Genomic DNA, 115,343 nt, shown 5'->3' on the forward strand with positions numbered 1-115,343 from the left:
AACAATGATGAAACCTATCAGCAAACCAATAATTGCACCTGAAAAGGCAATGATGCTTCCCTGTTTGATGAAAATATTTTTGACCATGCTCTCACGTGCGCCCATTGCATAGAGAATAGCAATATCTTTTTTCTTTTCTATGGCCATCATGGACAGGGAAAAAAAGATGTTAAAGGAGGCGACTGCTAGGATAAATGTCAGGGTAATAAATACGAACAATTTTTCGATTTTTATAGTCCTTAATAATCCTGCATGTTGCTCGTCAGTATCTTTAACTGTAAATTCTTCTCCTAAGATTTGTTTGAGTGCAGTTTTTACTTTTCGAATGGAGTACCCTTCTTGGACACTTACTTCAATGGCAGTTCGTTTATCCCCATAATTCAAGAGTTTACTCACAAATGAAATGGGAGCAATGATGTAATTGTCATCAAACTCTTTTTCTACACTGAAAAATGCGCTGGGGATGAGTGTACCTTGGTTGTATAGTTGTCGAGGGTCTATGGTTGCTGCATTTCTTGGGGCTTTGGGATAGTAAGCTTGAAGGAGATCAAACTCGTTGTTTAAATCTATGGATAAAAAGAATCCTACTCCTCTTCCTATGATGGCTTGTGGACGCTCGCTTGAACCTAAGTCCAAATCTCCCCAAACATATCCTTGTTCAAAGCGAGATTGAGAAAGGTAATTGTCCGAAACGCCTTTGATCCGAGCCAAATGCTGATAGTTTCGATAATTGAATAGCGCATTATCCTCAATTACCTCGGTCACGAGTGATACTCCCTCTAAGTCCTCGATTTTCTGAAAAGTGTTTTGTTCTATCCGAAATGATTTTCCCTGACTGGCTTCAATTTTCAAATCTGCATCAAAGGAAGCATATAGGCCCCTTACTAGTTCCTCCAAGCCATTGAATACAGATAATACAATGACCAAAGCCATCGCTCCCACTGCTACTCCAACCATGGTAATGATGGAGAGTACCGTGATAAAGTTTTTTTTCTTCTTACTTCTGAAGTATCTGCCTGCTATAAAAAATGAGGTGTTCAAGGGTAGCTATTCTAAATTAGTCTTCATTTTCTTCGTCTTCTTCCGGTGCTTCTGGGATATCCAAAGAGGAAATGACTTTATCCATGTGTTGAGCATAGGAAGCAGAGTCATCCAAAAACAAAGCTAATTCAGGAACAATCCGAACAGACTTTCCAATCCTATTTCCCAAATGTTTCCTTATTTCGCTTTTTTTCTCATTGATTTTCTCAAACATGCCCTTGTCTTTATCTAATAAAAAGCTCAGGTAAACTTTTGCTACGCCAAGATCTGGACTCATCGAAACACCTGATACCGTCACAAAGGCGTTGCTTAAGAGGTGTTTAGCTTCTTTTTGGAAGATTTCTCCAATCTCTTTCTGAATCAGTTTGCTGTATTTCTGTTGTCTTTTACTTTCCATGATTGATTTTAATTGGAGCAAATTTAGTGAATTAAAAGCGTAACCTTTAATTTCGTGGGTTAACATTCATAATCTAAACAGAATTTACAAAAGCCTTGTTAAGTTTTTTTAAAATCAACGACCCTTTCCGTCTTTTCGCAGTTTTAGGCTTGATGCTCCTAATGAGTACGGTATATATAATGGTTTTGCGCGTACCGATAACCCAGCCAGAGCTTATTTGGATGCTGTTGGGGGAGAGGCTTGCGCAAGGTGGACACATGTATGTGGATGTAATTGATAATACCGCTCCACTTTCGGCAGGCGTCTATTGGTTTCTTCATTGGCTTTTTGGAAAAAACCTTGTCGTCCATCAAGTAATCGCAACAGTCATTATTTGTTTTCAAATTATTTACATCAACAATCTTTTTTTTAAATTCAGGACATTTGATGAAAATTCTTATATCCCCGCTTTAATCATGGGGATTTTGTTTCACAGTTCGTTTGATTTCATCCGGTTGACCCCCATGCTGATGGGAAGCACCTTTTTGATTTTGGCAGTGGGCCAGTTGTTTTCGCAAACGGTCTTACAAAAAGAAAGTACGAGTTCAGTTCTATTGGTTGGACTTTATTTTGGAATAGCGGCTTGCTTTCATTTTCCTTTGGTAGTATTTCTACCATACCTAGTAGTAGTGGGTGTTGCTATAGGTGGATATAATCTTTCCCAATTAATCCTCTCACTTGTAGGATACTTTTTACCCCTGGCATGTGCTGCAACTTATTACTTTTGGATTGGGGGATTTCAGGATTTTATTTCGGAGTTTTTATTGACTTCCAAGTTAGAAATAACTTACAAGCATATTGGTCTCAGGGATTTTCTGATACTCATGATTACTCCACTTTTCTTTACTACTATGGGGATTGTATACGGTTCGTTTTTTAAGTCACTGACTGTCAATCAGCAAAAGCAATTACAATTGATGCTAATTTTCTTATTGACCTCCGTAGCAGTCTTATTTTTGTCAAATAGGCACGCGCCATTCCAATTAGTAGTATTTATTCCTCCCATGGTTTACTTTATAAGCTTACTTTTTGTGGCTAATCCTAAGGGTGTTTTGATGAATGTTTTAGTGTATGTGTTTCTCTTAGGGGTACCACTGACAGGTATGGTGTGGGTATTTCAAGAGGGTACAATAAGAAAAAATAGTGCCTATCTCATCCAACTTGAAAATAGACATGCCATTACGAAAGGAAAAAAAGTGTTGGTTCTTGGGACTGATTTGGCCTATTATCAAGATGCAAGTCTTGCGACTCCTTTTTTAAATTACTATCATTCAAGGGAACTTCTCACCAATTATACAGATTTATCGGATATGGCTGATGTATATCAGGCATTCAAACAGGAATTGCCGGAAGTGGTGATTGATGAGGAGGGAATATTTCAGGCGTTATTAGGCGTCTTTCCTGAGTTTCAGGAGCGTTATACACTGGAAAAAAGAGGAGTGTATGTTTTGAAGTAATTATTAAATTTTCTTCCTGAAGTATTTCCAGCCGAAACCTAAGAAAGCGAAAAACAGAATCAAGATCCATGTAGTCGGCCTCATAGCAGCGCTCTTTTCTACTTGGGCAGCATTTTTTTCTTCCAATGCTCTTTTTAAAATCGCAATTTCACGTTCTTGTTTTTGAACGATAAACTTGTAATCGTTTTTTTCATAGGTGATCTCAGTTTTTTCGATTTCACTCAAGAGTTTGAGTTCCTCCATGATTTGATTATCCTTCTGAATAATTCGTTCCATCCACTCAAGAGTTTCAATCATATCTTTTTTGGTTCGATTACCAAAAATCCCTGTCTTTTTACTTTCTGAAACTTTCCATTCCTCATGCATGCGCTCCCGCTCATGCATAAATTTCTCTAGCTTAGCTTGTCCAAATACTGGGATTGCCAATAAACTGTAGATGACACCAATAGTAAGCGTTTTTTGAAAATTTTTCATGACTTACCCTTGTTCAAATGTTATGCCGATTATCTTTTTTTCTTCATTGCTTTTCTTCGGAAAGTAGATGATTTCCTTTTTCCATTGGTGTAAAAGTTATACATGAAATTCATAGCAAAGACTAAAATTGTCATGGGTATGAAGATGGAAGGGACCATTATACGGATTCCCAGTAAGATAACCATGGAGGCAATTATCCCCAATTTAAACGTAGTGTGGGATTCGGGATACAGTTTTCCAATCAGGTATAAACTTAATGCTTCTATAAAAATGACCAAGATCAAAAGATAGGTAAGCATTTCCCGCATGTTTGTATCATTGGCCCATACTACCCATGCCAATCCTGCTGCTACTAAAATTAAACTAGCAGATTGTATGGAAACATTTAAACGTTCTTTCATCGGTTTTTAGGTTCGTTGTAGGGTTCAAGATAGTCAATTTTACGAATAACTCATGATTTGGCAGAATACCCTTTGGTATCCAAAATTAGCCAATTTTATTATTTCAGGCTTTCTATACGAAGGCAAAGAAGACCAACCAGGTGATGATCAATACTGGCAACAAAATCGGGATGGAGAATCGGATGATATATCCAAAGAAAGAAGGCATTTTAATCCCGCTTTGCTCGGCTATGGATTTTACCATAAAGTTTGGTCCATTTCCGATATAGGTCATGGCGCCAAAGAAGACTGCTGCGATTGAAATAGCCATCAATTCAAAGGCAGAATCCTCATAGCCATCCATCGCAAAGGCGCGAACTTGTTCGATATTGGATATGTCTCCTCCTTGCGAAGCCATAGCTGCAGCTAAGAAGTTCAAATAAGTAGGTGCATTGTCCAAGAATCCTGATAGAATCCCTGTACCCCAGTACAAGGTGTTGTGGGTGATCAGCGCTGCTCCTTCTGGAGACTTGGCAAAGTTACCAACCAGCTCCAATGCAGGCATCATGGTGCCAAAGATCCCGACAAATATAAATGCTACTTCACGGATGGGTTCAAAGTTGAATTCATTGCCTTTGATGGCTTTTTGGTCGGCAAACCTGTAAGACAAATAGGCAACTGAGAGCATGATGATTTCCCGTATAAAAGAAAACTTCTGACCATCGTAGTGTATGGCAGGTACCCATTCTAATACATTCGGGTCAAGGAATACAGACATGATGACAATCAATAACCACAAGAAGTTTTTGGAACCGATCAAGGCAAACTTGTTAGTAAATGTGACAGGCTCAAGTTCTTCATCGTTGGCTTTACCAAATTTTCTATCTACAAAATAGAAAATAACGGCGAGGATTGCCAATGCTAATACCCACGGGATGATGTTGTGTTCCAAAGTCCAGAAAAAAGGAACTCCTTTCAAAAATCCTAAGAAGAGAGGAGGGTCTCCAATAGGAGTCAAAGAACCACCTACATTACTCACCATAAAAATGAAGAAGATAATGTGATAAGGTTGAATGTTACCTCTGTTTAATCGGATAAATGGTCTGATCAAAAGCATAGAAGCACCCGTAGTACCAATTAAATTTGAAATGACAGCGCCGACAATTAACAAAATTACATTTGCAGCAGGTGTTGCTTTTTTATCAATTTCAATCAAAATTCCCCCAGAAGCAATGTAAAGGGATGCCAATAGTGCGATAAATTGAACATACTCTGCGAGCGCATGTACAGGTCCATGGGTATTATGCAAAATAAAAAGATAGTAGGCAATTACAATGGTTGCCAAACCTACCGCAACTTTGGGATAGTTATGGTGCCAGAAATGTTCATAAAATAAAGGCCCTGTGGCGATCATCAATAGCAGAGCCACAAAAGGGATTACCAACCAGACTGGAGCTGCTGGATGTTCTCCATGTGCATCATGTCCTTCTTCAGGGGATAAATTATGCATCCCTGGAAGATTGTAGCCAGAGGATTCATCACTTTGTTGGCTGATTGTATCTGCTTCAACAAAAGTTTCAGATGTATATTCTTTGGCAAAGCTTATTTGAGGGACTGAGAAAAACAATATTCCTGCAAATAGCGCTAATAACAAAATAAAATTCTTCATTCAGTAGTAATTAAGCAGTTCTTCTAGGTTAATGGGTATTTTTCAAAAGCTTTTGAAAAGCCCAAATTACAATTTTTCGGGACTTATTGCTCGCTAAACTACTTAATTTGATTGAAATCCCCTAATACCATTGCCTCAGTAGTATGAGATTTAATTTAAAAATAACCCATGTGTGGGATGATTGGTAACATGTTTGTTTGGGTAAATTTATTTTGTCCAAGCGATTTACCATTACTGAAACATAGGTGTGAATCCTTGAAAATGAAAAAATATCTGCAAATCAACAGGGCTATAGTAACCCCTGCTTCAGATTTGCAGATATTTTTTCCGGTTAAATCAATTCTTTCAATGCAATTTCAAAAGAGGTCTGAGCAATTCTAGTGGTGGAGGGATTCGTATCAAAAGTTCGTTTCATTGCTTTTTGGATAGTATGGCTCACATCATGGAAGATTGCCTCGTCTGTCAACTCAACTTCATCACTCATCAGATAAGCAAATACGCGGGCCATACCACAGTTAGCAATAAAATCAGGGATTACAGCGATTTTCTCATCTGTCCATACTCCCGTAGGTCCAAAGAAAATCTCTGGATCTGCAAATGGTACATTGGCTCCGCAGGATATTACTTCTAGGCCTGTTTCTACCATGGTTTCAGCCTGTGCTCGGGTAATTAAGCGGGATGCTGCCGCTGGTATGAAAATCTCCGCAGGAAGAGACCAAATTTTCTCATTAATCTCATCAAAAGGTATGATATTGTCTGCTACCAGTGTATTTCCTTTTCTTTGAATAAATAATTCGCGGATTTCATCCAATGAAAAACCTTCTTCCTTGATCAAACCGCCAACTCTATCGATGATTCCAACAATTTTCACACCTTCTACAGCTAAAAAACAAGCGGCTGCAGCACCTACATTTCCCCAACCTTGAATGATGGCACGCTTTCCTGCAAGCTCTCCTCCCCAAATGGAATAATAATGCTTTACCGCTTCTGCTACCCCGTACCCCGTGATCATATCGGCTACGGTATATTTTTTGGGACCGTTCGGTGTAAACAGAGGATCTTCCAATACTTTAGATACTCCTTGTCTTAACTGACCGATTTTTCTGATTTTTTGTGGTTCGGTAGCATTAAAATGACCGTTGACAATGCCTTCTTGTGGATGCCAAAGTCCATAGGATTCTGTGATTGGAATTACTTCGTGGATTTCATCCACATTCAGATCCCCACCTGTACCATAGTAGTTTTTCAACAAAGGCATCACCGCTTTATACCAGCGTTTCAACACCTCATCTTTGCGTGGATCATTTGGGTCAAAATTGATGCCTGACTTGGCACCACCAATAGCAGGACCAGATACGGTGAATTTTACTTCCATGGTTTTAGCCAAGGATTCCACTTCTCGTTTATCCAAGCCTTTACGCATACGGGTACCACCGCCAGCTGCTCCACCTCTTAGGGAATTGATGACTACCCAACCTTCTGCTTCTGTTTCGCTATCGCTCCATTCAAAAACAATCTCAGGCTGTTTATTCTCAAACTTTTTCAGTAAATCTTTCATGTTATTTGGGTTTATTGGCCGCAAAAATAGAAATATTTGGCGACTTCAGATATGCCAACGGAAAAAACAGAAAGGAGTTCAACCGCCTAAGTCCTGATTAAGTTAAAATCTGAAAGTAAGTTAGTAGGCGAAAACTTAGTTTATTGTTTTTCGAAAGCGTAAACATGCAATGATATGGAATTTTCATCAGGACTATCCCGCTGTAATATGTAGAGTTTCCCTTGATTTGTATGTAAACGTACCCCTGATTCATCTTTCAATTCAAAAACTTCATAATTTCCCTCTAAATCAGCTACAGTTAAGAATCTATTTCCAATAAGCTTTCCATTTTGACTTTGGCTATGCAGCCTAAAAATCATGAAGGAATATTCATCGAAAGCTATGTCTATAAATTTGGTATAGATCCCATCCTGTAACTCAGAGCCTTGACCATAATTTTTATACAAAACTGCTGGTATTTGGTTGAATGAATCAACTTCTAACCGTAAAGTTTTCACTTTCTCCGTCTTTAAGTTAAAAACAAATATTTCTGGAAATGGTCTGAATGCATAAATTAAATAGTCTCCCTTTACAGAAATATTCGGGATAATGTCATTATAGTAACCTCTTTCATTATCTGGGATTAAGTTTTTTGGTACTGGTAGGTTGAAAATTTTCCAAGCATTTTCAACAATATTATACTGTAAAATTTGAAGGTAATCTTGGTATACCGTGAATTGAGAGGCGTGAGAGTTTGCTGCTTTTATCCAGAGAAATATTTCTCCCTTGGTAGTTCCCCAATTAGATCTTGGTTTTACACTTATGGTTTCAAATGCTGAAAGGTTGACCTTTTGGTGTAAATCATCAAATCTTAACTCTTAATTTTTTCTCCAGATTGGAGCATGGAAATTGATTGAGACGAGTTTAAAAAAAGTAAATTCCCCATGCTTTGCATCGAAAAAATAGTTCTATCTACACCATTTGGTCCATCGAAATCAAGTTTTTGAATTTGAATCTCGGCATTATCTAAATCATAAGATTGAATTTCACCTCTAGTGTGATCAAAGGCTACGAGTTGACCGTTTGATTGGATTTCATAAAATAGTGGGTTGGAATTTAGAATTCTGTTGTTGAAATTTAATTCCAAATTGTCTTTTTCCATTGTCCACAGTCGTTCTTGGGCAGAGTTTTGGGATCTACATGATAAATGAATACTAGTTAAAACCACACCAAAAAAGCAAAGAGCTTGTAATTTGTTTAGTGAGTATACTATTTTGTTTGTCAGGCAGGCTTTCATTGAAGTTAATAATTATGAAATTAACACACCCCCACAAGAATCCCTATTTGCCCCTGTCACAGAAGCCAAGGTATTAATTTCATTTCTCAAACGAAGCACACCCAAGAATGCAAAGATCAGCGCTTCTTTAAATTGGATGACTTGCTCTCCAATGGGGAGAATCTGTGCTTTTTCTAGGAGCATTGCTTCTAATCGCTCGACAAAATACCGATTGAATGCTCCTCCTCCTGTGAGAATGACGCTTGCTTTTCTTTCTTCTTTTGCCTCAATACATGCAGCAATTTGAATTGCGTAGTGCTCTACAAGCGTATGCAGGATATTGGATACTTTTTCTCCCGAATCTATACATTCGAAAAAAGAAGCTAAATCTTCACGGCCAAGAGACTTAGCACCCGATTTTTTGTAAAAACGATGTTTATTCAATGCTTTCAGAAGTTTGGGTATCAGCTTGCCGCTTTTGGCCAAGGCTCCATTGGCATCATACGGCATTTTTTTCTTTTGGGCAAAATGGTTGAGTAGGAGGTTAAATGGGCAGATATCAAAGGCCACTCGATGACCAGCTTGGTCCATGCTGATGTTGGCGATGCCCCCCAGGTTGATGCAATAGTCAAACTCTCCAAAGAGCAATTGATCTCCAATGGGAACCAAAGGAGCCCCTTGTCCACCCAACTGTATATCTAGCATCCGAAAATCATTGATTACAGGCAATCCACAGGCTACATGTAGGGACCATGCATTTCCGATTTGCAAGCTTAGACCTTTTTGGGGTTGATGAAATACGGTGTGACCGTGAGAAGCTATAGCTTGGGGCTGAATGTTATATTTTTTGCAGAACTCCTTCACCTGCTCACCCATCCACTTGCCGAATGATACATCTAAAAGTGCTAAATCTAAGCCTGACAGCTCATGACATTGGCGAAGTTGTTTGCCAAGTTTTTTGGGAAAAGGAATAGTTTCCGCATGGGGGATTGCGAAGGACCATTGCCCATCAAAGTCAAAAGTAGTGTAGGCAATATCCAATCCATCCCCTGATGTTCCTGACATCAATCCGATCATTTGGTAACTCTGTGAAGACTGCATGGTTAAAATATGTTAAATATCTTGTCGTAAAGTTAATTTTAATTTAGCCAAAATAAAGGCTTAGTGAATTTATCTACCTTTAAAATCTGTAAGCAAACGTATGAAGCAACTCATTGTAGATATTGGGAATTCCCGTATTAAAACAGGAAAATTTGAAGGTACTGAATTGTTGGAGGAGGTGGTCTTTTCTGATCTTAAAGGATTAAAATCATATGCTGAACAGCTTTCAATAGATGCCGCTATCATCTCTTCTGTTAGGTATGATGAAGCGACGTTACAGGAGGAATTGGGCTTTCCTTTTCATTATTTAAATGTACATTCGAAAGTTCCTTTTACAAATAATTATGGAACTCCCCATACTTTAGGTGTGGATAGAAAAGCTGCTTTGGCGGGAGCTAGGGCCTTTTTTGAAGATAAACCCGTCTTGGTAATTGATCTAGGAAGTTGCATCACCTATGATGTATTGGATGCTTCTGACACCTTCTCAGGAGGTAGCATCAGTCCTGGACTTTCTATGCGCTTTCAGGCCATGCATCAGCAGACAGCGCGATTGCCCTTGACAAATTTATCTAAAGGTAGTCTCCCGCATTTGTCGGGTGAGAGCACTTTGGCATGTATGCAAAGTGGTGTGTACTATGGTATCCTTCATGAGATGGAAGGATTTATTCGGCAATATTCTATGCGATATCCCGATTTGAATGTTATTATTTGTGGAGGAGATTCATTTTTTTTTGAAACCTTGACAAAAGACCACATATTTGTAATCCCTAATTTGGTTCTGTATGGGCTGAATAGAATTCTACTTGATAATGTCGCTTTATAAAAGACTAAGTTATATCGGTGTATTGTGCACCTTCTTTATATTTTCCGAATCCCAGGCACAATCCAGTGTCTCTGCATACAGTTCGCTGGGGATTGGAGATTTCAACAACAATGGCCTCACCCAAAATCAAGGGATGGGTGGTTTGGGTATCAGTTTTGGTACCGGTTGGGGGTTGAATTATATGAATCCCGCCTTGAGTACCCGAAATACCATTTTCAACTTTCAAGCAGCCTTCAACTATCAACGCGTAAATCTCCGGACTGAAAATGAGCAGGAGTTTGTGGACGGAGGAGGATTGTCCTATGTAGGGATGTCTCTGCCCATCAATCCTGGTAAGTCTGCATTGGGGCTCGGAATCAACCAAATTACAACTGTTAATTACAGCATTGTGGTCAATGGACAAGTAACCAATTCTGATTTAACATCCCTTAATCGCATTGATGGTTCTGGTGGTGTGTCAGAGGCTTATTTAGCTTACAGCCTTTCCCCTGCTAAGAATTTATCCTTCGGTGTACATGGTTCTTATTTATTTGGTTCCACTATTCGAACAAATCAACTATCTTTATTGGATGAAAACGAAAACCCTATTGGTAACTCATCTGAATACTTTGAGCGATTCACAGTGTCAGATGTAACCTACAAATTAGGGGCTCACTATTATTTTAAGCTTGGTGAAAAATCAAATTTTCATCTAGGTGCCATTTATCAGGCCTTCGGGAATATTAATGGAAGAGAATTTGCAAAAGTAGCAGATTTTGGTCAAGCTAGCAGGCCAGATACAGATGGGGAAGTTTTGTCCGATAATATCAGAGGTTCCGTCTTCGTGCCTGAAAATTTCGGCTTTGGAATTACCTACGAGCGAATAAATAGGCTTATTATCGGCTTAGAAGGACAATATCAGGAGTTTAGCAGATACATTGATTTCAATGGAAGTGAAACAAATTTGAATGATTCTTACCGAATTGCCTTAGGTACCCAAATCACTCCTGATTTTGGGTCTATGGATAAATTCTTTAAGAGGATTACTTATCGATTTGGTGTAGAATACAAGCAGACGCCATATGTGGTAGCTCAAACATCCATCACGGATATTGGCATTAATTTTGGAGGAACGGTACCGATGAACACTTTATCTATGATGAATTTTGCAATTCGCCTAGGACAAAGGGGTACGACTGCCAATGGGCTGATCCGTGAAAATTATGCGGGCTTCAGTTTAGGGTTCTCGCTGAATGATAATACATGGTTTTATAAAAGAGTTTACGACTAAAATTAAACAGATATGAAAGCGAAAATTGTACTTGCCGGTTTACTGTTCTGGGTAGCAGGAGGTTTGGTTCAAGCGCAGGACGGGTGGAATTGGCCTTCAGATCCTGCTAAGGAAGCAAAAGCTAGAGAGCTGAATGCTGCCTATGTGGATTACATGAAGTCTGAACAATTCGTTGAGGCTACCAAAGGGTTGAATTGGTTATTAATCAATGTGCCTGATTTGAATGAGTCCATCTACATCAATGGAACAGCTGTCTATGATGGAGCTTCTAAAGCTTCAACTGATGAAGCACAAAAAAGAATTTATCAAGACTCAGTCATGACTATTTATGACCTAAGAAAGGATAAGTATGATAACGAATCTGTTTGGATTGAGAATAAGGCATATTTTGCTTATCAATATTTCTTAAGAGATAAGGATAGAGTTGGTGACGTTGTGAAGGTATTTGATAGAGCTCTTGAAGTAAATGGTGGTACGTTGAAAACTCCTGGATTGGCAGGTGCTTTCTTCAATTCTGTGTACTTTCACAATGCTTACAATAAAGCTTTTACTAAAGTAGAATTGCTTGCACGTTATGAAGCTTTGAATAAAATCTTAGACGAAGCGGAAGCTAACGGTACGGATGTTTCAGCGCCTAGAGGTAACTTGGAGCAATTGGTGGTTGTAATGGAACTAATCGACTGTGACTTTATAGAAAATACCTTAGGTCCAAAGTTGATTGCGAATCCAACTGATATGGCTTTAGCACAGCAAGTTTTCAAATACTCTTTCCAGTATAAGTGTTTAAACAATAACTCATTCATGGTTGCATTGGAAATCATTGATAATGAATCTCCTACTTTTGCGACTTCTCAAGTAAGAGCGATGAAATTGATGCAGGCTAGAGATTATGAAAAAGCTATCCCAGTATTAGAGAAAGCATTGAACTTGGCTGAGAAACCTGATCAAAAAGCAGAGATCTTATTTGACTTAGCAAAAGCAAAAGGACAGCAAGGAAATAAGTCAGCAGCAAGAAGCTACGCGATAGAAGCCGCTAAAGCAGATGACACCAAAGCTAAAGAAGCCTATAACTTAGTTGCTCAACTGATCATGGGTTCTTTCAATGATTGCAGAAGAAATGTTTCCAGAGCAGAAGATCAAGCAATATTTATCGCTGCTTATAATTATTACCAAAGAGCAGGGAATAGTGAAGGAATGAGAGATGCAAAAGCACGCTTCCCTTCCAAAGAAGAGTTATTTACTGAAGGTAAGCAAGCTGGTCAAACAGTTACGGTAGGTTGTTGGATAGGTGAAACAGTTACCTTAGCTACAAGAGATTAAATAATCCATTTGAATCGATAGAAAGGCAGCTCAACGGCTGCCTTTTTTAATGTACTTGTGAAAGGTTTTGTATCTTTGCGTGGCATGACTTGGAAAAAAATAACATTTCTACATTTATTTGGCTTGCTTGTACTTGCAGGGGCTTGTAAGGATGAGGTGGATCCATCCATGTTTGAAATTTATACAGGCCCCATCAGTACAGGGTACGATGTGAATTTATACCATAGCGATTCGGCTATTGTTCGCATCCACCTTCAAGCTAAAAAACAGTTGGAATTTGATACGGGAGACCAAGAATTTCCCGAAGGAATAGATATTACATTTTTTGACGAAAATGGAACTATTACCACCACGATCAGAGCTGACAAAGGTTTTTATATGAGAAATGATAATCTTTATAGAGGAGAGGGGGACGTTCAGGTCAAAAATTTGGAAAAAGAACAAAGTCTTTCATCTGAAGAAATGTTTTGGGATCCGAATGCTCAAAAAATCTACACTGAAAAATTTGTTACCGTAACAGACAAAAAAACAATTATCAAAGGAACTGGATTAGAAGCGGATGAGGGTTTTAATGAATATAAAATTTTCAAGCCCTTTGATAGCCGAATGATTATACCTGGAGAAAATTAATTCGTATGAAATTGCTTGATATTCTTCTTCTTTCATTGAGTGCAGCGATGGTCATTATCGGCACACATCTGACAATTACCGTTGGTGTTTCGGTATCCTATCCGGTATTCATGTTTGCGGTTGCATTATTGTTTTGGTTTCAATATAGAAAAAATCACGGTTCACCTGAGGAAGAAAAAAAGGAAATCACTAAATCTAAAAAATTCAAAAATAAAAGGTGATGGAAAGTACGTATTTGATGTATGTAGTGCTATCGCTTTTGTTTTCAGCCCTATTTTCTGGGTTAGAGATTGCATTTATTTCTGCTAATAAGTTACAAATTGAACTTGAAAATAAGCAAGGGATTTTTGCAGGAAAAATTCTTTCAGGGTTTATTCAAAAGCCAGGACAATTTATAGGAACCACCCTGATAGGAAATACGGTGGCTTTGGTCCTTTATGGGATATTCATGGCCTATCTTTTGGAACCTTGGATTTTGCAACTTTTGCCTACTCCTTTCATAAATCAGGGTTCTGTATTAGTGGTGCAAACGATGGTATCTACCTTTGTGGTGTTAATTACTGCTGAGTTTCTACCGAAAAGTATTTTTATGCTGAATCCGAATAATATGCTTTCAGTATTTGCTTTGCCATTTGCTATCATTTATTACCTATTTTATCCAGTCGTTTGGTTTGTGGTGGGACTTTCCCGCTTTTTTATAACCCATATTTTGAACCTAGATTACAGTGAAGATAAACCTGTTTTTAAGGTAACTGATCTCAATAGCTTTATCAAAAACAATTTGCTTCATTCCAAAAAGGAAAATAAAGTAGAGATTGATACAAAGATTTTGGATAATGCTGTTGAGTTTAAAACTATCAAAGTCAGAGAATGCATGGTTCCCCGAACGGATATTGTAGCGGTTGACATCGAAGATTCCATTGAGGAATTAAAAAAAGTATTTGGGGAAAGTGGACATTCCAAAATCATTGTTTATAGGGAGAGTATTGACGACGTGATTGGCTATTGTCATCAATTAGAGCTTTTTAAAAAGCCCAAAAACATTGAAGATATTCTGACTTCCATTATCATTGTACCTGAATCAGCTTTAGCCAATGATCTGATGATTCAATTTATTAAGGAGCGTAAGAGTTTGGCTTTGGTGGTAGACGAGTTTGGAGGCACGAGTGGTATAGTCAGTATGGAGGACATCATAGAAGAGATTTTCGGAGAAATCCAAGATGAGTACGATTCAGATGATCTGATTGAGCAGCAAATAGGAGAACATGAATATTTATTCAGTGCCAAGCATGAAATAGATTACTTAAATGAGAAATATGGATGGGAATTACCCTATGGAGATTTTGAAACGCTCGCAGGGTTTTTGCTGTCAATTACAGAGGATATTCCCCAAAAGGGTCAGTCAATTATATATCAAAACTTTATTTTCACAATCGTCGCTAAGTTAGATCATCGAATAGAAACCGTTAAAATCAAGATACAATCCTGACTTATTTACAATTAGTAATTTATTGACAGGCATATTATTTTGAATTTAGCGGTAGATGTAATTATTTTGCGGCACTTCAAATAAAACCATAAGAATGGCATTAATTAAAACAATCAGACAGAGAACAGGTCTTGCAATCGGTGTAATTGCAGTGGGTTTAATGTTTTTCATCGTGGGTGGTGATATCTTAAGTCCAAACTCCACGCTTTTAGGTGGGAGTGCAAATAAAGTAGGTGAGATTGCAGGTGAGAGTATTTCTTACGAAGAGTATGTGAGAAAAATCGAAGAAATCCGATTTACTTTCCAACAAAACACTGGAAGAAACCCTTCCGAAAATGAGCTGTTTTCTATCAGGGAACAAGCTTGGCAGGCACTTATTGTAGATAAAGTATTTGATAAGCAATATGATGCTTTGGGTCTTACAGTTTCAGATGCTGAGCTTGTTGATATGGTTCAGGGGAAGAATATCATTGCTGAATTAAGACAGCAATTAGTAAATCCTACGACTGGTGAGTTTGATAGGGAGCAACTAATTTCTTTCTTACAATCGCTTGATCAGGCTGGTCCTGAACAGAGAGCTTTCTGGGCACAGCAGGAACAGCTATTTGCTAAGTCTAGATTACGATTAAAATACGATAATTTGTTGGCTACTTCCGAATACGCAACCAAAGCAGAAGGAAGAATGGAACACAAATTGGCCAATTCTTTAGCAGATATTGATCACTTATTTATTCCATTTTATGCGATTTCTGATACTTCGGTAAAAGTAAGTGACGCTGAGTTGAAATCTTATATTTCTAAGAATAAGGATAAATTCAAGGTTTCAAATGCTGCTGATTTAGATTATGTAGCATTCGATATTTTACCAAGTAGCGAAGACTCATTGAATGTTATCAATGAAATTAGAGAATTAACCGAGCAGCTTAGAACGAGTGCGATGGATTCTGTATTTGCTTTAAGAAATACAGAAGGTGCTGGAGGTTTTGTAACTTTAAGACCAGGAGATGACTTGCCAAGTACATTGACATCTAATGTAGGGTCTGTGGAAGTCGGTGAAACCTATGGTCCATTCTTAACCAACCGTTCCACGTATATTACCCATAAAGTTTCGGCTCAATACGATGGTACTCCTCGCATGAGAGCTAGGCATATCTTATTTAGTACGGAAGGTTTGTCTGAGGATGGAAAATCTGAGGTACGTACAAATGCTCAAAATGTATTAAAAGAAATTCAGGATGGATTAGCTTTTGGTACTGCTGCAGCTCAATATGGTCAAGATGGTACTGCACAGAGAGGTGGAGATCTTGGTTGGTTTGCAAAGGAAGATTTCGTAGAGGAATTTGCGAATGTTACTTATGCTGTTCGAAACACAGGTTTGATACCGCGTCTTGTTGAAACTGAATATGGTTTCCATATCATTGACGTAACTGATTTACCTAAATCAACACATTACAAAATTGCTACCATTGAATTGGAATTGGGTCCAAGTGACGCCACACGTAATGAGTCTTTCAGAAAAGCAGATATGTTTGCTGCTAACTCCTCCAATAGCAAAGCATTTGTTGAAAATGCTTCTAAGGAAGGGTATAGAGTGATTCAGGCCAACAATGTAGATGCGTTTGCAAGAAACTTGAATAACTTACAAAATGCACGAGAAATTATCCGTTGGGCATTTAATGATGCTTCTATAGGCAAAGTTTCTACTGTATTCGAATTAGATAATACTTACATCGTTGCTAGTTTGAGAGCAAAATATGATGAAGGAACTGCGAGTTTGGATCAAGTAAGAGCAGAAGTGTTGATGCAGGTAAGAAATGAGAAGAAAGCTGAAATGATTGCTTCTAAATTAGCTGGTAAAACATCTTTAGAAGATATGCTTGCAGTATTCCCAGATGCAGGCTCTTTGGATAATACTCCTGATCTACGATTGAGTTCTTCCGTTTTACCTGGGGTAGGGTTTGCTCCCAAGGCTGTAGGTGCTGCATTTGGGTTGAAAACCTCAGGAGAAATCTCCAAGCCTATCCATGAGGATGTTGGTGTAATTGTGTTGAAATTAAATTCATTAACACCAGCGACTGAAATTGCAGATTTTACATCTTTTCAGCGTCAGTTAGCTCAAAATGCTTCTCAGAGAACGGCTTACATGATTATGATGGCATTGGAAGACTTGGCCAATGTTAAAGATTATAGATATAAGTTTTTCTAATTTAGCATCTACTTTGTAAAACCCCAAAGACCCAAGTCTTTGGGGTTTTTGTTTTTTATGCTGATAAGCCTATTGAATTTTTTAGCTTCGTGACGATTTCCGTCTTTTCCATTATATTTGGTTTTACTAAAAAAACAATACATTTTATGATCTGGAAAGGTGTATTCCCAGCAGTAACGACCAAATTTCATCAGGATGGGAGTTTGGACATGAATATGTTTTTCAAAAATCTAGCCGCTCAATTAGAAGCAGGAGTTCATGGTATTATTCTCGGTGGGACCTTAGGGGAGTCATCTGTACTTTCCATGGATGAAAAAATACTCTTGACTAAAGAGACAATTAATTATGTTGATGGTAAAGTTCCTGTGATATTGAACATAGCCGAAGGGGCTACAAGGGATGCCGTATTTTGGGCGGATAAGGCGAAAGAACTAGGGGCTTCTGGATTGATGTTGCTACCACCTATGCGTTATGCGGCTGATCATCGAGAAGTGGTGACTTATTTCAAAGCAGTGGCCAATAGCAGTGATTTGCCTATTATGATTTATAACAACCCTGTTGATTATAAGACTTTGGTGACAATTGCTATGTTTGAGGAATTGGCTGAGGTTAGCTCTATTCAAGCAGTCAAGGAATCTACACGGGATATATCCAATGTAACTCGTATGCGTAATCGATTTGGGGACAGGTTTAAGCTTCTCTGTGGGGTAGATACCTTGGCGATGGAGGAATTGGTCATGGGGGCAGACGGTTGGGTAGCAGGGTTGGTTTGTGCGTTCCCTAAAGAAACAGTGGCTATTTATAATTTAATCCAAGAAGGTAAGTATGCTGAAGCCTTAGCGATTTATCGCTGGTTTTTGCCTTTATTGGAATTGGATATTCATCCCAAGCTAGTACAATACATCAAACTTGCAGAACAAATGGCAGGCATCGGTACAGAATGGGTCCGTGCACCTCGGTTAACGCTTATAGGTGAAGAACGCATGCATGTGGAACATGTAGTGAAGAGGGGATTGGAAAATAGACCAGTTTTGTAGAGGAGAGAAGCGAGATTCGAGAGTTTAGACTCGAGACAAGTCAAGAATCAAGAATCAAGAGTCAAGAATCAAGACAAAGAAAAAAAAGTGAATAAGAGAAATCAGAAACTTTTCCAAAGTTTAGAACTTTGGAAAAGTCGACACTGCTAACTGCCAACTGTTCACTTTCAACTGTTCATTGTTCACTGCTCACTGTTCACTGCCAACTGTTCATTGTTCACTTGCTTCGCTCAGCCATCATTAACTCAATCAACCAATCACTAATAACCTGTACTTATGACCAACTTCGAAAGCATCTTTAACACTTCTCAGCAAGCTTATTTACAGTACAAACACTTAGATTTCCAAAAAAGAGCTGAATTTTTAGAATCGATAGCGAAGGGTTTAGAGGTTAGGCGAGTAGAGATTGTTCCCATTGCTTGTCAAGAATCAAATTTACCTGAAGGTAGAATTACCGGCGAATTGGGTAGAACGGTGGGACAAATTCGCTTATTTGCCAACTTGCTCAAGGAAGGTGCTTGGGTTGAAGCGGTTATTGATCATGGAGATCCTGATCGTACTCCCGTTCCTAAACCTGATATTCGACGAATGTTGACTGCCTTGGGTCCAGTAGTTGTATTTGGAGCTAGTAATTTTCCTTTAGCATTTTCTACGGCTGGAGGGGATACTATTTCGGCTTTGGCCGCTGGTTGTTCGGTGGTTTACAAGGGACACCCTGCTCATCCACAAACATCTCTACTTGTTGCAGAAATTATCCAAGAAGCCATTCGGGTCAGTGTGATGCCTACGGGGGTTTTTATCCACGTGGAAGGAGGTATTGCAGAAGGTCAAGCCTTGGTCGTACACCCTTTGACGAAGGCAGTAGCATTCACAGGGTCCTTTTCAGGGGGTAAGGCTATTTATGACGCTGCCCAACAACGTGAGGAACCTATTCCAGTCTTTGCTGAAATGGGTTCTGTAAATCCCATTTTTGTGTTTGAACAAAAGCTTCAACAGGAACTTAGCGTACTTGCCAAACAGTTTGCATCGTCTTTGACTTTAGGCGCAGGGCAGTTTTGTACCAACCCGGGTTTGATTTTTGTGCCATCTATACATGCTGCCTCTTTTGGTGGTGCGATTCAGCAGGAGCTGGAGAAAGTCGCGCCGGCATCCATGCTGCATGAAGGGATCGCATCTGCTTACTATCATTCTCTGGGTCAGCTATCCAAGCAGGAGGTGCTTCAATGGCTTCAGGTAGCTACGCAACAGGATATGATAAAAGCTTATCCTTCATTTGCTCAGGTTCATGTGAAAGACTGGTTAAAAAACTCCTTGTTTCAGCAAGAGGTATTTGGTTGTTTTGCCATGATGGTGGTCTATGAATCGATGGATGATATTAATGAGGTAGCCAAACATTTACATGGGCAGCTGACGATTAGCATTTGGGCTGGAGAAGAGGAGTTGAACTTACATCCATCCATTGTTCAGCTCTTGACTGAAAAATGTGGGCGCTTGTTGTTTAAAGGTGTGCCAACTGGCGTGGAAGTGGGGTATGCTATGCAGCATGGAGGACCCTTTCCAGCCACAACAGATAGCCGTTCTACCTCAGTGGGAGCATTCGCTATCAAACGGTTTGCACGACCTTTAGCTTATCAGGATATGCCTGTACAGCTTCTTCCTTTAGCCTTAAGAGATGAAAATCCTTTAGGTATTTGGAGGATGGTTGATGGGGTGTTTGGAAAATAAAGCGAATATTATGAGAAAAACATTTCAGTGCATCGATGCCCATACATGTGGAAATCCTGTAAGAGTGGTCACAGGCGGGGTTCCGTTCTTAGAAGGGAATTCCATGTTAGAAAAACGCCAGTATTTTTTAGAAAATCTAGATTGGATACGTACGGGCTTGATGTTTGAACCACGCGGTCATGATATGATGTCAGGTTCTATGTTATTTCCTCCACATGACCCTTCCAATGATTTTGCTGTGCTTTTTATTGAAACATCCGGCTGCTTGCCTATGTGTGGGCATGGGACAATCGGTACAATTACTGTAGCGATTGAAGAGGGGTTGATTCAGCCCAAAACTCCTGGTATGCTCCGTATGGAGGCCCCTGCTGGGTTGGTGTTGATTACGTATCAGCAAAAGGGGAAGAAGGTCACATCCGTCAAGTTGACCAATGTCAAGAGTTTTCTAGCCGCAGAGGGTTTGGAGATAGAAATCGAAGAACTAGGGAAACTGTCTGTAGACGTTGCCTATGGGGGTAATTTTTATTGCATTGTAGATCCTCAGGAAAATTTCCTAGGTTTGGAACATTTCAAAGCGGAGCAACTGATTTCTATAGCTCGCAGTCTTCGTCAAGCGATGAATGCCCGATATGAATTTATTCATCCCGAACATCCACAGATTCAGGGGCTCTCACATGTTTTATGGACAGGTAAAACCATAGACGTACATAGTACAGCAAGAAATGCAGTCTTCTATGGAGAAAAGGCTATCGACAGATCACCCTGCGGAACAGGGACCTCTGCCCGTATGGCACAGTGGTATGCAAAAGGATGGTTAAAACAAGGGGATAATTTTATTCACGAAAGCTTTATTGGGTCCAAGTTTACGGGTAGGATTGAAGAAGTGACTGAAATTGACGGTAAACCTGCTATAGTACCTAGCATCGAAGGATGGGCCAATATTTATGGCTACAATACGATTATTTTAGATGATGACGACCCTTATGTACATGGTTTCCAGGTCATATGACGCATGGACGGCGGCTTTGGAAAACCATGCTTCATTGTTCTCTTTACTTAGTTTTTAAAGTAATTTCTTTGTTGTAAATTGCCAAGAATGACCAGTATAAAGCAGGAGGCCGGAAATCTTCGAATTTTCCAAGTACAGAAAAAATTGATTATAAAATTGGCTTTTTTTAGTGCAGTTTTGGTCCTTGCATTTGGTTTTTTCAATCTTTTAATTGGCAATATTGTTCCTGCAGTTGTTTTTTTCTCTTTTTTACCCTTGTTTATTTGGTCTTATTACCTGCTCAAACAAGATAAAAATACTTTTTCAGTAGTAAATGGATTGATTGTGATGAATTTATCAATATTGATCCTTAATTTTTTCACTAATGGAGGATATACAGGGCCGACTAATTATGGTTTTTTTATCATGACTTTTGTATTGACACTTGTTTTTTCTGGGTGGTTAAAATACGCTTGGTTAGCAGTTCTATTGCTTACCCATTTTGTGATCATGTATTTGGATATATTTGATTTGAAAGAGGTGACCAATGGATATGATGATGCTACAAGCTTATTCATTGATCACATTGGAGCCTTTTGGGGATGTGCTATTTTTGTTTTTGTGATGAACGATTTGTTCACTAGAAATTATGTGCAGCAAAGTATTTTATTAGAGAATGCCTCCTTGGAATTGGATAGCAAAATGACGGTATTGGAGGAAGTAAATCTTGGGAAAAGTAAACTCTTGGGTATTCTTGCGCACGATTTGAGAGGGCCTATAAAGTCAACAGGGCAAATAATTGAGTTGGTTAAAAACAATGCGTTAAATCAGCAGGAGCAAGAATTAATCTTTCAAAAACTCGAGCAGCAATATAAAGAAATAGATCAAACGCTCAATGCTACATTAGAGTTTGTATTGGCAGAACTTGGTTCTGATAAGTCCCATAAAACTATTGATGCAAGTAGTCCTGTTTTTCTGATAGAGTCACTTGTAAGTGCTTTTTCAGTCAGGTTAACTGAAAAAAATATCGAAGTAAAAGTTTCCACAGAGGGGATTGACTCCTCAGAGGAACTTATCTTAGAAATGAATGAATTGGAAGTTATTATCCGAAACCTATTAGATAATTCAATCAAATACAGCCCTGTAGCAGGTAAGATTTTTATCAGGCTTATAAAGACAAATCAAACCATTCGATGGGAAATACAAGATCAAGGGAACGGTATGGATGCAGAAACAGGCAGTAAGCTTTTTCAATTTAAAGTAGTGTCTATGGCTGGTACTAGTGATGAAAAAGGCGTAGGACTTGGCATGTACTTATGTAAGTCCCTTGCTGATAAGATCGGAGCTAAATTAAGTTTTACTTCAGCACCAGGCAAGGGTACCACATTTGTTTTGGAAAAACCTTTAATCCAGTAGAAAATTATTGACAAATGTACTTTTTAATCCTAACCAGATCAAAAACAATACAATTCCCCAAAACAGGTAAACCCTGTAATAATCGACAGTTTCTTTGTATCGGGATTCGATAATTTCTGCTTTTTCCAAGCTATCGATTCTATCGAAAATCTGCTCCAAGGCATCCCCATCAGATGCACGGAAAAACTCACCGCCCCCGATTCTTGCGATATCACGAAGCGTAGTTTCATCCAAGTAGCTTTCAATCATATTAGGTCTTCCAAAAAAATCTACGCCGTAAGGAACCATTCCGTCTTTTCCAACAGCAATAGTGTAGATCCTGATATCGAGTGCAGCTGCGAGTTGTGCGGCGAACACAGGGTCTACATTTCCGGCGTTATTTTCACCATCGGATAATAAAATCATGACTTTAGAAGTAGACTCTGTTTCCCGCATACGGTTAGTACCTGCTGCTAAAGCTGACCCAATAGCTGTGCCCTTTGCATCCATCATGTTGAAAGATATATCTTTGATAAGGTCAGTTAATAGTTTGTAATCGGTGGTTAATGGAGCAAGCGAATAAGCTTCTCCAGAAAAAATCACCATACCGATTCTATCTCCGAATCTACCGTTGATAAAATCAATCGCAGTCTCTTTAGCTGCTTCTAACCGATTGGGTCTAAAATCCTGTAAATCCATGGACTCTGAAATATCCAATACAAGCATAATATCGATACCCTCTGTATATTGCTCTACCCGTTCATTGGTCTTTTGAGGGCGAGCCAATGCTACTATGATTAACCATAGCCCCATTAGGAAGAATATTCCAGGAATCAGGCGTAGATAGGTCCAAGGGTTATTTTGGGAGACTGAACCCGGTAAAGAGAGCTCTAATACAGGATTTTTTAAGAATTTAATAAACTTACGAAGCAAAAGCAATAAGGGTACTGCCCATAATAAATGAAGCGCCCAAAGATTTTCCCATTCAAACCCCCGAAAGGTATCGGGCATAAACCAAAATGTCTGAAAAAAGTCAGCTACATTAGTTGCGTTCATCCGAGGTGGTAATTTTTTGTTGGTAAGAATGAGTACAGATATTCAATAAATTAGTGCAAGCCTGTGGGAGATCACCTCCTTGTTTTCCTGCATAAATGATCAATTCAATTGCACGGAAATCTTTAATAATCTCTTTGTTTTCTAGAAAATCAGCAATTTCTGTAGTTGTCCAGTCTCGGAAAGGCTTTTGATTTAAATGCTCCATGTAGGCTTTCCATAAGCCCAAGAGTGCATCTGCTTGTTCCATACTAGGCTGTGTTGCAAAAGCTGTTTGCGCCTCCTCCCAATCTTTGGCAAATCGCTTGTATCTCCTCTTTTCCAGCCATAGCTGCCAGCGGTACATGAGTTGTTTGCCAAAAAAGAAAACAAGTACAGCTGCCATTATTGCTGAACCAATCAAAATGCCTAGTAGTAAGGGATAATTGAAATCTTTGGTTATCGGTTGATAAACATTGTTTGGTTGGAAGATAGGTTCTTGCGGAATTTCGGCAATAGTGAGCTGTAGATTGATCGAAGCCTCTTCTGGGTAATAGGTTAGACTGTCATATTTAAGAATTTCATACACAGGTACGGCTAACTTTACTTGAGGATCCAAAGAAAAATTGGATACAAAAAAAATAGCAGAGTCCAAGGTGATTCCCTCATCCGTGGAAGAAATGAATGATTTCTTTTCCAATAGCACAAAAGGACTAAAATCAAAAGTGCTATCGGCAAAGACGATGTTTTTTTCTTTGGGATAAGATACCCTGAGTACATAGGCTACACGTTCGCCCAATTTGGCCGAATCTTGCATAAAGTACCCTTCTACTTTCAATACCTGCGCGTGGAGGGCACCACTGAGTAAGCAAGAAATTAATACTATAATCGGAATATGTTTAGCCACGTTTCATCGTACGGTTACGCTTTTTGAAGAGTTCCATCAAAGGAAGCACAATATCCTCTTTGGTGTTAACCTCCAAATAGTTGATTTGATTTTTTTTGCAGAGTTCTTGCAGATTTTCCCGCTCATTGGTAAATGCATTGGCTATTTTCTTGGATACAGAACCAAATGCTGTATTGACCCATGTGACTCTCCCCTCTTCTTTATCATAAATGGGGATGATTCCTAAAGAAGGGAGTTGAGCTTCCCTTGGGTCAGTTACCTGAATAGCAATCAGATCATGCTTTTCTGCCATTGCTCGAAAAGGTCTCTCATATCCTTCATCAATAAAATCAGATATTACAATAATGATGCTGCGTTTTTTGATCAGATTCAAAGCAAACATAAACATCTCTGCAAGATTGGTTTTGAGAGATTTATTTTCATGTTTGAAAATGCCTTGAATGATCTTGACACCTTGTTTGGGACCTTTACCTGGTAAAATCACCTTTTCTTTGGTGTCTGAATAGGATATCAGTCCTACTTGTGAGCCTTCTACAATAGCAGCTAATGTCAATACCCCTGCAATTTCTTTTCCAGCATCTATTTTTTTTCTACTTGGGTCGCCAATATCTTGGGAACCGGAGATGTCTAGTAAGAAATAAACCGATTGGTCTTTGTCTTCCTTGAATGTTTTGACAAATGTACCATGCCCTTTTGCAGAAACCTTCCATTCAATCGTTCGCACATCATCCCCATATTGATAAGGGCGTAAATCGTCAAATTCTAGCCCCGATCCCTTGAATACAGACTGATAATCCCCTTGGAGGTGATTATTGGCTATCTTTCGAAGCATGATTTCGTACCTGCGAAGTTTTTTCAGTAGTTGGTTCATGGAGTCATTTTCGGATCCCTAATTTAAGGCAGTCTTTTGAATTATAAAATTGATTGGGGATGGTTGGTGGTTGAATTAAGAAGATTTAGGAGTTTCGAAGGTAGGCCTTTGCTCGATTATTGGCTTTTCAAAGGTTTTGAGTGATGGTTTAACTTGATTCTACTATCCACGATCACTTATGATGTCTAACCAATAATTTCAGTTAATAATATGAGATATGGGACAAAAAAATTATAATTGATTATAAATCATGACCAAATGATTAAGACCATCGCGCCATTATCGAAAACTTTGAGCAAATACATCGCGTATTATTACATTTTTATCAATGAAGAGCCAACTATGCTGAGTTATGTGGCCTTCCCCCATGTAAATACATGCATATCGTTGTTTAAAGGCGTTGAGATACAAAGGGAGGACCTTTCCCTTCGAATGTTTTCAAATGAAGATTTTAAAGATAAAGTTTCTATTGAAATTACGGGTAAATATACCCAGCCCTTTTTTGTGAATTATCTAGGAGATTTCGACGAAATAGCCATTATTTTCAAACCACTTGGTGTGAATTATTTTCTGAAAGATGATTTAATAGAACATGCGCCTGCTTTTTCTCAGGCACTTCCATTGCCTCATTGGCATGCTCTTGCGGAAAAATTGTTTTTGGAGACTAACCTAAACAACAGGATTGAGCTTTTAGAATCATTTCTGCTCGATAATTTTTCAACAATAGATGATGCCATTATACGGAAAGCCATGCTTCTTTTGGAGGATTTTGAAAAAGATTATTCGGTACAAGAGGTTGCGGATTTATGTGGTCTGACGATAAAATCCTTGCAAAGGAATTTTAAAAAACTACTTACCTGTACCCCCTCAGAATACAAAAGAATTTTAAAATTTCGCCATTCTCTTGGTAAAGATGCATTGCAGGGGGAAATCAAAAAACTTACTGAAATAGCTTTGGAAAGTAACTATTATGATCAATCATATTTTATACGTGAGTATAAAAAACTAACAGGTAAAAGTCCAAAAGCATTTTTTACGCGCATCAGTAAATTAGAGGGGGATAAAATAATTTGGGAAGTCAAATAGCATGTCGCAAAAGTCCAATTTTGACTTTATGCATGCCTTTAATTTTGCTACCAGTTTAAAAAATTGGTTCAAAAGTTTTACAGGAAATGCAAATAAAACCCGAAGACTTAACAGGGGCAGGCTATTCTCTTTGTGCGTATATTTTTTTTCAAGCTCATGTAATATTTGCCCATCTATTGACACTAATAATTCAAAACAATAAAAACCTCTATGAAAAAGTACGTATTCATCATCGCAAGCATTTTCTTTATTTTCAATGTCCAAGCACAAGAAAGCACCTTATTATGGAAGGTGAGTGGGAATGGTCTAGAGTCACCTTCCTACCTATTTGGCACCATGCACATCTTATGTGATCAAAGTATTGTGGAAAAGGCCAGTTTCCAAGAAGCACTGTCCCAAAGCAAACTTTTGGTAATGGAGTTAAATCCTACTAATCCGGCACTTCTACAGGAAATGCAGCAATTAGCTGTTAACCCTGGATTTGAAAATATCTACACAGATCTACCGGAGGAGGATTTTAAATTATTGGATACGTATCTCTCCAGCAAGTTTGGGGCAGGTTTAGCTCAAATGGGAGTGCTTAAGCCCTTTACCTTGACTTCTATGGTGACAATGGGTTTCTTGGAATGTGATGAGCCATTTAGTCTGGAAACTCATTTGGCAGGTTTTGCAACGGAAAGGCAAATGCCTGTAATTGATTTGGAGACAGCTGCCTTTCAGGTGGGAATCTTTGATAATATACCCGTAGATTTTCAAATTCAAGAAATCATCCGATCATTGAAAGATGATACAGGAAAGAAAGAATTAGACCAAATGATGGAGATTTATGTATCGGGAGATCTTGAGCGGTTATATGGCTTTATGAAAACAAGTGATTTGATGAATCACTATCAAGCAGAGATTCTAGATAACCGAAATAAGGCATGGGTACCAACTTTAGAGGAATTGTTTAAGAAAGGTACTTCGTTTGTGGCAGTGGGTGCTGGACATTTGCCGGGTAAACTAGGAGTGATCGCTTTGTTGCAACAAAAAGGATATTCGGTAGAAGCGGTTGCTTTGTAGTGCAAACTATATGGATGAAAAAGAATTTCTACAACTCATCAATACGCATCAGGGAACAATCTTTCACCTGCTGAGACTTTATGTTTCTGATGCTACTGATAGGGATGATCTCAAGCAAGAGATTGTTCTTCAGGCTTGGAAAAGTAGAGATAAGTTCCGGCAGGACTCCTCATTCAATACCTGGTTGTACAAACTTTCCCTTTACACTATCCTTACATCGAAGCGTAAGCAGCAAAAAATAAGTCAAGTAAATCTGGAAGAAGCCGAAGGTCTTGCCTATGCTGATAAACCTGATCAAGAACAGGTAGAATTACTTTATCGGTGTATCTCAGTTTTGGATGACCTAAATAAAACCATCATTACCATGCATTTGGATGGGTTTTCGAATGCGGAGATAGCAGTATTTATGGGGGTTACTGTCAATAATTTGACTGTAAAACTTCACAGAATCAAGGAAAAAATAACCAACTATTTAAAAGCGGCAGCCCATGGAGATTGATAAATTATGGCAGCAGATGAAGGGGAAGCAAGCCTCAGAAGAACAGGAAAATTTGGTCTTGAAAAAACTGGAAGCTAGCAAAAACCCCCTAAAGACCTTGAGGAAAAATCTGATTGGTAATTTGATCTTTGGTTTGGTGGGTGTTGTCATTGGAGTTTATTTAGTAGTCATTTATCCCGAAATATCCCTTAGACTGACATTGGGTGCGCTTATCATCATATACCAGTATTTTAATTGGTTAATGTATCAGCGGATTAAAGCATTTGATCGGCTTTTGGACAATTGGGATCAACCCATCATACCAACCCTTCAGCAGCAGCTTGATTTAACCAGGAAGACAATTAAACTGATTGAATTTCAATCTATGCTATTCCTTCCTCTTGCTTATTTGGCAGGTTTACTGATTGGTGGTACAACGGAAGAAGTCACCGCTGACGACTTGATCGTGAATGTGTCTTTTTTGGTAAAGGGGATGGGGTTAAGCCTATTGACCATGCCTCCTTTGTATTTTCTATTGAAATGGATGCATAAAAAAGCTTTTGGAGATTATATAGCACAAACTGAAAAAATACTCCTGACCTATGAAAAGGATAACTGACCGAAATCGTTCAATTTTTGGTCATAATTGGACATAGTTGATAGAAAAAATGCGCTTGAGAGCACTTAAGTACTTATTTTAGCTATTGGCATGTCTTTAGTCTTTATTTTTAGGAGTATTGTTTGTCTTGTGTATTTCTGGACGGACGATCTAAAATTATTTTATCAATCTTAAACCTTCACAAACTCAATCACAATGAAGTTGGAAATCAATAACCTCAACAAACAATATGGCAACGGGGTACATGCCCTGAAGGATGTTAGCCTCACCATAGGCAAAGGAATGTTTGGACTCCTTGGGCCTAATGGTGCCGGGAAATCCTCCTTGATGCGTACACTTGCTACCTTGCAAGATGCAGATAGTGGAGATGTTCGCTTAGGTGATATCGATGTTTTAAATGAGAAAGATAAAGTTCGGCAAGTATTGGGCTATCTCCCTCAGGAATTTGGGGTGTATCCTCGTAGTTCAGCAGTAGAATTGTTAGATCATTTGGCACTATTGAAAGGGGTGAAAAATACCAGCGAAAGAAAAGAGTTGGTAAACTACCTTTTGCAGAAAGTAAATCTTTTCGAACACAGAAAAAAAGCTGTGAAATCATTTTCGGGTGGTATGCGGCAGCGCTTTGGGATTGCCCAATGTTTGATAGGGAATCCCAAATTGATCATTGTAGATGAACCAACAGCAGGCTTAGATCCTGGGGAACGTAATAGATTTTACAACCTCTTGAGCGAAATAGGCGAGGAAGCCATTTTGATACTTTCTACACATATTGTACAAGATGTTCGGGAACTCTGTACACAAATGGCAATCATGAATAAAGGAGAGGTCCTCTATCATGGTGGGGTAGATGAAGCTTTGGAGTTGATTGAAGGAAAGGTGTTTGAAAAAAGTATAGAAAAGGGGATGCTGCCCGAATACAGAGAAAACTACGCAGTAATCTCAGATAAATTGGTGGGAGGTAAACCATTGATTCACGTGTTTGCGGAAGAAGAGCCAGCCAATGATTTTGTGCGAGCTGAGGCAAACTTGGAAGATGTATTTTTTGCTAAAATCAATCAACTCGTATAACCCTACCGATTATGTTTGTATTCTTAAAAAAAGAACTAAAAACCTGGATCAAGAGTCCTATGTTGTGGATTTTTTTCTTGGTTATTGGACTATTGGTATTTGGCGCGGTCAGCAGTGATGACATTCAAATTGGCGGTGCCAGTACCTCTGTCAAGAAAAATGCCCCATCCGTCATACAGCAATACTATGGAGTCATGTCCTTGATTGCGTTGTTGATGACCACGGCCTTTATGAACGCTACGGCGAATCGGGATTTTGAATCGGGGTTTTCAGGAATTCTGTTTTCTTATCCGATCAAGCGCTCTTCCTATTTCTTTGGTAAGTTTTTAGGTGCCTATTTGATCGCATTGATTCCTTTATTGGGAATTTCGGTCGGAGCTTTGATCGGACCCCATATGCCTTGGGCGGATCCCAACAGGTTTGGACCTATCTATTGGGACGGACATATCCAAGGCTTACTCAGTTTCGGTATTCCCAATACCTTTATCATTGGGGTCTTGACTTTTGCACTTGCAGTTACTTTTCGCAATAATATGGTGTCCTACATTGGTGCCATGGGCCTATTGGTATTGTATGCAGTTGCAGGAAACTTTATTGCGGATATAGAAAAAGAGTGGTTGGCTAATTTATTAGACCCTTTTGGATTTCAGCCTGTGTCATTAGCTAATAAATATGCCACCGTTGAAGAGCTCAACACCACCGCCGTATTGCTAAAAGGAGACTTATTGATCAACAGACTGGTATGGATGGGTATAGCCGCGGTATTTTTGCTGCTTTTGTATACTCGATTTTCATTCCAGCAAAAGAACGAAAAGCTCAAGAAAGAAAAGCGAGCGGAAAAAGAATTGACGGAGACTTCGACTTTGATGGAGAAACCCGCTGTTGCTATGGATAGTGGGGATAAATTTTCGTTTGCAGTGTTTGGAAGACTTGTGATGTTTGAGTTGAAGGCCATTATCAAGAATCAAACATTTTTGATCATCTTGATTATCGGTATTATCAATCTTATTACTGGGTTGACCTTTTTTACGGGTAGGTATGGTAGCAGTAATTATCCACTGACCTATGATGTAATTGATAGTATTTCAGGTGCTTTTTACTTGTTCTTAATCGGTATCATTATATTTTATTCCGGTGTCTTGGTGTGGAGGGATAGGGATGCTAAGCTGGATGAGATCAAAGATGCTACTCCGACCGCTACGGGTTTATTTCTTTCTTCAAAGGTCTTGGCTTTATTGATCAGCATTCAACTGATTTTGATGACGACCATTGTCATTGGTATGATAGCCCAAAGTTTTTACGGATACTTTAACTTCGAATTGGGAGTTTATGCCCGGTCTTTATTGGTGAATGACTTCCTCTTTTTCACTTACTTGACCGTATTAGCCGTCTTCTTCCATTACCTGATCAACAATCGCTACATAGCGTATTTTGTTTTTGTGGTATTTATTATCGCCTCTGATTATGTATTAGAGCTTCTTAAAATAGAATCTTTGATGGTAAGTTACGGTGCTGTCTCTAGGGGTTCTTATTCTGATGTGAATGGCTTTGGTCCTTGGGCGATGGCAACCGCTTGGTTTCAGGCCTACTGGGGGGCTTTTGCATTGCTGTTGCTGTATGTAGCGTATCTCTTTTTTATGAGAGGGAAGACCACCGCAATGCCAGGAAGGTGGAAGGATGCACAGGAGCGATTTGCAGGTTCAAAGGCGGTCTTCTTTGTTTTTCTTGGAGCCTTCTTTGCAATAGGCGCAAATGTGTTTTACAATACGCAGGTGTTAAATACCTATGAGACTAGCAAAGTATTGGAAGATAAACAGGTGGCCTACGAGGAAACCTACAAAATTTACGAGGATATTCCTCAGCCCAAGTGGGTGAGTATGGATTATCGGATTGAGCTGTATCCACAAGATCGAGACCTTACCTTTGAAGTTATTGGAGTCATGGAGAATAGGACTGAGGAAGCTATCCGTGAGATTCATTTCACCATTCCGGATTCTAAAAATAACTTTCAGATCAGTATCGAGGGTGCTGCTATCAAAATGAATGATGGAGAGCTCGGATATAGAATTTATGGGTTGGAGGAAGCCTTAGAGCCGGGAGAGCGGCTAGTCATGAAAATTACTGGAGAAAAGCGTACCCAAGGATTTGAAAACAGGGTATCCAACACCAGTATTTTGCAAAATGGAAGCTTTTTCTATTCCTCCGACATGGTTCCGAGTTTTGGCTACCAGACGAGTTATGAGCTTTTTGATAGAAACAAAAGACGTAAAAGAGGTCTCCCAGAGAAAAAGCGTATGCCCGTATTGGATGAGAAAAATATGGAAGCACGGAATTTTCATTACATAGGAAAAGACAGTGATTGGATTACAGTGAGGTCAGTCATAGGAACATCCCCAAATCAGATTGCTGTGAGCCCAGGTAAATTGGTTCGGGAATGGGAGGAAAATGGAAGGAAATATTTTGAATACGAACAAGAGGCACCTTCAGTACATTTTACTTCATTCTTGTCTGCGGCCTATCAAGTAGAAAGACAACGATGGAACGATGTGGCTATAGAAGTATATTACGTGCCTGGACACGAGTACAATATTCCGAATTTTATCAGTTCCATGACCCAGTCCCTGGATTACTATACCACTCACTTTGGTCCTTATGAGCACAGTCAATTGAGGATTGTAGAGTTTCCGAGATATGCAGGTTTTGCACAATCCTTTCCGGGTACCATGCCCTACAGTGAGCGTATCGGTTTTATTACAGATCTTCGAAAGGTTACCGAGGATGATATCGACTTGGTATTTTATGTGACTGCCCATGAGACGGCCCATCAGTATTGGGCTCATCAGGTGATTGCTGCCAACATGCGAGGTGCTGAATTGCTCATGGAGGCGATTACGCAGTATTCAGCCTTGATGGTCATGGAAAAAGCGTATGAAAGGGATAAAATGAGAAAATTCCTGAAATATGAAATGGATGGTTACTTGAGAGGAAGAGGAAGTGAATTTGTGGCTGAACGGCCTTTGGTAGAGACCGAGCGGCAAGGATATATTCACTATGAAAAAGGCTCCGTAGCCATGTATTACCTCAAAGAAATGATTGGAGAAGACCAAGTCAACGCTGCGCTTCGACAGCTTATTGAGGAGTTTAAGCACCGAAAGCCACCTTATCCTACTTCCATGGATGCGGTAAGGGCCTTTAGAGCGCATACTCCTGACAGCTTGCAGTATGTGATTGATGATTTATTTCTCAATATCACTTTGTTTTCCAATCGGGTAGTGGATGCAACATACGCTCAGGAAGGAGAGGAGTACATTGTAACGTTTACGACCGAATCCAAGAAGTTTAGATCGGATTCTCTAGGGAAAGAAACTGCTATCCCACTGGCAGACTTTATAGATGTGGGGGTTTTCGGATCTACAGAAAATAAAAACCTTTTAGGTGAGCCTTTAGTTTATCAACGACTGAAAGTCAATCAAGAGGAAAATACGTTTAAATTTAGAACCAAAGAAAAACCGCATTTGGTAGGGATTGACCCCTACAATTACTTAATCGATCGAGTGCCAGGAGACAATGTGAAAAAAGTAAGTCTCTCGGATTAAATTGGTATAAATAGCCTACCACTCTTGAGCAGTTAAGAGTGGTAGGTTTATCATCTTCAAATGGAAGTCTTTTATGAGGGTAAGATTTTTACTGGCTTTTTATATGATGGCATTTATTTGGTGGACATCTCCAGGTGCGTCTATGGCCCAGGAATTTTCTCTGCTCAAAGGGAAAGTACTTCATCATAAAACCGATGAACCCATTCCCTTTGCGCATGTGTATTGGAGTGGGCATGAATCTCAAGGGGTAGTCACAGATATTTTAGGTGAATTTCAATTGAAATTGCAGTCAGCCTCGGATACCTTGGTAGTTTCCCATGTTGGTTTTTCTAAATTGAAACTTGCGAAGAGTCAATTACGAACAGATGGTCGAATTTTTATGGAGCCTAAGCAGGTTGAGCTCAAGGAATTCCTCTTTTTAGCTGGAGAGAATCCAGCCTTTCCTATTCTACGTAAGGCCATAGCCAACAAGAAAATAAATGATCCTTCCAATCTAAGAAGCTATCGGTATGAATCTTATGATAAAATGATTTTTACGGTGGATGGAATTAGTGATGATGGTATTCGTCGAACACGTTTTGACACCTTGTTTGATGGGGGACATTTGCTGGTATCCGAAAGTTTATCGGAGGTCACTTATAGAAAACCGGGCAGGAGGCATGAGAAGGTCAAAGCATCTCAGATATCCGGTCTTGAGAGTTTGATGACTGCGCTGGTATCGAGTACGATACAACCTTTTTCTTTTTACGAAGATTATCTAACCGTTTTAGATATCCCCTATCTCCACCCCTTGACGAGTGATGGCTTTAGGAAGTATGATTATTTTTTGGAGGATAGTGTTCAATCGAATGGGACAATTTCTTATGTGATCAGCTTTCAGCCACAAGAATCCAAGGGCTATTTATTGGGGACAGGGTTTATGACAATTTCTATGCATCAGTATGCGCTTGAAAACATGGTATTCAGTACTACCAATAATCAAAGCAATCTCCAATTCGAACTGCAACAGAAAAACCGCTGGGATGGAGACCATTGGTTTCCAGAGCAAATCAACAGTATTTATTTGTTTAAAAACTTTGACATCAATGGCAGTCCCATGAAGTTGGTGAGTCAGAATTTTATTTCTGATGTCAGGCTGAATGAGCCGATTCCTTTGAAAGAAATTCCACGGGTTGGATTGATTTATGATATCCAAAATGAGCGGTATCCAATGGTGCAGTTTAGAAGGGATTCCTTGACAGTTGCGGAGATGCGGGCTTTTTCAAGATTTGAGGAAATGGATGCTAACAACCTCCGGAGGGCCCGGAATGCAGTACGTGTTTTTTCGCAGTTACTGACGGGAAGAGTGAGTATCGGTAAGGTAGATGTGTTGAGTAACCACTTATTTCGCATCAACCAATATGAAGGACTTGCTTTGGGGATGGGGCTGGCGACCAATCAACAGTTCTCAAGGTATTTAGAAATAGATGGCTATCTCCGTTATGGTTTTCGTGATAAGGATTGGAAATATGGTATAGGGAGCAGTTTACTTTTCAATGATGTGCAAGAATCTCGCCTTCGGTTTTCCTATAGTCAGGATATAGCCGAAATCGGAATCAATCCTTTTGTCCGTACCCGAACTTTTGCAACTTCTAGTGATCTTTTCAGGGCTTTTTTGGCTCAAAAGATGGATGCTGTGGAGCGGTACAGTATTGAGTTTTCACAATTGACGCTACACCGGTGGAGGTTGGGATTGACAGCAAGTAATGAGAGCCGTGTTCCTCTTTGGACGTCCAATTTGGAGATGCCAGAATTTGAGCGCATGTTTCAATCGTTTCAAGCAACGGAAGTGGGCTTGAATCTTCGCTATCTAGCCAAAGAGCAAACGTCTAAGGTTGGGAGGCAAATTATCCCTGGCCCGATTGGCTATCCGGTTTTCAATTTCCATGCTTCGCGTGCCATTCCTGATGTATTAAATGGGACGGCTGATTTTTGGAGGCTGGCTTTCAAGACACAGCATCAATGGAGAAAAGGGGTTTCTACGCATCAGCTGAATGTGGAGGGGATGAGTGTTTGGGGAGCAGATGTGCCGATTTCCTATTTCAATACTGGTTTTGGTATTCAACCGCAGGAGCGATCGTTTTCAATTAGTCTTCCGGCATATTTCCAAACCATGCGTATTTATGAGTTCTTTTCCGATAGAGCCATTTATGCGAATTATTCCTATCTGACGGGTCCTCTGTTTCAGCATGATTTAGCGACTATGTCTATAGCTCCTCAACTTAATTTGGTGCAGGGATTTGCCATTGGTTCGGTAAATCATGCCTTCGGAGGTGAACCATTTCCCTTTCGGACGATGGAACAAGGCTATTGGGAGTCGGGAGTAGAGCTACAAAACCTGATCAAATATCGTTCAGGATTTGGATTTCAGGGGATAGGGATTGGAGCGTATTACCGTTGGGGAGCTTATGCCAATCCTACCTTTCAGGAAAATTTATTCGTGAATTTGTCTTTGAGGGTGGCGTTTTGATAGTGTGAATCATTTGAAAAGTTATGTATATAGTTGGGAAAAACCAGACTTATTTCTTAAAATTAGTAAACTAAGTCTGGTTTTTCCAGACATATAGATAAGTTGTGCGTCATTTAAGAAAAACTGTGAGATACAAGAAAATTAGAGGTTTAAAAAGAAAGGTTGCTAATATTCAGAATTGGATAAATGAATATTTGGAATTAAATGTTGATCACTTGAATGAACATAAATACGAATACACAAAAGTTTATGTTGACCCTTGGGATAATATGACTTTGACTGACAGCCAAATTCCGGAACCGAAAGGAAAAGCAAAAAAGGATATTCTAAACGGACTTGAAAAAATCTATGACAGTTGGAAAACTGAATTGAAGAAATTAGACAAACCCTATTATTTAAAAATATGGTTATACGAACCAAGGATTTCTAAATCTCAAGTCGTTTGTGCAATTGATGAAAGAATTGAGTATTACGAAAACATATTTGAAAAAGCTGATTTTAAACAAAATGACTCTTCATTTACTAATCAATTGAGTTCTGAATTTAATTGGGAACCTAATATTGACGAAGAATCATATTGGGAAAGTGATTTGCTTTGGCCAATTGACCAGTACGAAAGAATTGAAGAATGCTATGCTGACAGAAGACTATTGACCAAACTGAGAAAAGAAAACTTTAAGAATAAAGAAATTGACAGTCCAAATGGAAATAAAGATACTATTTATTTTGTGCCAAAAGGCAAAATTTGGGTTGGAGAAAAATAAAAAACGAACGCACAACATCACCTTGGATACAGCGGGCGGTTCAGAGTAAATAAAAAGTTTAGTATCTTTAAGAAGTTAGGAGTAAGCTGGAAGAGAACGGCTCCGAAGGCCCGCCATCTCCAAGCTGAATACCGTTAGCGAACATATGATGAAACCCATCTACATATTTTTGATTCTGATTATGGTTGCAAATCAATCAAAAGCGACCTCTCAAATTCCTGATGTCGTATTTTTTGGAAAGGACACTTTAAATTTTTATGATTCTCCGCTAGATAAGATTGAAGGAATAAGTGATAAAATCTTGAGATTAAGGAAAGATGAATATGTAGTTTCTTCTGATTGTTGGAAAGGCTTTCGAGCAGAATGGAGAATAATTAACGATGTTCTGTATTTATCCAATATACTTGATTGCCATTCAGAAAAACAATTAAATCCATTGATAGAAGAAATATTAGGGATAAAATTTACCGATGGATTAATAAGAGCAGATTTTGTTGATGGAGATTATTGGGCAGGGAAAAACCAAGTTTATGAACAGTCATTTTATACTCCAATTTATAAACAGGAGATTAAATTTGCCATTAATGAAGGAAGAGTTGTCAATTCAACAAAAACTGAGTCTTTTGAATGTGATTATTCAGATAAGGAAGATTTAAAGAATTTCATCTTAAAGAATTTTAATCCTAATGAGATAGAAGATTTGAAAGTGGAATCAATAAAAGTCTCAGTGAATATTAAGTCAGATAAAACAGGAAGAATAAGGGAAGTGAAAATCGTGCACTCCACGCATCCCGCAACTAACAAGCTTTTCCAAGATTCCATTATGAAACTGCCATGCCGTCCAGTCTATTTTCTTAAAGGAGAGTATTGGTCTTTTGAAGAATCAATTTATTTGTCCTTTAATATGAAGGAGCTAAAAGAATACGTTCGCTAACATCACCTTGGAAGACAGCGGGCGGTTCATAGTAAATAAATAGTTTAGTATCTTTAAAAAGTTAGAAGTAGGCTGGAAGAGAACGGCTCCGAATGCCCGCCGTCTCCAAGCTGAGGACCGTCAGGCTGTGAAAAAACTTTCAGTTTTTTGAAAAAACCGCATTTCTGAGGAGTATAGGGGGTTCGTAGAGAGGTAATCTTGAACCTGAGTCAATTTTAAGTTTAATTCGTTAGTTTTATAGATTAAAGTTTTAAAGGCCAATAGGGCCTTGAATAGACCAAAAAGGCTTGATTTTAAGGCCAAAGAAACCCTTTTGTAGTCGGGTTTCCAGTTTTGGATTAGTTGTAAGAGCTCAGGTATTCCGAGGATGTTAATGGTTCGTTTGAGGTTGTAGACTGTCATGATGAGTGCAAACTCACCGTTTACTTTTTCCAATCCCCGGAGGTCAGTAAAATTAAATCCCCATTTTCTTTTGGCAGTTCCGTAGATGTGTTCGATTATCATCTGTCGCCTTTTGTACAGTTCTTTGTTTTTGGAGGTTTTTGAGGTTAGCTTCAACTGCTTCTGCATATTCACTTCTTTCTATCTCCCTACCTCCGTCTTTTCTTCCTGTACAGAGATGTTTGACCGGACATGTTTTACAATCTGGGGTTCTGTATTTTTTGAACAGGTGATGGTCTCTTTCTCTGGTTTTTTTGTGCCATGTTCCTGTGGATGTAAGTGTACTACCTTGCGGACAGGTGTAGGTATCGTTGTCTGGATTATAGGTGAATTTGGTAACGAGGTACTCTTCTGTTGTTCCAAATTTATTGGAGTTGACTATTTCACTGGGGGCTACAATGGTCTGAATTCCGTTGTTCTGGCAATCCTGTAATTCTCTTCCGTTGTGATATCCTTTGTCTGCGAGAACAGTGAAACCATCCGAATGGAGGTTTTCCTTGGCTTCGGAAGCGATGTCATGGAGGGCGTTTCTATCGTTTTTGTTAATGACATGTGTAGCTACGACGAGTTTGTGTTTGTCATCGACTGCTGCCTGCACGTTATATGAGACCTCAACGACCTGTCCTTGTACGAGCAGTGCCCTAGCATCGGGATCTGTGGTGCTTAGTTGGGTATCCCCGCTTTGTTTGAGCTGTTCCTGAAGGAGCTCATAATTGATTTTGTTGTTTTTGAAGTAGTCGATTTTTTGTTCGAGGAGCTGTATGCTTTGTTCGGATAGTTCGAGACTGTCAGCTTGGTCTAGTTGTTGGAGGTATTCTTCGAGTTTTTGTTCGATATAGTTGAGATGCCTGTCTATTTTATTTTGGCTGTAGTTGTTTTTCTTGCTGTTGGAAGCTCTGAATTTACTACCATCGACTGCAATGGTTTTTCCTCCTATGAGACCTGCTTCCTGCAGGAAAGTTGTGTAGAGTTTGAAGCAGTTTTTGAGAGCTTTGGGATTGATTTTACGGAAGTCTGCGATGGTATGGTAGTTGGGAGCAAGGCCATTGATGAGCCATCTGACTTCAATATTTCGAAGGCATTCTTTTTCAAGTCTTCTGCTGCTTCGGACGCCGTTAAAGTAGCCGTAAAAATAAAGCTTAAGAAGAATTTTAGGTTCAAAAGAAGGTCTTCCGTCGAGATAGGGATTATGTTTTTTGGTCTGTTCTTCATCGGTAGGTTTTGAATTAAACCCCAGGAGTTCCAGGTCAAGCATATCAATAAAGGCATCGATTATTCTGACGGGATTGTCATTGGGAATGGCATCTTCCAAACAGGAGAAGGTCAATTGAAACCGGTCTATTCCTAGGATGTGGTGCATGGAAATTTGTTAGTGGTCATCAAAACAAATACAACTAAATTTACTAATTTTAGAGGAAATGAAAAACCGTTGAACTAAGAAAAATGAGAGACTTTTTTCACGGTCTGACGTTGGACTCAATTCTAAAATGGCAAAGCAGAATCCTTGGATAATCGGAATATTAGGTTTTGGAGTTTTTCTATACCTAGCATGGAATAATTTTCAAATACCATTTGCTCCATGGACAAAAACAGCAGAAGCCAAAGCAGTGATTACAGAAAATGCTCTTGGGTATGGGCCAATGGGGAGAGGATTTACTCAAATTATCACGATATCCTATCAGGTTGACGATTCAGTTTATGTTCAGAAGAAAAAACTTTCCCAGAGAATCGATAAAAAGGAAATTGGATCAAAGGTATTAATAGAATATGCTGTTAAAGATCCTGGCAATTTTGAAATCAAAGGTTTTTTGAAATAATGAACTAATATTTTTATCAAAAAACTTTATCTTCCAACATGGAATCAATTGACTTCATTTCTGAGATAGTGGTTTTCAAACCCTCCCAAGGTAGCAATGAATTTGAAATCATTTTGGATGGGGAGCACGATACGGTTTGGGTCACCGAACAGCAGCTTGTTGAGTTATTTGGTAAAGCTAGAAGAACGATTGGTGAGCACATCCGAAATATTTACAAAGAGGGAGAATTGGAAAAAGAGTCAACTTGGCGGAATTTCCGCCAAGTTCAAAAAGAAGGGGAAAGAAAAGTAAAAAGGGCAGTTTCAGCTTACAATTTGGATGTAGTAATCTCAGTTGGATACCGAGTAAAATCACCTGTTGGGATTGAATTTAGAAAATGGGCAACCCAAAGGCTAAAGGATTACTTGGTGAAAGGCTATGCCATCAACAGCGAATTACTGAGCAAGCAAGGTCAAAAAATCATACAATTAGAAAATCAGCTTGATATTTTAAGAGAAAGAACCTTCGAATCACAAAGAGTATTGACAGAAGGATTTTTGGATATTATTTTAAAGTATTCCAAATCTTTTGAATTACTCAATAGGTATGATTCAGAAGATCTTCAGCTCGATAACCTTTCCAAAGAAATCATTTATGTCATCAACTATGATGATGTCAAGAAAGCCATTCACCAATTAAAGAAGGAATTGGTTCAGAAAGGAGAAGCCGGAGAGCTCTTCGGAAACGAGAAAGATGATTCATTCCGGGGAATATTGGGAAGTATCTCCCAAACGGTGTTTGGAGAATTGGCATATCCAACCATTGAAGAGCAGGCGGCACAGTTGTTATATTCTGTCATCAAAGGACATGCTTTTAGCGATGGTAATAAGAGAATTGGTTCATTTCTGTTTGTATGGTTCTTAGAGCAGAACAGTTATCATTTGGATGAAAGAGGAGTAAGAAAAATAAATGAAAATACATTGGTAGCACTGGCATTGGCAGTAGCGCAAAGTTTACCTGAGCAAAGGGATTTGATGATTAAACTGATAGTGAACCTAATAAAGAACTAAGTCCAACATCACCTTGGAAGACAGCGGGCGGTTCCAAGTAAATTGAAAGTTTATTATCTTTAAGAAGTTAGGAGTAGGCTGGAAGAGAACGGCTCCGAATGCCCGCCGTCTCCAAGCTGAATCCCGTTGTGCTTCATGCTAAAAACGACACTACAAATGACAGAGCCATATTTCAAAATAGAATGGATTATTAATCTGATTAAGGAGCAAGAACCTGAACGAATTGATTTAGTTGAGCAATTGCAAAAATCTGAAAGGAAAGAATGGATTAGACAACCATATATTAGATTTGTTTCTGGAGAGAGACAGAATTTGCCTGGTTCAGAATGGCAATTTGAGGAGAATATTGTGTTGGAGCATGACACGGAAGGAACAATAGTTTTGGATATTTTGAAAGACGGACGTATCGGAGGGATTGAATTTGTTTCGCAAATATGACAATAATGGGAGAAGTAAGTCAGGAAATATCAACAGCTATAAAAGCTTTAAAGTACTCTGATGAACAAATAAGGCTTTTAGATTTTGACTCTGGTAAAGAATTGTATTTTAAACTTCTTGACTGGTTTGTAAAGTCAGGAGACAGACGTTGGTGGTGGGAGGATTTTAAACAAGAGTCGTTTGATTTTCCTAAATATGAGAAACCATTCGAGCAATTGATTAAAATTATACCAGACGCAGATAAAAATGTTTGGCTAATGGTTGAAGATGACCAAGAGGATTTCTATCAAATTTATGACTGTCAGCCCTCAATTATTGGAAAATTAATCGGAGAATGTTTCGGATTTGAATATTATGTGATTGACAAAAATAAGGACTGGTTGATTTGTGAAAATCATCATAATAGATTAATCGGACTTGGTCAAAGATTGAAAGAAAGAAATATGGATAAAACTAAATAAAGCACGAAAGCACAACACTTGGTATAGTGCATGCGGGTTTCAGAGGTTTGCGAAGGTTTGTGGCTCGTAAAAAAAGTTGGTGTAAACTGATAAGTAATCGTCTCGTACTCCCGCACGACACCATACCATCAACCGTTGTGCGTCATTAAAACCAACGAAACCACGAATAGATAAAACAATAAAATGAATAGATTGAATTTAACAATTGGACTCTTTTTAATTTTAATGAATGTATCATGCTCTCGTAGCAAGTTGACAGAAATTTCATTGAATTGTGGATGTGTAGTAACAGAACACTTTATTGCGAGTACAGATGATATTGAAAACAGTACCAAGAAATATACTTTTAAAAATAGTCAATTGTTTGACTTGGGGGTTTCAAAAGATGGATTTGCAAATAGTTTTTCACTTCAAATAAGTAATCTAATTGATGAATCTGAAAAATTTGACTTGATAGAAATCGATATTGTAAAGGAAGAAAATGGAGAAATTCAATCTAAGAAAGCTTTTACATATGAATTAGAAGAATTAAAAAAAGAACTGCCAAAATATTTGGAACTTGAATCATTTGTATCTGAATTCATTAAACATATTTACAATAAGGACTATTCTTCGTGTCTTGAATATATTGACTTTGAAGATGAAAATGAATTTAAGTCGATTATTGATAAGGTTTATGACGGACTAAATAAGGATTATCGAGAAACAAGAATTGTTGACTATAAAGCAAACGGGGACAGCTATTCTATTTTTGGTGTTATAAAATCTCAGAGTGACCAACTTGACTTGTTTACTATGGAACTTAAAGGAGTGGATGATGGATTTGTAATAATTTCATTCGACTTCTAAAAAATAACGAATGCACAACATCACCTTGGATACAGCGGGCGGTTCAGAGTAAATAGAAAGTTTCCTATCTTTAAGAAGTTAGGAGTAAGTTTGAAGAGCACGGCTCCGAAATCCCGCCGTCTCAAAGCTGAATCACGTTGTGCATGAAAAAATGCCCGCCGATTTAAAAAATTCGTATCTTTAAGAAAGATTAAAAATATGGAAACTATTAGAGTTGATATATTGAATCCTAAGGCCAAAGCCCTTTTGAAAGATTTGGCAAATTTGGATTTGATAAGGATTAAGAAAGACAAATCTGAAAATGCTTTTTCTGAAGTATTGAAAAAATTCAGGAGTAAGTCAGATGAAGCCCCAAGTTTAGAAGAAATTACTAAAGAGGTTGAAGCAGTCCGCAAAGCCTGGTATGAAAAATAGAAGGGTAATTCTAGATACTAATCTGTGGATAAGTTTTTTAATCTCCAAAAGGCAAAAGGAATTGGATATCCTTCTTGAATCTGGGGCAGTAACACTGATTTTTTCGCAAGAATTGTTTGAAGAGTTTTTAGAGGTTTCAGAAAGGTCCAAATTCAAAAGATTTTTTAAAAATCAGATATCAAAGCACTTCTGACCCAAATTGAAACTTTTGGAGAATTAATAAGGGTGGAATCAAAAATCAATGAATGTAGGGATCCAAAAGATAATTTCTTATTGAGTCTTTCGGTTGATGGTAAAGCAGATTTCTTAGTAACAGGAGATTCTGAGTTATTAGTATTAGGGAAGATAGAGAAGATAAAAATTGTTTCTTGGGCTGAATTCATTTCTCAAGAATAAAAATCATAGCCTGTCCCGCTTAAGCGGGAACACCACAACATCACCTTGGATACAGCGGATAGTTTCGTTTAAGGAACGAGATTCGTATGTTGTTAATGATAGGCTGGAAGCGAAGTGCTCCAAAAGCCTGCTTGGCGGCAGAAAGGCCCGCCGTCTCAAAGCTGAATCCCGCCGTGCGGGAGCCTGCCCTGCATAGTGGGGGTCTGACGTTAACAGTTATTTTAAAACGACCTTGTAAATTGACAAAATGAATTAAATGAAAAGAACTAAAAACATATTGAAAACGATTATTTTTGGAGTGTTAATTTAGCTTCTGATTTCTTGTGGCGACAATTCAAAAACAACAATCAAACAAACTAATAAAAATGTTATGTCAAAAAAATCAAACCTTGTTGTTTATTTTGAAATACCAGTGACTGACATTGACAGAGCAGTAAAGTTTTATAAGGCAGTATTCCACTTTGACTTCGACAAAGAAAATATTGACAATAATGAAATGGCGTTGTTTCCCTTTGTAGACGAAAATTCAGGAATTACAGGTGCATTAGCTAAGGGGGAAATCTACAAACCAACAAAAGATGGAGTTGTGATTTACTTCAAGACAGAAAATATTGATGAAACACTAAAATTAGCTACCTCAAATGGTGGACAAATTTTATATCCCAAAACGGACAATGGAATTGGACTTGTTGCCGAATTTGAAGACTCAGAAGGAAACAGAATCGCATTATATCAAACTAAGTGATGATAAAAAAAACGAGCGCTAACAATGCGTTTAATCAATTGTATGTCAGTTACTTATTGACAGGGAAGCGCTTTGAAGACAGCTCTTCACTTATTGACAGATTTGGATATTAAAATCGCCAACTTATTAAATATGCAAAACGTTGTGTCAAATGCTAAAACGAAACTCACAGAAAAATTGTAGATTGTAGTTTAAATGAATAGGTGATGAAAATTTCAGAGAAAAATATTGAACAAATTAAAAAACTTTGCAAAGAATACAGAGTGAAGAATTTTTCTGTTTTTGGTTCTGTCTTGACCGACAGCTTTTCCTCTGATTCCGATATAGACTTTGTGGTTGACTTTGACGAAAATGACCCAATAAAATATACCGATTTGTATTTCCAACTAAAAGAAAAATTGGAATTGATTTTAAAGCGACAAATTGACTTGATAGAAGAACGTGGAATAAAAAATTCATTTTTCAGAAAGGAAATTGACGAGTCAAAAGTTGTGATTTATGGATAATAAAATAAATGCTTGGCTTGAGGATATTTTAAGGTCAATCGACGAGATTTTTGATTTTTTGCCTGAAAAGAAAGATTTTTTAGAATTTCAGAAAGACCTAAAGACCAAAAAAGCGGTCGAACGAAATATTGAAATTATTGGCGAAGCAGTTAATAGGATAACGAACCACAAAAACACTAAAATCGAAATACAAAATGCAAGACAGATTATTGGAACAAGAAACAGAATAGCCCACGAGTATGACAACATTTCTGACGAAATTATCTGGACTATAATAGTGAGAGAACTTCCGAAACTGAAAGAAGAAATAAAAAAGTTCAAAAATTAAGCACTTGCCACAACAGCCTCTAAGAAAACATGGGGCGTCCAGTGCCAAGGGAAAGGTTATCCCCCGAACTAACAATTAATATGAGGGAAAGGAAATTGCTTCGAAATGCCCCACGTTTCTTAGCTCTTAGTCGTTATTGGAATTTATAGCCAAAGGGATGAATAGGTTCAAAGTCGTTGAAAGCAAATTTTCAAAACAAGTTTTTTTGGACTATCTGCGGCTCCATTATTTCACTGATATTTAAATTCTCTACCAGATCAGTCCAAAACCAGTATTCGCGGCTGCCATGTTAAATGCAGGGATGTTTACTTCCTGAATATCATTTGCCCGCTCGTGAAGCTTTTTCCATTCCTCTTGAAGTTCTTCGTAGCGTTTCTTTGTTCCTTCTGTGACTTGGGGAATGCTTCCTTCCGTTTGGTTGATGAGAAAGAGGTAATTTGCAGTGAATTTATTTGGGAAGTTTTCTACATCGTCATAAGCTTTGGATTTGCGCTGTACCATACCCTCATCCCATTCAACCATGAGTTGTAGTAGTTCTTTTCCTTGCCGTGCGAGCTCCTGATGCTGGTTAGCCGCTTCCAATGATTTTAAAAATGCGCTTAACTTTTCCTGTTTGGCTTTCAAATCATTGACCAGCGCATGCATCTGGGTAAGGTCAGCTTCCATAGTTTGCATCCATTGTTCATGTGTTTTCCAATTGTCTTCGGCAATTTCCATCAATGGGTTAGGGATAATTTTTGCAAGAGTTTCAGCTTGTTGATTTCCTTGTTGGAGGGATATGGTGTAGGTTCCTGGGGCAACTTTTCTTCCTCTATAAGAACCCTCAATAAATGCAGTTGGTATACCAGGCATTGTCGGGTAACGCATGTCCCAAACAAATCTATTGACTCCTTTGGAAGTACTAAGAGTTGGTTCGGGAGAGGGGCCACCATCGTAGCTTTTGAAATTTTTTGATGGGATAGAACTAAAGGTTCGAATATGATTTCCATCCCCGTCATGTATGGTCAACTGAAGTTCTTTTTCAGTATCAAGATTTTCAGGCAAGTGGTAATACAAAACTACCCCATTGGCAGGATTGACACCTTCCAAGCTGCCTTTGCCGTCTGCACTGTTACTGTTCATAGCCGAATACCAATTGCCATGTATAGCAACATCGGGGCTGTACAAATGCAAGCTGGCTACACCTGACTTCAATTCTCGTACTACGTTCAGATCGTCTAAAATCCAATAAGAACGCCCTGCTGTCGCAACCACCAGATCATCATGAGCGATTTTTAGGTCTGTAATGGGGGTAATCGGAAGGTTTAGTTGAAATAAAGACCAATGAGCACCTCCATCTCGGGAAAGATATATGCCTGTCTCTGTTCCAGCAAAAAGAAGTCCTTTTACTTGGGTGTCTTCCCGGACTACTCTAGTAAAAGCACCGTAGGGAATTCCTTTGCTGATATTAGTCCAAGTTTTTCCGTAATCAGTCGTTTTCCACAAGGAAGGGCTGTAATCATTGAATTTGTAGCGAGTTGTGGCAATATATGCTGTTGCTGGGTCATGAGGGGATACTTCTATGGCATTTACCAGGGTTTCTTGTAATCCTTTGGGAGTTACATTGACCCATGTTTTGCCACCGTCTTTGGTGAGTTGGACGAAGCCATCATCAGTGCCTGCCCATAAAACTCCTGCCTCATGTGGACTTTCGATCAAATAAGCAATGGTGCCATAATTCTCTGCACCCACGGCTTCGTTTGTGAAGGGAGCGCCGCCTTTGCCCTGCTTTGCTTTTTCATTTTTACTCAAATCCGGGCTGATGACTTCCCAACTATTGCCCATGTCTTGTGTTTTCAGGACATATTGGGCGGCATGGTAAAAGGTATTGGGTTCATGTTGGGACCAAATGATGGGAGCATTCCAGTTGAATCGGTACTTCATATCTGAAGCATCTCTTCCTAAGTATTGGATTGGTTCAATCATAATGTTGGTAGATCCCTTGGATACCATGTCCAAGACTTCAATAGTGCCCAGATAGCTTCCTCCTAGCACTAATCGTGGGTTATCAGGGTCAAATGCCAAAAATGCAGACTCCCCACCAGCACTGTAGTTCCAGTGTTCTTGGGTAATACCCCCTCTTCCCAAGGCAAGGCTGTTGATGACAAGTGAGGTATTGTCTTGCTGACCACCATAGATACGGTAAGGGAATTGGTTGTCTGTATTGATGCGGTACATTTGAGCAGTAGGCATATTGTCTTGTCTGGACCAGGTCTGACCTCCATTGAAAGAGATGGCAGCACCACCATCATCTGCCACTACCAAGTTTTTAGGATTTTTTGGGTTAATCCACATATCGTGGTAATCTCCGTGAGCGTAAGGCATGACTTCCCAGCTTTTTCCTCCATCGATGGATTTCAAGGCAGGGGCGCTTAGGACATAAATCAGGTGTTCGTTGGAAGGGTCAGCAAAGAGTTCGATGTAGTACCAAGCTCGCTGGGTCAGGCGATTATCATCGCTGATTTTATTCCAGCTTTCACCTCCATTTTCTGATACAAATAAACCTCCAAGTCCTTCATTGGTATCACTTTCGACTAGAGCATATACTTTTTGGGAATTGGCAGGTGAGACCGCAATAGCGGCTTTTCCCATTTCTTTGGGAAGTCCTTGGTGTAGTTTTTTCCAAGTTTTCCCTCCATCTGAGGATTTGTAAAGGCCGCTACCTGGCCCACCGCTGATAACCTGCCAAGGAAGTCGCTGATGTTCCCACATTGCAGCGTAGAGGATTTCTGGAAAATTAGGATCCATGGAAAGCTCCGCGGCCCCTGTTTTATCATCTACAAATAGGATTTTTTCCCAAGTTTCTCCACCATCCGTAGTCTTAAAAATGCCACGTTCTGAATTGGGTGCATGCAGAGCTCCTTGAGCGGCCACGTAGACTATATCCGGGTTTTCAGGATGGATAATGATTCTTGAGATGTGTTGACTGGCATCTAACCCCATTTTTTTCCAGGTTTTTCCCGCATCAAGGGATTTATACACGCCATCTCCGTAGGAGGTCATGACTCCACGAGGGGCATGTTCCCCCATTCCTACAAAGACGATTCTGGGCTGAGTAGCCGATACTGCGATAGCGCCTACGGAACCAGTATTAAAATACCCATCCGAGATATTCTCCCAAAGTTGTCCAGCATCCGATGTTTTCCATACCCCACCGCCGGTAGTACCCATGTAATAGGTGATCGGATCTCCTACTACGCCTGAGACAGCTACGCTTCGTCCGCCACGGAAAGGACCAATGTTTCGAAATTTGATAGGAAGAGATTCTTGTGCGAGGCTAGGTAAAGAAAAAATAGCCAAGCAGATGACAAGGAGCTTTTTCATTGATAGGGTTGATGATTGTTCTTCCAAATTAGGTGGAAAGTATACGTTTTGCAAGATGATTTTTTAAAAATGTTATATCTGTACTTTCAATCTTTATCTTATTCCTATATTTGCAAGCAAAGCCTTGCCATGCAAAAAAGACTCGTCCTCGATCAGCAACAAATCTCCATTGTTTTGAAGAGATTTTGCCATCAATTGATGGAAAACCACGATGATTTTGAGAATACGGTATTGTTGGGGCTGCAACCTAGGGGTATTGTGGTGTTGGAGCAATTGGTTGCTTTACTTAAAGAAATCGCTCATGTCGATGTTCCTTACGGGTATTTGGATGCAACTTTTCACAGGGACGATTTCAGAAGAAGAGATTTCCCGCTAAAGGCGAATGAGACTAAAATCGATTTTTTGATTGAAGGAAAAAAAGTCATTCTCATTGATGATGTATTGTACAAGGGACGCTCTGTTAGGGCTGCATTGGATGCGATGATCGCATTTGGCCGTCCTGCCAAAGTGGAATTGATGGTCCTCGTGGATCGAAAATATACCCGAGATTATCCGATTATGCCTGATTACTGCGGCATCAAAGTTAATACCCTCGAAAGCCAATATGTCTCCGTAGAATGGAGAGAAAAAGGCTTCGATCAAGACGCTATTTGGATTACTGAAAAAGCCTAATACACCCCATGTCACAACTCAGCACTCGACACTTACTTGGAATTAAAAACATCACTGCCGCGGATATTGAATTGATTTTCCAAACTGCAGATAATTTCAAGGAAGTGCTCAATAGGCCTATTAAAAAGGTGCCTTCTCTGAGAGATATTACTATTGCCAATATCTTTTTTGAAAACTCCACCCGAACGCGCTTATCTTTTGAGTTAGCCGAAAAACGACTTTCTGCGGATGTAATCAATTTTTCATCCTCCAATTCCTCTGTCAAAAAAGGGGAGACGCTTATCGATACGGTCAATAATATTTTATCCATGAAAGTGGATATGGTGGTGATGCGGCATGCGAGTGTAGGAGCTCCTCATTTTCTATCCAAGCATATCCAAGCCAATATCGTGAATGCAGGGGACGGGACACATGAACACCCTACACAGGCCTTGTTGGATGCATTCTCCATTCGTGAAAAATTGGGAGATGTGGCAGGTAAAAAAGTGGCTATTATCGGGGATATCCTGCACAGTCGAGTCGCACTTTCCAATATTTTCTGTTTGCAAAAATTGGGAGCAGAGGTGATGGTTTGTGGACCGATTACACTGATTCCGAAGCATATCGAAAGCTTGGGCGTGAAGGTAGAGCAGGATGTTATGAAGGCGTTGCAGTGGTGTGACGTAGCCAATGTATTGCGGATTCAGCTGGAGCGTCAACAAATCAAGTATTTCCCTTCCCTGAGGGAATATTCCCTCTACTTTGGTATCAACAAGCGGATGTTAGAAAGTTTGGACAAAGAAATCGTCGTCATGCATCCAGGTCCTATCAATCGGGGTGTCGAGTTAAGCTCTGATGCTGCTGATAGTGGGCAATCCATCATCCTTCAGCAAGTTGAAAATGGGGTTGCAATTCGTATGGCGGTGCTGTATTTGTTGGCAGGAGGGAAATAAAAAAGCCCCAAACAAGTTATTTGGGGCATGGGGACTAGCAACCTCTCTTCGGGTAATTTATATGAATATATTTTCATTCACCCAATCCATCTCTTCCTGACGGACGGTGTGGTCGTGATCTTCGAAAATCAAGGTAGTGACATTTGCACCTGCTGCTTTCATTAGATCCGTTGATTCTTCAATTCTTGAAAGAGGAACGTGGGGATCTTTGAAGCCTGATCCTATAAACACTTGTGTACCGTTAAAGTTTCCTGAATATTTTTCTGGACGAATTTGTTCACCGATCAAGCCTCCTGTAAAGGCAATAACTGCCCCATATTTTTTAGCATGCTGTGTAGCATATTCTAAAACTAAACAAGCGCCCTGTGAAAATCCAATCAAATAAAGTTGCTCGGAAGTAAAGCCTTTACTTTCTAATTCTTGTATAAGCGTATGAATGATTTGCAAGGATTGAGAAAACGAAGGTTCATTGCTCGGGTCAGGTGCCATAAAGCTGAAAGGATACCATGTGTTCCCAGGAGCCTGAGGGGCAAGTAATGCGAAGTCATCCAAGTTTAAAACTTGGCTCAAGCTCAGAATACTTTGAGCTGTTCCCCCTCTTCCATGGATCATAATGGCTACTTTTGTTGCAGCTTCTAATTCTTTACCTTCTTGGTAGATTCTAGACATATTTTAAGGGGTTTAGTGCAATGGGTGCCAAATTCTTTTCAATTTTTTCACGGTGTGGTTCTGCCCACTCTGGAAGTTTCAATAACTCACCTAAATGCGCTTCTTCTTCATCAATGGCAAAACCTGGTTCATCCGTAGCAATTTCAAATAATACTCCTCCTGGTTCTCTGAAGTAAATAGATCGGAAGTAGTTTCTGTCTTTGATTTCAGTTACTTGGTAGCCATTATTCCATAGGATGTTCTGAATTTCAGTTTGCGTCTCATGATTGGCAGTACGGAAAGCAATGTGGTGCACAGTTCCAGCACTTTGGATTCCCTGTCTACCATTTTTATCCAGCACAATGTCTACGATATCCCCTGGCTCCCCTTTGGTTCCATAGCGGAATCTACCATTTTCCTCACCAATCAAGCGATAATCCATGTGTTTGGTGAGCAGTTGCTCAGTCAGCTCTTTAGCCTTCAAATTAAGTGTGGCACCGAAAAAGCCTCGTATTGCATGTTTGGGTGGAATGTTGCCATAGGTCCAACCTGCGCGGCTGTCTCGATCATTGGCAATTAACTCAATCCCCATTCCATCATGATCTTCAAACCGGATCAGTTGATCACCAAATCGTGTCAATACGTCAGAAATCACTACATCGTATGTTCTAAGCCGATCAATCCAATAGTCTAAAGATTGGGTAGGAATTGAAAATGCGGTATAGGTCATCTCTCCTGTACCTTTTTTTCCAGGTCTCGCACCTTGGAAAGGAAATGTTGTAAATACGGTGCCAGGTGCTCCTAGTTTGTCGCCAAAGTAGAAGTGATAAACATCAGGAGCATCGAAATTGATGGTTTTTTTAACCATTCGTAGTCCGAGGATACCTGTATAGAAATCTACATTTGCCTGGGCATTTCCTGCAATGGCTGTGATATGATGAATTCCTGTGATAAGTGCCATGATATAGAAGGAATGAGTAATGTGGTAATAGTTGGTTAAGTTTGGAAGAGAGAGCATATACAAAGTAGCTTATGCTCTCTCTAGAGTTGTTATGCTTATTGTTTTACCAATTGCACACTTAAGATAATTCTCACTTGGTCAGAGACAACCACGCTGCCAGCTTCTGTCACTGCATTCCAAGTTAAACCGAATTCTTTTCTAGAAACTTTGCCTTCGATCTCAAATCCTGCCTTGGTGTTGCCATAAGGATCACCTGCAATACCGCCGAAATCAACATCCATCGTTACTTGCTTGGTAGTACCTCTCATGGTTAATTCACCTACTAATTTGTCACCGTTTACTGTTCCAGTGAAAGATAGTTTTGGGAAATTCTCAGCATCGAAGAAATCAGCAGATTTTAAGTGATTGTCTCTGTCAGATTGATTGGTGTCTATGCTGTTGATATCAGCAGAGAAAGAAACAGTAGCTCCGTTAAAGTCGCTTTCAGAAGTGGTCTCAGCGCCGCCTTCAAAAGTCTTGAAATAGCCAGTTACAGTTGAAATCACTAAGTGTTTAACTTTGAAAGATACTTCCGAGTGAGTTGGGTCAATTGCCCATTTTGTTAAAGTGCTCATTGTGTTTGTGTTTATATGTGTTGGTTTATTATGTTTTTATACATTTAATGTCTATACATTTGAAAGGGGAAATTTTTTTATCCTCGTAATTTATCTAAGAGTGTATTAAGAGTATGGATTTCTTGCTCATCGAGTTGTACCAATTCTCTGTTAAGGGAATAAATTGCGTTTTCTAATGCTCCAAGGACCTCCAAGCCTTTGTCTGTAATGATAATATCCACTTGTCTTCTATCCGTGGGACATTCTTCTCTAACAACCAGTCCTTTTTGCTTCAGCTTTTCTACCAATCTACTAGCATTGGACATTTTATTCAACATACGATCTTGAATTGATGAAACAGTGATCGGGTTCCCATGTTGACCTCGGAGAATTCGTAAAACATTGTATTGCTCTGGTGATAAACCAAAAGGTTTGAATAAGGTACTTTGCTTGGCTACGATATGTCCATGCGTAAACAATAAGTTCACAACGGCCTTGTTGTAAGGGTCCTTAAACTCTTTTTGTTTGATTGCCTCTTCTAATCTCATGTGTTTATACTTACAATTGAATTCAATGTATATACATCAATTGTATCTGAATTGTTCAAATTCAACTCATAAAATTTTGATAAAAATTGTAATGTATTGAAAATCAATATAATAAAAATCGAATATATTCTTCTTGAGAGTAGTGAGATTTTAAATTAAAACTTCTCCAGATGGTTTGATAAGCTCACCAACTTGGTTTGGTTCCTGGTTTTTTTATGGTAAAGGAGGGGTTGGGGGAAAGTAAGAGTGGTCCTAAAAATCAACTTTCCAGCTTAGTGCCGTTCCTCTAGCCACTCCAAAATCAGTTTATTGATTTCATCGGGTTTTTCTATACAAGAGGAGTGTCCTGCCCCAGGAACCATATGCAACACAGCATTTGGAATAGACATTTGAATGAATTTAGCTTTTTCTGGTTTGGTAGCGGCATCTTCATCACCTACAACTACCATAGTCGGACACTGAATGTTACGAATTTCTTCTTCAACTCCTTTTCGGTAAATAACTGCTTCTACAGATTTAGTGATGCTTTTTTTATTTGACTGTAATTCTTTAATCCAAAAATTATATTCTTTCTTATTTTTTGGGTTTTCCAGCCAACTCTGAGCAAACATGATGGGCATGACTTTCTTAGCTACGAATGATACTACCCCTACATATTTTACAATACCATTTAAGAACTTGTATTTGGGGAGATTTTCCACTGGTTCAGGATTGGCAGAAGTCTCCAGTAAAACCAAACTTTTCACTTTATCAGGATAGCGTGCAGCTAAGCGCATACCTACAAACCCACCCATAGACAGCCCCACAAAATGTACCGGTTGGCATGCTGCCTTGTCAATCAGTTCCAAGGCATCTTGGGTCAACAAATCCATATCATAGTCACCAGTACTTACTTCCGATTGTCCTTGTCCTCGATGATCATATGCGATGACAGTGTAGATTTTCTTCAATGCTTCTACCTGTGAACGAAACATTTTTTGACTCCACAAGAGCCCATGTGAAAAAACAATGACTTCTTTTCCTTCTCCCTCTTTGATGTAGAATAGTTTGGTATTGTTGAGTTGTATGTATGGCATGGGGGGTAGTGTTTAAGTGAGCAGTCGGTAGTGAACAGTGAGTAGCTATAATGGGGGGTCGACGGTCTACTGTCGACTGTCCACGGTTAGATTGTGGTTGAAATACGATTATTCTTTTTTATTAGCTGAATCAATATTTATCGTTAGTCCAAAGTACATTATTCGGCGTTTGATATTCATCAGTTGAAATTTTATTCTCCATTAATACTTCAATCCCCTAAGAGGATTACAAATTCTCATTATCTCTAATTCGAGATTTCAAATCTCGAACAGCGTACAGTCATTCTATTTTATGTAATAAAATCGCTGGTTCCTTACACGCCCCGAGTCTATGGTCTAATGTCTAGCATCTCGCTTCTCTTGCCCGAGTCCTTACTTGGTACTTTGTACATGGTACTTGGTACACGCATTCCACATTCCTAATTCCAAATTTCACTCCCAATCCAACCCGGGTTGTTTTAGTTTCCTGCTTTCTTCCCGAGCTTTATGCTGTTGGACTATTGTACGGGCATCTTCAAGGAGTTGTTTGGCATCGTAGACGATTCCGTCTTTGACGGTATATTTTACGCCTCCTACGCGAATAGGTTCATTAGTTTCATCGATTCGGATAGCTCCAGTACCATAGAGAACTTTGATATTTTGTAAGGGATTTTCTTTCAAGATGACAAAATCAGCCAATTTGCCTACTTCCACCGTTCCCAAATCCTTTTCCAGACCTAAGGCTTCTGCTGCATGCATGGTTGCCGATCGGATAACTTCCAAGGGGTGAAAACCAGCTTCTCTCAATAACTCGAGTTCTCGGATAAAGGCAAAGCCGTATAATTGATAGATAAATCCTGAATCGGATCCTGCGGTCACTCTTCCACCTCTGTTTTTGTATTCATTGACGAAAGTCATCCAGAGTCGGTAATTTTCTTTCCATTGGATTTCCTCCTCCGTGGTCCAATCAAACCAGTAGGAACCGTGAGATTCCCTGCTCGGCTGATAAAATCTCCATAGGGATGGAAGGGTATATTCTTCATGCCATTCTGCCCGTCGGGCACGCATCAGGTCCCGATTGGCTTCGTAAATGTTGAAGGTAGGGTCTAAGGTAAAATCCAAGTCCAAGAGTTCCTGCATTACCTTGTTCCAATGCTCGGAATAGGGGGGAGCGGCCTGCTTCCAGAGTTTTCCAGCTTCAGCAAAGCGGTGTTGTTCATTTTGGTAATTGTAATCCAATCGATAATCTTGGATAGTCCGATCTGCAAATAAGGCTTCGGGAAGTCCATACCAATGCTCCATGGTAGTCAGTCCAGCTCTGGCTGAATGCAGGACATTCCATCGCGCTACATCCATCTGTGCATGGTGCATGGCGGAGCGAAGTCCTAAGCGTTTGTTTTCTTCCAAGGCAGCCTGCATCACTTCCGGTTTAGCTCCGAAAAATTTGATACCATCGGCACCTTTTTTAGCATTTTCATTCACCCATGCTTTCGCTTCCTCTGCATCTGAGATAGGTTTTTGACTGCCTTGCCCTAACACGGTATATGCTAAAATTCGGGGTGCGGTGATGCTGTTGTTGGCAGATTTTCGTTTATGATCCAATACCCATTGAAGTCCATTGCTAGCAGCAGGGTCTCGCACGGTGGTAATGCCATGAGCCATCCAGAGTTTAAAAACGTATTCGGCAGGTGTTCCTTGTCCAGTACCTCCGATATGTCCATGCATATCTATCAATCCTGGCAACAAATAGTGTCCTTCCAAATCCATGACTTTATCTTCAGGACTCGCTTGAGGGCGTCTAGTTTCTTTGATTGGGAGACCTGGGTATCCCACTACATGTATGCCTGTAATGCGGTTTTGCTCTACTACAATATCTACGGGCCCAATAGGTGGTGCGCCCGTACCATCAATCATGATCACAGAGCGCAGGATTAAGCGCTTATATGGGCCTTCCCCTTCTTTGCGATCAGGGGAGGGCATGATTTGGGAGATGCCTAAAAAGCTATACAGGCATGCACCCACTAGTAGGGTTATGAATTTCCGAAGCATACAGCTATTGATGATTGACGTCTCAACTTACCGATTTTCACGCGCATAAAAAAACCGATTAACCCATTTCTGGAATAATCGGTTTTTACACTTGCAAGCAACTTATGCTTAGTTATCGTTGCTTTCTATCAGCTCGTATCCTTGTAGAATTCCTTTTTCAATAGCAGGCACTCCTCGTACCATCCAAGAAGGCATCGGAGCATCTTTGAGGTAATGGTCAAAGAACTGCATCATGCGCTTTTGGAAGTCGATTCGGTTTTGTCTCTTGACCGGCCAATGTGGTTCACCGTTGTAGTTCAACATCCATGTTGGCTTATTCAATCTACGCATGGCTACATACATTTCTATGCCTTGGTACCACGGAACATGGCCGTCGGCATCATTGTGCATGAGTAAGAGGGGGGTCTCAATTTTGTCGGCATAAAACAAGGGAGAGTTTTCAATATAGCGGGTTGGATTTTCCCAAATACTTACGCCTAGTCTAGTTTGAGTTTTTTCATATTGAAATGCTCTAGCCAAACCTGTTTCCCAACGAATACCCCCATACGCACTGGTCATATTCGCCACGATTGCACCAGCTTCTGCAGCTGCAAACATATTGGATTTGGTCAAAATGTAAGCCGTCTGATAGCCAGACCAGCTGTGCCCTTGCAAACCAACTTTTTTAGGATCTACAAATCCTTGTTGAATCAAACTGGTAACACCCGGCAGGATGGCATTCAAGGCACTTTCACCTGGGAAACCGATTTTGTACACTACATCCGGGACAAATACCAAATAGTCGTTGCTGACATACATGGTGCGGTGTACCGCCGAACGGATTGGTTCTGGCTTGTGGTGGTTATGCAAGGTGTTGGAAAACCGCTCATAGTAGAACACGACCATGGGGTATTTCTTATTCGGGTCAAAGTTTTCTGGCTTGTACAAGATTCCTTCCAGCTCGATATTGTCCAAAGAAAGCCATTTCACCAATTCGGCTGTTCCCCAACGATACTTGCTCTGCTGAGGGTTGGCAGTGGTTACTTTTCTGGCTTTTGCAAAGTTGGCTTCTGCCACATGTAAGTCAGGGAATTCCTGAAAATTCTCTTTGGTGTAGAGCATGACATCCGATTCTTTTGCTTTCGCTAGCAAGTTATATCGATGTCCTGTTTTTACCAGTTGCTGAGGTGTAGTGCTTCCAGGTGTTAAGGTAGCGAAGCCGGCGTCTTTATTTTTTTCATCAAATAGCGAAAGCGTCAGTGCTTTACTCAGATCAATGAATCGTTCTTCATCGTCCAATTTTTCGTAGCGATAGACCAATTGATTTTCACGTCCATTGTTGGTCAGCCTCTCAGGTGCTTGATTGCCAAGTGGATCAAATTTCCAGATATCATAGCGGTCGTAAATCAAGATGCTCTCTTCATTTACAGTCCAACCTGCCAAATTATAGCTTGATGGATACTCTGGCGAGTCATTCAATTCATCGCTGAAGATAACTGGCAATCCCTTGGTCAGATTGGTTGTTTTACCACTATTCACATGGTAGGTGTACCAAGAACTATCTGGACTGCTATACCAATATACAAAGCCTGCATCTGGAGAAAGGCGGGCATTTCCTTTGATTTTTTGTGCGATCTGCTTAGCGCTTCCATCATTTATGTTCACTAAGTACAGATCATTGAAAGAGGAAATGTCCCAGGTTCTAAGCATTCGGTAGGCTCGGTCATCGATACCCAAAGCAAAAGCAGCTTTGCCCTCCTCATCCAGTCTGATCTCCGAGATTTCTTCGGAAGCCAATTGGGTCAATTTTTTGGTAGACAGATCCATGACAGCTAAGAAGCTTTTTCTTCGCTCTCTTGGAAGGCGGACATTTTGCTCGGTATAGATATAATCATCCTGCCAATGCCAAACTTCCACTTGGACGATTTCTTCTGGAAGTAAGGTAGTGTCCTGTACGACAGGAGGTGGGTTAGTGCCTAAAAACAAGCGCTTGCCATCTTTGGAGAAAGAAGGATTGTAATTTGGGGAAATCAACCAATTAGAAGGTACACCGGCAGTTGTTGCGTCTGCCAGCACGGAAGCTTTGGCCTGACCTTTTTTCCAATACATCAGTTGAGGACTGCGGATGAGTGTTTTGGTAGTGTCTGTATCTGCGATAAAGGCTACCTGCTCACCTGCCTCGTCAAAACTCAAATAGTTGATCTTGTATTTCGAGTGTCCTTCCATCAAAAGGTCGGCAGTTTGGGAACCCAGATCTTGCACATAGACTCCTGCTTGTTTTTCTCCGGTACCCGAACTGTAATACAGCAGTGCGGTTCCTTGTTCGTCAAACTGGTAATCCTTCACATAAGGAATTAATTGTTCTTGGCCCGTGGCTAAATTTACCAATACCAATGTATATCCGTTTTCATCGGAGACCTTTTTTGACTTTGGCTCAGCTTCTCCATTTTCAGGCATTTTTTCAGAGATATAGGCCAACCATCCGCCTGCTTTGGATGGAATTTTATAGGATTTGACGTCCGCAATTTTACTGACCTGTTGTGTTTGGAAATTGAAAATCCCCAAAGAGTCTTTGGGCATTTCTTCTTTTTTCTTTTTGATACGCCTGTAATGGGTAAGGCTATCTTTTTGAGCTTTGATCAGGAAAATGACATGTTGACTATCGGCAGTCAAGGAGATATTGCTCGCTCTATCTACACCTACCTCGGTGTTTCTGCCTAAGTTTTGAAACAGGACTTTCCCATCAGCATCTTCTGGATTTAAAGTATAAACCAAGTGCTGCCCATTGGGGGTGAGCTGACGAAAGGTGATGCTTTTCCATTCATCATAGGCCTCTTGGGTCAAGGCTTCCTTGACTACTGGAGCTGCTGCTTTCCGCTGTGCAAAAGCGACCTGACTCAGCAATACTAGCCCGATAATTACAAATTTTTTCATATACAGATAATTCAATTGATGCTCTCTTACTATCAAATATTCAAACAAAAGAGAATAAGACCAATAGGAATGGGATGAAGGGTGGATTTTTTTTAGAAGCGAGATGTGAGAAGCGAGAAGCGAGAAGCGAGAGGCGAGATGCGAGAGGCGAGATGCGAGAAACAAGAAACAAGAAACAAGAAGGCTCGCAGAATTCACGGAAAACGCTGAAAAATTGGTATTGAAAAATTTGTGCCCAAAGAGAGGGATTAAGAATCAGTCAGTTAACTCCATCAATTGCCCTAGGTTTTAACTAGGGAAAACATGAGTATCTCTTGATTCATATGGTTGGGTTTTAACCCACTACCATGGAATGTCAGAAAACACACCAAATCACAGGAATATATCTTTGAAGACAGTCAGTTCTTGCGAAAGGATTGCCGCATTAGTCTCATAGAGACGACCAACATATTAGCCAAGGGTTTCAACCCCCGTGCCAAAGTCCCGTTGTTGACCCCTAAGTCCCATCGGCACGGCCGACATAAATGCTCTTAGCTCTATGATTGGTTAGCAACGGGTTAAAACCCGTTGCTAAAATGTCGGTCGCTCCGATGGAGCTGCCAGAAGGTTTACAGCATGATAATTTGAAACGAAAATGATATTGGCAGGAAAGAAATAGCAATTACTTATTTGGCGGCTTTGCGTGAACCACTCCCTTTGCGAGGAATCTCGAATATTGTTAATTATCAAACCAAAAACTTAAATCAAATTTACCTTCTGCTTTAGATTCTTGTAGGGGGCTGAGGAGTGGGAAGAAGTTGATGCCAGTCAATACTTCTACCGAGTCAATGCTCACCGCAAAACTCTTTAAATCTCCTGTGGCAGCTTCATTTTTTAGGATAAAAGCTATTCCTTGTGGGTTTTCTGTGTCTTTTTTAAGGATCACCTTGTAAAAATAGTCAGGAACCCGGATAGGGCTATCTCCCATAGATGGTAAATTAGCCTGAAGGACAGGCCCTGTGGCTATATAAAGACTGTCTTTTTCAGCAGCAAATTTTCGGACCTGTTCTTCCAATCTTTTCCATATCCCTCTGTTAAAACCAGGGACTTGGGGACTGGCATTGGTGAGAAAAAAGCTGTCATACATACTTTCTGCACTGTAGCCCATATCTGCTGCAGGAGCTAAATGACCTCGGTCATATCCCGAATTGCGGTAGGCAGCATCTCGAGGACTAAAGTCACCTAATCTCCTTTCCATTCGAAAATTGCTTGACCGTTCTTCCCCATTGCCTAGATTGTCTTTGCAAAGCAGATAGCATACCCATTTGGTATTTTTGGTGAGGGTATCAAATTCCAATACAAAGCCGTTGTAATCTAAAAAGAAGTCTTTGGAAATAACTTCCGGAACAAACCCCCTGTAAGTTTGATCTACAAAAGACAGGTCAATAGAAGAAATAGCTGCGGTTTCAGCTGGTTTTTCTGGAATTATTAAAGGAACAGGGATCTTACTTAAAGTTGTAGGTTCAAGTGTTTTGCAGTTGGTTACTAAAACGAAGATGAAAAGGACGAGTACTGTTTTTTTCATTAATTGCTGAAGCTGTATCGCACACCAATATTAGCTCTTAGATTTAATCCATCAAAGAAATAATTGGGGGTTGCTTCTAGAAGAATGGCAAATTGACGGTGCTCTTTGATCGGTTTGAATGTCATCCCTAAGGGTACGCCAAACCTAATCCAATCATCAAAGCTATAACCTAACATCAAGCCTGCATGAAGGTTATACCATTCACTTTGTTTCAAATTCCGATTAAAGTAGCCTTCAATTGTGAATGGAAAATTTATAAGTTCTGATGCTGTGAATCGTAACTCTCCAAAGTTTTTATTTTCAATATTGGAACCTATACCAACCTGTCCAATCACTCCACTATGGTAGATACCAACATGGATGTTGGAGGATTCTTGGGCAAAAGAAAAAAAGCTAAGGGTTAAAAGAAGTGATAGGAATAAGGATTTCTTCATAATTTTTTTGGCTTAGGTTATAAACGTAAACATAAGGTATTTATTAACTAAAGCCTAAATGATTTTTATAAAGTTTTTTTGAATATATGGTTGTAGTAATTGATGGATAGATCGAGGTGTTAAAAGGTCAACTTTTATACCTAATTCTTCTGAAAGTTCTTGTTCTAGGCCAATGAGTTCCAATAAATCCAAAGGTTGTTCAAAATCAATCAAAATATCCATGTCATTATGTACATTTTCTTCGCCACGCGCATACGATCCGAATACGCCTACTAGGGTAGGTTCGGCTTTCTTGGTGACATTTTTGATGATTTCTATTTGATGTTGTGTTAGCATAAAACTAATTTATCAGAATCATTTTTTCCTCATTTAAAGTGTTCAAAAATTCTAACCTAAAAATTTGCACATTTTTTCATGTAAACTGAATTGGTTACCATACATTTAAAGCCTCCTGAGACCATGTGTATAACCAAAACAAAATCAATTATGAGAAAACGGTAGATTTTATTTGTATCAATTTCTTAACTTACTCAATAAAATCAGAAAACTAATCTTGTAAATGTATTTAATTCAACCAGTAGCAATTAAATTCATATGAAATTATCAAAACCTCTAAGCTTTCTAACTTTCCTTTTAATCTTGGTTTTTATTAGTGATAAAAAATATAATCAGCATTCCGACGATTTGAACTGGGTATTTCTTTCCTTAATTTTAATTGCAAGTATCTCTGCATTAGGTTTTAAAGTGAAAGAAGGTGGTTTGTCGAAAAGAAGTTTATATGTTATTCTATTTTCTACACTTGGTTCATTTGTAATTTTGTCGTATTTCTTAATGTATGGATAAGTTACTTCTGCACTTATTCGCATCTTTAGTTTTGTTTAGCCGTATGTTCTTTCTTAGCTTGGGAGAAGAAACCAAATTTCTTTGATTGACTTCTGTTAAGTTTAGATCATGTCTATCGTATCTTTTTAAAAAATTAAATCTTTGTTGAAAAATATACTTTCATTGCTGTTTATAATTCCATTTGCCATTTCTTGTACTTTGTCAGATAGAAATGTAGAGCAACATACTATTTCTACTATTTCATTAGATAATTTGAGTTCTAATATGCTTGATGTGGGAAGCTTAAGGCTAGTTAGGTTAAAAGAAAATCAATTCTCTCAAATCGTGAATGTAGAAAAAGTAATTCATGCTGATGAGGACTTTATTATTAGTGATAAATCATATAGTAAAGCTGTTTTTATTTATGATTTAAATGGAGAATATATCAATCACATTCATGAACATGGTGTAGGTCCAAAAGAATTTAAATTCATACAAGAAGTAATTTGGGATGAAGAACATCAAAAACTTTGGATAATACCAATGGATTTGCCAAAGGAAATGGTTTACGATCCCAAAGGTAGTTTTATAGAAGAGTTCAAGGTAAGTCCTAATTCCTATGTAAAAGAATTTGTGGTCTTTGGTAAAGATAGATTTACTTTGAATCTGTCACATATGGATTTTAGTGATAATGTTGTTTTGCATAAAAAGCTTGGCTTAGATAAAAGTTGGGTCCCTTTTGACGAAAAGCTAGATAATTCACCGATTGTAAATGTAAATTCTCTCTTTAAATCAGGTGATCGTGCCATTTTTTCCATTGGAGCAAGAGATACTATTTACGAATACAATCATAAAACAGAGGAGGTTTCTGTCAAATTTGCTGTGGATTTTGGGAGGAGAAAAATTCCTAATGATTATTTTTCCTTACCATATGAAGAACAGTTCCAGCAATTTTGGAATTCAAACTCTTTGGCTGGTATAAATGATCTTTATGAAGTGGGAAAATATATCACTTTTATGGGGTTAAGTTCTGAAGGATTTGAAGTATTTATTTATGATATGAAAAATGAAGTTTTATATGACTCCAAAAATTTGTTTTCTGAACATTTGAAAGGAGCTTATATTGAGAGGATTCTAGGAGTAACAAAAGAAGGTGAATTTATCGGAACTTTGAATTCAAAAGACATTAAAAGCATCAAGGAAACTCGTCCGATAAAGAAAAACTTCGAAAGCTTTGATGATATCGATAGGGAAGATAAAGTTTTGGTGCTGTTTTCTTTTAAGTAAAAAATTTTTAAAAAATATACACACATAGTATACTGGAGTACCCTATGAAGTCTTGTAACTGGACATTTCTCAAGGCAGCTATAAAGCCTTAGGTAAAACACCCCATTACCCATACCACATCGAAGATGGGCATTATTTCGTAAAGTTAGAGACCGACTAGCGTGTAGCTATTTTGCGCTTACCCATTTATTAGAAAAGTACACCTGTCAGGAGATGTATACGCTGACAGGTGTATTTTTTTGCATTTAGAGCTTATCAAAAGCCTGCTGGAAATCTTCTTTGATATCTTCAATGTGCTCGATTCCCAAAGATACCCGAAGCATGGTTGGAGTTACTCCCGCAGCCGTTTGTTCTTCTTGGCTTAGTTGCTGATGGGTGGTTGCAGATGGTTGAATGATCAAGGTTTTTGCATCGCCTACATTTGCCAGGTGAGAGACCAATTTCAATTCACTGATAAACTGGCTGGTGCTTTCTTTATCACCTTTTAGTTCGAAGCTCAACACTCCTCCAAAGCCATGAGTCAGGTATTTTTTGCCGAGTGCATGATGGGGAGAGGAAGGGAGTCCGGGATAGTTTACTTTCTGCACTTTTGGATGGTTTTCCAGCCAAGTTGCCAATGCCAAAGCATTCTCTACGGTTCGTTGCACCCGCAGGGAGAGAGTTTCCAGTCCTTGTAGCAACAAAAAGGAATTGAAGGGGCTTAAGGCTGGTCCAAAGTCTCTCAATCCTTCTACTCTGGTCCTCATGGCAAAGGAAATATTGGGTAATCCCAATGGATTGTTTTCTCCAAACACTTCCCAGAAATTCAATCCATGATAGCCCTCTGATGGTTCGGAGAATTGTGGGAATTTGCCATTACCCCAATTGTAATTTCCTCCATCGACGATGATGCCGCCTATGGAAGTTCCGTGTCCTCCAATCCACTTGGTGGCAGAGGAAGTGACGATATTGGCTCCGTGCTTAATTGGCTGGCATAAATAGCCTCCTGCTCCAAAGGTGTTATCCACCACCAAGGGTAAGTCGTATTTCTGGGCCAGTTTGGCAAAGGCTTCGAAGTCTGGGATATTGAATTCAGGATTCCCGATGGTTTCCAGATAGATAGCTTTGGTATGTTCATCAATCAATGGTTCGAAATCTTCTGCATTGTTCCCTTTGGCGAATTTGGCAGTGATGCCGATTCTTTTGAAAGCCACTTTAAACTGATTGTAGGTACCGCCATAGAGCGAAGGGCTGGAGACAAAGTTTTCTCCTGCCTGAATGATATTATTCAAGGCCAAGAATTGAGCTGCCTGTCCTGAGGAAGTTGCCACCGCTGCTACTCCACCTTCCAACGCTGCGAGTCGCTGCTCGAAGACATCTGTGGTGGGGTTCATGATACGGGTATAGATATTCCCGAACTCTTTTAGCGCAAACAAATTTGCGCCGTGTTCAGCGGAATTGAACACGTAGGAGGTGGTTTGATAAATGGGGACCGCTCTGGAATTGGTTGTTGGGTCGGGGTTCTGTCCTGCATGTAGCTGCAAGGTTTCAAATCGATAAGCCATGGATATTGAAGTTTAAATTTATGATTATTAGTTAACTATGGTCCGAAAACCTAGATGTTATCGTGCAAGCCAATCGTTGATACCGTTAATCTGTAATCAAGATGAAGCCAAGTGAATAAGAAAGGGTAGTAAGCAATGTATATCATATGGTCAAGAATTTATAGTTCCAAGGAATGCTTGGTGGGAATTGGCACCTTTTCGATAGTTCGATTGGTTGCCAGAGGGTCGTAGAGCCCATCTCTCGCCTCTTCTGTATAAATCCCAACACCTAAAAAGTGAAAGGATGATGCAAAGAAAGGAATGCTTAGACACAAATGCAAATAAAAGTCTACAAAAATTATAGAGTTTATGTATTTTATTTAAAATAGGATGTTTTTATGCAGTAAATGCCTAAGCTAACCTGTTTTTCACGGGAACTTTTGAGATTCGATTTTTATTTTACTGCTTTATTCCCCACTTTTAAGATTCAAAAAAATCTAGCCATGGAGCTCCAACTATCCACCCCTGCCTTATTATTTTCTGCGATTACGTTGATGATGCTGGCTTTTACAAACCGCTTTTTGGCCATTGCTAATCTCATACGGGGATTGCACAAAAAATACTTGGAAAATCCCGAGCAGGAGATAATTATTGAGCAAATTCACAACTTGAAAAAGCGCTTGAGCATGATCAAATACATGCAGTTGTGCGGAGTCTTGAGTTTCTTGCTCTGTGTGATATGTATGTTTCTTATTTTTATTGACGCCCAAGAGGCTGCAGATTATGTATTTATTGGCAGCATGTTGGCTTTATTGGTGTCTTTAGGAATTTCTATGGTGGAAATCCTGATTTCAACTCAAGCGCTGACCTTAGAAATTCAGGATATGGAATCTGCATTTCAAAAAAGGTCCTCAAGCTTTTGGTTTAAAAAAGATAAAAACGATGAATAAATTACTGATTATAGGGTTCTTTTTGCTTGTATCTTGCAAGGAGGCCGCGGTTACACAAGCTCAAGAAGCTTGGGGCGGAGAACGTTTAAAAACAATTGTCTTAACAAATTTACAAGAAACTGAGGATTTTTATACTTGGTCTTCGGATAGAATTCCTATGGTTTCCGCCCATCGGGGAGGCCCATATCCGGGCTTTCCAGAGAATTCTTTGGAGGCTTTCGAAAACACCTTGAAGCATACTCCATCCATCATAGAATTTGATGTAGCATTGACCAAGGACTCGGTGTTAGTCTTGATGCATGACAATACCTTGGATCGGACCACTACTGGTAAAGGACGAGTTATTGACCACACCTATGAAGAAATTCAAGACTTATTCTTGGTGGATAAAGAAGGAACGGTGACTGACTTTAAAGTACCAACCTTGGAAGAAGTTTTAGCTTGGGGGAAAGGAAAAAGCTTGTTTACAGTAGACATCAAGCGGGAGGTTCCTTTTGAAATGATTGTAGATGCCATCAAAAGGCATGAAGCTGAACCATATGCAGCTGTCATCACTTACAGTTTGGAAGCAGCACAACAAATCCATCGCCTGCATTCAGACTTGATGTTGTCGGTGAGTATCCGAAATGAGGAGGAACTTGCACGTTTCCAAGCTTCAGGCATTCCTGTAAACCGTTGGATTGCATTTACAGGGACCTCCGAGCGATCAGCGGCATTCAATCAGCAGTTGCACGAACTCGGGGTGTTTACCATCTTAGGCACCCTAGGCAACTTAGACCGAAGCGCCATTGCTAGAGGAGATCAGTTGTATGTTGGTTTTGTACAAAATGGTGCGGATATCTTGGCTACTGATAGACCCATTGAAGCAGCAAAGGCAATTGAAGGATTGATACCTATGCAGAGTTTGAAGGGGAAGTATTTTGGTCAATAGGATAGTTGTGAAGAGACAAGAAACAAGATGCAAGAATCAAGTTGCAGAAACAAGATGCAAGAATCAAGAATCAAGACAGGGGCGTGTAGAGAACTGACGGTTATGGTTTACGACTGTGCTGTTCGAGATTTGCAATCTTGAACTAGAGATAATGAGGATTTGTAATCCTCTAAGGGGGATCGAATTAATGAGAAGGAAAATTTCGAATCATGAATGTTGAACGCTGAATGATGAACGTTGGATCGGTACTAACTATAAATTAGGGTGAGAGAAGCAAGATGCTAGACATTAGACTCTCATTGCTTGGACCTCAAACCCTGAAAAGGGTTACAAAATAATAACCATGGGTTCTACAAACCCATGGTTGATGGGATTAGGTTAATCATCAATCCAAAAGGGCTTGTACTAACGCTCTCTAGAGTAGAAATCAATAATGCTGCCCCGTCAGGGCAGACACTAAGGTGTAGATGCTTTCGGCCACGGGTCGAGACCCGTGGTTACTGTTGTTTTGCCCTTTCAGGGCAGGGCCTACTCGGAATTTGCAATCTTGCCCAAAAGGTTTGGAAGGTGAAGTAATTTTCTTGTGAAATTGAAGTATTAAGGAAGAAAAAAATGTCGAATGATGAATATCAAATGCCGAATTACGAACTTTCGACTAATTATTGATTCAGGAAATAAAAAAGAATAATCGTATTTCAACCACCATCTAACTGTGGACAGTCGACAGTGGACCGTCGACCCCAACCAATCACTCAATCAACTAATCACTCAATCAACTACTATGACAATCGATCTACGTTCAGACACCCTTACAAAGCCTACTAGAGGTATGTTGGAAGCCATGTGGGCTGCGGAAGTAGGGGATGATGTATTTGGGGAAGACCCCACTGTCAATGCTTTGGAAGCAAAACTGGCTTCACTTTTTGGGATGGAGGCAGGCTTGTTTTGCCCATCCGGCACCATGACTAATCAAATTGCCATCAAGCTACATGCAGGGCCTCATCAGGAGGTCATCTGTCATAAACATTCCCACATCTATTTGTATGAGGCGGGAGGCATTATGGCCAATGCCCATGCTTCGGTCAAATTACTCGATGGTCCGTATGGTAAAATTACTGTTTCAGATATTGCGGCAGCCATCAGTCCAGACGATGTGCATGCTTGTGAGACAAGTTTGGTTTCCCTAGAAAACACCATGAACAAAGGTGGAGGCAGTATCTATACCTTGGATGAAGTGCGTCCGATCAGCAGTTTGTGCAGAGAAAAAGGAATTGCCCTTCACTTGGATGGAGCCCGCTTATTCAATGCCTTGGTGGTGACTGGTGAGAAACCGTTGGATTGGGGAGGGCAGTTTGACACGATTTCCATTTGTTTGAGTAAAGGGTTGGGTTGCCCGATAGGTTCTGTGCTTCTTGGCAGTAAGCAGGCTATCAAGCGTGCTCGTAAAATTCGGAAGTCGTTCGGTGGAGGCATGCGTCAGGCAGGTTACCTAGCTGCAGCAGCGAACTATGCTCTCGATCATCATGTCGATAGACTTTCCGAAGATCATGCCCGTGCGAAAGCTATTGGTCAGTTTTTGGAAAAGCATCCCTTGGTATCGGAAGTTTTTCCTGTGATGACCAATATTGTAATTGCCCGCTTGCAAGGAATCAGTCCGGAAGCCATGCTCGAAAAGCTGCGGGAACAACAGATCTTTGCAGTAAAATTCGGTCCAGATCAGATTCGCTTTGTTACCCATTTAGATTTTGGAGATGCGCAGTTGGAGGAGTTTGGGAGGAGAATGGCTGGATTAGTTGTATGATACTTTAGGCAAAGAGAAATAATGAGGGGTAGCGATTGATATATGCTTGCGCGAAATAAATGGATATATGCCTGCTATGACAAGCTCAGCACAAGTATCGGTGATATATTAGGGGCGAGTAAGGAATAAGAATATTGTTAAAAAAGTGTCAAGTATTCTCCGGCTGTGAAATTTTTTAGCGGCCGTGGCGCTTTATCGTTGCGACCGTTGCGAGAACCTTTCCTCGAATAGCTCTTGAAGAATCTACTTTTACCTCTTGAAAGATTAATAGTGATATCTGCACTGCAAAAAAAAGTGCTGATTATCGATTTCTCTATAAACTAGTCTATGTTCTCAAGTAATTCTGCGTGACCACCAGCTTGTTAGTTCATTTGGTTTCAATAAAAGCTCTCGGGCTCATGACAGGTAGAATTGTTGAGCTGAGTTTTATAAAATTTTGGTCATTGGTTACGATTGCGTCAATTCCACTATCCATTGCGATGTAATAGTGTATCGCGTCCTCTAAATCTAAGCTGTCTGATTGTATAGCTTGAAAAATATGCTTTTTATTTCCCTCGATCAACCGAAATCGTTCAAGTAAAACTCCAACAATTCTTTTGGTATTTTCAAGACCTAGCCCTTTTTCAAGAAAATAAATGCAAGTTTGGATAATTGAAATAGTTACATGCCCTTCAACCTTACCATTATCCAATAGTTCAAAAAGTATCTCTAAATCTTTATTTTTCTCATTTCTTTTTAGAAAAAAGTCAAGAATGACATTTACATCAATGAGGACTTTACTTTTCATGGTTTGGTCTTTTTGCCTCCTGATAATTTTTTTTCCAATCAATCTCAGTTGGGAATGTGATTTTGGTGGGAGGTAAAGAATTGGCTAGTGCGATAAGACTTGATTGATTTTTTTGTTTTTGTGTAGGTTTTAATAATGCCTCAAAATGCTCTTCAACAATACTTGACACAGAAAGATCATGTTCATCAGCATAGCGCTTGATTTTTGTCAATGTGTCTTTATCTATTGTTATATTTAAGCGCTTCTTCATCAAGGTAGTCGTTGCTTGAGGTAATCATCAAGTTCTTATTCATGGTAAGTATACGCATAAAAAAATAATTATGCGCATATATTGAATTAATTTTTTATTTGCATCATTTTTGGAGGTTTAGAAGCTTACTCAAGAACCACCATTTCATCCCCTTCACTAAAAGGAAAGGTATTAAAGAAATACTCTAAGATGTAAAAACAAGTAAATATGGGAGCTTCCATAGGCATGTAAAGGTAAAAGCCTATCTCATTGTTAGGAACTACTTCAGGTACGCAGAGTGCATGACTTGGGGATTGAATATAAGAGTAATCGAAGACATCGTCATCCTGAAAAAACGCTAAAATGTTTTTCCATTTAAGATCCCCCATTCCTTGGATTAAGCGATTGATTTTTCTTTCAGTATGAGGGCCCCATTGAGACTTGTAAATTTCATGTAGGTTTTTCTCAAATGACATCAATCGGTAAAAACCTAGACCCAAAGATTAACTCGTATACAGAGAATTTTTTGAAGTCAAAGACTTTGGACTGAGATGTGTGTTTTTCCTGAAGCTGCTGATTATCAAGAAACTTAACTTCTAAATTATTGAAACACCAGTCATATATTTCAGAAGCATGTTGATTAGTTAAGTCTTCTTTTCTGATTAGTCTTTCCCTGATTTCACCATTTTCATTTTTGGAAGTTAAAAGTATTGTTCCAAAATCCGCAAGTAAGCTTCTAACAATCTGAATTGATAGAAAGGGATTATCACTAATTTTTACAGAAATTCTAATAGATGGATCGTCTGGGTTTAGGATGGATTCATCCAATACACCTCCAGTAAAACGTTCATTCAATACCGTCATCAGTTTGATTTTTCCTAAATTCAGAATATCTGCTTGTTGTTTACATCTCACCAATCTCTTCTGTTGATATTCAAGATAGATTTCTTCGTTGATATCAGTCCGTGCTATTGGATAGTAGCTTTTAATAATAGTTTTAATTTCCTCCATTCGCATCCATCTTTGGTTGAGTATTCAAGTTAGTTGAATTTTGTTAAAATCTTTTAGTCAACCAACATACGAAAGACTGTTACCCTAACAGTTTATCCTATTTGCAATTTGAGACTATCTCAAAAGTAAGAAAGGCTAGTCGATTTCTCGGCTAGCCTTTCTTGTCTTATGCTGCTAATTATAGGGATTTAGAAAGAGACAATGTTGGATAATCAATATAGCCTTTTTCTCCAGGGGTGTAGAAGGTGGACTGATCATATTCGGCCAAATCAGCTTGGGCTGCGAAACGTTCCACCAAGTCAGGGTTGGAGATGTATGGTTTGCCAAATGCAACCGCATCAGCCAAGCCATCAGCGATAACTTTGTTACCTTTTTCTTGGTCAAAGTTGGAGTTGATAATCAAAACACCTGTATACATGGGTCTATACCTCTTGGCAATTTCCTTTTCTGCATAGGCGATTTCAGATACATCATTGAAAGGCTCTGATAAATGAAGATAAGCCAAATCGTACTGATTGAGTTTTTCTACGATGTAATCAAATGTTGGGATGGTCTCCTCATCCATGGTCATTCCAAAAATGCCATTCAATGATGGGTTCAATCTCACGCCAATTCTATTTTCAGGCATAACGTCCTTGATAGCATCGATAACTTCGAATAAGATTCTTGCTCTGTTTTCAATGCTTCCTCCATACTCATCTGTGCGAATATTAGAGGTTCTGCTAAAAAACTGATGCAACAAATATCCATTTGATGAGTGTATTTCCACCCCATCAAATCCAGCTTTCATAGCATTCGCTGCAGCATTTTTGAAATCAAGTATGGTCTGCTTAATGTCCTCAATAGTCATCTCTTTTGGAGTTTCGGTGTCTTTGAAACCCTCAGGAGTAAATGACTTAGCGTGTGGATTAAGTGCAGAAGGAGCATGAGGCAACTCACCACCATGGAAATCAGGGTGAGACATTCTTCCTACGTGCCACAGCTGAATAAAAATTTTACCACCATTTTCATGGACAGCTTCGGTTACTTTTTTCCAGCCATCCACTTGGGCTTCGGAATAAATTCCTGGGGTATTTACGTACCCTACTGCTTTTTTGGAAATCTGCGCTCCTTCGGAAATGATAAGGCCTGCGGAAGACCTCTGCTTATAATATTCCGCATGAATATCAAAAGGAGCATTTTCGGGGTTAGTCGCCCTACTTCTTGTCATAGGAGCCATTATTACCCTGTTTTTTAATTCTATGTCTCCCATCTGGAGCTTTTCTAAAAGCGGTTGTTGAATCATCTTACTAGTTGGTTTATTTCTATTCGATGTATATACAACTATTACCGAGCGACCATGGTTCCCTAGAAAACCTCCAGAAGATTTATTTTCCTATAAATAAATAATTTTCAAATCGGCCCATCTGCTGTGACACGAACTTCAAAGGCTTTAAACTTATGGTTTAAAACAAATCGGTCCTTCGATAGGTATTCCTCTTGAAAGATCATAAAAATCTTTTGTTTCAGCCCGATTTGCTCTAGTTCCCACCATTGACGAAAGGTTAATTTATTAGCAAGCAGTACTTTTGAATTAAATAGGTCTTTCGTATAGACTTCCATTTGTTCACGATTACCCTCCGATGGATAATCAACCCAAGGGGGCATGTGTGAAACTATGACTGTATAATTAGGGAAATCAAAAGTTATGTAAGCACTCATTAAAATACCCCTTTTATGTTCTAGGAAGGTGATTTTTGATCCCACCTCATTTATTTTTGGAATCAAAATATAAACATGATTTTGCATTTCCTGTGATTGAACAATTATTGGATTCACCAAGAAAATCACCAGCAATAAAATTAAAATGGACTTCATATTTAATTATTTACACTAGTCATTAGTCCAACTTAAGCATTATATAAATCTTGTTTAATTCAAGTACAGGCCTTAAATCGGCCCATCAGCAGTCACCCAAACCTCATAAGCTTTGAATTTTATATCCCAAACAAATCTCTCTTTGGACATAAGTGAAATTGGTTAGTTTCAAAGGAAGGGATTATAGTTGACAAAAAAATCAATTTCGTTTTTTTTTCGATTAATTAGTAGTTGAGGCTTTCCTTTGGAAAAAGAATCTTTGGATTATATTATCCTGTCTGGTAGACGATACCTTCATTCAAACATCTTTAGCCTATGTTCTAGCTACTAGAGACATCTCTCAAATCGGCCCATCAGCTGTTACTCGAACTTCATAAGCCTTGAATTGGTGATTCAGCACAAACCGATCTTTAGATAAATAATCTTCTTGAAAGATCATATAAATCTTCTGATTAAGCCCGATTTGCTCTAGTTCACTCCATTCCATAAAGGTTAGTTTTTCTGCGAAGAGAATTTTGGATTTAATCAAATCATTTGAACTGATTTCGATTTCTCCATGACTATAGTTGAAGTGATTTGCTCTTGATGATATATGCATCATGTGAGCTGAATGGTTAGGGGTCTCAAAATTTATTCTGACTGAATGGTTCATGTCCTTTTCTACATAATAGATTCTTGACCTAACATCTGAATTCCTTTCTACCAGAATAAATACTTCCTGAATTTCTTTATCAAACACTGAAGTCGGAGTAGAAAATAAAAATGTTATTAGCTGAATAAGTGTAAGTACTTTCATAATTAGTTATTGGTACAATTACCTAATCCACTTCTAGCATTTCTTAAATCTTGCTCTATAATTTCAAGTGGTGATTTTATAGGAGGCGTCGTAGTGATGCTTTTCATTAGCTCCCAAGCAATGGTATCCGTCAACCCTTCCCATGCCACAGATTCGTAAAAGCGTTTTGGAATACCATTAGGATAATAGTAATTCTTAAATTTATTGTATCCATCTGGATCTAGCATCTGGTGAACATCATTTAGAATCTTTCCCATTTCAGTCACCCATTCATTTGCCATTAGATTGTGCTGCTGATCGCCCGGTCCTCGGTACATCATTACGTAAGTATTGAAAGTTTCTCTAAATTCCAATTCCTTTTCAGTGGGATTTAATGTATTAATTGCTCGATATAATTCTGCATGAATCATCTCATGGACAATCGTCCTTGCAACTTCTAAGGCAGATCGGTTCATATTTGCTTCATTTAAGGTGATTTCAATAGGCTTATTGGGACCTCTCCACCATGCCTGACCATTTGCTGTAGGGTCTCGTGTTGCTCCTATTTTCAACACTACATCAAACTCAGTACCCAAACCTTCAAATTTGGATGCTAACTCTTTAAATCCATCTATAGACTTTAGTTTTTCATAAATGCAATCTGCTTTTGTGTCTTTAAAACTATCGTCTTTTATAATTTCATCATCTTCGGTCTCCAAACCATCACCTCCGCCTACATCATTATTTCCATCGTCTAAGCAAGCATCTTCAAGATTATCATCACAGCTTGACCCACAAGTGGTATGGCTGTATTCTTCATAACCGTTGCTATATACCCAATACCAGTCTATGCAATTTTCAAAATTGAAATTCGAGACATCTGCATTTGATTGTAGAAAACGATCTAAGGATCGCTCAACAAATTCACCGTTTGCTTGCTGACCGTCGATAAGCTTAGAAGCAAAATCTGACCATAAATAGGTTATTTTGGGAGATTTTATACCATTCAGAAAATCTTCGATTAGATCAGTTTCATAGTGAAATTGGTTAGTTTCAAAGGAAAGGAATATAGTTGACAAAAAAAATAACCAATTTTGGGTATTTTTCGATTGAAACCATGCTAAAACCTTCCTTTGGAAAAAGAAATCACTCCCTATTACTTCTCCGACAACCCAAATTCCTTGGCAAAATAACTCACAATCACATTCGCCCCGGCGCGCTTGATACTCAGGAGACTTTCCAGCATGGCCCGTTCTCCATCGATCCAGCCACGCTCGGCGGAGGCTTTGATCATCAATAAACTTGAATTTTATTACCCTTTTAAAGGGTTCTCTGCTTTATCCAGTCAACTATTTGAATAAATTGCATTTTACCAGACGTAAACCTCCAAATCTGCTTATTAAAATATGGTGAATTTCAATAACTTCCTCATAGGTTATCATTTAGCTAATTTCTCTAGTAGTTCAGCATCTTCTTTTAAGATGGTTTTTAAATTAAGAGACAAACGGATTTGTTCAGTAGAAGCTTTTTCTACTTGGCGAAGGTAATTTAAAAGTTCACCGAGCACTTCCTCCGGTAGTTTATTTACTATTTCGACTATTTCCTGTTTTTGTTCCATAATTTTTTCAATTAGCATACGCATAAAAACAAGGATCAAATACTTTTCCTTCTTATTGGTTACTATGGATATACTGTAGTTCTAAGATAAAAAATAATCTTGAATAATAGGTTGCCAAGCTGATTTTGTTAGTTCTTCCCACTTTTGCAGCAATGCAAACCCCTTCGAAAAACACCTTAATTGAAGACATTCATTTTGTTAGAATTAATCTAGAAGTAATGATGGTGATAAGAGTTATCGCCTTTTTTCCTAATTGGGGATTTAAAACCTCTCCATTTTTACCCTTCTAGGAAAGTAAAAATCACCTTGATTGTCTTCGTAAATCCACCATTCAATGGCATCTTCAGAAGGGATATAGGTTATTCTCACCTTTTGAATACTATGGTCGTAAAAACTTTTAATAGTCCCCTCATAAATATGGTTAGAAACTTTGGTTAGCGATATTGATTGTTCATCTAAAGAAGTATCTATGCGATTTCCGTTTTGGAATATTGAACTATGTGAGCCAATATAGTTTAGAGAGTCAGTTTTTTCAATTGACAAATCAAAGGTTTTACCTGATTCCTCCCATATCCAACTGCCTGTGATATCCTGTGCTGACAGGTTGATAGAGATGAATAGGGAGATTACTGATAGGAGTTGGTTCATTGAGATCGGAGGACTGTGTGGGTATTTGATTTTATGAGTACAGTATTCTTGGTAAATGGTTCCGAAGTATGTTCATTTACTTTTCAAAGCTAATTTTGAGGTCAAAGCCACAGAAATTGCTGTAGTAACCAAAATCAGGACAACGTGCATGCTCATGATATAATAGGTATCATACAGATGGAGCGTAAAACTTTTGTTTAGTTCTGGAAAGAAGATTAAAATCACTATCAGGACTAATAAAGTTGATAGGACGAAGCTTATTTTTGATTCAGTTGTTTTCATAGTTGATTTAACCTGTATTAGGTTTATTTCTTTTTCACATGAACCCAGTCAAATTTTTGTTCTTCATAGTTTAAAAGTATGAATTATGACCTTACTCAAGAACCACCATTTCATCCCCTTCACTAAAAGGGAAAGTATTAAAAAAACACTCAAAGATGTAAAAGCAAGTAAATATGGGGGCTTCCATAGGCATGTAAAGATTAAAGCCTATTTCATTGTTAGGAACTACCTCAGGTACACAGAGTGCATGACTTGGAGATTGAATATAAGAATAATCGAAGACATCGTCATCCTTAAAAAACGCTAAAATTTTACTCCATTTAGGATCCTCCATTTCTTGGATCAAGCGATTGATTTTTCTTTCAGTTCGAGGAACCCATTGAGATTTAAAGGTTTCATGGAGGTTTTTCTCAAATGACATCAATCGGTAAAAACCTAGACCCAAAGATTAACTCGTATATAGAGAATTTTTTGAAGTCAAAGACCTTGGACTGAATGTGTGTTTTTTCTGGGGTATTCAGCTAGATAAATTTTGTGATTTATTTGCAGCCAAAATTTATACGATTTAATAATTAGCCTACTATCGTCGCAATAAACAGTTTGTTCTTTCGTGTTTTTGTTAATGTTCTTATTTACTTATTGCTTTATTTCAATTTTTTTTTATTAAAAATTTGATTTATATCTAATAGATTATTAAATAGGTTAGACCTTTGCCTGCATATTGCCATAAGGTTTAAAAAAAATTATGAAAAAAAGATTGATTTTCGTTTTCTCTTTGTTTTTTGCTGGAATAATTTTCGGCGGAAAAGAAAAAAAAGTAGAGGCCCAAACAAACGGTTGTCCTCTTCTAAGGATTTTTCATTGGAATGATGGAGATCCATATTGTGCAGGGATGTATGGTGATTGTCTACCAACAGTTGTTGTAACACCAGAAAAATTAGATTTAAAAAGGCCATATTATTGGCCTATTATTATGAAAGCATGAGGGATTTTTATAGCATTTTCGGTGTATTTTGTTTAATTTTTTTTGTTTTTGGGTGTGACTTCAAAAATGAAGAAATATCATCCTTTAATTATGAAATAGAAAGGGTAAGAATTGAAATTGATTCAACAACCTCTAGATCAAGTAGAGGTATGCAGCAGATTTTTGTTACAAAAGATAAAGAATACTATGTTCACGGTGACAAATCAAAATTTTCTATTTTATTTTTTGATTTGGATAAAAATAAATTAGAATTTGAGATACCATTAGATAGAAATGGACCAAACGGTATTGAAAGCTTCAATGGCTTTTTTATTAAAAGTCTTGATTCTATTTATGTTTATTATGGATACACATATTCTTTGTGGCAGATAAATCTTAAAGGTGAGGTCTTGAAAAAATATCAATGGGCGTATGATAATAAGATTGATGGTATTCTCCTTAACCCTTATGGTGAAGATGCTGTTTTTTATAAAGATTTAGTTTTTTTACCTGCCTCTCCTAACCTAAGTCCTTCTAATTTTTGGAGAGGAAATGTAAATCAAATAATCAATTTAAAAGACGGTACAGTAGACTTTAATACTAGATTTCCTGAAATATTTAAAAAAGGCAATTACTTTTATTCTAGTATGAATGTTTCAAGATGCCTTACCCCCGATGGTCTTTTTTTATATTCTTTTGGACCTGATCATAATATGTATTTAATTAATCCTAATAGTGGAGAACGAATCAAAGCCCTTTCATTTCCGTCAAAACTAATTACTATTCAAAAAGCTGGAAATTATTTGAATGATTTTGATGGAGATAAATTTAATGAAGATGCTGAGCTATTTCCATCTTATAAAAGGGTTCTTTTTGATGAAGAAAATCAAGTGTATTATAGGGTTGTAAAACTGGAAAAAGAAAATTTCTTCTCGTTAAGTCGTTATTCTGTTATTATAATAGACAGAAACTTTAAGAAAATCGGAGAAGTTCTTTTAGCCGAAGAAGGTCTCACAGGTAAATGGTTTATGTCAAAAAAAGGTTTGTGTGTTCCAGTGAGTGATTTTGCAGAAGGATCAAAGGAAAATGAGATTTTATTTTATTGTTTTAAATTCAATTTACAATAATGATCGAGAAAACTATAACTGGACTATTTGATCTGAATTTTTAAAACCTCTCCATTTTCACTCTTCTAGGAAAGTAAAAATCACCTTGATTGTCTTCGTAAATCCACCATTCAATGGCATCTTCAGAAGGGATATAGGTTATTCTCACCTTTTGAATACTATGGTCGTAAAAACTTTTAATAGTCCCCTCATAAATATGGTTAGAAACTTTGGTTAGCGATATTGATTGTTCATCTAAAGAAGTATCTATGCGATTTCCGTTTTGGAATATTGAACTATGTGAGCCAATATAGTTTAGAGAGTCAGTTTTTTCCAGGGACAAATCAAAGGTTTTATCTGACTCCTCCCATATCCAACTGCCAGTGATATCTTGTGCTGACAGGTCGATAGAGATGAATAGGGAGATTACTAATAGAATATGGTTCATTGAGAACAGAAGGTTGTGTGGGTATTAGATTTTAAGAGTACAGTATTCTTGGTAAATGGTTCCGAACTATGTTCATTTACTTTTTAAAGCTAATTTTGAGGTCAAAGCCACAGAAATTGCTGTAGTAACCAAAATCAGGACAACGTGCATGCTCATGATATAATAGGTATCATACAGATGGAGCGTAAAACTTTTGTTTAGTTCTGGAAAGAAGATTAAAATCACTATCAGGACTAATAAAGTTGATAGGACGAAGCTTATTTTTGATTCAGTTGTTTTCATAGTTGATTTAACCTGTATTAGGTTTATTTCTTTTTCACATGAACCCAGTCAAATTTTTGTTCTTCATAGTTTAAAAGTATGAATTATGACCTTACTCAAGAACCACCATTTCATCTCCTTCACTAAAAGGGAAAGTATTAAAAAAATACTCAAAGATGAAATGTCCTTCCTTTTTTTCAAAACTTCCCATGGGGACTCCCCAATCAACCCTTTTTCCAAATAATAAGTGATGAGGGACATATTGGTATTCAGGGTATATGTTTTTAACATGGTTGATTACATCTTGGAGAATAAAATTAAACTTTTTATCAGGGGAGGATGAACTGATGGTGTATCTCGTGTTCTTGGCTGAGAACCCAAAATTTATCTGCATGTAAAAGCAAGTAAATATGGGGGCTTCCATAGGCATGTAAAGGTTAAAGCCTATTTCATTGTTAGGAACTACCTTAGGTACACAGAGTGCATGACTTGGAGATTGGATATAAGAATAATCGAAGACATCTTCATCCTTAAAAAATGCGAAAATTTTCCTCCATTTAGGATCCTCCATTTCTTGGATCAAGCGATTGATTTTTCTTTCAGTTCGAGGAACCCATTGAGATTTGTACGTTTCATGGAGGTTTTTGAGCATTTCTAGTTCCATAATCTTTAAAACATAGTTAATTTAATGAAAAAGCATTTACTCCACTCTCCTCATAATTTTAAGATCCTTTATTGAGAAAGATCAGTACATCATTAAACCGAATGTTACTACTTCATTCCACCCTTGATCGGTTCTTTCATAAATTGAAATAGCATTACTTCCTGAGCCTATACCCGATGAATAAAAAGCATTCGACCTATATAGGAAACAAAATCGATCTTCTTCGCCAAAGAATACTGGTTTTGAGGTTTCATAGTATTCCAATGAGGCTATTTTTCCATCTTTGAGGCTGTCTATTTGCGCTAAAGGAACTTGTAAAACATATTCCTTTTCCAAAAGCTGAATGCCGCTAGACAGATAGCTCTTTTCAAATGTGTACTTGTCAAAAGACTTTTGCAAAACCATTTGAAATTCATCTTCTCCACTAAACACATCGAGCACAGACATATCCTTTTCCCTAGTAGAAAATCTATTAGAGTTTTGCTGAAATTTATCCCAATGGTACAAACTTCGCATTCCAATCATGCTTGATTCAGGTAACTTACCTCTCCAATCAAACACAGATTCCTCAACCAAAAAGACTATCGTATCCCTTTCAATTAATGGCTGATAAAGAAAATTGATAAATTCGTGTATTTGAGTGGTGTCTTCTCTTGACCTTTCAAAACCTGTCTCAGTATCATCTTTAGTAGCTTTACCACAGGAAATCAAAAGGCTGATTAGGAATAAGTGACTTAAAACTTTTATAACTATTGACATGCTTTATTGCCTTTAGGAGTGGTTCCTTGATAAGTGCCCCCATTTCGTTCGGCATAATATCTTCTTGATATTCTGTCCTGTTCGGTAGACGACATCTTTTTATAAACATCTGTAGTATGAAGCCCACCCCATGCCATGTCTTTGAAGAATTGTGCATCATTAATAAGACTTGTGTAACCCAATGCTGTCGCAAAATTCTTAAGTTCTTCTGCTATATCATTTATAAACGCACCTTCTACAAATAGATTATGATGAGCAGCATTGTAGTCTTTGTTCCCAGGGACATTGTATTTTTCTATGTAAGCATTCAATGACCCATTGAGGCTACGATCTGTTTGAGGAAACTTTTCTATAAATAACAAATAGGCCTGAAGCATTTCATGCATTACTGTTCGGGCCAAAGATAATTCTGTCGCTCCCAAGTTATTCCCTTCATGGATGTAAATCATCGCAAAATTGTTTTGTAATACACGATCGGTCCAGGCAGTTGCTGTTCCCTCGTTACTATATTGAATTTTGACATTGAAATTCATTGGCACAAGTAAACTATTACCTTTAAACTTTTCAAAAATCTTTTGAAATTCTTCTTTCGTACTACCTATTAGTGTGTTGATTAGGAATTGGTGACAATTTGTAAGTTCTTTAATATCAATTTCTTCTTCATCCTCATCTTCGGTCTCCAAACCATCTCCTCCGCCTACACCATTATTTCCATCGTCTAAGCAAGCATCTTCAAGATTATCATCACAGCTTGACCCACAAGTGGTATGGCTGTATTCTTCATAACCGTTGCTATATACCCAATACCAGTCGATGCAATTTTCAAAATTGAAATTCGATCCATCTGTGTTTGATTGGAGAAAACGGTCTAAGGAACGCTCAACAAAATCACCATTTGCTTGCTGACCGTCGATAAGCTTAGAAGCAAAATCTGACTATAAATAGGTTATTTTGGGAGATTTTATACCATTCAGAAAATATTCGATTAGATCAGTTTCATAGTGAAATTGGTTAGTTTCAAAGGAAAGGGATATAGTTGACAAAAAAAATACCCAATTTTGGGTATTTTTCGGTTGAAACTATGCTAAAATCTTCCTTTGGAAAAAGAAATCACTCCCTATTACTTCTCCAACAACCCAAATTCCTTGGCAAAATAACTCAAAATCACATTCGCCCCGGCGCGCTTGATACTGAGGAGGCTTTCCAGCATGGCCCGTTCTCCATCGATCCAGCCACGCTCGGCGGAGGCTTTGATTAGGACGTACTCACCGCTGACATACTTTCCTATTAAGTTTTCAGATGAATTTTGTTGATTAAATATCAAGTTGAATCCAACAATTAAGGTTAGGACAGTAACAGGAACACTTATTTTTATTAATAAATTTATCTTTCTCATGGATTTGGTTTTACTGGAAATTTTGATTCTTATTGTCAATTTTCAATCAAATCTTTACAAGATCCTGTAGTATAAATTTGCACACCTATACCCTTGATATTACTTTCTTTGCTTAACCAATCAGTACTATCTACCAAAATCAAGGTTTTCTCAAATAGATTTGAATCATTTTCAAACCAATAAATAAATGGGGTTTTATTTTCATCTATTATGGTAATAGTATCTAAACAGAGCTTAGCTTTGTCAATCCGATAAACATCATTAAACATTGGAGGGCCTGGATGATGAGTAAATTTTAATTCAATACATGGATCTTTCAATAAAGGATATTTCTTTTTGAAAATTTCTTCATTGATTACTTCACCATCAAATGTCCACTTTCGTAGACTTTTCTCAACATTTATATGCTCACTATTTAAAATGATAAGAATTGTATCCTGAGAATTACTTCGTCTATAATAACTCTTGTTACTTATACTTTCTTTATAATTAGTTGATATGGGTTTTATTTGACAGATTGCATCTAATTGAAATACCAAACAAAAGAAAAGCAATACGATCATTCGATTAATTACAACTATTCGTTCCATATTTAGCTTTGTCAATGTGGGAATTAATTTCATCCTTTTCATCGGTAGTTTTGTTCTTCCAACCTCTTACATTTTCATATTTTAGTCCGTCCCATGCTAATGCTTTGTAAAAATCTTTTGGAATTCCTGATGGATATGCCCACGAACTTAAAAAGTTATTAAGCTCCGAATATCCCAACTGAGGATGGATCCGCTCAAGTATGTCTGCCATTTTATCTACCCAATAATCAGCCATATAATTATGATGACTATCATTATCTCCAATAAATTGGCGTGTGTAATCTTCAAAAGTTTCCTTAAAAGATAAATCGGAATTTGTAGGGTTTTGTGTATTAAGCGCTCTGTACAATTCTGCATGAATCATCTCATGGATAATTGTCCTAGCTACTTCTAAGGCAGATCGGTTCATTTTTGCTTCATTGAAGGTGATTTCAATAGGCTCAAAAGGACCTCTCCACCATGCCTGACCATTTGTTGTAGGGTCTCGTGTTGCTCCTATTTTCAACACTACATCAAACTCAGTGCCCAAACCTTCAAATTTGGATGCTAACTCTTTAAACCCATCGATAGACTTTAGCTTTTCATAAATGCAATCGGCAGTTGTATCTTCAAAGCTAGGATCCTTTATGATTTGCTCATCTGGAAAATCAGGCGTCAATTCATCACCAGGGAATGGGATGCAATCTTCAAATAGTGGTTCGCAAAGTTTTTCATCTCCTTCCGGAGTAGGACCATTATTACCACCTCCACCAAATCCTCCGGAACCGTTGTCACCTGGAGATCCTAGGTTGATAGGGGGAGGACAAGACCAATCGAAGATGGTGGTACAAGTTACTTCATATTGAGGAAGCAAGACTCCGGCATCTGGGAGGTCCTTGGGATAATCAGCAGGTGCCATGCTCGTTGTACATATTACAGTAGAAGTTAATGTACAACCATTTGATTGATTAGCAAAGCGGAAAGATACGTCACTTATAGATGATTTTATTGTTATTATAACTTTGCTTTCTTCTACATCAAAACTTTGAAGAAGAAATCCATTTAGACTGTAGATACTTATTTTTCCTTTCCATTTTTTGCCTAGGTTAGAGTAATTCAAATCATCAGCTGAGAATTTACCTGTAGATTTGGTGGGATAATATCTAATCAAATACGGGAAAAAGCCATCCTTCGAATGATTTTCAAGTAAAAGCAAATTGGTTTGCACGACAGTTCTTACATCCACATCAGTCCAGTCTTCTTTAAATGCTTTGGGGAAAATTATAGTAGCATCTTTGACTGGGACTTCAACAGCTTTTCTGCCATTTCGGAAATGATACTTCTGTGAATTTTCCCAGATAGCCTGAAAATCATTTTCATCAAAATTGACCAAGTTTAGTCTAGCCGATTGCCAGCTTTGGTTATTCACAAGGTTCGTTTTGTTGGTTTCAAACCATTCTTTTGCAAATAAGATTTCTGAGTCTACAATTTCCTTGGATTCTTTTTTTAGTAAGCTTTCAGAATCTTCAGGTATACAAGATAGTACAAAAATTGAAGTTAATAAAAGAACAGCTAACCAAGAAAAAGACTTCAAAAGAAAGCTAATTTTTCTTTTGTCTTTTTCTGGCTTAACCAGTCGATTCAACCTTGAACCTATCGAATAGGGGGGGGGTATTTTTTAGTTTCATATTGATTTTGTTTAGTTTCAAAAGTAAAGCCTGACATTGTAAAAAAAAATACCCAATTTTGGGTATTTTTCGGTTGAAACTATGCTAAAATCTTCCTTTGGAAAAAGAAATCACTCCCTATTACTTCTCCAACAACCCAAATTCCTTGGCAAAATAACTCAAAATCACATTCGCCCCGGCGCGCTTGATACTGAGGAGGCTTTCCAGCATGGCCCGTTCTCCATCGATCCAGCCACGCTCGGCGGAGGCTTTGATCATGGCATATTCACCGCTGACATTGTAAGCAGCTATGGGTAGATTGGAGTTGTCTTTGAGTAAGCGAATGACATCCAAGTAGGCTAGGGCAGGCTTGACCATCAAAAAATCAGCACCTTCCTCCGTATCCAAATCTGCCTCAATCAAGGCTTCATAGTAATTGGCAGGATCCATTTGGTAAGTTTTTTTATCCCCCATCTTTGGTGCAGAATCCAAGGCATCCCGGAAAGGGCCATAAAATGCAGAGGCGTATTTGGCTGTATAGGACATAATGGACACATCGGTGTAACCATGTTCATCCAGGACACTTCGAATGTAACCAACGCGCCCATCCATCATATCGGAAGGACCTAGGATATCAGCACCTGCCTGTGCCTGTGCCAAAGACATTTTGCCTAAAATTTCAAGTGTCTCATCGTTCAGGATTTTTCCATTCTGGACTAGTCCATCATGTCCATCCGAACTGTAGGGATCCATGGCCACATCGGTCATCACTACCGCCTCGGGAAAGGTGGATTTGATGGTATGAATGGCTTTTAAGTAAAAAGTCTCCGGATTGTAACTTTCCGTAGCGAATGTATCTTTTCTTGCATCGGGATACGCAGGGAAAATATCAAAGGCGCATATTCCGAGATTCATGCATTCCTCTATTTCCTTCAACATCAAGTCCAAGGAAAATCGGTAAATTCCCGGCATGGAGGAAACTTCAATCTTTTGGTTGACTCCATCCACTAAAAACAAGGGGAAAATAAAATCTTTAACCGAAAGCCTGGTTTCTTCTACCATGTTACGGATAGCCTGCGACTTGCGGTTTCTTCTCGGTCTTCTATGCATAATCAGTTGATTCGGTCTTCAAAGGTACGTTCATTCATCCCTTTGCGAACAGTTTTTCACCTGTTTTTAGTTTCTTTTTACCTGTTTTTTGACAAATGCTTCGATTCGTTGGGTATTGGTAGGGGATGCGCCTACAAAGGCTTCTGCATTTCCGTCCCGGTCCACCAAAATATGCAAAGGAATCGCTCTTCCTTGGTATTGTTTGTCAAAGGTATTGATAAAGGCAATAGCTTGATTATTAGCAAAACTCATCTCATAATCAAATGTAAAGTCAGCTCTTTTCTTCAAAAAAGCATCATATACAGCCGTTGTTTCATTGGTGAATGCCAAGAAACGTATTCCTTGGTCTTTGTATTTCTCCACAAGTTCATTCAATTCAGGAATTTCCTTGATACATGGCCCGCACCAAGTTGCCCACACGTTGATAATCACTGCCTCCCCATCTTGTATCAAAGGTTGTTCGGCACTTTTTAAAAATTGATTAAGCTGTTCTTTAAATTCATTTCTGGGTTGCTCTATAGGCAGTATGGCACTTGAAAAGAACAGCATGACGACAAAAGAAAATAAGCGTATCATAGTTAATTGGTTTTTTGCCCAATATACTCAATTGAGAAAATCCAAGCAATAAAAAAAGCAAGCCTTACTAGACCTGCCTTTCGAGTAAACTAAACTTTATAGGATTGGTGAATTAGTGATTGGTTGATTAAGTTATTGGTGGCTGAGCAAAGTCGAAGTCAGTTTTGGGAGGTCAACGGTCCACTGTCGACAGACCACGGCGCGATTGCGGTTGAAATACGATTATTCTTATTTTATCTAAATTAAGAGTTAGTGTTGGCCGAAATTTTATCATTCGACGTTTGACATTCATCATTCGAAATTTCATTCTTCCTTCATCCTTCAATCCCTCTAGAGGATTACAAATCCTCCTTATCCCTAATTCGATATTGCAAATCTCGAACAGCTATTCATCGTTTGACATTTTATTCTACCTTGATTCCCCAAACAGATTGCACACCATTCAGGCCTCTTGGTCAAGATTGCAAATTCTGGGTAGGACCTGCCCTGAAAGGGCAAAACAACAGTAACCACGGGTCTCGCCCCGTGGCTGAACGCATCTACACCTTAGTGTCTGCCCTGACGGGGCAGTATTATTGATTTCTACTCTAGAAAGCGTTAGTACAAGCCCTTTAGGCTTGATGATTAATGTACATCCATCAACCATGGGTTCCACAAACCCATGGTTATTGTTTTGTAACCCTTTACAGGGTTTTGAGGTCCAAGCGATGAAAGTCTAATGTCCAGTATCTCGCTTCTCTCGCCAGTTAGTTCCGGTCCAAAGTTCATCATTCGGAATTCGAAATTCAGCGTTCATCATTATAAATTTCATTCTCCCTTAATACTTCAATCCTCCTAGAGGATTACAAATCCTCCTTATCCCTAATTCGAGATTGCAAATCTCGAACAGCATTATAGGAACACCGGAAGTCCTCTACACGCCTCAAGTCTATGGTCTAATGTCTCGCGTCTCGCCTCTACTACTAAAAATTCACCTGTGCCTGCAAGCGCAATAGACTTCCCGCTTGACGGTTATTCGGATTGAGTGAATTTTCAAATGTTCGATCGGAGATGGTGTACATGGCTACCAATTCAAAGGCTCTATTAGGTTGCCATTCAACTCCAAATTCCAGTTCGTTTACCCGATGTCTGGTAGCATCCAATTCATGCTTTTTACCGCCTTTGTAGTAATGGTAACGGGTAAATGGGATAAAGACATCTTTTTCCGTTTTCAGCATGTAGGTTGCCATCATATAGCCCCCACGGATAGGTGCGTCTTCAATATCATTGGTTTCTGGATTATACTCAGGGCCTCTTCCCCAGTTGAATTCGGCCTGCAAGCCAAAGGGTTGTGGGTACAACACAAAACTTGGCCCATAACGGTATTCTGAAAACTCTGTTTGGTTGATATCAGATGCAACCGCACGGTTAATGACAAATTTTCCTGTATACCCTTGAAAGGAAGCTTCTACAAACTGTCCACTAGGCAACTCCCAAGGATAGGTTAGTCGGGAAACTACGTGCATGGAACCATTACGTTCTGGCTGATTGGCCGTCTGACCATTGTAAATTCCCAATCCGAAAACCCCATAATCACCAGAGCCTTTCAATCCGGAGGACACCAAGTAACTAAAACGCTTGCGTATTTCAGTAGGAGCGTAGTAAAACATCACCCCAATATCTCGTTCATTGGCAACAGCAGAATTTAATCCATCATTTCGGTCTAGTGGAATACGATTTTGACTGGATTGGAGGTTTTCAAATCCAAAAGGAACTTTTGACTGCCCTATTCTCAAACGAAATTCCTGCTTGGCATCCAAACCCAAATCAAAGTAGGCATCCCGGATTTGGCCCAAATTTTTTCCATCGGAGGCAAAGTCAGGTTGGAAATATAGGTAGATGCGCTCATGGATTTGTCCATAAAAAATCAATCGGATACGGCGGAAGAAAAAACCCCCATCACCACCCCAAGAGCGGTCACACTGCGCACATTGAAGGTTGGGGTTGGTTTCCAACAGTCCATTGTAACGCATTTGCATATAGCCCCTTAACTGTATGGTCTCGGTCCAATGCTTTTTGATTGCCACAGGTTTGGTTTCCCCTGTGGACAGCGAGTCTTCACTGGCACCCCTTGCAAAAGTGCCTGTGAAGAAAGTGAATAGGATCATACCCATCACTGCGAATTGTCTCCGCATAAGAAATTTTTTAAGTAGTGACTACTTATTGTACAGCGATGCAAAATTCGGGCAGGAATGTTTCTTTATCGTGTATTCGCTGTTACGCTTTTGTTAACGGAGATCAGTTCTTTCTGAAGGAAAGGTCTGGAAAAAATTGATTTAGATAAGTTTTTGCGTGTTTTATAGTCAATTTCAAAATTAAGCAAATGTTAAATTTTGCCTGTTGTTAAGAAATCCTTAAAAAATTGTTACCCGAATCCATAGTTTATTCTGTCTCAAACAAGCCCACAAGCTGGGGAATCTCCAATTCTTCATAGGACGAAATGTAAATGTCACAAGGGGGGAGCTCATCTTTTTTGTGCGAGGACAATACACCAACGACTTTCATGCCAGCATTCAAGGCTGCGGTAACGCCCGAGAAAGAGTCTTCAAAGACAATACATGATGCTGGACTTGCACCCAATTTTTGAGCAGATTTCAGGTACACTTCAGGGTCGGGCTTGTGTTTGCTTACATCTTCGCTTGCCAGCATGGACTCCATCTGTGATTGAATGCCTAAACTTTTTATGATCATTTCCATATTGGCCATCGGTGCAGAAGTACCTACTCCTGTTGGGATACCTGTTTTTTTAAGGCTATGAAAAAATGGCAAAAACCCGGAAATAGGGGTTATTTGTGATTGGTAAATTTTTCGAAACAGGCTTTCTTTTTCCTCTTCTAAGATAGCTAATTCCTCCCCTTCAATTTTTCTACCTAAAAAATGGCTTAAGATGTAGGAGTTATTTTTGCCATACATGTGGTCTTTGAACTCCTCTTCTGTAGGATACAGATCACGTTTGGCAAAAAACTCTTGGAAAGCAATAGAATGGAAAGGATTGGTGTGGCAGATAACGCCATCCATATCGAAAATTACGGCTTGGAGCATGAAGCTAATTATTAATTGAATGAAGCTAATGAAGGGTAAAAAAAGAAACATGCCAGGAATTAGTATCAAGCTTGATGATTAGGCTTGTTAAAAAAACCTGGCAGGTGTAATTCAATAATTATTTCTCAAACTCCTTAACCACTTTTTCAATGATATCACAGCAATCGTGCAACTGCTCTTCGGTCATGACCAAAGGTGGAGCAAAACGGATGATGTTTCCATGGGTAGGTTTAGCCAATAATCCATTTTCGGCTAATTTCATACACATGTCCCATGCTGTACTGCTATCCGGGCTATCATTCACCACCACAGCGTTGAGCAAGCCCTTGCCTCTGACAAGTTTCAGAATCGTATACTTATCTACCAATAGCTGCATGCGCTCACGGAAGATGTTCCCCAGTTTGCGAGCATTCAATGCCAATTGCTCATCACGCACGACTTCAAGGGCGGCGATCGCAACTTTTGCACCCAGTGGATTTCCTCCAAAGGTAGAACCATGTGTTCCAGGTTTGATAACATCCATGATGTGGTCATCCGCTAGCACTGCTGATACTGGATAAAATCCTCCTGAAATAGCTTTTCCAAGAATCAAAATATCCGGTTTGGTATAGCTTGCTTGTCTTTCGCAGTGTCTTTCACACGTACAATTTCCACAGACTGCCAATAAAGAACCTGTTCGGGCAATGCCTGTTTGGATTTCATCAGCGATAAACAATACATTTTTAGCACGGCATGCTTCGGCTGATTTACGCAAGTAGTCTTCTGCGGGGGTGTATACGCCTGCTTCTCCTTGGATAGGCTCTACCAAAAATGCCACAACAGATGGGTCTTCTAAGGCTTTTTCCAAAGCAGCCACATTATCATAAGGAATGCGCTCAAAACCCACCATGTAAGGACCGAAATTCTTACGGGCATTGGCATCGGATGAGAAAGAAATTATCGTGGAGGTTCTTCCATGGAAATTTTGTTCGGCTACAATGATTTTTGCTTGCCCCTCAGCAACTCCTTTTTTCTCATACCCCCATTTACGGGCGATTTTGATGGCTGTTTCTACACCTTCAGCACCAGTATTCATCGGAAGTACTTTGTCAAAGCCAAAGTACTCGGTGATATATTTTTCAAATGGTCCTAAGACATCGTTATAAAAAGCTCGAGAAGTGAGTGTCAAAGTTCCTGCTTGCTCAATCAGTGCATCCTTGATGCGTGGATGGCAGTGACCTTGATTGACCGCAGAGTAAGCAGACAAGAAGTCGTAGTATTTTTTACCTTCTACGTCCCATAAGTAGACTCCTTCACCTTTGGAAAGAACTACAGGCAGCGGATGGTAATTGTGGGCTCCGTACTTGTCTTCCAGTGCAATGGCTTGTTTGCTTGAGTTTATTGTTTCCATCATAAAATTGGTAGTTTTGTGCTTGGTTAAAGCAGATTTGACCATTCATTCTATTTTGACAAATATAGCAAATGCCTTTTGCATAAACGCATGAAAAGCCCAAAGAAGCCCCTTCAAGCCCAACCTCTCCAGCCTGGTGATTACTACATCAATGAGCAGGGATTGATGGTATTTACCGCCCAATATCATTTAAAGCGGGGTTACTGCTGTGGGAGTGGGTGTAAACATTGTCCCTATAAAAAGTAGAATTTTTTTTGTGACAATTTCCACCACAAGTTTTTCTCCCAGTGGTTTAAATCTTAATTTGGAATCCCCTTAACTACAGGATTGCGTATGTATATTATTTTTGACACCGAAACAACAGGATTACCAGGCAATTACAATGCTCCCATGGAGGATTTGGATAATTGGCCCAGATTGGTTCAGCTCGCATGGCAGCTGCATGATGCTTCCGGGAAACTTATTTCCAATAATAACTTCATAGTAAAGCCAGAGGGATTTACCATTCCTTACAATGCGGAAAAAGTCCATGGAATTTCAACTGCCCGTGCAACCAAGGAGGGACATGACTTGAAGGATGTCTTGGCTATTTTTCAAAAAGATATAGATCAAGCCAAGTACTTGGTAGGCCATAATGTTGGCTTTGATATCATGGTAGTCGGCGCAGAAATGCTCCGGAAGCAAGTGGTTATGAAGCTTCGAGAAAAAAAGGAGTTGGATACCAAAGATTTATCTACCAATTTTTGTGCTATACCTGGGGGTAAAGGGGGGAAGTATAAGTGGCCTACACTGACCGAATTACATCAAAAATTATTTGGAGTAGGCTTTGGAGATGCGCATGATGCAGCCTATGATGTAGACGCTACAGCCAAGTGTTTCTTTGGATTAATTACGCAGCAAGTCATTGCGCCTGAACAAGGGCTTAAATCTTCTGAGGTTGTCTATCAACCACCCAAGTTGGCAGAAGCCAATTTTGCAGCTGTCAAAGATGAAACCAAAGCTGCTGCCAAAGAAATTCTTCAAGCAGCTAGGAAGGCGGATATCACGGATATGGAGGATATGCCCTTCACTCACCTGCATGTACATACCCAATTTTCTGTGTTGCAAGCTACTTCCGAAATCCCCACGTTGATTGCCCAAGCAAAAGCTATGGGGATGCAGGCCTTGGCCATGACCGACCATGGGAATATGATGGGAGCCTTCAACTTTGTGAAGGAAGCTTTTGCCAAAGAAATCAAACCGATCATTGGTTGTGAATTTAATTTGACCAAGGACCGAAGAAATAAGAGTCAGAAAGATGATGGCTTTCAGACAGTACTTTTAGCTAAAAATAAGGCAGGCTATCACAACCTCGCCAAGCTAGCTTCCTACGCAAATATCCAAGGATTTTATTATGTGCCGAGAATAGATCGGGATGTATTGATTGAATACAAAGGAGATTTGATTGCTACTACGGGAGGGCTTTGGGGCGAAATCCCCTATTTAATTTTGAATGTGGGAGAGACACAAGCTGAAGAAGCATTCATTTGGTGGAAAGAGCAGTTTGGTGATGATTTTTATGTAGAATTGAATAGGCATGGCGTCCCTGAGGAAGAAAAAGTTAATGAAGTTTTATTACAGTTTGCTCAGAAGTATGGGGTAAAGTATTTTGCTGCAAACAATACGTATTACAATCAAAAAAATGATGCCAAAGCGCATGATATTTTATTGTGCGTAAAGGATGGGGAACTCGTCGAAAAGCCTAAAAAATACGTAGGCAAGCGTGGTCGGGAGTTTCGTTATGGTTTTCCAAACGATGAATTCTACTTGAAGAGCCCGGAGGAAATGAAAGCCTTGTTTGCTGACCTTCCTGAAGCGATTGCCTGTACCCAAGAAATTGTCGATAAAATCGAGCCATATAAACTTCAACGCGATGTTTTGCTTCCTAAGTTTGATATCCCTGATGAATTCAAGGACCCCCAAGATGAAGTTGATGGAGGAAAACGTGGAGAAAATGCTTATCTGAGATATTTGACTTATGAAGGTGCTAAGCGTCGTTATCCGGTTATCACGGATGAAATCAAAGAGCGTTTAGACTTTGAATTGGCAACCATTGAAAACACGGGCTATCCAGGCTACTTTTTGATTGTGCAGGACTTCACAGCAGCTGCGAGAAAAATGGGGGTATCGGTAGGCCCAGGAAGGGGTTCTGCCGCTGGTTCTGCCGTAGCTTATTGCACGGCTATCACCAATGTAGATCCAATTGCCTACGACCTCCTTTTTGAGCGTTTTCTGAATCCGGACAGGGTTTCTCTACCCGATATTGATATTGACTTTGATGATGAAGGTCGCCAAAAGGTCATCGATTATGTCATCAACAAATATGGAGCGAATCAAGTAGCCCAAATCATCACCTACGGCACCATGGCTGCCAAATCAGCTATTCGGGATACGGCGAGAGTTCTAAACCTTTCCTTGCCTGAAGCCGATAAATTGGCCAAGTTGGTGCCTGATATCAAATTGAAAGCACTTTTTGATCTGAGTAAAGACAGAGCAAAGCTATCGGACAAATTGAAGGGAAATGGGGAGGATATTTCGAAGGCTGATGAGTTGATCCGCATCTCCAAAGGGACGGATGAACTCTCTAAAACGATCAATCAGGCAAGAGTTTTGGAAGGCTCTGTCAGAAATACGGGAATCCATGCTTGTGGTGTAATTATCACACCTGCTGATATTACTAACTACGTTCCAGTAGCTTTAGCAAAGGATTCGGACATGGTATGTACCCAATTTGACAACTCTGTCGTGGAGAGCGCTGGTTTGCTGAAAATGGACTTTTTGGGTTTGAAGACCTTGACGCTTATCAAAGATGCCTGTAGAATTGTCAAAGAGCGTCATGGAATCGAGTTGGATCCGGATGAATTCCCTATTGATGATGTCAAAACATATGAGCTCTTCCAACGTGGTGAAACCGTAGGTATCTTCCAGTACGAATCCCCTGGTATGCAGAAATACATGCGGGAGTTGAAGCCTACAGTTTTTGCAGATTTGATTGCTATGAACGCACTTTATCGACCAGGACCATTGGAGTATATTCCTTCATTTATCAAGCGTAAGCATGGACAGGAACCGATCACCTACGATTTGGATGACATGCAGGAGTATTTGGAGGAAACCTATGGGATTACAGTTTACCAAGAGCAGGTAATGTTGCTGTCCCAGAAGTTGGCAGGCTTTACCAAAGGTGAGGCCGATGTCCTGCGTAAGGCTATGGGTAAGAAGCAGAAGGATGTCTTGGATAAAATGAAACCCAAATTTGTCGAGCAGGCTTCTTCCAAAGGTCATGATGCTAAACGATTGGAGAAAATATGGAAAGACTGGGAGGCTTTTGCATCCTATGCATTTAACAAATCCCATTCTACCTGTTACGCTTGGATAGCCTATCAGACAGCTTATCTGAAAGCTCATTACCCAGCGGAGTACATGGCGTCTGTATTGAGCAACAACATGAATGACTTGACTCAGGTCACCTTCTTTATGGAGGAATGTAAGCGCATGGGGATTGCTGTATTGGGTCCCGATGTAAATGAATCCAAATCAGGGTTTACTGTAAATAAAGATGGGCAGATTCGATTTGGTATGGCAGCTATCAAGGGTGTTGGTTCTGCTGCGGTAGACGCTATTGTAGAGGAAAGGGAAGCCAAAGGAAGGTATAGCAATATCTTTGAGTTTTGTAAGCGGGTCAATTCCCGTGCATTGAATAAAAAAACCTTGGAATCTTTGGCCATGGCAGGAAGCTTTGATTGCTTTCCTCAGCATCATAGAAGACAGTATTTGGAAGCTCCTGACGGAGAACTTCCGCTTTTAGAAAAAGCTGTTAAGTATGCCCAAAAGGTACAACAAGAAGCAGACAGTGCCCAAGTAAGCTTATTTGGTGGAGGTGGAGGCATGGAAGTACCACTTCCCTCGGTACCAACCATGGAACCGTTCAGCCAATTGCAGCAATTGAATATAGAAAAAGAGGTGGTTGGTCTATTTATTACGGGTCATCCATTGGATCAGTTCAAAGTAGAGATTGAATCCTTTACCAATACCAGCTTACCAGAATTTACGGACATCGATGGGCTGCGTAAAAAAGGCGATATCAAAACCGCTGGCATGGTTACTTCCTTCGCACATCGGACCACCAAGACGGGTAAGCCTTTTGGCACCTTGACTTTGGAAGATTATTCTGGAGGGCATACCTTCTTTATTTTTGGCGATGACTATGTGAAGTTTAAAGAATACTTCATGAACGGTTGGTTCCTGTTTATCACGGGAGGAGTTTTCCAAAGCAAATGGAAGGAAAATGAATACGAGTTTAAGATTGGCACGATGGCCTTGCTCAGTGAGGTGAGGGGTAAAATGGTCAAAGGGCTTCGGATCAATATTGACTTGGATGATTTGACCTATGATTTGATGGAAAAATTAGAGTCCATTACCAGTAAGTATAAAGGAGATGCTAAGCTGCATATCAATGTCATTGATTCAAAGGAGAATATTACCTTGGATTTGGTGTCTAAAAATTTCCGGGTAGATCCATCCAATGAAATGATCAAAGATCTGGGGCAGATTCCTGAGGTAGTGTATCAGATTTTATAATCACGCATTCGGACCAAAAAAAGAGGGATACATAAATTTGGAATGAACTTATTTTAAGTGAATTGAATTTATAAGTATATTCGAAAATCGAAGTAAAATTAAAAGACATAGATAATGGCAAAAGCAATCGAAATTACTGATGCAAACTTTGAAGAAGTATTAAAATCAGATAAACCAGTGCTAGTAGATTTTTGGGCTGAGTGGTGCGGTCCATGTAAAATGATCGGTCCAATCGTAGAAGAATTGGCCGGTGATTATGAAGGCAAAGCGGTGATTGGAAAAGTGGACGTGGATGCAAATCCAGCTGTTGCTTCTGCTTTGGGCATCAGAAGTATTCCTACTTTGATGTTCTTCAAAAATGGAGAATTGGTAGACAAACAAGTGGGTGCAGTTCCAAAGGCTGTTTTATCTCAAAAATTAGACGCTCAACTATAATCAGTATATAGTTTAGATTTTAAGCCACCGAAACCTGTTTCGGTGGTTTTTTTTATCAAAATATCCAGTTGTAGGTGATACCTGCTACTAGACCTATGATTATGATCAAAGGAGAACTTAACTTGGTGAATTGTAGCAAAAGATAGGTGCTAAAGATTGCTAGTATATTGAAAAGATTGGCATCCAATGGTTCGAAAAGTAAGTAGGCTGCTGCTATTAACATCCCACAACTCACGGCATTGATCCCTTCCAAGGCGGCCCTTACAGGTCGATATTTTTTTAACTGATCCCAAAAGCGGATGACAAAGAAGATTAGGAATGTACCGGGTAGAAAGATTCCTGCAGCGGCAATAAATCCTCCTGTAAGTAATCCTGGAAGGCCATATTCTCGCATGGATAGTGCTCCTACATATGAACTTATGCTAAAAGTTGGTCCTGGTATACCTTGGGAAATTCCATATCCTGTCAAAAACTCTTGAGAGCTGAGGAATTTTTTGAACTCTACAAATTCTGTGTAAAGGTAGGGTACCAATACTTGCCCACCCCCAAAAATCAGTGAGCCATTACGATAGAAATTTTCAAATAAAAGGATGGATTGATTTTTGGTAATTGCACCCAGAACTGCGGCAAAGACCAAAACGCCACCCCACAGAAAGAAATTTGACCAGTTGATTTGTAATTTTTTATCGCCTTCTTCCCTTGGCTGTTCCTTAAATTTGAGTGAAGTACTGATGCCACCTACCAACAAGAGGAGTGGAAATAAATAGGGAGAGTTGTAAAAGAAAGAAACAAATGCAGAAAACATCATGAGAACAGTAGCCTCAGAAGTCTTTACCATTTTAAAAATGGTTTTTTGCGCAGCATAGATAATGAAACCAATCGCCATGGGCTGGATGAACTTCGCAAAGTTCAGCGCTCCAGGTGTATTTTCCTGCAAAAAATCAATTAAGAACGCAGCAGTGATCATTAATAAAGTCGCTGGTAGAATCCAGACCACGAGAGAAAGATAGGCTAAATTGGGGCCTCCTATTCTGTATCCAATGGCAGAGATGGTCTGAGTGGATGTTGGTCCTGGCAGAATCTGGCATAATGCATTCAGTTCCCATAATTCCTCTTCTTTGATATACCCCCTTTTTTTGACCATCAAATCAAGCACCATAGCCAAAAAAGCCTGTGGGCCACCAAAGGCCGTTACGGAAAGTAGCAATACATCCTGTAGATAAAGGTAATACCGTACTTTCCGTACCGACATGGGAATTATTTTTTAAGTCCTAACTCCCGTAGACGCTCTTCGAGGAATTCTCCTGCAGTAGCATCTGTAAATTGTTTTGGATTATGTTCATCCACACAGCTTTCTAAGCAGGTAAGATCCATTTCAGATCTTGGATGCATAAAGAAAGGGATCGAGTATCTGCTCGTGTGCATCATTTCTCTTGGAGGATTTACTACTCGGTGAATGGTGGATTTCAGTTTTTTGTTGGTCAATCGCTCCAACATATCCCCGACATTCACTACCAACTGATCTGGCAGAGCAGTGATAGGAATCCACTTGCCATCTCTTCTCAATACTTGTAGACCATCAGCAGAAGCACCCATTAGCAAGGTGATCAAGTTGATGTCTCCATGTTCTGCTGCTCGAACCGCATCCGCTGGAACTTCATCAGGATTTTCGATTGGGAAGTAGTGGATTTGCCTTAAGATGGAGTTACCATAAGCAACTTTGTCTTCAAAGTATTCTTCATCCAGTCCTAGGTTTAGTGCAATGGCCCTCAGCATATTTTTGCCAGCTTCCTCCAATGTTTTGTAGATTTCTAAGGCTACTTCTTTAAACTCTGGAAGTTCTTCTGGCCAGATATTGGCTGGGTATTCCGCCTTGATCGGGTCAGTATCAGGGATCTTTGACAGCTCCTGTCCTACGTGATAAAATTCTTTCAAGTCCCCGGTATTTCTACCTTTTGCATGCTCTTTTCCCTTGCCCGTATATCCTCTCTGAAAACCAATTTCTGGTTTCTCATGCTTGGCTTTTACATCGTCTGGAAGGCTGAAATATTGCTTGATTACGGCATACAAACGATCCTGCAATTCTTTGTTTAGACCGTGCCCTTTGATTGCTACGAAACCAATGTTTTGATAAGCATCGCCAAGTTTGTTAACAAAGGCAGCTTTTTTTTCGGCATCTCCCGAAGTGAAATCAGCTAAATCCAACGATGGGATTTCATCATATAAAATCTCTGTCATATTTTAGGTTATATTTACTTTTGCAAGTTACAAGTTTTTGCAATAAAAGTAAGTGATCGAATAGCTTAAGCTAAGCCCTCTACATATATCAAGGGTAAGCAATAGCAAAAAATCAATGTATGGCAGTAACTAAGTACGGCAAGAATTTAAAATTATACATATGAAAAAGGTCAGTATCTTCATTTTATTCATTTTTAGCATTTGGATAATTTCCTGTAATTCCTCGAGTAAAAAAACAGAAGAGGAAATAGTTGCCCTAGAGACAGATGAGGTAGAAAAGTCAATTCCTGAAATCAGTTTATTTTCTTTTGAAGAAAAAAATGAATACCCTGACGCCATACTTGAAATGTATTCTCCTCTTGGAAATCAAGTGTTTCGACCAGGGAAGGTGCCTTTTGAATTTAATATCAAAAATTTCCCTTTTGAGGGTGGAATCGGAGGCTTTCAGTTGAAAATGATTTTAAATGGATCAGATCCAGTGGGATATAATTCACCTATTTTTCAACGAGAACTGAAAGAGGGTACTTACCGTGCAGTTGCTTACTTGATAGATTCTGAAGGATTGGCATTGAAGTCATTTGGAAATTATGTTGACAGGGATTTTAGAGTTGGGGACACAAGACCGTTTCCTTATCAAGCCGAGCCTTACATTGCTCTCAATCTCCCGAACAATAATCAAGAGTATCAAGAAGGTGAAGCGGTGACAATAGATTTTTTACTTTTAGGTGGAGAAATAGACTTAGATAAGTTAAAGGTACGTATTGAGCTAAATGAGCTACAATATGAAGTAGAAGAGGTTAACCCTGTACGTGTGTTAAATTTACCGAAGGGCGAATATCAGTTGTCTGTTGTCCTTTTAAAACAGGATGGGAGAGAACTTGATGGACCTTTTTCTATGGTTAGGAAATCAATTGTTATTCGGTAATGTCGGAGGATTGAAATTTCTCATGTTTTCTTCCAAAAGTAGTGAAAGGGTTCGAATGATTGTTTCGGCTTGATCAATGTCATCGAAGCCTTCCACTGTGATGGCAAGTATCATAATGGAGTTTTCGGATTGAACGATAGCCGCGTCACCTCGGATGTAATCTAAGGTGCCTGTTTTGTTATAGGTAGTGTAATTGGGAAGTGCTGCGGCTATTAGGCTTTTATCTTCACAGCCCTGGAGTAATCTTAAAAATATTGCTTTTGAATGCTCACTCAAGAGTTCTCCTTTCCATACTTTTTCCAAAAGTTGCACAAGGTTTTGGACAGTTGTGTAGTTTTGACGCCCAGCTTCAATTGCTTCAAAATCCATCATAAGCCTATTCAATGAAGTTTGCTTAATACCCCATCGCTCTATGCTTTCATTGATCAGTGGCATACCCAAATAGTTGATCAATATATTGGTAGCGGTATTGTCCGAAGTACGAATCATCTCATGAAGTAGCTTTTCCATTGATAACTGCTGTCCGGCTCCATCAAACTGCAATTCACCTGCACCACCAACGATTTCTTTTTCTTGGATAATATGTACTTGATCAAGATCCAAAAGACCAGCATCTACTTGTTCCAAGAAAGCTATTAGGATAGGTATTTTGATGAGACTTGCTGCAGGTATTTGCTTGGATCCCTCATGGTTTATGGAATTGTAAGGAGGGGATTGATTTCTGATATGGTAGCTTACGTTAATTGTTGGAGGTAAACTTAGGGTGTACTTGTAACTTGTTGATTGCGCTATTCCGGAAAAATAAATAGGGAAAAGTACAAGTGATAGTAGAATTCGTCGTATTTTCATAAGGGTGCGTCAGTAGTTTTTATCTAAAATTAGATTAAAACTTTAAATTATTTTGATTAAATGATTATAAAAAGGCATATTTATTGTTAATCTGCATGCCGAAGAATCTAAATGGTTCGTTGGTGTAATCACAGACAAGAAAACTAAGTAAAAAATGAAAAACATGTTTTTAATTGGGGTGCTCCTCAGCCTATGTTTGATAGTGTCCGTCCAGGCCCAGGAGGAACAGCCAGCAGGGTCCTTGACATCCGGAACTATTGCCAGTCAATTTGAGTATTTAAATAGTATTTCTAATAACTATCAAGAATATAAAGTTGTAAAAAAAACCCATTTGGATCAATTAAGATCAAATGTAGTCGATTCTTTGAAGGTCTTTCAGGTAGAACTCGGTACGCAAAAAGAGGAAATTAGGTCGCAGCAGGCCCAATTAGCAGAAGTTAATAGGGATTTGCTTGCTTTGAAAGATAGCCTTCAGGAAGCAGAAGAATCAAGAGATAATTTTAGCTTTTTTAATATCCCTATTCACAAATCTGCTTACAATACGTTGGTTTGGAGTATTATTGGAGGTTTGTCCATAGCACTGACCTTTTTTTTGTTTAAGTTTTTTCAAAGTCACCGTGTCGTACAAAAAGCCAAAAGGGATTTGGAAGAAACGATGGAAGAGTTTGAGCAACATCGAAGAAACACTTTGGAGCGAGAGCGGAAGCTGAAGCGAGAACTGGTCGATGCTTTAAATAAAAACTCTGCATAATTCATGCAAAATTGCATAATTTAAGCCCAGATAAATTATCTGGGTTTTTTTATAAGTGAGTTGATGAAAAAAATAACGGTGTATTGTGGTTCAAATAGAGGGTTGAATCCAAACTATGAACAAGGAGCCAAAGCATTGGCATCTGAGATGATTAAAAGGGAATTGGATTTAGTGTATGGTGCAGGCAATGTTGGTCTGATGGGGGTTATAGCGGATGCCATGCTAGTAGGAGGGAGGCAGGTATACGGGATTATTCCGCAAAAGTTGGTAGATATCGAAGTAGCGCATAGGGGCTGTACTGAGCTTACAGTGGTGGAAACCATGCGGGACAGAAAGTGGCTGATGGCCGAAAAAGGGGATGGGTTTATAGCAATGCCAGGAGGGATTGGAACTTTTGAGGAGTTATTTGAGATCATGACCCTCAATCAGCTGGGGTATATTCAAAAACCATTGGCGCTGTACAATGTGAATGGGTATTACGATGGCTTACTTGCATTCTTGAAGCATTCCAGTGAAGAAGGTTTCTTACATCAAGCACAATTGAATCTTTTAACCGTATCCGATGACCCTGTTGACTTACTGAATCAAATGCAAGGCTTCAAGCCTGTACATATAGATAAGTGGGAGGTAAAGAGGTAGAGGGGGCAAGATTATGTTTTGGACCTTAGATGATGACAGCTTGTAGACTCTACAAAAGCACACGTGTTACTTTAATGCTGTTGTGATTGCGGATACTCGTATAATCTTTTTAATACTGTTTGATTTGGGGAAATAGCACATTGAATACTCAAGACTTTTAGAATCATTTTTAAAAATCTGAAAGTATGATTACAAAAATCAATTTTTTTGTAAAAAATTGTAAATATACTTACAGCAATAATGGTTAGACTTCCTCAAGTATTAACGATCCGACAGGTGTATTTAGACAGAGTTAAACCCTTTATGGGAAAAAGCTTGATTAAAGTTTTGACAGGACAACGGAGGGTAGGCAAGAGTTATCTATTGTTTTAGTTGATAAAAATGCTTCAGGAAAAAGACTTAAATACGCCGATCATTTATATCAACAAAGAAGACTTGGATTTTTCATGGATGAAAGAGGCCAAAGATCTTTACCAGTATATTAAAGATCGAAAATATCCTGGAAAGATGAATTATGTATTCATTGATGAAATTCAAGACATCAAAGATTTTGGAGATGCACTTCGTTCCTTGCTACTAGACGAGGAACTTGATATCTACTGTACAGGAAGCAATGCCAATTTACTCTCTGTAGATATTGCCGGAAATCTCAGTGGAAGGTACATTGAAATTACCGTATTTAGTTTGTCTTACCTGGAGTTTTTGGATTTTCATGAATTGGAAGATAATCCAGTGAATCTTGAGAAATACTTGAAGTATGGAGGATTACCCTACTTAAGACATTTAGAGCTGAATGATGCCATAGTGTTTGAATACCTTAAAAACATTTATTCAACCATCGTATATCGGGACATCATCAACAGATATGGAGTAAGGAATACGAGGTTTTTGGAACAGCTAGTTCTTTTTCTGGCGAGTAATATAGGGAGCCTATTTTCTGCTAAAAAAATTTCAGATTTTCTAAAGTCTCAAAAAATAAATATGGCCCATAATCAGGTACAAACCTATGTGGAATACCTATGCAATGCCTTTTTGATTCATAAAGTGCCTCGATATGACATTGTTGGAAAACGTTTATTTGAAGTGGGAGATAAGTACTACTTTGAAAACTTGGGTGTTAGACATGGAATATGGGGTTTTCGTCCAGAGGACAGGGGGAAAATTTTGGAGAATGTAGTATACAACCATTTGATTTTCCGAGGGTATTCAGTTAAAGTGGGGGTAGTTGAAAAGGAAGAAATTGATTTTGTGTGCCAAAAGGATGGAGAAACAACGTATTATCAGGTAGCATTGAGTATCAATGAAACCAAAACATTGGAAAGGGAATTTGGCAATCTTCAAAAGATAGATGATAACTATCCCAAGTTCGTTATCACGATGGACACGTTTGATGGGAACACCTTTCAGGGGATTGAGCATATGGATTTAAGGAGTTTTTTGGTTCAATCAGCCGCATTCCAATAGGCCATCCTTTCGCAACTTTCCACCTCTATGCTGTAAAAATCAAATTCCTGGGTCACCTTACCTTTGATCAGGTAGATGCCACGGCCTTTGAAAGGGTGTTTTTTCACCACAGGGGGAAAATGCACCGTATCTATCCAGTCTCCCTCCCGATCGATAAAGGTGCCAAAGTTCATCACATCCCCCTTCACCGTACGGGTGTATTTGATCGTCACTAGGTAGCCGATGATTTGTACTTGTTTGCCCAAATACTGCTTTAAATCTTTAGCCTTGATACTCGGGACTGTTTGATCTTTGACCAGATGAAAGGGAGAGTCCAGTGGAAATTCTAAAATATCAATCTGATCCACAATATCCTGCCGCACATCGGAGGGCTCGAGTTCGGGAACCTGCAATTCCCGAAATCCTGCCTGCCGGAACAGTTCATTTCCCGTGCTGACCGCCTTGCGCTTGTTCAGGATAAAATGCGCCTCCCAAAGCAGCTCCTGCTTGCTTTTGCCTGTAAAGCGGAAACAACCGATGCGGATCAGAATAAGCGTCTGCTCCAAACTAATCCCTACTCGTGCAATAAAGTCGGATAAGCCCGCAAACAAACCATTGGCTCTACGCTCGCTCAAGATTTTTTCTGTACTCGCTTTCTCCAAATACTTCAGATGAATCAAACCCAAATACACCGTCTTTCCTTTGATATTGGTCAGGTAGTCGCTTTCGTTGATATGGGGAGCTTGGATATCTGCCCCGTTCATACGGAGTTCGTGGATGTAAAACTCGGTATGATAAAATCCCCCAAAGTTGTTGATTACCCCAACCATAAATTCCAGCGGAAAGTAGGCCTTCAAGTACAAACTCTGATAGCTTTCCACGGCAAAGGACGCCGAATGTCCCTTGGCAAAGGAATAGCCTGCAAAACTCTCAATCTGATGCCAAACCTCAGCTGTTATTTTGGGGTCCCTGCCCAAGCGTTGGCAGTTGTTGAAAAACTGATCCTTTACCCGTTGAAATTCATCCTTGGAACGAGACTTTCCGCTCATACCCCTACGCAGTACATCTGCCTCTGAAAGACTGAGTTCAGCAAAGTAGTGCGCTACCTTGATTACATCTTCCTGATACACCATGATGCCGTAGGTTTCGGGCATGATGTCCATCATCACAGGATGGGCCTGCTTGCGCCGCTCTTCATCCACATGGCGCAGGATATATTCCCGCATCATGCCCGAGCGTGCCACACCGGGACGGATGATGGAACTCGCCGCCACCAATTCCAAGTATTCATCCGCCTTCATCTTGGCCAGCAACATCCGCATGGCGGGGGATTCCACATAAAAGGCACCGATGGTATGGCCTGTTCTCAGGAGTTCTTTGATTTTGGAATCTTTTTTGAATGTTCCTACCTGCCGGATATCCACTTGTACCCCTTGGTTTTGGTAGATGAGTTCTATCGCACTCTTGATATGTCCCAATCCCCGCTGAGAGAGGATGTCAAACTTATGCAAGCCAATGTCTTCCGCTGTATGCATATCGATATGTGCCAAAGGAAATCCCTTGGGCGGCATCTCGGTAGCGGTGTAGTAGTGAATGGGTTTGTGGGAAATCAGGATGCCACAAGCATGGATGGTCAAGTGTGAAGGCATGCCATGCAAAACCTGACTGTACTTGAGAATCAACTTCCCATACTGATCCGGAATGTACTCGGATTTGCCTGCATGGTAGATTAAGGACTCGATCTCAGTTTTGGGCAGTCCAAAGACTTTTCCCAATTCCCGCAGCATAGAATTTGCCTGAAAGGTGCTGTAAGAACCCAATAGAGCCACATGCTCCTGTCCCTCTTTATTGTATTTGTCAAATATGTATTGGGTCACCTCATCCCGATCTGTCCAACTGAAGTCAATATCAAAGTCGGGAGGGTTTTCTCGATACAGATTGATAAAGCGCTCAAAGTACAGGTCCAGCTCAATGGGGTCTACATCGGTAATGCCTAGGCAATAAGCCACAATACTATTGGCTCCACTGCCTCTGCCTACATGGTAATAGTTTTTGTGCTGGGCAAATGTGACGATGTCGTAATTGATCAGGAAGTAAGAGACAAAGCCTTTTTGCTGGATCAGTTCCAGCTCCTTTTCCAGTCGCTTACTGATCTCGGGAGTCAGATCAGGATAGCGGTTGATAGCACCTTTGAAGGTTTCCTGCCGCAGGTAATCATAGTCCTCCCAGTCCGAACCTAAGATGTCCCGTTTGTTTTTCACTGCTTGGAAGTAGAAGGAAAACTGGCAGGCTTCGAGCAGGCGTTGAGAGTTATACAGCAGGTAGCTATGCCCCTCGCAGCGCCCGACCATGTCGGCATAAGAGTACAATTGATCGCTGATATCTCCCTGTTCCTCAGGTTCTAGCTTGCTGAGTAAGGTGTTTTTATCCACCGCCCGCAGCAGACGATGGGCATTGAATTGTGTTTTGGAGGAGAAACTCACGGGTTGAAGCAAGACCAATTTATCCTTATACCGATACCAAGGAGACTTGACCAAGCGATTGAGCTGGTAGGGATGTATGCCGATAAATTCATTTTCCCGTAAGGGGAAGACCTTTTCTCTAAATGGGTAGATGACAAAACTGTGCTGAAAAGCCGGTGCCTGTGCATCAAATTCCAGCCCTTTGGTACGTCTATAAGAAAGGTGGCGATTGAGTTCATAGAAGCCTTCCTGATTTTTGGCCAAACCTATGTATTGCTGCCGTACCCCATTGCGGAAGTCAATTCCAATCACGGGATGAATACCCACTTTTTGAGCCTCTCGGATAAAGGGGAACACTCCGGCTACTGAATTGATATCCGTCAGTGCAAGCGCGTCGAGCTTTTTGCTCTTGGCCTGAGATACCAGTTCCTCGATGGAGAGCGTACCGTACTTGAAGCTGTAGTATGAGTGGCAATTGATAAACATAGACTCTGTGAAATATGCTCTACCTGTTGGTAGACAAGTTTGCGAAATAATGCCTCCCTATGGTCGGCGAAATAAATGAAATATGGTCTAATGGTAGACAAGTTATACCTGCTTTATAGATACCTTCCTTCGGTGATATAAATCGAAATGCTCCACAGTTGCTAGGTTACTGCACCTGGAGAGACTGAGCGGAAGTTTTATGGAGTATATTGGCAGAAATCAAAATGTCAAATAAATTAACATTTTAATGTTTATAATTTAAACAAAATTAGTTTCAAAAGTCAATGAAAATCGAAAAATATTTTGCTAACCCATATTAAGGAGGCATTGATATGAAGCGATAGGTTTCTCCAAAAACTTTGCATCTAATTGTTAGTTTTAAAAATTCATAGTATCTTTAGTTGACTAAATTTTTGAATCTATGAAAAAGGTTTACTATCTCTTGTTATTTTTCTTGATTATTCAAGTTCAGCTAAAAGCTCAAAACGGCAACTCTTGGCTTGGTATAGATTACCGCGTAGGGGCTGGAGCTTTGGTGGAAGGAAGTTGGGGAATGTTTGGAGTGAATTTTACCAATGAGTTTGAACTTGAGTTCTTCAGGACAGTCACCTTGGGGACTTCCTTGACTTACTACAAGTCAATTATTAATTCAGATTTGGATTATACTTTTCCAGAAGACAAGGATGAGTTTCTCTCGGGAGTGTTTGCGGACTTTAAAGCAGGGGTGAATGTTTGGAGAACACAAAAAGGCTTGCGGGTTCATGTGGCTTACGGCCCATCCTATCAGCGGGGAAGAGAAAATATTCATAGTGGGTATTATTATTCCTGGGAGCTAGAGCGAGAGGTAAGTTCAGGTTTTTATGAGGATGAATTCAACCGCTGGGGTACGGTTACCCAAGTGATGGTCGAGTGGCCTTGGAAAAGTAGGGACGATCGCAAAAACAGTATTTCGGCTGCCATGCACTCATTTGACAATTATTGGCCCTATTATTTGTTACTTACTTATCGCTTAGCTTTCTCTTTGAAGTGAGATCTATTGATATAAAGTTGTTTTAAATTATCATAAGTTATGAATGTTTTGAAAACAATAGGTAGGCTTGTTCTTGGTTTACTTGTGATCGTACTTGTGGCCTTTTTTTCACTGATGATTTTTACTGAGTGGATTAAGATTTGGAATGTTACGCTGCTTGCTTGGTTTCCTTTGATGTTGGCTGGTCTGGGCTATTACTTGGCTGGACGGATCAATCGCTCAACGAATCCGGTCTTTTTATTGGTATTATTTGGAGCATTTCCCATTTATAATTTGGTTGATCTTATTTATTTCCCACAGGTACTGCTAGTGATTGTGTTTGCCTTGATTGGTCTTATTCTTTCAAGAAAAGAGTTGGCATCTCAGTACCGAAAAGTAATCTTGGGAATAAGTGTGGTAGTATTCTTGTTTTTTTTCGTTCGAGACCCGCTTGTATTTCTTTATAAGGATGGAGTTTACAAAGACGGTAAGCCAGTCTTTACCGTAACGCTTTGGGAAGGGTTTAAAAGTAATACTATTCCCGACGGTATTTATCTTGACAGAGAAGGAAACGAAGTGGATCTTCGCAGTTTTGAAGGAAGTGATGTATATGTAACCTTTTGGGCTACTTGGTGCGGACCATGTAAATTCCATAAACCCGCTCTTGATAGTTTGAAGAATAGTGAGGCAGCCCGAGACATTGTTTTTGTGGATATTTCCATAGACAAAGATCAGGAGAAATGGCAAGCGTATTTTGAAACCGAAGAGCGTAAGGGAATACAGTTAATTGCCAAAAGCTCATCCAAAACCATGGCGGATTTTCAGTTTGATGGTATTCCGTACTATGTATCCTTCAAAGCGGATGGTAAGTTTCGTCCAGCTTTTAGTCCAATTTATTTTCAACCGGAGTAGGTCAATCAAGCACCATTCGAATTAGTGCTTGATTAGTAAGCGTCTGATACCAATAAATACCACCAATAATACATTGTAAGCCACAAAGAAGGGCAGAATTAGGTCAATCATACCCAATGACAGCATGATGGAAATGATCAGTAACTGAAAGCCTAATCCATAGATAGAAATCAGTGTCATAAACCATTTGGGGAACACAGGCGCATCTGCAGCATCTTGGTCCAAGTAAAAAATCATTTTATCAAAGGCAACATACAGCATGTTGTATGTATCGTATAGGAAATCCACGGTTTGTTGACTTTCTACAGGAAAGGCCTTGGGCCGCTCAGTTTCCATAATTTTACTCGTTTTTTCCCCTCCTGCGGTGTTGTGTCGAAGTATCACGTAGTAGTAATTGTATAGGGTACCCTGGAGTTGCACACTTGCAAAGGCTGCTAAGGCGAGGAGTAAACTTGCATCCGTAACATACCAAATGGCTGCCAAAACGAGAAAATTGAGGAAAATATCAAAAATGGAGTCTAAGTATCTTCCCGTGTACGAAGGACGCTCAATGGTACGCGCAAGTTCCCCGTCTGCTGCATCAAGGATCGATTTGATGATCAGGAATATTCCAGCAGTGATGTAGTGACCATTTAAAATACTGTATACAGCAATCAACCCGCTGATACCAAAAAGATACGTAACCTGCACAGGCGTGATGTCTGTGTGCTGAATGCGGTTGACAAAGCTTCTCGCAAAGGGTCTTCCATAATCGGAGACATCCAAGAACTTGTCCTCAGAAGATAATTTGGGCATTTACTAATTTGGGAGCGTTCCTAAAACCCTTGCAAAATCCTAGGAAAAATGTACTGTTCAATATAGAGTTGCAAAACTAGGAAAAATATTGGGAAATAAGAGATTTCTATGGGCAACCGAGCGTATTTCGTTTAAATTGGCACTAATTAATCCAGTTGAATAGCATTCACTTTTAGTATTTAGGTGGCCTAATCGAAAAAATACATGTAAATTTTCGGTGACGATCGAAAATATACTTTTGGGACAATGGTGTTCGAAATGCGATCATCAATAATTTCAATTCATTGGCATTATTTTTTGTGAATCAAAGAAAGTCCGATTAGCTTTACTTTTAAGCTATGGAAAACTGGATCGAATACTTAGATACGCTGATAGAACAGGATATCCGATGGAATGTCTACAAGACCATCGCCATATTACTAGTACTATGGCTAATCAAAAAGGGGGCATACAAACTCATTGGAATCAAGAAAGATGCCGAGATGAAGCGTATGTACCATCAGCGGAAAACGGTTCAATACACCTTGGTATTTATTGGCCTACTGCTGATAGGTAACATTTGGATATCCAATTTTCAGTCCATTACGACTTTCCTTGGGTTATTGTCAGCGGGTATAGCTATCGCCTTAAAAGATATCTTTGTGAATATTGCTGGGTGGATGCTGATCTACATCAAAAAGCCCTTTGATGTGGGTGATCGGATCCAAATTGGTGAGTTTAAAGGGGATGTAGTGGATTTGCGTTTGATGCATTTCAGCATTCTGGAAGTGGGCAATTGGGTAGATGCCGAACAAAGTACGGGTAGGATTATCCATGTTCCGAATGGGAAAATATTCATGGACCCGCAAGCGAATTATAGTCAGGGATTTAATTATATCTGGAATGAGCAACACGTCAACATCAGCTTGGATTCAGATTATAAAAAGGCACAAGTAATCTTGAAAAATATGCTGACGTCCATGTTTCAGCCAGACTTCAAAAATATCGAAGCTGCCTTGAAACGTGCTCAAAAAGAGCATTTTATTTCATTTAGCTTATACACTCCTACCGTGTATGCCAAAATCCATGAGCGCGGGATTCAACTTTCCTTGCGATATCTTTGTAATCCGCGTAAAAGACGATTTTTTGAACACATGATTACAGAAGGAATCTTGGATAATTTCAAGCCCGAATCCTCCATCCAAATTGTGTATCCTACTACGTCTGTGATTCTCAAACAATCAGGCGACACAAAACCTCAGGCCTAAATTCAAAAAAAGTAGCAAAAAAATTTTGAGCTTTCATTTTTTTCATCAATCTTAGTGTCATAATATACTAAGACAGTAAAACAATTATTATGTACAACATTCAAGAACTTTCGTTCAGTTACCACAAAAGGCGACCCTTGCTACAGGGAGTTACGCTTCAGCCAGAGGCTGGACAGGTGGTAGGCTTATTGGGTAAAAACGGTACAGGGAAATCTTCTCTGTTGCGATTGATGGCTGGTTTGCTTCGGCCAAAGCATGGTACACTTCAGTTTGATGGTGAAGATGTCTTTGAAAGAAATCCCGAGATATTGGCGCAACTCTTTTTTTTACCAGAGGAATTTGACTTTCCAACAGGGTTGAAGGTGGCTGATTATTTTCGCGCTTTGGCTGATTTTTATCCTGCCTTTGATTGGGCAGCTTTTGAGCGATACAACCAAGAATTTGAAGTGGAAATGCATAGGGCATTTGGCAATCTTTCTTTTGGTCAACGGAAAAAATCGCTGATTGCCTTTGCTTTGGCCTCCAATTGTCAGGTGATTTTGATGGATGAACCTACCAATGGCTTAGATATTCCGGCCAAAGCCACCTTTAGGAAATTGGTTGCCGGCGCAATGCGTGATGAGCAGCTGATGGTGATCAGTACGCATCAGGTGCGGGATTTGGAAAAGTTAATCGACCATCTCTGGATCATTGACCAAGGTCAGTTGAAATTGGATGCTTCGGTTGCTGCCTTGGAAGAGCAGTTTGAGTTTGCCTTTGCAAGCACCTTACCTTCAGATGCGATCTATAATGAAGCACAATTAGGTACAAACTTTTATATCGCTCCCCGAGTGCCTGGGAAAACACCTACTTCGGTCAACCTGGAATTGTTATTCAATGCAACTATCCTTGGGAAACTATCTTATTCATCTACCGCTAACCTTCAGAACTTATGAAAAAATATTTTGATTGGAATCGATTTGTCCGTTTAGCGAAGTTTGATTTTGTTCAGCGGAAAGGGTTTTATTTGGGACATCTACCCTTAATTTTTGCGTTGGTGTCTTTGATACATTTGCTTGCTTGGAATGTGTTCCGATTTTCAAGAGATTTTATTCCTACCAATAATTTAAAGATTACATTTTTTATTGGCCTGATACTAGCAACGATAGTGATTTCAGGAAATAGTTTTAGAGAGTTTTACAAGAAAGAAACTGCCTTACAGTTTTTAATGGTTCCAGCTTCAAGCTTTGAAAAGTTCTTCCTCAAATTACTTGTAGGTATTTTACCGGTTGTCCTATTCTATCCATTTGTTTATGATTGGGCCGTTGAGTTTTCAATTTTTCTCACAGTTTTTATTCAAAAATCAATATTAGGAAAAGTTGTAATAGTTGAAGAATATAGGCCAATAATCCAGCTTGGTAAAACCTTTACCAATCCTGTAGGTGGGCCATGGTGGGGGCCAATTTCCCTTATCACATTCTTATTTTTCTTTCCTCTGTATTTTTATTTGGGTGGATTGCTTTATCCCAAACGTCCCAAAATCTATAGCTTTATTACATTGCTTGCTTTTGGGCTCATATTGATAATGTTCGTAAGTTTATTTTCAGTTTCCTTAAAAACCCCCATTCCTTTCTTACTTAGCTACCCTGAATTGTCAGAGAGTACTCCGATGTCTTCATCGAGCTTAATTATGTTGGTTTTCTTCTGGTTGACTATTCCAGCCATGCTGTTTTTATCCTATTTCAAACTCAAAGAAAAGGAGGTCTAAGATGGAGTTTAGCGAACATAAAAATATCTTTCTCCAAATTGGAGATTGGGTCTATGAACAGATTCTCGATGGACGATTGCAGCCAGGAGATAAGTTGCCATCCGTACGGGAATTGGCAGTAGAATTGGAAGTCAATCGGAATACTGCCATGCGCACCTATCAGGTCTTGGAAGAACAAGGGATCTTGGAAAATAAGCGGGGCATTGGTTTTTATGTGTCAGATACAGCACCAAAGGTTATTTTGCATAGACAGAAAAAGGAGTTTTTTGCAGAGGAACTCCCGTTATTGATCCAAAAAGTGAAGCTATTGAAGCTTACGAGCGAAGAACTCCAAGAATTGATTTTAACCATTCAACAAAACGACCATGAAAACTAGCACACGAATTATACTGATCTATTTTGCGGCATTCTTTTTTCTATTAGGGGGAAGCTTTATTTATAATGCTAACCAAGTAAAGAAAAATCCGCCTGAGGGAATGGAAGACTTTGAGTATCTATTTAAATTTGAATATAATGAGACACTAGGAGATGAAGTGGATGGTGATGTATCCATGCCCGATGACACTGACAACATGTTTGTATCTCCCGATGGTGATGTTTCACTGCCCTCGCTTCCAAGTGATCCAAAGAAAAAGTCTGAGGATTAACATGTCTTCTAGACCGAACTTTTCCAAAGTTTTAAAACTTTGGAAAAGTTTACCTTCTATCTTTTGCCTATCAAACCTGACCATCAATTCACTGGTAAAGGAATTGCCTCCATCCATCAGATATCGAGTAGACTTTTTGAGGTTTTGTGTTAACTTTCTTTCGTCTAATGCTGATTTCTATGAAAAGAATCCTACTCTCCTTTGCCTTTATATGTTGTTTGCAGGTTGCCTCTGCTACTGAACTGTATCAACTGATCAGTACCTATCAAGCCGATGTCAGTGCACTGAACCGAAAGTACACGAACCAATTTTCAGATGAATATTTCCAGCGGTTCGACAAACTCTATTCCGATTGGTTGAAGGTATTGGAAGGTTTACCTTATGACAGCTACTCCTTGGATGGGAAATTGGATTATCAGTTGCTTAAAAATCACCTGGAAAAGCAACAGTATTTTCATCAAGCATCCTATGCTGAATTCAAGTCTATCGCTTCTGTGGTATCTTTTGCGAAACCCCTAGAATCATTTTACCAGCAACGAAGAGCCGCTATCAAGCCATCTTCCCAAGAATTGGCAGCGACCTTTGCTTCTGTAGAAAAGGACGTGAAACAAACTTGGGAACAAGCAAAGAAATCCAAACCTTACACTTCTTGGCAGCAAGCAGAGTTAGCTGCTGCAGCGGTGGAATCCCTTAGACGTACGGTGGAGGAAGCATACAATTTTTATTACGACTATGATCCGGAATTTACCTGGTGGATGAAAAAGCCCATGGAAAATATGAATCAGGTGTTGAAGGGGTACAGTGCATTTCTCAAAAATCACTTTGAAAATACCATTGTCAAAGATGATGGTTCGGGTATCATCGGTAAGCCCATTGGGAAGGTGAATATAGAAAAGGAATTGCAGTACAACATGATTCCTTACACTGCGGAAGAATTGATCAAGGAAGGAGAAAAGCAATACGCTTGGTGCGAGGCGGAAATGATCAAAGCTTCTGAGGAATTAGGCTTTGGAAAGGATTGGAAAAAGGCCTTGGAACATGTGAAAAATCTCTATGTTCCTGCGGGTGTTTGGCCAGGAATGGTGGTAGAAATGGCCGATGAGGCGATCGAGTTTATGGAGAAATACGATTTGCTGACGGTACCTGCCATGGCCAAGGAAACCTGGAGAACCACCATGATGTCCGCCGAGCGTCAAAAAGTTAGCCCTTTCTTCTTAGGAGGTGAAACAATCATCATTTCTTATCCTACTTCCGAAATGTCCCATGAAGATAAGATGATGAGTATGCGTGGCAATAATCCTCATTTTTCTCGAGCAGTGGTACACCACGAATTGATTCCAGGGCACCACTTGCAGCAATTTATGAATCAACGGTACTTCCCTCATAGACGTATGTTCAATACCCCATTTTGGGTGGAAGGATGGACTCTATATTGGGAATTTAATTTGTGGGACAAGGATTTCCCTCGGAATGCAGAAGACAGAATTGGGATGTTATTTTGGAGAATGCACCGGGCGGCCCGCATCGTTTTCTCCCTTAATTATCACCTCAACCGTTGGACCCCACAGCAATGCATTGATTTCTTGGTGGATAAGGTTGGCCATGAGCGAGCCAATGCCGAGGCAGAAGTTCGCCGTTCTTTTGAGGGAAGTTATGGACCTTTGTACCAATTGGCTTATATGATTGGAGGTTTGCAGGTGTACAGCTTGCGTCAAGAGATGGTAGAAGGAGGAAAGATGAGCGAAAAAGAATTTCACGACTTCTTCATCACCCAAAACTATACCCCGATAGAATTGCTCAGGGCACGCATGAATGGGGATATTCCGAGGGATTTTAGGAGTGGGTGGAGGTTTTTGGATTGAAAGAATAATAGCCTTAACAAAAAATTAAAAGGGTGGAGACAGTCAATTCATCCATCTGAAGGGTTGACTTTTTACCCCAAATAAAATCCGGTGGAAGTTTCCTTAAATTTTCACCGCGAGATTTCAATAGGTTAAAAGCTAATCCCAAATGACCTCACCTCACAAAAAAAGACCTTCGAGATTATGAATAAATCTCAAAGGTCTTCTTATTTGTCACGTCCTAAAATTTATTGACTCTTGCTTCTAGACTCTCATATCTCGCTTCTCGTCTCTAATCTCTTGCAGGCAAGTCTATCCCTCTCTCCTACAGCTTCCTCTTGATAAAGTCAGTCATCAAGCTATACAAGTGCCAGGTGGTATTCCCACCATAGATACCGTGGTTTCGGTTCGGGTAATACATGGTTTCAAATTGCTTATCAGCTTTGATCAAGGCATCGACTAAATCTACTGCATTTTGATAGTGTACATTATCGTCTCCGGTGCCATGGATCAAGAGATAATTACCTTTGAGTTTATTTACATGGGTGATCGGGCTGTTATCATCGTATCCTGCCGCATTCAATTGTGGGGTTTGAAGGTATCGCTCTGTGTAGATGGTGTCATAGTACCTCCAAGTAGTAACAGGAGCGACGGCTATAGCGGCTTTGAATGCATCATTTCCGATCATCAATGCCAATGAAGACATGTAACCTCCATAAGACCAACCCCAAATTCCAATCCGCGAAGCGTCAATATATGGAAGTGACCCGAGGTATTTGGCTCCCGCAATCTGATCCTCCGTTTCGAGCTTGCCTAGATTAGCATAGGTTGCGTGCTTAAAGTCTCTACCTCTTCCACCGGTACCGCGGTTATCCACACAGACCACAATGTAGCCTTCCGCAGCCAAATGATGATGCCAAAAATCGCGGGTTCCTCCCCAAGAGTTCATGACATTCTGCGAACCAGGACCTCCATAGACATACATCAATACGGGATATTGTTTTGCTGGATCAAAATCCGAAGGCTTGATCATGTAACCATTCAAGGCTGTTCCCTCTACAGAGTTGAATGAAAAGAATTCCTTTTCTGCTAGTGCAAATCCATTCAAACGCTCGCGCAACTCCCTGTTTTCCTCCAATGTTTTCACAGCTTTACCAGAAGCGTCAAAAAGCCGAACAGTCAGCGGGCTTGTAGCACTGGTATAATTTGCGATGAAAAATTTAAAGTCCTTAGACATGTTGATGGAATGACTACCCTTTTCAGGAGTTAATATCTTCTTCCCTTTTCCATCCATACCAATGACATACAAGTTGCGCTCAAGCGGTGATTGTTCGGTAGATACGTAGTAAATCTTTTTGCCTTTTTCATCCACACCTACCAAATTGCTTACTTCCCAAGTGCCGGATGTAATCTGACGGATCAGCTTTCCTTCATTGTCGTGATGATAGATATGCTTGAAACCATCCTGCTCGGAAGTGCGAATAAAACCTTTATTCCCTTCCAAAAAGCGTAAGTCATCGTTATAATCCAAATCTACATAGGTTGCTGATTCTTCCCTTAAAATTAGTTTACTCTCACCAGTTTGCACATTTGCATAGAAGAGATCCAGCTGATTTTGGAGACGGTTCATTCGGAGATAGGCAAGCGTGTTCGTATCATTGGTCCAATAAATGCGAGGTAAATAGATATCTGTTTCTGATCCTGCATCTACATCAACGGTGTTTTTGCTTGCCAAATCATACACATGAATACTCACCAGTGAATTTTTCTCTCCTGCTTTTGGGTATTTGAAGCGATAGTCTTCCGGATACAATTTTCCCCAAAGTTGCATATTGAATTCTGGAACATCGGTTTCGTCAAATCGGATAAAGGCGATTTTCTTTCCATCTTTTGACCAATCAAAGGCTTTTGACATAGAAAATTCCTCTTCATACACCCAATCAGCAGCTCCATTCAAAACATGGTTCCATTTGCCATCCTCGGTTACTTGTGTGACCACATTGGTCGCTAAGTTGACATAATAAAGGTTGTTGTCTTTGACAAAAGCTACTTTATCATTGTCCGGAGAAAGGGTAGCGTACATGATTTTTTCTCCATCCATCAATCGCTGGGCAGTACCGGTTTTCAAATCTACTACATGGAATACTCCTTTGCTGGATCGGCGGTAGATGCTTTCCACTTCGGAAGCCACCAAGGCTTTGGACTCATCCGAATTGAAGCTGTAGCTGCTAAAATTAATACCCAATGCGGCGCCATCAATCAATACAGCCTCCTCATTGCCAGTTGCTACATTTATTTTTACCACTTTTGGTCCACCCGCCCCTCGCTGTAGGGAGGAGTAATACTGGCCATCTTTCATCCAGTTGATACCAAAGACGGACTTTTGGGAAAATACATTTGATTTAAATACATCTTCTAAGCTTACTTTTTTCTTGTCCTGTGCTTGAATTTGCCAAGAGAAAATCAAACATAACAGCAAGGCTGTCCATTTCAATCGAATCATATATATGAAGGGTTTATTTCAGCAGGCTAAGTTAATCAAAAAGGATGGTTCGCAAAGGCGAAGCTGTTGAACGGAGATTTTTTGAACTAAAAGGATGGAATTTTGCTGATTTTGTGCTAATTCGTAGTCAAATTCAATAGCCCTATGAAGAAACGAATTGCCTTGGTTACTGGTGGATTCACTGGTGAGTCTGTGATTTCACTCAAAAGTGCAGCGGTAGTAGATTCCATTCTTGACCGTTCCAAATATGAGGTTTTCAAAATCTTGATTTATCCAGGAGACTGGTATCATCAGACAGCGTCCGGAGAAAAAATTCCACTGGATCTCAATGATTTCTCCATCACTCTAGCCGGAGAAAAAATCAAATTTGATGGTGTTTTCAACATCCTCCATGGCTCTCCCGGAGAAGATGGAAAGTTGGCAGGCTATTTTGATATGATTGGGTTACCCTACACCACTTGTGGTGCTTTGACTTCTGCCATTACTATGAACAAAGGCTATACCAAGGCAATTGTGCAGGATATCCCCGATCTTTTTGTAGCGCGTTCTGTGCAGCTTTTTGAAAATACCGCTGAAAATGAGGCCTTGATTTTGAAAGAATTGAGATTGCCACTTTTCATCAAGCCCAATAATGGTGGTAGCAGTATTGGCATGAGTAAAGTAAAAGTACCGCAAGAACTAGGAGAGGCTTTAGAAAAAGCATTTGCAGAGGATTCTCAGGTATTGGTCGAAGAATTTATCTCAGGAAGAGAATTTTCCATTGGAGCTTTTCGATCCAAAGAGGAAATTACTGTACTTCCAGCTACAGAAATTGTCAGTAGCAAAGAATTTTTCGATTTTGAAGCTAAGTATCAACCTGGTATTACCGAAGAAATTACTCCCGGCCGCATGTCCGAAGAAGAGGTGTCTCGCGTCAAGCGAATTAT

General features: G+C 39.4%; 106 protein-coding genes, 4 pseudogenes and 1 riboswitch (2 of these 111 running past the window's edge). Of the genes and pseudogenes, 55 read left to right on the top strand and 55 right to left on the bottom strand.

The genetic code is table 11. From position 1 onward, the window contains the following. Nucleotides 1–1,041, bottom strand: the 5' portion of a protein-coding gene (locus IPZ59_RS07120; RefSeq protein ID WP_236139179.1) for an FtsX-like permease family protein. The gene continues 183 nt to the left of window position 1, outside the view; only the first 1,041 of its 1,224 coding nucleotides appear in the window; its start codon is at nucleotides 1,039–1,041; its stop codon lies off the left edge, out of view. Nucleotides 1,042–1,057: 16 nt separating this feature from the next. Then, a complete protein-coding gene (rbfA, locus tag IPZ59_RS07125) occupies nucleotides 1,058–1,438 on the bottom strand; it encodes a 30S ribosome-binding factor RbfA (protein WP_236139180.1) in 381 nt (126 codons plus the stop codon). A gap of 95 nt (nucleotides 1,439–1,533) precedes the next feature. Between rbfA and IPZ59_RS07130 the strand changes: the two genes are divergently transcribed. Further along, nucleotides 1,534–2,934: a hypothetical protein gene (locus tag IPZ59_RS07130; RefSeq protein ID WP_236139181.1), complete on the top strand. Its 1,401-nt coding sequence runs from the start codon at nucleotides 1,534–1,536 to the stop codon at nucleotides 2,932–2,934. Nucleotides 2,935–2,937: 3 nt separating this feature from the next. On the opposite strand, the gene IPZ59_RS07135 is transcribed toward IPZ59_RS07130, so the two are convergent. The 7 genes from IPZ59_RS07135 to IPZ59_RS07165 form a co-directional block, all read right to left on the bottom strand. After that, entirely contained in the window at nucleotides 2,938–3,408 is a 471-nt protein-coding gene (locus tag IPZ59_RS07135; RefSeq protein ID WP_236139182.1) for a Clp protease ClpB, read from the bottom strand. A 29-nt stretch (nucleotides 3,409–3,437) separates the two neighbouring features. Continuing rightward, nucleotides 3,438–3,809 carry a hypothetical protein gene (locus tag IPZ59_RS07140; RefSeq protein ID WP_236139183.1) on the bottom strand — a complete coding sequence of 124 codons (372 nt, stop codon included), beginning with the start codon at nucleotides 3,807–3,809 and terminating at the stop codon, nucleotides 3,438–3,440. Between the two features lie 112 nt (nucleotides 3,810–3,921). Then, nucleotides 3,922–5,457 (bottom strand): sodium:proton antiporter, encoded by a 1,536-nt coding sequence (locus IPZ59_RS07145; RefSeq protein ID WP_236139184.1) that lies wholly within the window; start codon nucleotides 5,455–5,457, stop codon nucleotides 3,922–3,924. A 331-nt stretch (nucleotides 5,458–5,788) separates the two neighbouring features. Further along, a complete protein-coding gene (locus tag IPZ59_RS07150) occupies nucleotides 5,789–7,015 on the bottom strand; it encodes a Glu/Leu/Phe/Val dehydrogenase dimerization domain-containing protein (RefSeq protein ID WP_236139185.1) in 1,227 nt (408 codons plus the stop codon). Nucleotides 7,016–7,155: 140 nt separating this feature from the next. Beyond that, nucleotides 7,156–7,512, bottom strand: coding sequence for a hypothetical protein (locus IPZ59_RS07155; protein ID WP_236139186.1), 357 nt, complete (start codon nucleotides 7,510–7,512; stop codon nucleotides 7,156–7,158). 353 nt (nucleotides 7,513–7,865) lie between these two features. Further along, complete coding sequence (locus IPZ59_RS07160; protein ID WP_236139187.1) at nucleotides 7,866–8,291, bottom strand: DUF4221 domain-containing protein; 426 nt, start codon at nucleotides 8,289–8,291, stop codon at nucleotides 7,866–7,868. A 12-nt stretch (nucleotides 8,292–8,303) separates the two neighbouring features. Continuing rightward, the gene (locus IPZ59_RS07165; protein WP_236139188.1) at nucleotides 8,304–9,371 is read right to left on the bottom strand and encodes an anhydro-N-acetylmuramic acid kinase; all 1,068 of its coding nucleotides are present in this window, start codon (nucleotides 9,369–9,371) and stop codon (nucleotides 8,304–8,306) included. 100 nt (nucleotides 9,372–9,471) lie between these two features. On the opposite strand from IPZ59_RS07165, the gene IPZ59_RS07170 reads away from it, so the two are divergent. The 11 genes from IPZ59_RS07170 to IPZ59_RS07220 all read left to right on the top strand — a co-directional run bounded on the left by IPZ59_RS07170 (nucleotide 9,472) and on the right by IPZ59_RS07220 (nucleotide 22,275). Then, nucleotides 9,472–10,194 carry a type III pantothenate kinase gene (locus IPZ59_RS07170; RefSeq protein WP_236139189.1) on the top strand — a complete coding sequence of 241 codons (723 nt, stop codon included), beginning with the start codon at nucleotides 9,472–9,474 and terminating at the stop codon, nucleotides 10,192–10,194. After that, nucleotides 10,181–11,464: a hypothetical protein gene (locus tag IPZ59_RS07175; RefSeq protein WP_236139190.1), complete on the top strand. Its 1,284-nt coding sequence runs from the start codon at nucleotides 10,181–10,183 to the stop codon at nucleotides 11,462–11,464. Before IPZ59_RS07170 ends, IPZ59_RS07175 begins: the two co-directional genes overlap by 14 nt. 12 nt (nucleotides 11,465–11,476) lie before the next feature. After that, nucleotides 11,477–12,784 carry a tetratricopeptide repeat protein gene (locus IPZ59_RS07180; RefSeq protein WP_236139191.1) on the top strand — a complete coding sequence of 436 codons (1,308 nt, stop codon included), beginning with the start codon at nucleotides 11,477–11,479 and terminating at the stop codon, nucleotides 12,782–12,784. An 84-nt stretch (nucleotides 12,785–12,868) separates the two neighbouring features. After that, the gene (gene lptC / locus IPZ59_RS07185) at nucleotides 12,869–13,414 is read left to right on the top strand and encodes an LPS export ABC transporter periplasmic protein LptC (protein WP_236139192.1); all 546 of its coding nucleotides are present in this window, start codon (nucleotides 12,869–12,871) and stop codon (nucleotides 13,412–13,414) included. Between the two features lie 5 nt (nucleotides 13,415–13,419). Continuing rightward, entirely contained in the window at nucleotides 13,420–13,635 is a 216-nt protein-coding gene (locus tag IPZ59_RS07190) for a hypothetical protein (RefSeq protein WP_236139193.1), read from the top strand. Further along, nucleotides 13,635–14,903 (top strand): hemolysin family protein, encoded by a 1,269-nt coding sequence (locus tag IPZ59_RS07195; protein WP_236139194.1) that lies wholly within the window; start codon nucleotides 13,635–13,637, stop codon nucleotides 14,901–14,903. The genes IPZ59_RS07190 and IPZ59_RS07195 overlap by 1 nt, the downstream gene beginning before the upstream one ends. A 94-nt stretch (nucleotides 14,904–14,997) precedes the next feature. Next, entirely contained in the window at nucleotides 14,998–17,109 is a 2,112-nt protein-coding gene (locus tag IPZ59_RS07200) for a SurA N-terminal domain-containing protein (protein ID WP_236139195.1), read from the top strand. Between the two features lie 146 nt (nucleotides 17,110–17,255). Further along, nucleotides 17,256–18,146, top strand: coding sequence for a dihydrodipicolinate synthase family protein (locus IPZ59_RS07205; RefSeq protein WP_236139196.1), 891 nt, complete (start codon nucleotides 17,256–17,258; stop codon nucleotides 18,144–18,146). Nucleotides 18,147–18,422: 276 nt separating this feature from the next. Next, nucleotides 18,423–19,871, top strand: coding sequence for an aldehyde dehydrogenase (NADP(+)) (locus IPZ59_RS07210; RefSeq protein ID WP_236139197.1), 1,449 nt, complete (start codon nucleotides 18,423–18,425; stop codon nucleotides 19,869–19,871). Between the two features lie 10 nt (nucleotides 19,872–19,881). Further along, a complete protein-coding gene (locus tag IPZ59_RS07215; protein ID WP_236139198.1) occupies nucleotides 19,882–20,880 on the top strand; it encodes a 4-hydroxyproline epimerase in 999 nt (332 codons plus the stop codon). Nucleotides 20,881–20,967: 87 nt separating this feature from the next. Further along, a complete protein-coding gene (locus IPZ59_RS07220; protein WP_236139199.1) occupies nucleotides 20,968–22,275 on the top strand; it encodes a sensor histidine kinase in 1,308 nt (435 codons plus the stop codon). Here IPZ59_RS07220 and IPZ59_RS07225 read toward each other — a convergent pair. From IPZ59_RS07225 to IPZ59_RS07235, 3 genes are read right to left on the bottom strand one after another with little or no spacing between them, the layout of a single operon-like run. Then, on the bottom strand, nucleotides 22,264–23,310 hold the full coding sequence (locus IPZ59_RS07225; protein WP_236139200.1) for a vWA domain-containing protein: 1,047 nt from the start codon (nucleotides 23,308–23,310) through the stop codon (nucleotides 22,264–22,266). The two genes, IPZ59_RS07220 and IPZ59_RS07225, sit on opposite strands and share 12 nt — an antisense overlap. Then, on the bottom strand, nucleotides 23,297–24,193 hold the full coding sequence (locus IPZ59_RS07230; protein ID WP_236139201.1) for a hypothetical protein: 897 nt from the start codon (nucleotides 24,191–24,193) through the stop codon (nucleotides 23,297–23,299). Before IPZ59_RS07230 ends, IPZ59_RS07225 begins: the two co-directional genes overlap by 14 nt. Next, nucleotides 24,186–25,064, bottom strand: a complete 879-nt coding sequence (locus IPZ59_RS07235; protein ID WP_236139202.1) for a DUF58 domain-containing protein — start codon at nucleotides 25,062–25,064, stop codon at nucleotides 24,186–24,188. Before IPZ59_RS07235 ends, IPZ59_RS07230 begins: the two co-directional genes overlap by 8 nt. 258 nt (nucleotides 25,065–25,322) lie before the next feature. On the opposite strand from IPZ59_RS07235, the gene IPZ59_RS07240 reads away from it, so the two are divergent. From IPZ59_RS07240 to IPZ59_RS07280, 9 genes are all read left to right on the top strand, one after another. Beyond that, complete coding sequence (locus IPZ59_RS07240) at nucleotides 25,323–26,150, top strand: helix-turn-helix domain-containing protein (protein WP_236139203.1); 828 nt, start codon at nucleotides 25,323–25,325, stop codon at nucleotides 26,148–26,150. A 210-nt stretch (nucleotides 26,151–26,360) separates the two neighbouring features. Then, nucleotides 26,361–27,212, top strand: coding sequence for a TraB/GumN family protein (locus tag IPZ59_RS07245; RefSeq protein ID WP_236139204.1), 852 nt, complete (start codon nucleotides 26,361–26,363; stop codon nucleotides 27,210–27,212). Nucleotides 27,213–27,222: 10 nt separating this feature from the next. Beyond that, nucleotides 27,223–27,711: an RNA polymerase sigma factor gene (locus IPZ59_RS07250; RefSeq protein WP_236139205.1), complete on the top strand. Its 489-nt coding sequence runs from the start codon at nucleotides 27,223–27,225 to the stop codon at nucleotides 27,709–27,711. After that, nucleotides 27,701–28,309: a hypothetical protein gene (locus IPZ59_RS07255; protein WP_236139206.1), complete on the top strand. Its 609-nt coding sequence runs from the start codon at nucleotides 27,701–27,703 to the stop codon at nucleotides 28,307–28,309. The genes IPZ59_RS07250 and IPZ59_RS07255 overlap by 11 nt, the downstream gene beginning before the upstream one ends. Before the next feature lie 195 nt (nucleotides 28,310–28,504). Further along, nucleotides 28,505–29,377 carry an ABC transporter ATP-binding protein gene (locus tag IPZ59_RS07260; RefSeq protein ID WP_236139207.1) on the top strand — a complete coding sequence of 291 codons (873 nt, stop codon included), beginning with the start codon at nucleotides 28,505–28,507 and terminating at the stop codon, nucleotides 29,375–29,377. Between the two features lie 11 nt (nucleotides 29,378–29,388). Continuing rightward, nucleotides 29,389–32,973 (top strand): M1 family aminopeptidase, encoded by a 3,585-nt coding sequence (locus IPZ59_RS07265; RefSeq protein ID WP_236139208.1) that lies wholly within the window; start codon nucleotides 29,389–29,391, stop codon nucleotides 32,971–32,973. Nucleotides 32,974–33,046: 73 nt separating this feature from the next. Next, nucleotides 33,047–35,482 (top strand): DUF5686 family protein, encoded by a 2,436-nt coding sequence (locus IPZ59_RS07270; RefSeq protein ID WP_236139209.1) that lies wholly within the window; start codon nucleotides 33,047–33,049, stop codon nucleotides 35,480–35,482. Nucleotides 35,483–35,607: 125 nt separating this feature from the next. Next, nucleotides 35,608–36,246, top strand: coding sequence for a hypothetical protein (locus IPZ59_RS07275; protein WP_236139210.1), 639 nt, complete (start codon nucleotides 35,608–35,610; stop codon nucleotides 36,244–36,246). Nucleotides 36,247–36,391: 145 nt separating this feature from the next. Beyond that, a complete protein-coding gene (locus tag IPZ59_RS07280) occupies nucleotides 36,392–37,180 on the top strand; it encodes a hypothetical protein (RefSeq protein ID WP_236139211.1) in 789 nt (262 codons plus the stop codon). 120 nt (nucleotides 37,181–37,300) lie between these two features. Here the strand turns inward: IPZ59_RS07280 and IPZ59_RS07285 are convergent. After that, a pseudogene (locus IPZ59_RS07285) lies at nucleotides 37,301–38,981 on the bottom strand (IS1182 family transposase). A gap of 127 nt (nucleotides 38,982–39,108) precedes the next feature. On the opposite strand from IPZ59_RS07285, the gene IPZ59_RS07290 reads away from it, so the two are divergent. The 10 genes and pseudogenes from IPZ59_RS07290 (at nucleotide 39,109) to IPZ59_RS07335 (ending at nucleotide 44,624) form a co-directional block, all read left to right on the top strand. After that, nucleotides 39,109–39,438 (top strand): hypothetical protein, encoded by a 330-nt coding sequence (locus tag IPZ59_RS07290; RefSeq protein ID WP_236139213.1) that lies wholly within the window; start codon nucleotides 39,109–39,111, stop codon nucleotides 39,436–39,438. 38 nt (nucleotides 39,439–39,476) lie between these two features. Further along, a complete protein-coding gene (gene rhuM, locus IPZ59_RS07295; RefSeq protein WP_236139214.1) occupies nucleotides 39,477–40,487 on the top strand; it encodes a virulence protein RhuM/Fic/DOC family protein in 1,011 nt (336 codons plus the stop codon). A gap of 156 nt (nucleotides 40,488–40,643) precedes the next feature. After that, nucleotides 40,644–40,925, top strand: a complete 282-nt coding sequence (locus tag IPZ59_RS07300; RefSeq protein ID WP_236139215.1) for a hypothetical protein — start codon at nucleotides 40,644–40,646, stop codon at nucleotides 40,923–40,925. Nucleotides 40,926–40,930: 5 nt separating this feature from the next. Continuing rightward, the gene (locus IPZ59_RS07305; protein WP_236139216.1) at nucleotides 40,931–41,386 is read left to right on the top strand and encodes a DUF6756 family protein; all 456 of its coding nucleotides are present in this window, start codon (nucleotides 40,931–40,933) and stop codon (nucleotides 41,384–41,386) included. A gap of 183 nt (nucleotides 41,387–41,569) precedes the next feature. Then, entirely contained in the window at nucleotides 41,570–42,235 is a 666-nt protein-coding gene (locus IPZ59_RS07310; RefSeq protein ID WP_236139217.1) for a hypothetical protein, read from the top strand. A 198-nt stretch (nucleotides 42,236–42,433) separates the two neighbouring features. Then, a complete protein-coding gene (locus IPZ59_RS07315) occupies nucleotides 42,434–42,649 on the top strand; it encodes a hypothetical protein (protein WP_236139218.1) in 216 nt (71 codons plus the stop codon). Beyond that, nucleotides 42,639–43,045 (top strand): annotated as a pseudogene (locus IPZ59_RS20300) (putative toxin-antitoxin system toxin component, PIN family). Before IPZ59_RS07315 ends, IPZ59_RS20300 begins: the two are co-directional and overlap by 11 nt. A 370-nt stretch (nucleotides 43,046–43,415) precedes the next feature. Beyond that, nucleotides 43,416–43,790: a VOC family protein gene (locus IPZ59_RS07325; protein WP_236139219.1), complete on the top strand. Its 375-nt coding sequence runs from the start codon at nucleotides 43,416–43,418 to the stop codon at nucleotides 43,788–43,790. Nucleotides 43,791–43,996: 206 nt separating this feature from the next. Beyond that, nucleotides 43,997–44,296: a nucleotidyltransferase family protein gene (locus tag IPZ59_RS07330; protein ID WP_236139220.1), complete on the top strand. Its 300-nt coding sequence runs from the start codon at nucleotides 43,997–43,999 to the stop codon at nucleotides 44,294–44,296. Then, nucleotides 44,289–44,624, top strand: coding sequence for a HepT-like ribonuclease domain-containing protein (locus IPZ59_RS07335; RefSeq protein ID WP_236139221.1), 336 nt, complete (start codon nucleotides 44,289–44,291; stop codon nucleotides 44,622–44,624). The genes IPZ59_RS07330 and IPZ59_RS07335 overlap by 8 nt, the downstream gene beginning before the upstream one ends. Nucleotides 44,625–44,873: 249 nt before the next feature. Here the strand turns inward: IPZ59_RS07335 and IPZ59_RS07340 are convergent, their stop codons facing one another. Continuing rightward, entirely contained in the window at nucleotides 44,874–47,987 is a 3,114-nt protein-coding gene (locus IPZ59_RS07340; RefSeq protein ID WP_236139222.1) for a glycosyl hydrolase, read from the bottom strand. Nucleotides 47,988–48,116: 129 nt separating this feature from the next. On the opposite strand from IPZ59_RS07340, the gene pyrR reads away from it, so the two are divergent. Together pyrR and IPZ59_RS07350 are read left to right on the top strand one after the other, a co-directional pair. Next, nucleotides 48,117–48,659, top strand: a complete 543-nt coding sequence (gene pyrR, locus IPZ59_RS07345; RefSeq protein WP_236139223.1) for a bifunctional pyr operon transcriptional regulator/uracil phosphoribosyltransferase PyrR — start codon at nucleotides 48,117–48,119, stop codon at nucleotides 48,657–48,659. 8 nt (nucleotides 48,660–48,667) lie between these two features. After that, nucleotides 48,668–49,591: an aspartate carbamoyltransferase catalytic subunit gene (locus IPZ59_RS07350; protein WP_236139224.1), complete on the top strand. Its 924-nt coding sequence runs from the start codon at nucleotides 48,668–48,670 to the stop codon at nucleotides 49,589–49,591. A gap of 57 nt (nucleotides 49,592–49,648) precedes the next feature. Here the strand turns inward: IPZ59_RS07350 and IPZ59_RS07355 are convergent, their stop codons facing one another. The 10 genes from IPZ59_RS07355 to IPZ59_RS07400 form a co-directional block, all read right to left on the bottom strand. Continuing rightward, complete coding sequence (locus IPZ59_RS07355; protein ID WP_236139225.1) at nucleotides 49,649–50,260, bottom strand: alpha/beta hydrolase; 612 nt, start codon at nucleotides 50,258–50,260, stop codon at nucleotides 49,649–49,651. Then, complete coding sequence (locus IPZ59_RS07360; RefSeq protein ID WP_236139781.1) at nucleotides 50,253–51,203, bottom strand: ring-cleaving dioxygenase; 951 nt, start codon at nucleotides 51,201–51,203, stop codon at nucleotides 50,253–50,255. Before IPZ59_RS07360 ends, IPZ59_RS07355 begins: the two co-directional genes overlap by 8 nt. Before the next feature lie 92 nt (nucleotides 51,204–51,295). Continuing rightward, nucleotides 51,296–51,814, bottom strand: a complete 519-nt coding sequence (locus tag IPZ59_RS07365; protein ID WP_236139226.1) for a YceI family protein — start codon at nucleotides 51,812–51,814, stop codon at nucleotides 51,296–51,298. A gap of 77 nt (nucleotides 51,815–51,891) precedes the next feature. Continuing rightward, a complete protein-coding gene (locus IPZ59_RS07370) occupies nucleotides 51,892–52,341 on the bottom strand; it encodes a MarR family winged helix-turn-helix transcriptional regulator (RefSeq protein WP_236139227.1) in 450 nt (149 codons plus the stop codon). A 272-nt stretch (nucleotides 52,342–52,613) separates the two neighbouring features. Further along, on the bottom strand, nucleotides 52,614–53,417 hold the full coding sequence (locus IPZ59_RS07375) for an alpha/beta fold hydrolase (RefSeq protein ID WP_236139228.1): 804 nt from the start codon (nucleotides 53,415–53,417) through the stop codon (nucleotides 52,614–52,616). 432 nt (nucleotides 53,418–53,849) lie between these two features. Next, nucleotides 53,850–55,445 (bottom strand): amidohydrolase family protein, encoded by a 1,596-nt coding sequence (locus IPZ59_RS07380; protein ID WP_236139229.1) that lies wholly within the window; start codon nucleotides 55,443–55,445, stop codon nucleotides 53,850–53,852. A 108-nt stretch (nucleotides 55,446–55,553) separates the two neighbouring features. Further along, complete coding sequence (locus IPZ59_RS07385) at nucleotides 55,554–58,358, bottom strand: S9 family peptidase (protein WP_236139230.1); 2,805 nt, start codon at nucleotides 58,356–58,358, stop codon at nucleotides 55,554–55,556. A 718-nt stretch (nucleotides 58,359–59,076) separates the two neighbouring features. Beyond that, nucleotides 59,077–59,922, bottom strand: coding sequence for a DNA/RNA non-specific endonuclease (locus IPZ59_RS07390; RefSeq protein ID WP_236139231.1), 846 nt, complete (start codon nucleotides 59,920–59,922; stop codon nucleotides 59,077–59,079). After that, on the bottom strand, nucleotides 59,922–60,356 hold the full coding sequence (locus IPZ59_RS07395) for a hypothetical protein (protein WP_236139232.1): 435 nt from the start codon (nucleotides 60,354–60,356) through the stop codon (nucleotides 59,922–59,924). Before IPZ59_RS07395 ends, IPZ59_RS07390 begins: the two co-directional genes overlap by 1 nt. A 54-nt stretch (nucleotides 60,357–60,410) precedes the next feature. Beyond that, nucleotides 60,411–60,692: a nucleotidyltransferase family protein gene (locus IPZ59_RS07400; protein WP_236139233.1), complete on the bottom strand. Its 282-nt coding sequence runs from the start codon at nucleotides 60,690–60,692 to the stop codon at nucleotides 60,411–60,413. A 651-nt stretch (nucleotides 60,693–61,343) separates the two neighbouring features. Here IPZ59_RS07400 and IPZ59_RS07405 point away from each other — a divergent pair. After that, nucleotides 61,344–62,465 (top strand): 6-bladed beta-propeller, encoded by a 1,122-nt coding sequence (locus IPZ59_RS07405; protein WP_236139234.1) that lies wholly within the window; start codon nucleotides 61,344–61,346, stop codon nucleotides 62,463–62,465. Nucleotides 62,466–62,710: 245 nt separating this feature from the next. On the opposite strand, the gene IPZ59_RS07410 is transcribed toward IPZ59_RS07405, so the two are convergent. Further along, the gene (locus IPZ59_RS07410; RefSeq protein WP_236139235.1) at nucleotides 62,711–64,009 is read right to left on the bottom strand and encodes an O-acetylhomoserine aminocarboxypropyltransferase/cysteine synthase family protein; all 1,299 of its coding nucleotides are present in this window, start codon (nucleotides 64,007–64,009) and stop codon (nucleotides 62,711–62,713) included. Nucleotides 64,010–64,164: 155 nt separating this feature from the next. Continuing rightward, nucleotides 64,165–64,270: riboswitch (SAM riboswitch) on the bottom strand. A gap of 221 nt (nucleotides 64,271–64,491) precedes the next feature. Here IPZ59_RS07410 and IPZ59_RS07415 point away from each other — a divergent pair. The 3 genes from IPZ59_RS07415 (at nucleotide 64,492) to IPZ59_RS07425 (ending at nucleotide 67,670) form a co-directional block, all read left to right on the top strand. Next, nucleotides 64,492–64,938: a DUF2721 domain-containing protein gene (locus tag IPZ59_RS07415; RefSeq protein ID WP_236139236.1), complete on the top strand. Its 447-nt coding sequence runs from the start codon at nucleotides 64,492–64,494 to the stop codon at nucleotides 64,936–64,938. Beyond that, on the top strand, nucleotides 64,931–65,869 hold the full coding sequence (locus tag IPZ59_RS07420; protein WP_236139237.1) for a glycerophosphodiester phosphodiesterase family protein: 939 nt from the start codon (nucleotides 64,931–64,933) through the stop codon (nucleotides 65,867–65,869). The genes IPZ59_RS07415 and IPZ59_RS07420 overlap by 8 nt, the downstream gene beginning before the upstream one ends. 781 nt (nucleotides 65,870–66,650) lie before the next feature. After that, complete coding sequence (locus IPZ59_RS07425; protein WP_236139238.1) at nucleotides 66,651–67,670, top strand: threonine aldolase family protein; 1,020 nt, start codon at nucleotides 66,651–66,653, stop codon at nucleotides 67,668–67,670. A 367-nt stretch (nucleotides 67,671–68,037) separates the two neighbouring features. Here the strand turns inward: IPZ59_RS07425 and IPZ59_RS07430 are convergent, their stop codons facing one another. The 12 genes and pseudogenes from IPZ59_RS07430 to IPZ59_RS07485 all read right to left on the bottom strand — a co-directional run bounded on the left by IPZ59_RS07430 (nucleotide 68,038) and on the right by IPZ59_RS07485 (nucleotide 75,322). Further along, on the bottom strand, nucleotides 68,038–68,457 hold the full coding sequence (locus tag IPZ59_RS07430) for a type II toxin-antitoxin system VapC family toxin (protein WP_236139239.1): 420 nt from the start codon (nucleotides 68,455–68,457) through the stop codon (nucleotides 68,038–68,040). Continuing rightward, the gene (locus IPZ59_RS07435; RefSeq protein WP_262912266.1) at nucleotides 68,447–68,707 is read right to left on the bottom strand and encodes a DUF6364 family protein; all 261 of its coding nucleotides are present in this window, start codon (nucleotides 68,705–68,707) and stop codon (nucleotides 68,447–68,449) included. The genes IPZ59_RS07430 and IPZ59_RS07435 overlap by 11 nt, the downstream gene beginning before the upstream one ends. A 125-nt stretch (nucleotides 68,708–68,832) precedes the next feature. Then, nucleotides 68,833–69,162 carry a hypothetical protein gene (locus tag IPZ59_RS07440; protein WP_236139241.1) on the bottom strand — a complete coding sequence of 110 codons (330 nt, stop codon included), beginning with the start codon at nucleotides 69,160–69,162 and terminating at the stop codon, nucleotides 68,833–68,835. Continuing rightward, nucleotides 69,152–69,697, bottom strand: a complete 546-nt coding sequence (locus IPZ59_RS07445; protein ID WP_236139242.1) for a hypothetical protein — start codon at nucleotides 69,695–69,697, stop codon at nucleotides 69,152–69,154. Before IPZ59_RS07445 ends, IPZ59_RS07440 begins: the two co-directional genes overlap by 11 nt. 178 nt (nucleotides 69,698–69,875) lie before the next feature. After that, complete coding sequence (locus tag IPZ59_RS07450) at nucleotides 69,876–70,982, bottom strand: alkene reductase (protein WP_236139243.1); 1,107 nt, start codon at nucleotides 70,980–70,982, stop codon at nucleotides 69,876–69,878. Between the two features lie 107 nt (nucleotides 70,983–71,089). Continuing rightward, complete coding sequence (locus IPZ59_RS07455; protein WP_236139244.1) at nucleotides 71,090–71,554, bottom strand: hypothetical protein; 465 nt, start codon at nucleotides 71,552–71,554, stop codon at nucleotides 71,090–71,092. 340 nt (nucleotides 71,555–71,894) lie between these two features. After that, nucleotides 71,895–72,350, bottom strand: a complete 456-nt coding sequence (locus tag IPZ59_RS07460; protein ID WP_236139245.1) for a hypothetical protein — start codon at nucleotides 72,348–72,350, stop codon at nucleotides 71,895–71,897. A gap of 2 nt (nucleotides 72,351–72,352) precedes the next feature. Next, entirely contained in the window at nucleotides 72,353–73,408 is a 1,056-nt protein-coding gene (locus IPZ59_RS07465) for a hypothetical protein (protein WP_236139246.1), read from the bottom strand. Nucleotides 73,409–73,485: 77 nt separating this feature from the next. Then, nucleotides 73,486–73,623: pseudogene (locus IPZ59_RS07470) on the bottom strand (porphobilinogen synthase); the annotation flags it as partial. Nucleotides 73,624–73,767: 144 nt separating this feature from the next. Then, a complete protein-coding gene (locus tag IPZ59_RS07475) occupies nucleotides 73,768–73,947 on the bottom strand; it encodes a hypothetical protein (protein ID WP_236139247.1) in 180 nt (59 codons plus the stop codon). 261 nt (nucleotides 73,948–74,208) lie between these two features. Beyond that, on the bottom strand, nucleotides 74,209–74,595 hold the full coding sequence (locus IPZ59_RS07480) for a hypothetical protein (protein WP_236139248.1): 387 nt from the start codon (nucleotides 74,593–74,595) through the stop codon (nucleotides 74,209–74,211). 373 nt (nucleotides 74,596–74,968) lie between these two features. Next, complete coding sequence (locus IPZ59_RS07485) at nucleotides 74,969–75,322, bottom strand: hypothetical protein (RefSeq protein ID WP_236139249.1); 354 nt, start codon at nucleotides 75,320–75,322, stop codon at nucleotides 74,969–74,971. Nucleotides 75,323–75,622: 300 nt separating this feature from the next. Between IPZ59_RS07485 and IPZ59_RS07490 the strand changes: the two genes are divergently transcribed. Continuing rightward, nucleotides 75,623–75,862: a hypothetical protein gene (locus IPZ59_RS07490; RefSeq protein ID WP_236139250.1), complete on the top strand. Its 240-nt coding sequence runs from the start codon at nucleotides 75,623–75,625 to the stop codon at nucleotides 75,860–75,862. Beyond that, a complete protein-coding gene (locus tag IPZ59_RS07495) occupies nucleotides 75,859–76,968 on the top strand; it encodes a DUF4221 family protein (RefSeq protein WP_236139251.1) in 1,110 nt (369 codons plus the stop codon). Before IPZ59_RS07490 ends, IPZ59_RS07495 begins: the two co-directional genes overlap by 4 nt. A gap of 40 nt (nucleotides 76,969–77,008) precedes the next feature. On the opposite strand, the gene IPZ59_RS07500 is transcribed toward IPZ59_RS07495, so the two are convergent. The 12 genes and pseudogenes from IPZ59_RS07500 to rocD form a co-directional block, all read right to left on the bottom strand. Then, the gene (locus tag IPZ59_RS07500; protein ID WP_236139252.1) at nucleotides 77,009–77,395 is read right to left on the bottom strand and encodes a hypothetical protein; all 387 of its coding nucleotides are present in this window, start codon (nucleotides 77,393–77,395) and stop codon (nucleotides 77,009–77,011) included. A 373-nt stretch (nucleotides 77,396–77,768) separates the two neighbouring features. Further along, complete coding sequence (locus IPZ59_RS07505; RefSeq protein ID WP_236139253.1) at nucleotides 77,769–78,320, bottom strand: hypothetical protein; 552 nt, start codon at nucleotides 78,318–78,320, stop codon at nucleotides 77,769–77,771. 81 nt (nucleotides 78,321–78,401) lie between these two features. Beyond that, nucleotides 78,402–79,079 (bottom strand): hypothetical protein, encoded by a 678-nt coding sequence (locus IPZ59_RS07510; RefSeq protein WP_236139254.1) that lies wholly within the window; start codon nucleotides 79,077–79,079, stop codon nucleotides 78,402–78,404. After that, nucleotides 79,070–79,762 carry a hypothetical protein gene (locus IPZ59_RS07515; RefSeq protein WP_236139255.1) on the bottom strand — a complete coding sequence of 231 codons (693 nt, stop codon included), beginning with the start codon at nucleotides 79,760–79,762 and terminating at the stop codon, nucleotides 79,070–79,072. The genes IPZ59_RS07510 and IPZ59_RS07515 overlap by 10 nt, the downstream gene beginning before the upstream one ends. Nucleotides 79,763–80,199: 437 nt before the next feature. After that, nucleotides 80,200–80,358: pseudogene (locus IPZ59_RS07520) on the bottom strand (porphobilinogen synthase); the annotation flags it as partial. Nucleotides 80,359–80,510: 152 nt separating this feature from the next. Continuing rightward, nucleotides 80,511–81,065 (bottom strand): hypothetical protein, encoded by a 555-nt coding sequence (locus IPZ59_RS07525; protein WP_236139256.1) that lies wholly within the window; start codon nucleotides 81,063–81,065, stop codon nucleotides 80,511–80,513. Further along, complete coding sequence (locus IPZ59_RS07530; RefSeq protein ID WP_236139257.1) at nucleotides 81,043–82,638, bottom strand: hypothetical protein; 1,596 nt, start codon at nucleotides 82,636–82,638, stop codon at nucleotides 81,043–81,045. The genes IPZ59_RS07525 and IPZ59_RS07530 overlap by 23 nt, the downstream gene beginning before the upstream one ends. A gap of 214 nt (nucleotides 82,639–82,852) precedes the next feature. After that, nucleotides 82,853–83,821, bottom strand: coding sequence for a porphobilinogen synthase (gene hemB, locus IPZ59_RS07535; RefSeq protein WP_236139258.1), 969 nt, complete (start codon nucleotides 83,819–83,821; stop codon nucleotides 82,853–82,855). 66 nt (nucleotides 83,822–83,887) lie between these two features. Beyond that, nucleotides 83,888–84,397 (bottom strand): TlpA family protein disulfide reductase, encoded by a 510-nt coding sequence (locus IPZ59_RS07540; protein WP_236139259.1) that lies wholly within the window; start codon nucleotides 84,395–84,397, stop codon nucleotides 83,888–83,890. 962 nt (nucleotides 84,398–85,359) lie between these two features. After that, a complete protein-coding gene (locus tag IPZ59_RS07545) occupies nucleotides 85,360–86,571 on the bottom strand; it encodes a porin (RefSeq protein ID WP_236139260.1) in 1,212 nt (403 codons plus the stop codon). Between the two features lie 247 nt (nucleotides 86,572–86,818). Then, a complete protein-coding gene (locus IPZ59_RS07550) occupies nucleotides 86,819–87,478 on the bottom strand; it encodes an HAD family hydrolase (RefSeq protein ID WP_236139261.1) in 660 nt (219 codons plus the stop codon). Between the two features lie 118 nt (nucleotides 87,479–87,596). Continuing rightward, complete coding sequence (gene rocD, locus IPZ59_RS07555; RefSeq protein WP_317208045.1) at nucleotides 87,597–88,871, bottom strand: ornithine--oxo-acid transaminase; 1,275 nt, start codon at nucleotides 88,869–88,871, stop codon at nucleotides 87,597–87,599. An 87-nt stretch (nucleotides 88,872–88,958) separates the two neighbouring features. On the opposite strand from rocD, the gene IPZ59_RS07560 reads away from it, so the two are divergent. From IPZ59_RS07560 to trxA, 3 genes are all read left to right on the top strand, one after another. Beyond that, nucleotides 88,959–89,114 (top strand): DUF5522 domain-containing protein, encoded by a 156-nt coding sequence (locus IPZ59_RS07560; RefSeq protein ID WP_236139262.1) that lies wholly within the window; start codon nucleotides 88,959–88,961, stop codon nucleotides 89,112–89,114. A gap of 87 nt (nucleotides 89,115–89,201) precedes the next feature. After that, nucleotides 89,202–93,488, top strand: a complete 4,287-nt coding sequence (gene dnaE / locus IPZ59_RS07565; RefSeq protein ID WP_236139263.1) for a DNA polymerase III subunit alpha — start codon at nucleotides 89,202–89,204, stop codon at nucleotides 93,486–93,488. Between the two features lie 114 nt (nucleotides 93,489–93,602). Continuing rightward, nucleotides 93,603–93,923 carry a thioredoxin gene (trxA, locus tag IPZ59_RS07570; protein ID WP_189579764.1) on the top strand — a complete coding sequence of 107 codons (321 nt, stop codon included), beginning with the start codon at nucleotides 93,603–93,605 and terminating at the stop codon, nucleotides 93,921–93,923. Nucleotides 93,924–93,978: 55 nt separating this feature from the next. Here trxA and chrA read toward each other — a convergent pair whose 3' ends face one another. Both chrA and IPZ59_RS07580 read right to left on the bottom strand, forming a co-directional pair. Further along, nucleotides 93,979–95,175, bottom strand: coding sequence for a chromate efflux transporter (chrA, locus tag IPZ59_RS07575; protein WP_236139264.1), 1,197 nt, complete (start codon nucleotides 95,173–95,175; stop codon nucleotides 93,979–93,981). A 5-nt stretch (nucleotides 95,176–95,180) separates the two neighbouring features. Next, the gene (locus IPZ59_RS07580; RefSeq protein ID WP_236139265.1) at nucleotides 95,181–96,161 is read right to left on the bottom strand and encodes an isopenicillin N synthase family dioxygenase; all 981 of its coding nucleotides are present in this window, start codon (nucleotides 96,159–96,161) and stop codon (nucleotides 95,181–95,183) included. Nucleotides 96,162–96,321: 160 nt separating this feature from the next. On the opposite strand from IPZ59_RS07580, the gene IPZ59_RS07585 reads away from it, so the two are divergent. Next, nucleotides 96,322–97,086 (top strand): hypothetical protein, encoded by a 765-nt coding sequence (locus IPZ59_RS07585; protein ID WP_236139266.1) that lies wholly within the window; start codon nucleotides 96,322–96,324, stop codon nucleotides 97,084–97,086. On the opposite strand, the gene IPZ59_RS07590 is transcribed toward IPZ59_RS07585, so the two are convergent. Then, a complete protein-coding gene (locus tag IPZ59_RS07590) occupies nucleotides 97,069–97,935 on the bottom strand; it encodes a serine hydrolase (RefSeq protein WP_236139267.1) in 867 nt (288 codons plus the stop codon). The two genes, IPZ59_RS07585 and IPZ59_RS07590, sit on opposite strands and share 18 nt — an antisense overlap. A gap of 154 nt (nucleotides 97,936–98,089) precedes the next feature. On the opposite strand from IPZ59_RS07590, the gene IPZ59_RS07595 reads away from it, so the two are divergent. From IPZ59_RS07595 to IPZ59_RS07605, 3 genes are all read left to right on the top strand, one after another. Then, nucleotides 98,090–98,686, top strand: a complete 597-nt coding sequence (locus IPZ59_RS07595) for a hypothetical protein (protein WP_236139268.1) — start codon at nucleotides 98,090–98,092, stop codon at nucleotides 98,684–98,686. A gap of 63 nt (nucleotides 98,687–98,749) precedes the next feature. Further along, on the top strand, nucleotides 98,750–99,325 hold the full coding sequence (locus tag IPZ59_RS07600) for an LOG family protein (RefSeq protein WP_236139269.1): 576 nt from the start codon (nucleotides 98,750–98,752) through the stop codon (nucleotides 99,323–99,325). A gap of 381 nt (nucleotides 99,326–99,706) precedes the next feature. After that, nucleotides 99,707–100,789 (top strand): ATP-binding protein, encoded by a 1,083-nt coding sequence (locus IPZ59_RS07605; RefSeq protein WP_236139270.1) that lies wholly within the window; start codon nucleotides 99,707–99,709, stop codon nucleotides 100,787–100,789. On the opposite strand, the gene IPZ59_RS07610 is transcribed toward IPZ59_RS07605, so the two are convergent. Then, entirely contained in the window at nucleotides 100,768–103,716 is a 2,949-nt protein-coding gene (locus IPZ59_RS07610) for a DNA polymerase III subunit alpha (protein ID WP_236139271.1), read from the bottom strand. The two genes, IPZ59_RS07605 and IPZ59_RS07610, sit on opposite strands and share 22 nt — an antisense overlap. Before the next feature lie 421 nt (nucleotides 103,717–104,137). On the opposite strand from IPZ59_RS07610, the gene IPZ59_RS07615 reads away from it, so the two are divergent. After that, entirely contained in the window at nucleotides 104,138–104,746 is a 609-nt protein-coding gene (locus IPZ59_RS07615) for a hypothetical protein (protein WP_236139272.1), read from the top strand. A gap of 39 nt (nucleotides 104,747–104,785) precedes the next feature. Continuing rightward, the gene (locus IPZ59_RS07620) at nucleotides 104,786–105,637 is read left to right on the top strand and encodes a TlpA family protein disulfide reductase (protein ID WP_236139273.1); all 852 of its coding nucleotides are present in this window, start codon (nucleotides 104,786–104,788) and stop codon (nucleotides 105,635–105,637) included. A gap of 21 nt (nucleotides 105,638–105,658) precedes the next feature. Here the strand turns inward: IPZ59_RS07620 and IPZ59_RS07625 are convergent, their stop codons facing one another. Further along, nucleotides 105,659–106,432 carry a CDP-alcohol phosphatidyltransferase family protein gene (locus IPZ59_RS07625; protein ID WP_236139274.1) on the bottom strand — a complete coding sequence of 258 codons (774 nt, stop codon included), beginning with the start codon at nucleotides 106,430–106,432 and terminating at the stop codon, nucleotides 105,659–105,661. Nucleotides 106,433–106,770: 338 nt separating this feature from the next. Between IPZ59_RS07625 and IPZ59_RS07630 the strand changes: the two genes are divergently transcribed. From IPZ59_RS07630 to IPZ59_RS07655, 6 genes are all read left to right on the top strand, one after another. After that, entirely contained in the window at nucleotides 106,771–107,679 is a 909-nt protein-coding gene (locus tag IPZ59_RS07630) for a mechanosensitive ion channel family protein (RefSeq protein WP_236139275.1), read from the top strand. Between the two features lie 89 nt (nucleotides 107,680–107,768). Continuing rightward, nucleotides 107,769–108,614 carry an ABC transporter ATP-binding protein gene (locus IPZ59_RS07635; RefSeq protein WP_236139276.1) on the top strand — a complete coding sequence of 282 codons (846 nt, stop codon included), beginning with the start codon at nucleotides 107,769–107,771 and terminating at the stop codon, nucleotides 108,612–108,614. After that, a complete protein-coding gene (locus IPZ59_RS07640; RefSeq protein ID WP_236139277.1) occupies nucleotides 108,611–109,426 on the top strand; it encodes a hypothetical protein in 816 nt (271 codons plus the stop codon). The genes IPZ59_RS07635 and IPZ59_RS07640 overlap by 4 nt, the downstream gene beginning before the upstream one ends. Nucleotide 109,427: 1 nt before the next feature. Then, complete coding sequence (locus IPZ59_RS07645) at nucleotides 109,428–109,802, top strand: GntR family transcriptional regulator (RefSeq protein ID WP_236139278.1); 375 nt, start codon at nucleotides 109,428–109,430, stop codon at nucleotides 109,800–109,802. Continuing rightward, nucleotides 109,792–110,073: a hypothetical protein gene (locus tag IPZ59_RS07650; protein ID WP_236139279.1), complete on the top strand. Its 282-nt coding sequence runs from the start codon at nucleotides 109,792–109,794 to the stop codon at nucleotides 110,071–110,073. Before IPZ59_RS07645 ends, IPZ59_RS07650 begins: the two co-directional genes overlap by 11 nt. Before the next feature lie 179 nt (nucleotides 110,074–110,252). Next, nucleotides 110,253–111,935 (top strand): DUF885 family protein, encoded by a 1,683-nt coding sequence (locus tag IPZ59_RS07655; protein WP_236139280.1) that lies wholly within the window; start codon nucleotides 110,253–110,255, stop codon nucleotides 111,933–111,935. A 304-nt stretch (nucleotides 111,936–112,239) separates the two neighbouring features. On the opposite strand, the gene IPZ59_RS07660 is transcribed toward IPZ59_RS07655, so the two are convergent. Next, a complete protein-coding gene (locus IPZ59_RS07660; RefSeq protein WP_236139281.1) occupies nucleotides 112,240–114,417 on the bottom strand; it encodes a S9 family peptidase in 2,178 nt (725 codons plus the stop codon). A 144-nt stretch (nucleotides 114,418–114,561) separates the two neighbouring features. Here IPZ59_RS07660 and IPZ59_RS07665 point away from each other — a divergent pair, with 144 nt between their 5' ends. Beyond that, a protein-coding gene (locus IPZ59_RS07665; protein WP_236139282.1) for a D-alanine--D-alanine ligase crosses the window boundary here: on the top strand, nucleotides 114,562–115,343 show its 5' portion. It continues 202 nt past the right edge of the window; the window shows 782 of its 984 coding nt (coding positions 1–782); its start codon is at nucleotides 114,562–114,564; the stop codon falls past the right edge of the window.

This window comes from Mongoliitalea daihaiensis (assembly GCF_021596945.1).
Taxonomy (GTDB): Bacteria; Bacteroidota; Bacteroidia; order Cytophagales; family Cyclobacteriaceae; genus Mongoliitalea; species Mongoliitalea daihaiensis.

Coding starts and splice junctions, on each gene's coding strand:
- IPZ59_RS07225 (WP_236139200.1), bottom strand. CDS start 23,310: ATGAACGCAACTAATGTAGCTGACTTTTTTCAGACATTTTGGTTTATG.
- IPZ59_RS07260 (WP_236139207.1), top strand. CDS start 28,505: ATGAAGTTGGAAATCAATAACCTCAACAAACAATATGGCAACGGGGTA.
- IPZ59_RS07145 (WP_236139184.1), bottom strand. CDS start 5,457: ATGAAGAATTTTATTTTGTTATTAGCGCTATTTGCAGGAATATTGTTT.
- IPZ59_RS07165 (WP_236139188.1), bottom strand. CDS start 9,371: ATGCAGTCTTCACAGAGTTACCAAATGATCGGATTGATGTCAGGAACA.
- IPZ59_RS07505 (WP_236139253.1), bottom strand. CDS start 78,320: ATGGAACTAGAAATGCTCAAAAACCTCCATGAAACGTACAAATCTCAA.
- IPZ59_RS07400 (WP_236139233.1), bottom strand. CDS start 60,692: ATGCTAACACAACATCAAATAGAAATCATCAAAAATGTCACCAAGAAA.
- IPZ59_RS07525 (WP_236139256.1), bottom strand. CDS start 81,065: ATGGAACGAATAGTTGTAATTAATCGAATGATCGTATTGCTTTTCTTT.
- IPZ59_RS07215 (WP_236139198.1), top strand. CDS start 19,882: ATGAGAAAAACATTTCAGTGCATCGATGCCCATACATGTGGAAATCCT.
- IPZ59_RS07545 (WP_236139260.1), bottom strand. CDS start 86,571: ATGCGGAGACAATTCGCAGTGATGGGTATGATCCTATTCACTTTCTTC.
- IPZ59_RS07445 (WP_236139242.1), bottom strand. CDS start 69,697: ATGGAGGAAATTAAAACTATTATTAAAAGCTACTATCCAATAGCACGG.
- IPZ59_RS07300 (WP_236139215.1), top strand. CDS start 40,644: ATGACAGAGCCATATTTCAAAATAGAATGGATTATTAATCTGATTAAG.
- IPZ59_RS07655 (WP_236139280.1), top strand. CDS start 110,253: ATGAAAAGAATCCTACTCTCCTTTGCCTTTATATGTTGTTTGCAGGTT.
- IPZ59_RS07315 (WP_236139218.1), top strand. CDS start 42,434: ATGGAAACTATTAGAGTTGATATATTGAATCCTAAGGCCAAAGCCCTT.
- IPZ59_RS07150 (WP_236139185.1), bottom strand. CDS start 7,015: ATGAAAGATTTACTGAAAAAGTTTGAGAATAAACAGCCTGAGATTGTT.
- IPZ59_RS07240 (WP_236139203.1), top strand. CDS start 25,323: ATGATTAAGACCATCGCGCCATTATCGAAAACTTTGAGCAAATACATC.
- IPZ59_RS07310 (WP_236139217.1), top strand. CDS start 41,570: ATGAATAGATTGAATTTAACAATTGGACTCTTTTTAATTTTAATGAAT.
- IPZ59_RS07170 (WP_236139189.1), top strand. CDS start 9,472: ATGAAGCAACTCATTGTAGATATTGGGAATTCCCGTATTAAAACAGGA.
- IPZ59_RS07460 (WP_236139245.1), bottom strand. CDS start 72,350: ATGAAAGTACTTACACTTATTCAGCTAATAACATTTTTATTTTCTACT.
- IPZ59_RS07585 (WP_236139266.1), top strand. CDS start 96,322: ATGAAAAAGGTCAGTATCTTCATTTTATTCATTTTTAGCATTTGGATA.
- IPZ59_RS07160 (WP_236139187.1), bottom strand. CDS start 8,291: ATGAAAGCCTGCCTGACAAACAAAATAGTATACTCACTAAACAAATTA.
- rhuM (WP_236139214.1), top strand. CDS start 39,477: ATGGAATCAATTGACTTCATTTCTGAGATAGTGGTTTTCAAACCCTCC.
- IPZ59_RS07395 (WP_236139232.1), bottom strand. CDS start 60,356: ATGAAGAAATCCTTATTCCTATCACTTCTTTTAACCCTTAGCTTTTTT.
- IPZ59_RS07140 (WP_236139183.1), bottom strand. CDS start 3,809: ATGAAAGAACGTTTAAATGTTTCCATACAATCTGCTAGTTTAATTTTA.
- trxA (WP_189579764.1), top strand. CDS start 93,603: ATGGCAAAAGCAATCGAAATTACTGATGCAAACTTTGAAGAAGTATTA.
- IPZ59_RS07325 (WP_236139219.1), top strand. CDS start 43,416: ATGTCAAAAAAATCAAACCTTGTTGTTTATTTTGAAATACCAGTGACT.
- rocD (WP_317208045.1), bottom strand. CDS start 88,871: ATGATGGAAACAATAAACTCAAGCAAACAAGCCATTGCACTGGAAGAC.
- lptC (WP_236139192.1), top strand. CDS start 12,869: ATGACTTGGAAAAAAATAACATTTCTACATTTATTTGGCTTGCTTGTA.
- IPZ59_RS07630 (WP_236139275.1), top strand. CDS start 106,771: ATGGAAAACTGGATCGAATACTTAGATACGCTGATAGAACAGGATATC.
- IPZ59_RS07495 (WP_236139251.1), top strand. CDS start 75,859: ATGAGGGATTTTTATAGCATTTTCGGTGTATTTTGTTTAATTTTTTTT.
- IPZ59_RS07175 (WP_236139190.1), top strand. CDS start 10,181: ATGTCGCTTTATAAAAGACTAAGTTATATCGGTGTATTGTGCACCTTC.
- IPZ59_RS07640 (WP_236139277.1), top strand. CDS start 108,611: ATGAAAAAATATTTTGATTGGAATCGATTTGTCCGTTTAGCGAAGTTT.
- IPZ59_RS07205 (WP_236139196.1), top strand. CDS start 17,256: ATGATCTGGAAAGGTGTATTCCCAGCAGTAACGACCAAATTTCATCAG.
- IPZ59_RS07410 (WP_236139235.1), bottom strand. CDS start 64,009: ATGGCTTATCGATTTGAAACCTTGCAGCTACATGCAGGACAGAACCCC.
- IPZ59_RS07540 (WP_236139259.1), bottom strand. CDS start 84,397: ATGATACGCTTATTTTCTTTTGTCGTCATGCTGTTCTTTTCAAGTGCC.
- IPZ59_RS07580 (WP_236139265.1), bottom strand. CDS start 96,161: ATGACAGAGATTTTATATGATGAAATCCCATCGTTGGATTTAGCTGAT.
- IPZ59_RS07500 (WP_236139252.1), bottom strand. CDS start 77,395: ATGAACCATATTCTATTAGTAATCTCCCTATTCATCTCTATCGACCTG.
- IPZ59_RS07190 (WP_236139193.1), top strand. CDS start 13,420: ATGAAATTGCTTGATATTCTTCTTCTTTCATTGAGTGCAGCGATGGTC.
- IPZ59_RS07650 (WP_236139279.1), top strand. CDS start 109,792: ATGAAAACTAGCACACGAATTATACTGATCTATTTTGCGGCATTCTTT.
- IPZ59_RS07195 (WP_236139194.1), top strand. CDS start 13,635: ATGGAAAGTACGTATTTGATGTATGTAGTGCTATCGCTTTTGTTTTCA.
- IPZ59_RS07350 (WP_236139224.1), top strand. CDS start 48,668: ATGTCACAACTCAGCACTCGACACTTACTTGGAATTAAAAACATCACT.
- IPZ59_RS07560 (WP_236139262.1), top strand. CDS start 88,959: ATGAAAAGCCCAAAGAAGCCCCTTCAAGCCCAACCTCTCCAGCCTGGT.
- IPZ59_RS07375 (WP_236139228.1), bottom strand. CDS start 53,417: ATGCCATACATACAACTCAACAATACCAAACTATTCTACATCAAAGAG.
- IPZ59_RS07390 (WP_236139231.1), bottom strand. CDS start 59,922: ATGAAAAAAACAGTACTCGTCCTTTTCATCTTCGTTTTAGTAACCAAC.
- IPZ59_RS07620 (WP_236139273.1), top strand. CDS start 104,786: ATGAATGTTTTGAAAACAATAGGTAGGCTTGTTCTTGGTTTACTTGTG.
- IPZ59_RS07590 (WP_236139267.1), bottom strand. CDS start 97,935: ATGAAAATACGACGAATTCTACTATCACTTGTACTTTTCCCTATTTAT.
- IPZ59_RS07135 (WP_236139182.1), bottom strand. CDS start 3,408: ATGAAAAATTTTCAAAAAACGCTTACTATTGGTGTCATCTACAGTTTA.
- IPZ59_RS07245 (WP_236139204.1), top strand. CDS start 26,361: ATGAAAAAGTACGTATTCATCATCGCAAGCATTTTCTTTATTTTCAAT.
- IPZ59_RS07290 (WP_236139213.1), top strand. CDS start 39,109: ATGGCAAAGCAGAATCCTTGGATAATCGGAATATTAGGTTTTGGAGTT.
- IPZ59_RS07455 (WP_236139244.1), bottom strand. CDS start 71,554: ATGAAGTCCATTTTAATTTTATTGCTGGTGATTTTCTTGGTGAATCCA.
- IPZ59_RS07265 (WP_236139208.1), top strand. CDS start 29,389: ATGTTTGTATTCTTAAAAAAAGAACTAAAAACCTGGATCAAGAGTCCT.
- IPZ59_RS07355 (WP_236139225.1), bottom strand. CDS start 50,260: ATGTCTAGAATCTACCAAGAAGGTAAAGAATTAGAAGCTGCAACAAAA.
- hemB (WP_236139258.1), bottom strand. CDS start 83,821: ATGCATAGAAGACCGAGAAGAAACCGCAAGTCGCAGGCTATCCGTAAC.
- IPZ59_RS07385 (WP_236139230.1), bottom strand. CDS start 58,358: ATGAAAAAATTTGTAATTATCGGGCTAGTATTGCTGAGTCAGGTCGCT.
- IPZ59_RS07420 (WP_236139237.1), top strand. CDS start 64,931: ATGAATAAATTACTGATTATAGGGTTCTTTTTGCTTGTATCTTGCAAG.
- IPZ59_RS07475 (WP_236139247.1), bottom strand. CDS start 73,947: ATGGAACAAAAACAGGAAATAGTCGAAATAGTAAATAAACTACCGGAG.
- IPZ59_RS07595 (WP_236139268.1), top strand. CDS start 98,090: ATGAAAAACATGTTTTTAATTGGGGTGCTCCTCAGCCTATGTTTGATA.
- IPZ59_RS07550 (WP_236139261.1), bottom strand. CDS start 87,478: ATGCTCCAAGCCGTAATTTTCGATATGGATGGCGTTATCTGCCACACC.
- IPZ59_RS07380 (WP_236139229.1), bottom strand. CDS start 55,445: ATGCTTCGGAAATTCATAACCCTACTAGTGGGTGCATGCCTGTATAGC.
- IPZ59_RS07600 (WP_236139269.1), top strand. CDS start 98,750: ATGAAAAAAATAACGGTGTATTGTGGTTCAAATAGAGGGTTGAATCCA.
- IPZ59_RS07490 (WP_236139250.1), top strand. CDS start 75,623: ATGAAAAAAAGATTGATTTTCGTTTTCTCTTTGTTTTTTGCTGGAATA.
- IPZ59_RS07365 (WP_236139226.1), bottom strand. CDS start 51,814: ATGAGCACTTTAACAAAATGGGCAATTGACCCAACTCACTCGGAAGTA.
- IPZ59_RS07615 (WP_236139272.1), top strand. CDS start 104,138: ATGAAAAAGGTTTACTATCTCTTGTTATTTTTCTTGATTATTCAAGTT.
- IPZ59_RS07480 (WP_236139248.1), bottom strand. CDS start 74,595: ATGAACCAACTCCTATCAGTAATCTCCCTATTCATCTCTATCAACCTG.
- IPZ59_RS07335 (WP_236139221.1), top strand. CDS start 44,289: ATGGATAATAAAATAAATGCTTGGCTTGAGGATATTTTAAGGTCAATC.
- IPZ59_RS07415 (WP_236139236.1), top strand. CDS start 64,492: ATGGAGCTCCAACTATCCACCCCTGCCTTATTATTTTCTGCGATTACG.
- IPZ59_RS07450 (WP_236139243.1), bottom strand. CDS start 70,982: ATGATTCAACAACCGCTTTTAGAAAAGCTCCAGATGGGAGACATAGAA.
- IPZ59_RS07235 (WP_236139202.1), bottom strand. CDS start 25,064: ATGAACCAACTACTGAAAAAACTTCGCAGGTACGAAATCATGCTTCGA.
- pyrR (WP_236139223.1), top strand. CDS start 48,117: ATGCAAAAAAGACTCGTCCTCGATCAGCAACAAATCTCCATTGTTTTG.
- IPZ59_RS07660 (WP_236139281.1), bottom strand. CDS start 114,417: ATGATTCGATTGAAATGGACAGCCTTGCTGTTATGTTTGATTTTCTCT.
- IPZ59_RS07330 (WP_236139220.1), top strand. CDS start 43,997: ATGAAAATTTCAGAGAAAAATATTGAACAAATTAAAAAACTTTGCAAA.
- IPZ59_RS07340 (WP_236139222.1), bottom strand. CDS start 47,987: ATGAAAAAGCTCCTTGTCATCTGCTTGGCTATTTTTTCTTTACCTAGC.
- IPZ59_RS07625 (WP_236139274.1), bottom strand. CDS start 106,432: ATGCCCAAATTATCTTCTGAGGACAAGTTCTTGGATGTCTCCGATTAT.
- IPZ59_RS07180 (WP_236139191.1), top strand. CDS start 11,477: ATGAAAGCGAAAATTGTACTTGCCGGTTTACTGTTCTGGGTAGCAGGA.
- IPZ59_RS07255 (WP_236139206.1), top strand. CDS start 27,701: ATGGAGATTGATAAATTATGGCAGCAGATGAAGGGGAAGCAAGCCTCA.
- IPZ59_RS07510 (WP_236139254.1), bottom strand. CDS start 79,079: ATGTCAATAGTTATAAAAGTTTTAAGTCACTTATTCCTAATCAGCCTT.
- IPZ59_RS07270 (WP_236139209.1), top strand. CDS start 33,047: ATGAGGGTAAGATTTTTACTGGCTTTTTATATGATGGCATTTATTTGG.
- IPZ59_RS07435 (WP_262912266.1), bottom strand. CDS start 68,707: ATGAAGAAGCGCTTAAATATAACAATAGATAAAGACACATTGACAAAA.
- IPZ59_RS07635 (WP_236139276.1), top strand. CDS start 107,769: ATGTACAACATTCAAGAACTTTCGTTCAGTTACCACAAAAGGCGACCC.
- IPZ59_RS07220 (WP_236139199.1), top strand. CDS start 20,968: ATGACCAGTATAAAGCAGGAGGCCGGAAATCTTCGAATTTTCCAAGTA.
- IPZ59_RS07430 (WP_236139239.1), bottom strand. CDS start 68,457: ATGAAAAGTAAAGTCCTCATTGATGTAAATGTCATTCTTGACTTTTTT.
- IPZ59_RS07250 (WP_236139205.1), top strand. CDS start 27,223: ATGGATGAAAAAGAATTTCTACAACTCATCAATACGCATCAGGGAACA.
- dnaE (WP_236139263.1), top strand. CDS start 89,202: ATGTATATTATTTTTGACACCGAAACAACAGGATTACCAGGCAATTAC.
- IPZ59_RS07200 (WP_236139195.1), top strand. CDS start 14,998: ATGGCATTAATTAAAACAATCAGACAGAGAACAGGTCTTGCAATCGGT.
- IPZ59_RS07645 (WP_236139278.1), top strand. CDS start 109,428: ATGGAGTTTAGCGAACATAAAAATATCTTTCTCCAAATTGGAGATTGG.
- IPZ59_RS07280 (WP_236139211.1), top strand. CDS start 36,392: ATGATGAAACCCATCTACATATTTTTGATTCTGATTATGGTTGCAAAT.
- IPZ59_RS07210 (WP_236139197.1), top strand. CDS start 18,423: ATGACCAACTTCGAAAGCATCTTTAACACTTCTCAGCAAGCTTATTTA.
- IPZ59_RS07605 (WP_236139270.1), top strand. CDS start 99,707: ATGCTTCAGGAAAAAGACTTAAATACGCCGATCATTTATATCAACAAA.
- IPZ59_RS07610 (WP_236139271.1), bottom strand. CDS start 103,716: ATGTTTATCAATTGCCACTCATACTACAGCTTCAAGTACGGTACGCTC.
- IPZ59_RS07440 (WP_236139241.1), bottom strand. CDS start 69,162: ATGTCATTTGAGAAAAACCTACATGAAATTTACAAGTCTCAATGGGGC.
- IPZ59_RS07425 (WP_236139238.1), top strand. CDS start 66,651: ATGACAATCGATCTACGTTCAGACACCCTTACAAAGCCTACTAGAGGT.
- chrA (WP_236139264.1), bottom strand. CDS start 95,175: ATGTCGGTACGGAAAGTACGGTATTACCTTTATCTACAGGATGTATTG.
- rbfA (WP_236139180.1), bottom strand. CDS start 1,438: ATGGAAAGTAAAAGACAACAGAAATACAGCAAACTGATTCAGAAAGAG.
- IPZ59_RS07305 (WP_236139216.1), top strand. CDS start 40,931: ATGGGAGAAGTAAGTCAGGAAATATCAACAGCTATAAAAGCTTTAAAG.
- IPZ59_RS07370 (WP_236139227.1), bottom strand. CDS start 52,341: ATGAGATTAGAAGAGGCAATCAAACAAAAAGAGTTTAAGGACCCTTAC.